84 protein-coding genes and 3 pseudogenes are annotated in these 92,541 nt (G+C 70.7%); 41 read left to right on the top strand and 46 right to left on the bottom strand.

Annotated features, from left to right (window positions below):
* Window positions 1-191 precede the first annotated feature (191 nt).
* Together ACFXAZ_RS13650 and ACFXAZ_RS13645 are read right to left on the bottom strand one after the other, a co-directional pair.
* Window positions 192-1,469: an SWF or SNF family helicase gene (locus ACFXAZ_RS13650; protein ID WP_384589135.1), complete on the bottom strand. Its 1,278-nt coding sequence runs from the start codon at window positions 1,467-1,469 to the stop codon at window positions 192-194.
* Window positions 1,466-4,339, bottom strand: a complete 2,874-nt coding sequence (locus tag ACFXAZ_RS13645; protein WP_384589132.1) for a DEAD/DEAH box helicase — start codon at window positions 4,337-4,339, stop codon at window positions 1,466-1,468. The genes ACFXAZ_RS13650 and ACFXAZ_RS13645 overlap by 4 nt, the downstream gene beginning before the upstream one ends.
* A 329-nt stretch (window positions 4,340-4,668) precedes the next feature.
* On the opposite strand from ACFXAZ_RS13645, the gene ACFXAZ_RS13640 reads away from it, so the two are divergent.
* Entirely contained in the window at window positions 4,669-4,851 is a 183-nt protein-coding gene (locus ACFXAZ_RS13640) for a hypothetical protein (RefSeq protein WP_382683595.1), read from the top strand.
* 555 nt (window positions 4,852-5,406) lie between these two features.
* Here ACFXAZ_RS13640 and ACFXAZ_RS13635 read toward each other — a convergent pair.
* Both ACFXAZ_RS13635 and ACFXAZ_RS13630 read right to left on the bottom strand, forming a co-directional pair.
* On the bottom strand, window positions 5,407-5,703 hold the full coding sequence (locus ACFXAZ_RS13635) for a hypothetical protein (RefSeq protein WP_384589129.1): 297 nt from the start codon (window positions 5,701-5,703) through the stop codon (window positions 5,407-5,409).
* A 181-nt stretch (window positions 5,704-5,884) separates the two neighbouring features.
* The gene (locus tag ACFXAZ_RS13630; RefSeq protein WP_384589126.1) at window positions 5,885-6,484 is read right to left on the bottom strand and encodes a class I SAM-dependent methyltransferase; all 600 of its coding nucleotides are present in this window, start codon (window positions 6,482-6,484) and stop codon (window positions 5,885-5,887) included.
* A 152-nt stretch (window positions 6,485-6,636) separates the two neighbouring features.
* Here ACFXAZ_RS13630 and ACFXAZ_RS13625 point away from each other — a divergent pair, with 152 nt between their 5' ends.
* The 5 genes from ACFXAZ_RS13625 (at window position 6,637) to ACFXAZ_RS13605 (ending at window position 11,836) form a co-directional block, all read left to right on the top strand.
* Window positions 6,637-7,410, top strand: a complete 774-nt coding sequence (locus ACFXAZ_RS13625) for an MHYT domain-containing protein (RefSeq protein ID WP_384589123.1) — start codon at window positions 6,637-6,639, stop codon at window positions 7,408-7,410.
* 38 nt (window positions 7,411-7,448) lie between these two features.
* Complete coding sequence (locus ACFXAZ_RS13620) at window positions 7,449-9,962, top strand: nitrate- and nitrite sensing domain-containing protein (protein ID WP_384589120.1); 2,514 nt, start codon at window positions 7,449-7,451, stop codon at window positions 9,960-9,962.
* Entirely contained in the window at window positions 9,959-10,396 is a 438-nt protein-coding gene (locus tag ACFXAZ_RS13615) for a roadblock/LC7 domain-containing protein (protein WP_384589117.1), read from the top strand. Before ACFXAZ_RS13620 ends, ACFXAZ_RS13615 begins: the two co-directional genes overlap by 4 nt.
* A gap of 31 nt (window positions 10,397-10,427) precedes the next feature.
* A complete protein-coding gene (locus ACFXAZ_RS13610) occupies window positions 10,428-10,853 on the top strand; it encodes a DUF742 domain-containing protein (protein WP_384589149.1) in 426 nt (141 codons plus the stop codon).
* A 377-nt stretch (window positions 10,854-11,230) separates the two neighbouring features.
* Window positions 11,231-11,836 (top strand): ATP/GTP-binding protein, encoded by a 606-nt coding sequence (locus ACFXAZ_RS13605; RefSeq protein WP_384589114.1) that lies wholly within the window; start codon window positions 11,231-11,233, stop codon window positions 11,834-11,836.
* 104 nt (window positions 11,837-11,940) lie between these two features.
* On the opposite strand, the gene ACFXAZ_RS13600 is transcribed toward ACFXAZ_RS13605, so the two are convergent.
* Complete coding sequence (locus ACFXAZ_RS13600) at window positions 11,941-12,369, bottom strand: PPOX class F420-dependent oxidoreductase (protein ID WP_384589111.1); 429 nt, start codon at window positions 12,367-12,369, stop codon at window positions 11,941-11,943.
* Between the two features lie 114 nt (window positions 12,370-12,483).
* On the opposite strand from ACFXAZ_RS13600, the gene ACFXAZ_RS13595 reads away from it, so the two are divergent.
* Entirely contained in the window at window positions 12,484-12,900 is a 417-nt protein-coding gene (locus ACFXAZ_RS13595) for a roadblock/LC7 domain-containing protein (RefSeq protein WP_384589146.1), read from the top strand.
* A 126-nt stretch (window positions 12,901-13,026) separates the two neighbouring features.
* Window positions 13,027-13,959, top strand: coding sequence for a DUF6397 family protein (locus ACFXAZ_RS13590; protein ID WP_384589108.1), 933 nt, complete (start codon window positions 13,027-13,029; stop codon window positions 13,957-13,959).
* Between the two features lies 1 nt (window position 13,960).
* Here ACFXAZ_RS13590 and ACFXAZ_RS13585 read toward each other — a convergent pair whose 3' ends face one another.
* Window positions 13,961-14,827, bottom strand: coding sequence for an acyl-CoA thioesterase (locus tag ACFXAZ_RS13585; protein ID WP_384589105.1), 867 nt, complete (start codon window positions 14,825-14,827; stop codon window positions 13,961-13,963).
* Window positions 14,828-14,900: 73 nt separating this feature from the next.
* A complete protein-coding gene (locus ACFXAZ_RS13580) occupies window positions 14,901-17,414 on the bottom strand; it encodes a DEAD/DEAH box helicase (protein ID WP_384589102.1) in 2,514 nt (837 codons plus the stop codon).
* Between the two features lie 145 nt (window positions 17,415-17,559).
* Here ACFXAZ_RS13580 and ACFXAZ_RS13575 point away from each other — a divergent pair, with 145 nt between their 5' ends.
* Window positions 17,560-18,351 (top strand): metal-dependent hydrolase, encoded by a 792-nt coding sequence (locus ACFXAZ_RS13575; protein WP_384589099.1) that lies wholly within the window; start codon window positions 17,560-17,562, stop codon window positions 18,349-18,351.
* An 84-nt stretch (window positions 18,352-18,435) separates the two neighbouring features.
* Here ACFXAZ_RS13575 and ACFXAZ_RS13570 read toward each other — a convergent pair whose 3' ends face one another.
* The 4 genes from ACFXAZ_RS13570 to ACFXAZ_RS13555 all read right to left on the bottom strand — a co-directional run bounded on the left by ACFXAZ_RS13570 (window position 18,436) and on the right by ACFXAZ_RS13555 (window position 23,696).
* Window positions 18,436-18,705, bottom strand: coding sequence for a type B 50S ribosomal protein L31 (locus tag ACFXAZ_RS13570; RefSeq protein WP_384589096.1), 270 nt, complete (start codon window positions 18,703-18,705; stop codon window positions 18,436-18,438).
* A gap of 163 nt (window positions 18,706-18,868) precedes the next feature.
* On the bottom strand, window positions 18,869-19,345 hold the full coding sequence (locus tag ACFXAZ_RS13565) for a DUF5709 domain-containing protein (RefSeq protein WP_384589093.1): 477 nt from the start codon (window positions 19,343-19,345) through the stop codon (window positions 18,869-18,871).
* A 584-nt stretch (window positions 19,346-19,929) separates the two neighbouring features.
* Window positions 19,930-21,711 (bottom strand): ABC transporter ATP-binding protein, encoded by a 1,782-nt coding sequence (locus tag ACFXAZ_RS13560; RefSeq protein ID WP_384589090.1) that lies wholly within the window; start codon window positions 21,709-21,711, stop codon window positions 19,930-19,932.
* A complete protein-coding gene (locus ACFXAZ_RS13555) occupies window positions 21,708-23,696 on the bottom strand; it encodes an ABC transporter transmembrane domain-containing protein (protein WP_384589086.1) in 1,989 nt (662 codons plus the stop codon). The genes ACFXAZ_RS13560 and ACFXAZ_RS13555 overlap by 4 nt, the downstream gene beginning before the upstream one ends.
* 422 nt (window positions 23,697-24,118) lie before the next feature.
* Between ACFXAZ_RS13555 and ACFXAZ_RS13550 the strand changes: the two genes are divergently transcribed.
* Window positions 24,119-24,256 (top strand): hypothetical protein, encoded by a 138-nt coding sequence (locus ACFXAZ_RS13550; protein WP_384589083.1) that lies wholly within the window; start codon window positions 24,119-24,121, stop codon window positions 24,254-24,256.
* A 143-nt stretch (window positions 24,257-24,399) separates the two neighbouring features.
* On the opposite strand, the gene ACFXAZ_RS13545 is transcribed toward ACFXAZ_RS13550, so the two are convergent.
* Window positions 24,400-24,849 carry a MarR family winged helix-turn-helix transcriptional regulator gene (locus tag ACFXAZ_RS13545; protein ID WP_384589080.1) on the bottom strand — a complete coding sequence of 150 codons (450 nt, stop codon included), beginning with the start codon at window positions 24,847-24,849 and terminating at the stop codon, window positions 24,400-24,402.
* Window positions 24,850-24,943: 94 nt separating this feature from the next.
* On the opposite strand from ACFXAZ_RS13545, the gene ACFXAZ_RS13540 reads away from it, so the two are divergent.
* Entirely contained in the window at window positions 24,944-26,872 is a 1,929-nt protein-coding gene (locus ACFXAZ_RS13540) for an ABC transporter ATP-binding protein (RefSeq protein WP_384589077.1), read from the top strand.
* A gap of 158 nt (window positions 26,873-27,030) precedes the next feature.
* Window positions 27,031-27,879, top strand: a complete 849-nt coding sequence (mltG, locus tag ACFXAZ_RS13535) for an endolytic transglycosylase MltG (protein ID WP_384589074.1) — start codon at window positions 27,031-27,033, stop codon at window positions 27,877-27,879.
* Window positions 27,880-28,159: 280 nt separating this feature from the next.
* On the opposite strand, the gene ACFXAZ_RS13530 is transcribed toward mltG, so the two are convergent.
* From ACFXAZ_RS13530 to ACFXAZ_RS13505, 6 genes and pseudogenes are all read right to left on the bottom strand, one after another.
* Window positions 28,160-29,242, bottom strand: a complete 1,083-nt coding sequence (locus ACFXAZ_RS13530; RefSeq protein ID WP_384589071.1) for an NAD(P)-binding domain-containing protein — start codon at window positions 29,240-29,242, stop codon at window positions 28,160-28,162.
* 77 nt (window positions 29,243-29,319) lie between these two features.
* A pseudogene (locus ACFXAZ_RS13525) lies at window positions 29,320-30,330 on the bottom strand (LLM class flavin-dependent oxidoreductase).
* Window position 30,331: 1 nt separating this feature from the next.
* On the bottom strand, window positions 30,332-31,375 hold the full coding sequence (locus tag ACFXAZ_RS13520; protein ID WP_384589068.1) for an ABC transporter substrate-binding protein: 1,044 nt from the start codon (window positions 31,373-31,375) through the stop codon (window positions 30,332-30,334).
* Between the two features lie 211 nt (window positions 31,376-31,586).
* A complete protein-coding gene (locus ACFXAZ_RS13515) occupies window positions 31,587-32,351 on the bottom strand; it encodes an ABC transporter ATP-binding protein (RefSeq protein WP_384589065.1) in 765 nt (254 codons plus the stop codon).
* Window positions 32,324-33,208, bottom strand: a complete 885-nt coding sequence (locus tag ACFXAZ_RS13510) for an ABC transporter permease (RefSeq protein ID WP_384589062.1) — start codon at window positions 33,206-33,208, stop codon at window positions 32,324-32,326. The genes ACFXAZ_RS13515 and ACFXAZ_RS13510 overlap by 28 nt, the downstream gene beginning before the upstream one ends.
* A 147-nt stretch (window positions 33,209-33,355) precedes the next feature.
* A complete protein-coding gene (locus tag ACFXAZ_RS13505) occupies window positions 33,356-33,439 on the bottom strand; it encodes a putative leader peptide (RefSeq protein WP_382683767.1) in 84 nt (27 codons plus the stop codon).
* 174 nt (window positions 33,440-33,613) lie between these two features.
* Here ACFXAZ_RS13505 and ACFXAZ_RS13500 point away from each other — a divergent pair, with 174 nt between their 5' ends.
* Window positions 33,614-34,036, top strand: a complete 423-nt coding sequence (locus ACFXAZ_RS13500; RefSeq protein WP_384589059.1) for a secondary thiamine-phosphate synthase enzyme YjbQ — start codon at window positions 33,614-33,616, stop codon at window positions 34,034-34,036.
* A gap of 69 nt (window positions 34,037-34,105) precedes the next feature.
* Here ACFXAZ_RS13500 and ACFXAZ_RS13495 read toward each other — a convergent pair whose 3' ends face one another.
* The gene (locus ACFXAZ_RS13495; protein ID WP_384589056.1) at window positions 34,106-35,416 is read right to left on the bottom strand and encodes an aspartate aminotransferase family protein; all 1,311 of its coding nucleotides are present in this window, start codon (window positions 35,414-35,416) and stop codon (window positions 34,106-34,108) included.
* Between the two features lie 174 nt (window positions 35,417-35,590).
* Between ACFXAZ_RS13495 and ACFXAZ_RS13490 the strand changes: the two genes are divergently transcribed.
* Complete coding sequence (locus ACFXAZ_RS13490; protein WP_384589053.1) at window positions 35,591-36,544, top strand: LysR substrate-binding domain-containing protein; 954 nt, start codon at window positions 35,591-35,593, stop codon at window positions 36,542-36,544.
* A gap of 6 nt (window positions 36,545-36,550) precedes the next feature.
* On the opposite strand, the gene ACFXAZ_RS13485 is transcribed toward ACFXAZ_RS13490, so the two are convergent.
* Complete coding sequence (locus tag ACFXAZ_RS13485; RefSeq protein ID WP_384589050.1) at window positions 36,551-37,306, bottom strand: TetR/AcrR family transcriptional regulator; 756 nt, start codon at window positions 37,304-37,306, stop codon at window positions 36,551-36,553.
* 227 nt (window positions 37,307-37,533) lie between these two features.
* On the opposite strand from ACFXAZ_RS13485, the gene ACFXAZ_RS13480 reads away from it, so the two are divergent.
* From ACFXAZ_RS13480 to ACFXAZ_RS13460, 5 genes and pseudogenes are all read left to right on the top strand, one after another.
* The gene (locus ACFXAZ_RS13480; protein WP_384589047.1) at window positions 37,534-37,827 is read left to right on the top strand and encodes a hypothetical protein; all 294 of its coding nucleotides are present in this window, start codon (window positions 37,534-37,536) and stop codon (window positions 37,825-37,827) included.
* Window positions 37,828-37,943: 116 nt separating this feature from the next.
* The gene (locus tag ACFXAZ_RS13475; RefSeq protein WP_384589044.1) at window positions 37,944-38,600 is read left to right on the top strand and encodes an SRPBCC family protein; all 657 of its coding nucleotides are present in this window, start codon (window positions 37,944-37,946) and stop codon (window positions 38,598-38,600) included.
* A 39-nt stretch (window positions 38,601-38,639) separates the two neighbouring features.
* A pseudogene (locus ACFXAZ_RS13470) lies at window positions 38,640-39,318 on the top strand (alpha-galactosidase); the annotation flags it as partial.
* A 170-nt stretch (window positions 39,319-39,488) separates the two neighbouring features.
* A complete protein-coding gene (locus ACFXAZ_RS13465; protein ID WP_384589041.1) occupies window positions 39,489-40,127 on the top strand; it encodes a DUF1345 domain-containing protein in 639 nt (212 codons plus the stop codon).
* A gap of 259 nt (window positions 40,128-40,386) precedes the next feature.
* A complete protein-coding gene (locus tag ACFXAZ_RS13460; protein ID WP_384589037.1) occupies window positions 40,387-42,681 on the top strand; it encodes an FdhF/YdeP family oxidoreductase in 2,295 nt (764 codons plus the stop codon).
* Window positions 42,682-42,885: 204 nt separating this feature from the next.
* On the opposite strand, the gene ACFXAZ_RS13455 is transcribed toward ACFXAZ_RS13460, so the two are convergent.
* On the bottom strand, window positions 42,886-43,806 hold the full coding sequence (locus tag ACFXAZ_RS13455) for a LysR family transcriptional regulator (RefSeq protein ID WP_384589034.1): 921 nt from the start codon (window positions 43,804-43,806) through the stop codon (window positions 42,886-42,888).
* A 317-nt stretch (window positions 43,807-44,123) separates the two neighbouring features.
* Between ACFXAZ_RS13455 and ACFXAZ_RS13450 the strand changes: the two genes are divergently transcribed.
* Complete coding sequence (locus tag ACFXAZ_RS13450; RefSeq protein ID WP_384589031.1) at window positions 44,124-46,514, top strand: FdhF/YdeP family oxidoreductase; 2,391 nt, start codon at window positions 44,124-44,126, stop codon at window positions 46,512-46,514.
* Window positions 46,515-46,541: 27 nt separating this feature from the next.
* Here ACFXAZ_RS13450 and ACFXAZ_RS13445 read toward each other — a convergent pair whose 3' ends face one another.
* Together ACFXAZ_RS13445 and ACFXAZ_RS13440 are read right to left on the bottom strand one after the other, a co-directional pair.
* On the bottom strand, window positions 46,542-46,985 hold the full coding sequence (locus tag ACFXAZ_RS13445) for a universal stress protein (protein ID WP_384589028.1): 444 nt from the start codon (window positions 46,983-46,985) through the stop codon (window positions 46,542-46,544).
* A 92-nt stretch (window positions 46,986-47,077) separates the two neighbouring features.
* A complete protein-coding gene (locus ACFXAZ_RS13440; RefSeq protein WP_384589025.1) occupies window positions 47,078-47,257 on the bottom strand; it encodes a hypothetical protein in 180 nt (59 codons plus the stop codon).
* 104 nt (window positions 47,258-47,361) lie between these two features.
* On the opposite strand from ACFXAZ_RS13440, the gene ACFXAZ_RS13435 reads away from it, so the two are divergent.
* Window positions 47,362-47,706 (top strand): hypothetical protein, encoded by a 345-nt coding sequence (locus ACFXAZ_RS13435; RefSeq protein WP_384589022.1) that lies wholly within the window; start codon window positions 47,362-47,364, stop codon window positions 47,704-47,706.
* A gap of 141 nt (window positions 47,707-47,847) precedes the next feature.
* Here ACFXAZ_RS13435 and ACFXAZ_RS13430 read toward each other — a convergent pair whose 3' ends face one another.
* On the bottom strand, window positions 47,848-48,855 hold the full coding sequence (locus ACFXAZ_RS13430) for a LacI family DNA-binding transcriptional regulator (protein WP_384589019.1): 1,008 nt from the start codon (window positions 48,853-48,855) through the stop codon (window positions 47,848-47,850).
* Window positions 48,856-49,187: 332 nt separating this feature from the next.
* Between ACFXAZ_RS13430 and ACFXAZ_RS13425 the strand changes: the two genes are divergently transcribed.
* From ACFXAZ_RS13425 to ACFXAZ_RS13395, 7 genes and pseudogenes are all read left to right on the top strand, one after another.
* Window positions 49,188-49,931 carry a hypothetical protein gene (locus ACFXAZ_RS13425; protein WP_384589016.1) on the top strand — a complete coding sequence of 248 codons (744 nt, stop codon included), beginning with the start codon at window positions 49,188-49,190 and terminating at the stop codon, window positions 49,929-49,931.
* Window positions 49,932-50,018: 87 nt separating this feature from the next.
* Window positions 50,019-50,172, top strand: a pseudogene (locus ACFXAZ_RS13420) (CoA transferase); the annotation flags it as partial.
* A 267-nt stretch (window positions 50,173-50,439) separates the two neighbouring features.
* A complete protein-coding gene (locus tag ACFXAZ_RS13415; protein ID WP_384589013.1) occupies window positions 50,440-51,225 on the top strand; it encodes a cyclase family protein in 786 nt (261 codons plus the stop codon).
* Window positions 51,222-52,865 carry a thiamine pyrophosphate-binding protein gene (locus ACFXAZ_RS13410; protein WP_384589010.1) on the top strand — a complete coding sequence of 548 codons (1,644 nt, stop codon included), beginning with the start codon at window positions 51,222-51,224 and terminating at the stop codon, window positions 52,863-52,865. The genes ACFXAZ_RS13415 and ACFXAZ_RS13410 overlap by 4 nt, the downstream gene beginning before the upstream one ends.
* Window positions 52,866-52,974: 109 nt before the next feature.
* A complete protein-coding gene (locus ACFXAZ_RS13405) occupies window positions 52,975-53,556 on the top strand; it encodes a hypothetical protein (RefSeq protein ID WP_384589007.1) in 582 nt (193 codons plus the stop codon).
* Between the two features lie 143 nt (window positions 53,557-53,699).
* Complete coding sequence (locus tag ACFXAZ_RS13400) at window positions 53,700-54,767, top strand: substrate-binding domain-containing protein (RefSeq protein WP_384589004.1); 1,068 nt, start codon at window positions 53,700-53,702, stop codon at window positions 54,765-54,767.
* A 166-nt stretch (window positions 54,768-54,933) separates the two neighbouring features.
* Entirely contained in the window at window positions 54,934-56,811 is a 1,878-nt protein-coding gene (locus ACFXAZ_RS13395) for an ABC transporter ATP-binding protein (protein ID WP_384589143.1), read from the top strand.
* 182 nt (window positions 56,812-56,993) lie between these two features.
* Here ACFXAZ_RS13395 and ACFXAZ_RS13390 read toward each other — a convergent pair whose 3' ends face one another.
* Window positions 56,994-57,395, bottom strand: coding sequence for a DUF5997 family protein (locus ACFXAZ_RS13390; RefSeq protein ID WP_384589001.1), 402 nt, complete (start codon window positions 57,393-57,395; stop codon window positions 56,994-56,996).
* 58 nt (window positions 57,396-57,453) lie between these two features.
* Here ACFXAZ_RS13390 and ACFXAZ_RS13385 point away from each other — a divergent pair, with 58 nt between their 5' ends.
* Window positions 57,454-58,233: a LysR family substrate-binding domain-containing protein gene (locus ACFXAZ_RS13385; protein WP_384588998.1), complete on the top strand. Its 780-nt coding sequence runs from the start codon at window positions 57,454-57,456 to the stop codon at window positions 58,231-58,233.
* 72 nt (window positions 58,234-58,305) lie between these two features.
* Here the strand turns inward: ACFXAZ_RS13385 and ACFXAZ_RS13380 are convergent, their stop codons facing one another.
* Window positions 58,306-59,001, bottom strand: a complete 696-nt coding sequence (locus ACFXAZ_RS13380) for an HAD family hydrolase (RefSeq protein WP_384588995.1) — start codon at window positions 58,999-59,001, stop codon at window positions 58,306-58,308.
* A gap of 91 nt (window positions 59,002-59,092) precedes the next feature.
* A complete protein-coding gene (locus tag ACFXAZ_RS13375; RefSeq protein WP_384588992.1) occupies window positions 59,093-59,569 on the bottom strand; it encodes an Lrp/AsnC family transcriptional regulator in 477 nt (158 codons plus the stop codon).
* Window positions 59,570-59,906: 337 nt separating this feature from the next.
* On the opposite strand from ACFXAZ_RS13375, the gene ACFXAZ_RS13370 reads away from it, so the two are divergent.
* The gene (locus tag ACFXAZ_RS13370; protein WP_384588988.1) at window positions 59,907-61,400 is read left to right on the top strand and encodes an FUSC family protein; all 1,494 of its coding nucleotides are present in this window, start codon (window positions 59,907-59,909) and stop codon (window positions 61,398-61,400) included.
* Window positions 61,401-61,577: 177 nt separating this feature from the next.
* Complete coding sequence (locus ACFXAZ_RS13365) at window positions 61,578-62,609, top strand: lactonase family protein (protein WP_384588985.1); 1,032 nt, start codon at window positions 61,578-61,580, stop codon at window positions 62,607-62,609.
* 330 nt (window positions 62,610-62,939) lie between these two features.
* On the opposite strand, the gene ACFXAZ_RS13360 is transcribed toward ACFXAZ_RS13365, so the two are convergent.
* From ACFXAZ_RS13360 to ACFXAZ_RS13330, 7 genes are all read right to left on the bottom strand, one after another.
* Entirely contained in the window at window positions 62,940-63,821 is an 882-nt protein-coding gene (locus ACFXAZ_RS13360) for a hypothetical protein (RefSeq protein ID WP_384589140.1), read from the bottom strand.
* Window positions 63,822-63,961: 140 nt separating this feature from the next.
* Window positions 63,962-64,903 carry an N-acetylglucosamine kinase gene (locus ACFXAZ_RS13355; protein ID WP_384589137.1) on the bottom strand — a complete coding sequence of 314 codons (942 nt, stop codon included), beginning with the start codon at window positions 64,901-64,903 and terminating at the stop codon, window positions 63,962-63,964.
* A 71-nt stretch (window positions 64,904-64,974) separates the two neighbouring features.
* Window positions 64,975-65,652 (bottom strand): uracil-DNA glycosylase, encoded by a 678-nt coding sequence (locus ACFXAZ_RS13350; RefSeq protein ID WP_384588982.1) that lies wholly within the window; start codon window positions 65,650-65,652, stop codon window positions 64,975-64,977.
* A 123-nt stretch (window positions 65,653-65,775) separates the two neighbouring features.
* Window positions 65,776-66,861: a WD40/YVTN/BNR-like repeat-containing protein gene (locus ACFXAZ_RS13345; protein WP_384588979.1), complete on the bottom strand. Its 1,086-nt coding sequence runs from the start codon at window positions 66,859-66,861 to the stop codon at window positions 65,776-65,778.
* A 284-nt stretch (window positions 66,862-67,145) separates the two neighbouring features.
* The gene (locus ACFXAZ_RS13340) at window positions 67,146-67,343 is read right to left on the bottom strand and encodes a hypothetical protein (protein WP_384588976.1); all 198 of its coding nucleotides are present in this window, start codon (window positions 67,341-67,343) and stop codon (window positions 67,146-67,148) included.
* Window positions 67,344-67,777: 434 nt separating this feature from the next.
* Window positions 67,778-69,832 (bottom strand): HEAT repeat domain-containing protein, encoded by a 2,055-nt coding sequence (locus tag ACFXAZ_RS13335; protein ID WP_384588973.1) that lies wholly within the window; start codon window positions 69,830-69,832, stop codon window positions 67,778-67,780.
* A gap of 354 nt (window positions 69,833-70,186) precedes the next feature.
* Entirely contained in the window at window positions 70,187-71,860 is a 1,674-nt protein-coding gene (locus ACFXAZ_RS13330; protein WP_384588970.1) for an acyl-CoA dehydrogenase family protein, read from the bottom strand.
* Window positions 71,861-71,949: 89 nt separating this feature from the next.
* On the opposite strand from ACFXAZ_RS13330, the gene ACFXAZ_RS13325 reads away from it, so the two are divergent.
* A complete protein-coding gene (locus ACFXAZ_RS13325; protein WP_384588967.1) occupies window positions 71,950-72,696 on the top strand; it encodes a PaaX family transcriptional regulator C-terminal domain-containing protein in 747 nt (248 codons plus the stop codon).
* Between the two features lie 69 nt (window positions 72,697-72,765).
* Here ACFXAZ_RS13325 and ACFXAZ_RS13320 read toward each other — a convergent pair whose 3' ends face one another.
* The 4 genes from ACFXAZ_RS13320 to ACFXAZ_RS13305 form a co-directional block, all read right to left on the bottom strand.
* Window positions 72,766-72,957 carry a hypothetical protein gene (locus tag ACFXAZ_RS13320; protein ID WP_384588964.1) on the bottom strand — a complete coding sequence of 64 codons (192 nt, stop codon included), beginning with the start codon at window positions 72,955-72,957 and terminating at the stop codon, window positions 72,766-72,768.
* A gap of 49 nt (window positions 72,958-73,006) precedes the next feature.
* On the bottom strand, window positions 73,007-74,395 hold the full coding sequence (locus tag ACFXAZ_RS13315; RefSeq protein WP_384588961.1) for a nucleobase:cation symporter-2 family protein: 1,389 nt from the start codon (window positions 74,393-74,395) through the stop codon (window positions 73,007-73,009).
* A gap of 131 nt (window positions 74,396-74,526) precedes the next feature.
* Window positions 74,527-75,882, bottom strand: coding sequence for an FAD-dependent oxidoreductase (locus tag ACFXAZ_RS13310; RefSeq protein ID WP_384588958.1), 1,356 nt, complete (start codon window positions 75,880-75,882; stop codon window positions 74,527-74,529).
* Between the two features lie 263 nt (window positions 75,883-76,145).
* Window positions 76,146-76,814: a DUF305 domain-containing protein gene (locus ACFXAZ_RS13305; protein ID WP_384588955.1), complete on the bottom strand. Its 669-nt coding sequence runs from the start codon at window positions 76,812-76,814 to the stop codon at window positions 76,146-76,148.
* 206 nt (window positions 76,815-77,020) lie between these two features.
* Between ACFXAZ_RS13305 and ACFXAZ_RS13300 the strand changes: the two genes are divergently transcribed.
* Complete coding sequence (locus ACFXAZ_RS13300) at window positions 77,021-78,523, top strand: LVIVD repeat-containing protein (protein ID WP_384588953.1); 1,503 nt, start codon at window positions 77,021-77,023, stop codon at window positions 78,521-78,523.
* A 43-nt stretch (window positions 78,524-78,566) separates the two neighbouring features.
* Here ACFXAZ_RS13300 and ACFXAZ_RS13295 read toward each other — a convergent pair whose 3' ends face one another.
* From ACFXAZ_RS13295 to ACFXAZ_RS13275, 5 genes are all read right to left on the bottom strand, one after another.
* Window positions 78,567-79,241, bottom strand: coding sequence for a TetR/AcrR family transcriptional regulator (locus ACFXAZ_RS13295; RefSeq protein ID WP_384588950.1), 675 nt, complete (start codon window positions 79,239-79,241; stop codon window positions 78,567-78,569).
* Between the two features lie 297 nt (window positions 79,242-79,538).
* Window positions 79,539-80,228, bottom strand: a complete 690-nt coding sequence (locus ACFXAZ_RS13290; RefSeq protein ID WP_384588947.1) for an HAD family hydrolase — start codon at window positions 80,226-80,228, stop codon at window positions 79,539-79,541.
* 82 nt (window positions 80,229-80,310) lie between these two features.
* Complete coding sequence (locus tag ACFXAZ_RS13285; protein WP_384588944.1) at window positions 80,311-80,991, bottom strand: phosphatase PAP2 family protein; 681 nt, start codon at window positions 80,989-80,991, stop codon at window positions 80,311-80,313.
* 59 nt (window positions 80,992-81,050) lie between these two features.
* The gene (locus ACFXAZ_RS13280) at window positions 81,051-81,986 is read right to left on the bottom strand and encodes a M56 family metallopeptidase (protein ID WP_384588941.1); all 936 of its coding nucleotides are present in this window, start codon (window positions 81,984-81,986) and stop codon (window positions 81,051-81,053) included.
* A gap of 284 nt (window positions 81,987-82,270) precedes the next feature.
* A complete protein-coding gene (locus ACFXAZ_RS13275) occupies window positions 82,271-82,819 on the bottom strand; it encodes a DUF5134 domain-containing protein (protein WP_384588938.1) in 549 nt (182 codons plus the stop codon).
* A 91-nt stretch (window positions 82,820-82,910) separates the two neighbouring features.
* On the opposite strand from ACFXAZ_RS13275, the gene ACFXAZ_RS13270 reads away from it, so the two are divergent.
* Window positions 82,911-83,156, top strand: a complete 246-nt coding sequence (locus ACFXAZ_RS13270; protein ID WP_384588935.1) for a hypothetical protein — start codon at window positions 82,911-82,913, stop codon at window positions 83,154-83,156.
* A 219-nt stretch (window positions 83,157-83,375) separates the two neighbouring features.
* Here ACFXAZ_RS13270 and ACFXAZ_RS13265 read toward each other — a convergent pair whose 3' ends face one another.
* Window positions 83,376-84,131: a VOC family protein gene (locus ACFXAZ_RS13265; protein ID WP_384588932.1), complete on the bottom strand. Its 756-nt coding sequence runs from the start codon at window positions 84,129-84,131 to the stop codon at window positions 83,376-83,378.
* Between the two features lie 243 nt (window positions 84,132-84,374).
* Here ACFXAZ_RS13265 and ACFXAZ_RS13260 point away from each other — a divergent pair, with 243 nt between their 5' ends.
* Window positions 84,375-85,292 (top strand): GNAT family N-acetyltransferase, encoded by a 918-nt coding sequence (locus tag ACFXAZ_RS13260; RefSeq protein WP_384588929.1) that lies wholly within the window; start codon window positions 84,375-84,377, stop codon window positions 85,290-85,292.
* 207 nt (window positions 85,293-85,499) lie between these two features.
* Entirely contained in the window at window positions 85,500-86,042 is a 543-nt protein-coding gene (locus tag ACFXAZ_RS13255; RefSeq protein WP_384588925.1) for a GNAT family N-acetyltransferase, read from the top strand.
* Between the two features lie 59 nt (window positions 86,043-86,101).
* Here ACFXAZ_RS13255 and ACFXAZ_RS13250 read toward each other — a convergent pair whose 3' ends face one another.
* The gene (locus tag ACFXAZ_RS13250) at window positions 86,102-86,785 is read right to left on the bottom strand and encodes a glycerophosphodiester phosphodiesterase (protein WP_384588922.1); all 684 of its coding nucleotides are present in this window, start codon (window positions 86,783-86,785) and stop codon (window positions 86,102-86,104) included.
* A gap of 619 nt (window positions 86,786-87,404) precedes the next feature.
* Here ACFXAZ_RS13250 and ACFXAZ_RS13245 point away from each other — a divergent pair.
* The 5 genes from ACFXAZ_RS13245 to ACFXAZ_RS13225 all read left to right on the top strand — a co-directional run bounded on the left by ACFXAZ_RS13245 (window position 87,405) and on the right by ACFXAZ_RS13225 (window position 92,060).
* Entirely contained in the window at window positions 87,405-88,802 is a 1,398-nt protein-coding gene (locus tag ACFXAZ_RS13245) for a DUF6421 family protein (RefSeq protein WP_384588919.1), read from the top strand.
* A 38-nt stretch (window positions 88,803-88,840) separates the two neighbouring features.
* Entirely contained in the window at window positions 88,841-89,587 is a 747-nt protein-coding gene (locus tag ACFXAZ_RS13240) for an SDR family NAD(P)-dependent oxidoreductase (RefSeq protein ID WP_384588916.1), read from the top strand.
* Window positions 89,584-90,654 carry a threonine aldolase family protein gene (locus tag ACFXAZ_RS13235; protein ID WP_384588913.1) on the top strand — a complete coding sequence of 357 codons (1,071 nt, stop codon included), beginning with the start codon at window positions 89,584-89,586 and terminating at the stop codon, window positions 90,652-90,654. Before ACFXAZ_RS13240 ends, ACFXAZ_RS13235 begins: the two co-directional genes overlap by 4 nt.
* 107 nt (window positions 90,655-90,761) lie before the next feature.
* Complete coding sequence (locus tag ACFXAZ_RS13230; RefSeq protein ID WP_384588910.1) at window positions 90,762-91,355, top strand: transglutaminase domain-containing protein; 594 nt, start codon at window positions 90,762-90,764, stop codon at window positions 91,353-91,355.
* 9 nt (window positions 91,356-91,364) lie between these two features.
* Window positions 91,365-92,060, top strand: a complete 696-nt coding sequence (locus ACFXAZ_RS13225) for a B3/4 domain-containing protein (protein WP_384588907.1) — start codon at window positions 91,365-91,367, stop codon at window positions 92,058-92,060.
* Here ACFXAZ_RS13225 and ACFXAZ_RS13220 read toward each other — a convergent pair.
* Window positions 92,040-92,465: a hypothetical protein gene (locus ACFXAZ_RS13220; protein ID WP_384588904.1), complete on the bottom strand. Its 426-nt coding sequence runs from the start codon at window positions 92,463-92,465 to the stop codon at window positions 92,040-92,042. The two genes, ACFXAZ_RS13225 and ACFXAZ_RS13220, sit on opposite strands and share 21 nt — an antisense overlap.
* Window positions 92,466-92,541: the final 76 nt, after the last annotated feature.

Raw genomic sequence — 92,541 nt, 5'->3', positions numbered from 1 at the left:
CAGTCCTTATATGCTCACCACCCCCTAAATATTTCACTCTTTGGGGCTCCTAGGGCGTCTCGGGGCCTGTAGCCCGGCGGGGGCGGCAACCTCCCCCCCCCCCCCCCCTACCTGTGAACGCCACGGAGAAGGAGCCGGTCTGGGCCCATGTGTGCCGCTTTATGAAACGCCGCCCGGACCTGCGCGCCGCCTCAGGAGCCGCTCTCCTCCTCCGGAGCAGGACGGGCCGCCGCCAGGGCCGTCGCCGGGTCCCCGGCCGCCGGACCGGCCGGTACCCACCGATCGTCCTCCGCGCGGTACGGCCACCAGCGGCCGTCCCGTCCGAGCCGCACCTGAGCCGGTTCACCGACGACCGTCCACCGGTTGGCCGAGGCGCGCAGAACGGGCCGCTCGTCCTCGTCCCAGGCCGACTCGACGGCCGCACGCGCGCGTGCCGCCGTTTCCCCCTCCACCGCCCACTCCTCCTCGCAGACCGACAGCGCGGGCGCACCGCCGTACCGCCACGCCCGCACGGCCACCGCCAGCTCCTCCGCGCTCCGCCCCGACCCGGCGGTCAGTCGGTCCCGTACGTCCCCCTCGGCGCCCACGGCGAGTCGTACCGCGTCCTGGGCGACCGTCGGTCCCGTGCCGCCGTCGGCCCGGCCGGGCTCGGCCCTCAGCGCCTCGGCCAGCAGCCGGTGGGCCTCGGCGGCCGTCCGCGCGGCGAGGAACTCCAGGGCCGCCGGATCCACGCCGGCCGGAGGCGGCGCCTCGGTGTCCAGCGACGGGGACACGCCGGGCGTGTCGGGCAGCGTGGGCGGGGCGGGCAGCGGCGGCAGGATGTCCCCGGCCGCGTACGCCTCGGCGGCGTCCACCCCCTCCGGCTCCGCGGACGCCAGGACGGGCGCCGCGCTGCGCTCCTGAAGCTCCTCCAGCAGCGTGCGTTCGGCGCGCCCCCGCATCAGCAGCAGGACGAAGGGGTCCTCGTCCAGCAGCCGCGCCACCTGGTAGCACAGCGCCGCCGTGTGCCCGCAGTGGTCCCACGCGCCGCAGTCGCACTCGGGCTCCAGCTCGCCGAGCCCCGGCAGCAGATCGATGCCGGCGGTGGCCGCGTCCTCCACCAGATCGGGCGGCATGTCACGGTCGAGCAGCGCCGCCATGTGCCCGGCCCGCTCGACGGCCATGTCCAGGAGTCGGTCCCACTGTTCGGCGGACAGCCGCTCCAGCAGCACGTCCGCGCGGTGGCGCGTGCCGTCGAGGTCCTGGACGACGGCCGTGATCCGGCCGGGACGCACCGACACCGCGCCCACCGCTCCCGCGCGGGCGAGCCGGCGGCCCGCCTTCACCTGCTGGTTGTCCAGCGCGCCGCCCTCCAGCGCCTTGAGCCACACATGACCCCACCATGTCTGTGCGAAAGCGCGCCCGCGCGCGGGCGGCAGCGCCGCGAAGGTGCGCTCGGTGTCCTTGGCGCCCTGGTCGAACTCGTTCATCGCGCACCTCCTCGCAGCTCCACCAGTTCCGCCAACTGCGCGTCCGTCAGCTCCGTGAACGCCGCCTCGCCGGCCCCGAGGACCGACTCGGCCAGCTCCTTCTTGCGCTCCAGCAGGTCCGCGATACGGTCCTCGATCGTCCCCTCGGCGATCAGCCGGTGCACCTGGACGGGCCGGGTCTGCCCGATGCGGTACGCGCGGTCGGTGGCCTGTGCCTCGACCGCGGGGTTCCACCACCGGTCGTAGTGCACGACATGCTCCGCGCGGGTGAGGTTCAGCCCCGTGCCCGCTGCCTTCAACGACAGCAGGAACACCGGCACTTCACCGTCCTGGAACCGCTGCACCAGCGCCTCCCGCTCGGCCACCGACGTCCCGCCGTGCAGGAACTGCGACGGCACACCGCGCGCCGCGAGATGCTCCTCGACGATCCGCGCCATCCGGACGTACTGCGTGAAGACCAGCACGCTCGCCCCCTCGGCCAGGATCGTGTCGAGCAACTCGTCGAGCAGCTCCAGCTTCCCCGACCGCCCGGCGATGACGGGACGGTCCTCCTTGAGGTACTGCGCCGGGTGGTTGCAGATCTGCTTCAGGCCCGTCAGCAGCTTCACGATCAGCCCGCGCCGCGCCATGTGGTCGGCGGCGGCGATCCGCGCCAGCGTCTCGCGCACCACGGCCTCGTACAGGCCCGCCTGTTCCTGGGTCAGCGACACCGCGCGGTCGGTCTCGGTCTTCGGCGGCAGCTCGGGCGCGATCCCCGGATCGCCCTTGCGGCGGCGCAGCAGGAACGGGCGCACCAGCCGGGCCAGCCGCTCGGCGGCGGCCGGATCCCGGCCGCCCTCGACGGCCTGCGCGTAGCGGGTGCGGAAGGTGCCGAGCCGGCCCAGCAGACCCGGCGTCGTCCAGTCCAGGATCGCCCACAGCTCCGACAGATTGTTCTCCACCGGCGTTCCGGTGAGCGCCACACGCGCGCGTGCCCCAATGGAACGCAGCTCCCGCGCGGTCGCCGAGTACGGGTTCTTCACATGCTGCGCCTCGTCGATGACCACCAGCCCCCAGGGCACCTCCGCCAGCCGCCCCGCGTCCAGCCGCATCGTGCCGTACGTCGTCAGCACGAACTCCCCGTCGGCCAGGGCCTCCAGGTCGCGCCGGGGACCATGGAAGCGGCGTACGGGCGTACCGGGCGCGAACCTCTCGATCTCGCGCTGCCAATTGCTCATCAGGGACGTGGGACAGACCACCAGCGTGGGGCCCGCGGCCGATGGATCGCCCTGCCGGTGCAGATGGAGGGCGATCAGGGTGATCGTCTTGCCCAGACCCATGTCGTCGGCCAGACAGCAGCCCAGGCCCAGCGAGGTCATCCGGGCCAGCCAGCTCAGCCCTCGCCGCTGGTAGTCCCGCAGCGTGGCCGTGAGCGCGGCCGGCTGTTCGACCGGCTCCTGTCCCTCGGGGTCGTTCAGCCCCTCTTGCAGCGTCGCCAGCCATCCCGTGGGACGCACCTCGACCCGGCGGCCGTCCACCTCCGTCGAGCCCGCCAGAACGGCGCTCAGGGCGTCCACGGGGGAGACCTTGCCGTCCTGCCGGGCGCGGGCACGGCGTACCGCCTCCGGATCCACCAGCACCCACCGGTCGCGCAACCGCACGACAGGCCGCCCGGCCTCCGCGAGCCGGTCGAGTTCCTCACGCGTGAGCTGCTCGTCGCCCAGGGCGAACCGCCAGTTGAAGGCGAGCAGCGCGTCGGCGGACAGCGGTGACGGCGTGCCGGACGCCGTCTTGGCGGGTTCCTCGTCGTCCGGCGGGCCGACCACCGCGCGGGTGGTCAGCTCCCGGGCCAGTTCCTGGGGCCAGTGCACCTCGACCCCGGCGGCGGCCAGGGACCGCGCACCTGCGCCGAGCAGTTCGCCCACCTCGTCGTCGGCCAGTTCGACGGCGTCCGGCGCGGCGGCCGACAGCAGCGGTGCGAGCGCGGCCCAGGCGCGCGCCGCGCGGCGCAGGGCGATCAGTACGTCCATACGCGCGCGTGCCCCGAACCCGTCCGCCGTGTCGCCGCCCGCCCACACCTCGGCTGCGTCCGCGATCAGTGCGGGATCGCTGACGCTGTGCACCTGCGGCACCGCGCGGAACCGTGGGTTCGCACCCCCGTCCTCGGCGCAGCCCTCCCCGCCGTGCTGCGCCGGGCCCGTGAGGCCCTCGACCTCGATCCGCAGGGAGATCCGCACGCCCGCGTCATGACCGGCGGCGACATCGTCGGCCCACGCGCGCTGGTCCGGCAGATGCTGCGGCTGCGGCACCGCGTAGGCAGGACCGCCCGTGACGAGGGCCGCAGCGGGCGTGCGCGGCAGCGAGTCGGCGACGGCGTCCAGGAAGCCGCGCAGCAGCCGCTCCGGATCGGGCAGCCGGAGAGGCGCGGTGGCGCCGGGCAGCGGTACGGCGTGGGCCTCGGGCGGCATGGCCGCGGCCAGGACACGGAGCCGCTCGATGTCCTCCGCGCGCAGCGGCCCGGCCCGCCAGGCATCCAGGTCGCCGGCGGACAGGCCGGGCAGCAGCAGCCCGCGAGCGGTCTGGTGCAACGCCAGCATGGTGGCCGCGCCCCAGAACGCGGCCGACCGGTGCGCGGCCGGAGCGACCCGCGCGCGCGTGAGCACGGGCAGCGCGGCCCGCACCGGCAACAGGACGGCGGGCACGTCGGTCGCCGCCACACCGTCGGCCGTGGGGACCACGACGGTCAGGTCCCGGGCCGTTCCCGCCATGACCGAAGGGGGAACGGAGCCGTCGGGACGCCAGAAGGCCACGGTGCCCGTGCGGGCGGGATCACCGGGGAGAAACAGGGTGCGGCAGTGGATCAGTTCGTCGGTCTCGGACGAGGTGGTCACAGGAGGGCTGTGCACAGGACTGCCATACTCCTCAAATTTGACTACGTGGAATCCGAGTCGCCGAGGGTACAGGATCGAAAGGGGCTTCCCTGCATGGCGGGCGATGACGTCCGTCTCCGTGAGACTCGCGGCGGGAAGACGGCCGGGAGGATGATCGGGAGGACCGCCGACGACAGGACGGTCACGAGAGGCGGCAGTCAAGGGAGGCTGTCAGGGATGACTAAGGGACACGACTCAGGGACGTCTCAGGGTAGCGATCCGGAACTGCGGGGAGCGCGGACCCGTTTTTGAGAACAGAGAGCGGCAAGGGCCGCGAAGGAGGCGACACCATGTCGAAGAACGCCAAGATCGCCGCAGGGGGTGTGGCGGTCGGCCTCATCCTGCTGATCTGGCTGCCCTGGTGGGCGGCGCTGTTGATCGTGCTCGGGGTTCCGGCCGCCGCGTACCTCACCCTCGACCCGGCGCAGCGCCGTCGGCTCCGTCGAGTCACCCGCAAGGAGCTGGGCCGCTGAGGCAGGGCTGGGGAAGGGTGCGGCGGGGCAGTCCCGACGGGGCAGTGGTCCGGCAGGGCAGGGTTCGGCAGAGTTCGGCCGCACCACCGTCCGAGGGCGCGCGAGCGCGCGTTCCCGGGCGGCGCGGTACGACTCCGGAGGGCGGGCGTAGGGGCTCCGGCTCAGGGCGTCACCTTGACCCGGCGTGGAGCGACGTGATGCCGGAAAGGGACCGGAGGTGCGTGCCTGCGGACCTCGCTCCGACGCGGGCGTGAAAGGGGCATGGCGTCGGGCTGGGAGCGTCGGCGGAGCGGGCGCCTCCGGGGAGCCCGGTGACGTCCCGGGACGACCCGGGCCGGGCAGCGCGCCGTGCCCGGCCGCCCAGGTCAGCTCGGACGTACGGGTCAGCTCGTCCATGGCCTCCGACAGACGGGGCAGCACCGGACCCCGCGCGGTCGGCAGTACCTCACCGGGTTCCTCGTCCAGCGGCGGCTCACCGGGCGCGCGGACCAGGGAGAGTCCTGCCAGACCAGGCGGGTCGGCCGCCCCGATCCTCGGAGGCACGCGCCCGGGGACTCACGTGGCGGGGAGCCCCAACAGCTCGCGGGCCACGGTCCGCGGCGATTCGTCGCGCTCGCGCGCCAGTGCTATCACCGCGCGGCAGGCCAGTTCGTTCACCCCGAACGACAGCGCCTCAGGCGACACCCAGCCCGCTGCCTCGTCGATGCGGTCCTGATCGTCCTCGGCGCAGGCCGAGACGTACGCGGCGGCGGCCTCGAAGAGATTGTGCGCGCGAGTGTCCCGTCCCGTGCTCCGCTCGGTGCGAAACGATGCGGCGACCCTGTTCCAGGACGTGCTGACCTTGCCCCACATACGACCACCCTCATAACCGTGTTCGGCGAACCTTCATCCACCGCTGTTCAACGTAGGGTTGCAGCCTGGTCGGCAACAGAGGGACTGCGCGTTGAAAACACTGGCCGCACCACGCCGGGGGCGTCGGCGGGCCGCTCGGGGGGCGGTCGGGGCCTGAGTGACGCAGCGGAGGCGGGGCGGGTCAGCCGTCCCGTACGGCAAGCGCGAGGAATCGGGTGTCCTCGTCGACGTACGACGTCATCCGCCAGCCCGAAGCGGCCAGCAGTCGACGGAGGTTGGGCTCCGCGCGCAGGTCGTCGGGGGTGATCTGCCGCCCGTGGCGGGCGGCCAGGGCCGCGCGGCCGATCGGGTGGAAGAGCGCGAGCCGGCCGCCCGGGCGCACCACGCGCCGCAACTCCCGCAGATTCTCCGCCGGATGGGGCAGATGGGCGATGAGCCCGGCCGCGAAGACCGCGTCGAGGCAATCAGGGCGCAGCGGCAGCGCGGAGACATCGGTGAGCAGCAACTGGCCGTCACGGTCCCGTCCGGCCCGCACGGCGGCCTCCAGCATCGCCGGGGTCAGATCGGCCCCCAGAACTACCCCGGAGGCTCCCACGGCGGCCCGCAGCGGCGGCAGGGCGCGGCCGGTGCCGCAGCCGGCGTCCAGAACGCGGTCCCCCGCGCGCAGGCCGAGCGCGGCGACCGCGGCGGCGTAGGCGGGGCCGTCGTCGGGAAATCTGCTGTCCCAGTCGGCGGCGCGGCCGGTGAAGAACTCCTGCACATGCGTACGGTCGTCGCTCATGCCCGTAATGATCTCTCAGCGACAGGGATGACGTCTCTGTGCACATGTTCGAGCGTAATTTGATCGAATGGGTACATGGCTATGTCATATTCCATCAGTTTTCGAAAGGTGCTCCCTTTGTACGCCCCTGTCCGGACTAGCGTCCCTTGGTCATGGGACACCTGGACCACGCCACCTTCGGTTGGCTGACCCCCGCGCTGTCGTACGCGATGGCCTGCATAGGCGCCGCCCTCGGGCTGCGCTGCACCGTTCGCGCGCTCGCCACCACCGGCCGCTCCCGGCGCAACTGGCTGATCACCGCGGCCTCGGCGATCGGCACCGGCATCTGGACCATGCACTTCGTGGCGATGCTCGGCTTCGGCGTCAGCGGCACCGACATCCGCTACGACGTACCGCTGACCATCCTCAGCCTGATCGTCGCCATGGTCGTCGTCTGCGCTGGCGTCTTCGCCGTCGGCTACGGCCGGGACCGGGGCCGCGCGCTGCTGGCCGGCGGGCTGACCACCGGGCTCGGCGTCGCGAGCATGCACTATCTCGGCATGGCCGCGGTCCGGCTGCACGGGGAGGTGCGCTACGACCCGGCGCTGGTCGCGCTCTCCGTCGTGATCGCGGTGGTCGCGGCGACGGCGGCCCTGTGGGCGGCGCTGAACATCACCTCGCCCGTCGCGGTCACGGTCGCCTCGCTCGTGATGGGCGCGGCGGTCAGCAGCATGCACTACACCGGCATGCTCGCGGTCGATGTGCGGGTAGCGCCCTCCGACGCCATGCTGCCCGGGGCCACGGCGATGCAGTTCATCTTCCCCCTCGCCGTCGGCCTCGGGTCCTATCTCTTCCTGACCGCGGCCTTCGTGGCGCTGTCGCCCACCACGGGCGAGCGCGAGGCGTCCGCCTCCGCCCAGCGGCCGGTCATGAGCGCCACCCGCTGACGGCCCGCCCCCCAAGAACCCTGACGAGCGAGGAGGCCATGCGTACACCCCGTAGGACCCCGACGGCCGACGGCGCACCATCGCGTACGCCCCCGGTGCGCGGGCGCCGCGCCCACGCCGGACCGCCGGCCGACGAGACGCCGGACGAGTTCCTGGCCGTGGACACCGCACCCCCGCGCGCGGGACGCCGCCGGATGCGTCCGCGTACCGTCCGCGCCAAGATCATCTGCCTGCTGATGGTGCCCGTCGTCTCCCTCCTCGCGCTGTGGGCGTACGCCACCGTCACCACCGCCCAGGACGTCGCCCGGCTGCGCCAGTTGCAGCGTGTGGACGCCGAGGTCCGCACGCCCGTGGCGGCGGCCGTCGCCGCGCTCCAGGCCGAGCGCTCCGCCGCCGTCCGCCACGCCACCGACCCCACCGAGGACAACGCGGACGAACTCAAGAGGCTGGCCGGGAGCACCGACCGCGCGGTCGCCGCCCTGCGGCTCGGGGATCACAGCACTGTCGCCGACGCGCGGGAAATGCCCCCGGGCGTGTCCCAGCGCCTGGAGACCTTCGTCAGCGGCGCCGAACAACTGTCCGCCCTGCGGACGACGGTTCTCGACGGGCGCACCGGATGGGCGCAGACCTACGAGACATACACGCAGAGCGTCTCGGCGGCCTTCGCGGTCGACGGTGCCCTCACCGGCATCCAGGACTCCGAACTCGGCTCCGACGCGCGCGTTCTGCTCGAATTCTCCCGCGCGGGCGAGGCCCTGGCCCAGGAGAACGTCCTGCTGTCCAGCGCGCGCCTCGCCGATGGGCTGTCCGGCGAGCGGCTGCGCCTGTTCACCGGGGCCGCCGAGACCCGCCGTGCCTTCACCGAGTCCGCCGTCGCCGATCTGCGCGGCCCCGAACGCGCGGCCTGGCAGCGGCTCGCCGACGGCGCCGACTACGCCGTCCTTGCCGCCCTGGAGGAGGAGATCCTCACGAGCGCCCCTGGCGAACGCGCGGTCGCCGCGGCGCCGGAGGACGACTGGAACGACGCCCACGCGCGCGTGCAGGGCGGCATGCGGACCATCGAACGGGACGCCGCGCGGGGCGTCGCCGAGCAGGCCGACCCGTTCACCCGGGGCCTGCTCACGCCCGCGGGCGCCGCGGTGCTGCTGGGCCTCGCCGCCGTCGCCGCCTCGCTCGTCATCTCCGTACGCATCGGCCGCGCCCTCGTCGTCGAACTGGTCACCCTGCGCAACAGCGCCCTGGAGATCGCCCGCCGCAAACTGCCCGAGGCGATGCGCCGACTGCGCAAGGGCGACGAGATCGACATCCGCGCGGAGGCCCCTCCCGGGCCGCCGGCCGAGGACGAGACCGGGCAGGTCGCCGAGGCCCTCACCACCGTGCACCGGGCCGCGCTGCGGGCCGCCGTGGAACGCGCCGAGCTGGCCAGCGGCATCTCCGGAGTCTTCGTCAACCTCGCCCGCCGCAGCCAGGTCCTGGTGCACCGCCAGCTGAGCCTGCTGGACAGCATGGAGCGCCGTTCCGACGACCCCAGCGAACTGAGCGACCTCTTCCGCCTCGACCACCTCACCACGCGCATGCGCCGCCACGCCGAGAGCCTGATCATCCTCTCCGGCGCCGCGCCAGGCCGGGCCTGGCGGATGCCGGTCTCCCTGACCAGCGTCGTGCGCGCCGCCGTCTCCGAGATCGAGGACTACGCGCGCGTGGAGGTACGCCGGCTCCCCGAGGCGTCCGTCGCCGGCGCCGCCGTCGCCGACCTCACCCATCTCCTCGCCGAACTCGTCGAGAACGCCGCCCAGTTCTCGCCCCCGCACACGCGCGTGCGCGTGAGCGGCGAGCCCGTCGGCAACGGCTACGCCCTGGAGATCGAGGACCGCGGCCTGGGCATGGGCGCGGAGACCCTCGCCGACGCGAACCGGCGGATCGCCGAGTCAGAGACGCTCGACCTGTTCGACAGCGACCGGCTCGGCCTCTTCGTGGTCAGCAGGCTCGCGGCACGCCACAGCGTCAAGGTCCATCTGAAAACCTCGCCCTATGGCGGCACCACCGCCGTCGTGCTGCTGCCGACCGCCCTGCTCCACACCCAGGCCGCCCCGGTGGAGGAACGTTCCGCCACCGGGGTCGCGCCCGAGCCGCAGCAGTCGGAACACGCCTACGCGCGCGTGCCCGCCGGTCCCGGACCCCAGGAAGCCGTGAGCGCACCGCCCGGACGACCCGCCCTCGTGCCACCGATGGCACCCGACCCCACGCCACCCCCCGGCGTCACCGCCCTGCGCCTGCACCGCCCCCAGGAAGAACCCCCGGAGACCGGGAGCGAGGACCTGCCCCGCCGGGTCCGCCAGGCCAACCTCGCCCCGCAACTCCGCGAACACACCGAACAGCCCCCTGAGCAGCCCGGCCCGGCCGCCGACGAGAAACGCACCCCCGAACTCGTACGGGACCGCATGGCCGCCTATCGCGACGGCTGGGCGCGCGGCGGCGGGCGACGACCCGGCCACCGCGTCGCCTCCGATCCCTTCCCCGGCAGCCACAGCACCGAAGGAGACCCCGCATGATCCAGGACCCAGGAACCCGGACCGCCCAGCCGTCCGGCGAACTCGACTGGCTGCTGGACGACCTGGTGATGCGCGTGAGCGAGGTACGGCACGCCGTCGTGCTCTCCAACGACGGGCTCGCCGTCGGCGCGTCGAGCGGCCTCCGGCGTGAGGACGCCGAACACCTCGCCGCCGTCGCCTCAGGCTTCCACAGCCTCGCGAAGGGCGCCGGACGGCACTTCGGCGCGGGCGGCGTGCGGCAGACCATGGTGGAGATGGACGACGGCTTCCTGTTCGTGGCCGCCGCCGGGGAGGGCTCCTGTCTCGCCCTGATCACCGCAGTGACCGCCGACATCGGCCTGGTCGCCTACGAGATGGCGCGCCTCGTACGGCGGGTCGGCGAGCACTTGTACACCGCACCGCGTGTCGGCGCCCGCCCGCCCGCCGCAGGATGAGGCCGGAAGACCACTCCCGATGACCGACGACATGACCGATGCGACGACCGGCGCCATGACCGGCGCCCCGCGCGAGCAGGGCAGCCAGTGGTACGACGGCGAGGCGGGGCCCCTGGTACGCCCGTACGCCATGACCGGCGGACGCACCCAGTCCGGCCCGAACGGTGTGCAGTTCGACCTGATCACCCTGGTCACACTCGATCCCGCCGCCCCGGCGCTGGACGACGAGGCGGCGCTCGGGCCGGAGCACCGGATGCTCCTCGACCTGTGCCGGGTGGAGACCCAGTCCCTGGCCGAACTGGCCGCGGGCGCGGACCTCCTGGTGGGCGTCGTCCGGGTGCTGCTCGGCGACCTCCTGGAACTGGGACGCGTCACCGTCACCCGCCCCGTACCGCCCGCGCAACTGCCCGACGAACGGATTCTGCGTGAGGTGATCGCGGGATTGCGCGCACTGTAGACGCGGGATCGTGGGCGCCGTGGATGACACCAGGGATCATCCGTGACCGGCGGAACCCTCATCCGGAGCCGACTTGTGCACCCAAGCGGGCAGCACTTGGGCATGAGTCGGTCACATCGGGCAATTAGCGGTCCCAACCCCCGCCGGAACAGCGCCGTTGCCATGATGCTGCCTTCGCACACACACCCGAGCCGCACATCCCCGAGCCGCACATACCGACGAACACCCACCCGATTCGCCCACGTTCGAACCGTACGCACCCGAACCCTACGTACCCTCGAACCGCACGCACGTCCGAGCCGCACCGGAATCTCGCCGGAGCGCGGCACTCCCTTCGACGCAGCCCTCATTGCCCGCACCCCCGAGAGAAGTGATCGATGGTCTCCGAGACATCCGACGTCACCCACGGCGACACGGCCGCCATGGCGTTGAAAATCCTGGTCGCCGGTGGATTCGGCGTGGGCAAGACCACCCTGGTGGGCGCGGTCAGTGAGATCAGGCCCCTGCGCACCGAGGAACTGCTCAGCGAGGCCGGCCAGCTGGTGGACGACACCGGTGGCGTGGACAGGAAGGTCACGACCACCGTCGCCATGGACTTCGGCCGGATCACGATCCGCTCCGGCCTGTCCCTCTACCTGTTCGGCACACCGGGCCAGGACCGGTTCTGGTTCCTGTGGGACGAACTGGCCCAGGGCGCCCTCGGCGCCGTCGTCCTCGCCGACACCCGGCGCCTCCAGGACTGCTTCCCGGCGGTGGACTACTTCGAGCACCGCCACATTCCGTTCGTGGTCGCCGTCAACTGCTTCGCGGGCGCCCGCTCGTACGGCACACAGGACGTCTGCCGGGCGCTCGATCTGGACAGCGGCACCCCCGTCGTCCTGTGCGACGCCCGCGACCGCGACTCGGGCAAGGAGGTACTGATCCGGCTGGTCGAGTACGCCGGACGAATGCACACCGCCCGGCTGCTGGACTCGGTGAGCTGACCGGCACGGGGCACGCCCGGTGGGGCGAAGCGGCAGCCGTCCGACCAGAACCGGCCGGCCGGCTGCCGCCGCGCCCCACCCGGGGGCGCGTCCCCGGAACCGGATCAGCCCGCGATCTCCTTCTCCGCGAGCACCTTCTCGATCGACACGCGGACCAGCAGCTCGCCCGGGACACCGTTGCGCTCGCCGAACTCCGCGGCACGCTCCTCACCCATGTACCGGGCCCCGATCCGGGCCGACCAGCGCCGCAGCTCGTCCAGATCCTCGGAGATCCGGGCATGACCCCGCACGATCACGAAGTCGAACGGCGGCCGGTCGTCGTCCACACACAGCGAGATCCGGCCGTCCCGCAGCAGATTGCGCCCCTTGACGCTCTCCTTCCCGGTGTTGAACACCAACTCGTCCCCGTCCAGCACGAACCAGATGGGCGCCACATGCGGACTTCCGTCGGCGCGCACGGTCGCGAGCTTTCCGGTACGGGTGCCGTGCGAGACGAACGCCCGCCATTCGTCGTCGGTCATCTTCTGTGCCATGCCCGCCATCCTCCTTGCCCACGGGCCGTCCGGTGGGGAAGGCTGGCGGGGGATTTCCCCGGTGCCGTGGAGATCCGGCAGCAGGAGGCGAAGTCACCACGAGAGGGCGGGACCATGGCGCGGACCGGCAAGGGACTCGGCTGGCTGCTCGACGATCTGACCGAGCGCGTCGACCACGTGCGGCACGCACTCGTCCTGTCCAACGACGGACTGGTCACCGGGGCCAGCACCGGACTGCGACGCGAGGACGCCGAACACCTCGCCGCCGTCGCCTCCGGACTCCACAGCCTGGCCAAAGGGTCAGGGCGGCACTTCGGCGCCGGCGGGGTACGGCAGACCATGGTCGAGTTCGAGGACGCGGTGCTGTTCGTCACCGCCGCCGGCCACGGCAGCTGCCTGTGCGTCCTCAGCGGCGCGCAAGCCGACATCGGCCGCATCGCCTACGAGATGACCCTGCTCGTCAACCGGGTCGGCGAACACCTCGGCGTGGACACCCGGCAACCCGAGCGGAATCCCGTCACAGACAGCTGACCTGCGGTTTCTCCCACTCCGATGAAGTTATCCACAGGCCCGCCACGAGATCGGACGCGACGGCTACCGTGGTGTCACCGCGAACGCACACAGCGTGAGCGAACGACTCCACGGGGGAGACCGACCATGTCAGGCAACACCATCGCCCGACCGGACAGCGCGTTGTGGACCATCAGCCGCGCCGCCCGGGAACTGGGCCTGAAACGTATCGAACTCGAACTGGGCGTCCGGCTCGGCCGCGTCCGCTCCGTACCCGATCCGGCCGGCGGGGGCCGCCGTGTCACCCGCGCCGAGATCGAGCGGCTGCGCGCGGAGGACGGATTCCCGCAGCTGCTGCGGGAGGGCATCCGGGCGGTCGCCGCCCCCGAGGGCGGGAAGATCATGGACGTGCCCGCGTCCCGGCTCAGCCGCCTCGCCAAGCTGGGCCTGCTGGTCCCCGTCTCCTTCTACTTCAACCGCTACCGCGCCCTCGTCTGGCTCTATCTCGCCGACGAACTGCGCCAGTTCGCAGCCGACGAGCGCAACGCAGCCCACCTCAAGGGCCGCTTCTCCGAGGGAATGCGCAGCCAGCTCGACGGCGGACTGGACCTGCGCCCGCGCAACTGGCGGGGACGCCACCTCGGCCTCCTGCTGCGCCAATCCGACGACCCATGGGCGCAGGCCGCGGCCATCGCGTCGATCCTGGACCAGACGCTCGTCCCGGACCTCATCAGGGACCCCTACGAGCGGGCCCACCTCAACCGCTTCAGGCCCGTGCCGCCCACCTACGGCCCCCCGGGATCACCGACGGCGGACCTCGCGTCCGACCTCATGACCGCCAGTGACCTCGACGAGATCGACTGGCTCCGGACCGATCTGGCCCAAGCGCTGGCCGAGGCCCGCGACCTGCGCCCCGCGCCACGTCCGGCGCCGAGGCCCACGCCACCGACCGCGACACCCGCACCCGGGCCGACAGCGGCCGACCAGCCGAGGACCGGCCGGCCACGGCCCGACCACCCGGCGGCCGGCCACGGGCCATCGCGAGGTCTCCTCGGCTGGCTCCGGCGCCGCAGCCCATGAGCTACCGCACCCGGAACAGCCCTTCCTGGACGACGGACACCAGCAGACGTCCCTGGAGGTCGTAGATCCGGCCGCGGGCCAGGCCCCGTCCACCGGTCGCGATCGGTGACTCCTGGTCGTACAGAAACCACTCGTCCGCGCGGAACGGCCGGTGGAACCACATGGCGTGATCCAGCGAGGCCATGTCGAAGTTCCGCGGACCCCACAGGGGTTCGATCGGGATGCGGACCGCGTCGAGGAGGGTCATGTCACTGGCGTAGGTCAGCGCGCAGGTGTGCACCAGCGGGTCGTCGCCCAGCGGGCCGACCGCCCGCATCCACACGGCGCTGCGCGGCTCGGCGTCCTTGATCTCCTCGGGCGTCCAGCCCAGCCGGTCCACGTAGCGGATGTCGAAGGGCTGGCGGCGCGCCATGAGTTCCAGCTGCTCGGGGAGCGTGCCCAGATGCGCCCGGATCTCGTCCGAGACCGTCGGCAGCGACTCCGGGTCCGGGACCTTTCTCGCGGGCGGCAGCTGGTGCTCGAAGGGACCTTGTTCGGGCTTGTGGAAGGAGGCGGTGAGATTGAAGATCGTGCGGCCCTGCTGTATGGCGGTGACCCGGCGGGTGGTGAAGGACCTGCCGTCCCGCACCCGTTCGACCTGGTACACGATCGGCACCCCCGGGCGGCCCGGGCGCAGGAAGTACGCGTGCAGCGAGTGCACCGGGCGGTCGCCCTCCGTGGTGCGGCCGGCCGCGACCAGCGCCTGGCCGGCCACCTGCCCGCCGAAGACCCGCTGGAGCGACTCCTGGGGGCTGCGGCCCCGGAAGATGTTGACCTCGATCTGCTCCAGGTCGAGCAGGTCGACAAGCCGGTCGGCGGGGTTCGTCATGTCGGTCCTCTGGGGAGTGCTGTGGGCTGTCGTCTTTCGGGGTGTCCTCAGGAAAGCTGTTCTTCCGGGCAGGTCACAGCTGTCCGACGTCGGTGATCCGCAGCACCGCCCGGCCCTCGGCGTCGGACGCCGTCAGGTCGATCTCGGCGCTGATGCCCCAGTCGTGGTCGCCGTTCGGGTCGTCGAAGATCTGCCGGACCCGCCACAGACTGTTCTGCGGCTCCTCCTGGATGACGAGCAGCTTCGGACCCCGGGCGTCGGGACCGGTGCCCAGATCCTCGTACTCGTCCCAGTACTTGTCCATCGCCTCGCCCCACGCGTCCGCGTCCCAGCCGGACTCGGTGTCCATCTCGCCGAGTTCGCCGACCTGGTCGAGAGCGGCGAGTTCGACCCGGCGGAACAGCGCGTTGCGGACCAGCACCCGGAAGGCACGTGCGTTGGTGGTGACCGGCTTGACCTCGTCGGCCTTCTCCCGGGCCTCCTCCGCGGTCATCTCCTCCGGGTTGGCGAGCTGCTCCCACTCGTCGAGGAGGCTGGAGTCGACCTGGCGGACCATCTCGCCCAGCCACTCGATCAGATCCTGGAGGTCCTCCGACTTCAGATCGTCGGGGATGTTGTGGTCGAGCGCCTTGTAGGCGCCGGCGAGATAGCGCAGCACGATCCCCTCGGTGCGCGCCAGTTCGTAGTGCGAGACCAGTTCGGTGAAGGACATCGCCCGCTCGTACATGTCCCGGACGACCGACTTCGGCGACAGCGGATGGTCCCCGACCCAGGGGTGGCTCCTGCGGTAGGTGTCGTACGCGTGGAAGAGCAGCTCCTCCAGCGGCTTGGGGTAGGTGACGTCCTGGAGGCGCTCCATGCGCTCCTCGTACTCGACGCCGTCCGCCTTCATCGCGGCCACGGCCTCGCCGCGCGCCTTGTTCTGCTGGGCGGCCAGGATCTGGCGCGGATCGTCCAGCGTGGACTCCACGACCGAGACCATGTCGAGGGCGTAGGAGGGCGACGCGGGATCGAGGAGTTCGAAGGCGGCGAGGGCGAAGGTGGACAGCGGCTGGTTGAGCGCGAAGTCCTGCTGGAGATCGACGGTGAGCCGGACGATCCGGCCCTCCGCGTCCGGCTGGTCCAGTTTCTCGACGATGCCGCCGTCCAGCAGCGAGCGGTAGATGGCGATCGCCCGCCGGATGTGCCGCAGCTGCTGCTTGCGCGGCTCGTGGTTGTCCTCCAGGAGGTGACGCATCGCGTCGAAGGCGTTGCCGGGCCGGGCGATCACCGACAGCAGCATGGTGTGCGTGACCCGGAAACGGGAGGTCAGAGGCTCCGGATCGGAGGTGATCAGCTTGTCGAAGGTGTCCTCGCTCCAGGCGACAAAGCCCTCCGGGGCCTTCTTGCGGACGACCTTGCGGCGTTTCTTCGGGTCGTCGCCGGCCTTGGCGAGCGCCTTCTCGTTCTCGACCACATGTTCCGGGGCCTGGGCCACGACGAAGCCCGCCGTGTCGAAGCCCGCGCGCCCCGCCCGCCCGGCGATCTGGTGGAACTCCCGGGCGCGCAGCGTCCGCACCCGGCTCCCGTCGTACTTGGTCAGCGCGGTGAACAGCACCGTACGGATGGGGACATTCACCCCCACACCGAGGGTGTCCGTGCCGCAGATGACCTTCAGCAGACCGGCCTGCGCGAGCTTCTCCACCAGCCGCCGGTACTTGGGCAGCATCCCCGCGTGGTGCACCCCGATGCCATGACGGACGTACCGGGACAGATTGCGGCCGAACTTGGTGGTGAAACGGAAGTTGCCGATCAGCTCGGCGATCTGTTCCTTCTCCTCGCGCGAGCACATGTTGATGCTCATCAGCGCCTGCGCCCGCTCCACGGCCTGGGCCTGCGTGAAGTGCACGATATAGACCGGGGCCTGCCGGGTCTCCAGCAGCTCGGTGAGGGTCTCGGTGAGCGGGCTGCGCCGGTAGGCGTAGGAGAGCGGGACCGGGCGGGTGCCCGAGCGGACCACCGACGTGGGGCGGCCGGTGCGCCGGGTGAGGTCCTTCTCGAACATCGCGACATCACCGAGCGTCGCCGACATCAGCACGAACTGTGCCTGCGGCAGCTCCAGCAGCGGGATCTGCCAGGCCCAGCCCCGGTCCGGCTCCGCGTAGAAGTGGAACTCGTCCATGACGACCTGGCCGACATCCGCGCCCTTGCCGTCACGCAGAGCGATCGAGGCGAGCACCTCGGCGGTGCAGCAGATCACCGGGGCGTCGGAGTTCACGGAGGCGTCGCCCGTGAGCATGCCGACATTCTCGGTGCCGAAGATCTTGCACAGCTCGAAGAACTTCTCCGACACCAGCGCCTTGATCGGGGCGGTGTAGAAGGTGACCTCGTCCCGGGCCAGCGCGGCGAAGTGCGCGCCCGCCGCGATCATGCTCTTCCCGGAGCCGGTCGGCGTCGAGACGATCACGTTCGCACCCGACACGGCCTCGATCAGCGCCTCCTCCTGATGAGGATAGAGCGTGAGACCGCGCTCCTGGGCCCACGACTCGAAGGCGTCGTAGAGGGCGTCGGGGTCGGCGGTCGGCGGCAGCTGATCGATGAGGGTCACGCCCCCATCTTGCCTGGCCTCCGGGCCGAGCGGGGAATCGGCCGCGGACCCGAAGATCGCGAACGCTACGCTGTGTCGCCGACGTGGCGTCAGCGCACACGGTCAACTGGACAGCGGCACATGAGGAATGGGGCGGGCAGCGGCGATGATGGGACCAGCACACTCACTGTCGGGAGCCGCGGCCTGGCTCGGCGTCGGCGCCGCCTCCGCCGCGGCCGGGCACACGATGCCCTGGCCGGTCCTCCTCGTCGGCGCCCTGATCTGCGCCGGTGCCGCGCTCGCCCCGGACCTCGACCACAAGGCCGCGACCATCTCGCGGGCCTTCGGGCCGATATCGCGCTGGCTGTGCGAGATCGTCGACAAGCTGTCCTACGCCGTCTACAAGGCGACCAGGAAGCAGGGCGACCCGCGCCGCACCGGCGGTCACCGCACACTCACCCACACCTGGGTGTGGGCCCTGCTGATCGGCGGCGGAGCCTCGGTCCTGGCCATCACGGGCGGACGCTGGGCGGTGCTGGCCATCCTCTTCATACACATGGTGCTGGCCATCGAGGGCCTGCTGTGGCGGGCGGCCCGCCCCAGCAGCGACGTACTGGTGTGGCTGCTCGCGGCGACCAGTGCCTGGATCCTCGCCGGAGTGCTGGACAAGCCGGGCAATGGGGCGGACTGGCTGTTCACGGAGCCCGGCCAGGAGTATCTGTGGCTGGGCCTGCCCATCGTGCTGGGCTCCCTGGTGCACTGCGTCGGGGACGCGCTGACCGTCTCCGGCTGCCCGATCCTGTGGCCGATCCCGATCGGCCGCAGGCGCTGGTATCCGCTGGGCCCGCCGAAGGCCCTGCGGTTCCGGGCGGGCAGCTGGGTGGAGCTGAAGGTGCTGATGCCGGTGTTCCTGCTGCTCGGGGGAGTGGGCGGGGCCGCGGCGCTCAACGTCATCTGAGCCGAGCGCCACCCGGGGCGCCCGGGAGAGCGGGAAGGACTCCCGGGGCCGGCGGTGTCGCCGAGGGCACGTCTCCAGGACTCCTCACGCCGGGTCGGCCGAGGAACCGCCGCCGGAGCCGTAGCGCTTCTCGAAGCGGGCGACTCGGCCCTCGGTGTCCACGGTCCGGGCCTTGCCGGTGTAGAAGGGGTGGCTCTCGGAGGAGATCTCGACGTCCACGACGGGGTAGGTCTCGCCGTCGTCCCATTCGATGGTGGTGTCGCTGGTCGCGGTGGACCGGGTGAGGAAGGCGTAGCCGGCGGCGCGGTCACGGAAGACGACGGGGTGGTAGTCGGGCTGCTTGTTCTGCTGCATCGTGGCTCCTCTGACAGCGCCGGCGGGGTGGCCGGCGGGCGTGCGGACGACGGACGGCTTGGGTGACCTCGCTCGTGACGTCCCCTGGGATCCGGGCGGCGGGTCAGGCGGGTGCGGGCTCGGCCGGTGCGGGCCCAGTCGTGGCGGGCCCTGTCATGGCGGGTCAGCTCGGGAGGGAGTCCTCGTCGACGACATGCATCGCGGCCTCCTCGGCCGACGCCGCGGCCCCGTCGATGCCGACGTCCGTGGCGACCAGGGCGCTCTCCTCGTCCTCGTGCGCGCCCTCGTCGGGGGCGACGAGCCGGCCGGAGCGGGCGGCACCGACCTCGTTGTCGCACAGTTCGCCGTCGGTGCCCTCGGCGTCGCCGAGGCCGTCGCTGTCGCGGTCGGGTCCGGCGAGGTCGGGCAGTTCCTCGGCCAGCCGCTGGTCCAGGCTCTCGCCCTGGTGCCGTTCGGCGGCGGTGACGTCGTCGCGCTCCACCGCCCACGGACGCTCCGGAGGGGACCAGCCACGGTCGAGGGGGTCGTCGACACCGTCGTCGACCAGGGTGTCCTCCGGGTCGAGCAGCCCCGCGTCGTCCTGGACCTCGGATCCGTCGGGCTGGTAGACGTCGTCTCCCCATCCGTCGCCGCTGTTCACAGGTACCTCCAGGTGGTGGAGAGGGCCCCGATGCCGGTATCCACCCTTCCATCCCCCTTCGGCACCGCGCAACGCCACGGGGCGGAGGGTGACGGAGATTGTGCGGAGGGGTGAGCGGTCGGGAGGGTGCGCCCATCGGAGGGGTGGGTTCAGCTGGGAGGGGGGCTGGGTTCAGCCGTGCACGGGCGGAGCTGGGGAGCAGTGCGGGTATGCGGGGTACGGGGACGAGCTGCCCCGTGGCGCGACGCCTCAGCTCATGCTCACACTGCCCCTCCCGTTCACCGCCTCGGCCCGCCCGCACCGCCTCGGCCCGCCCGCACCGCCTCGGCCCGCCCGCACCGCCTCGGCCCGCCCGCAGCGCCTCGGCCCGACCGCGTCCCACGGCCCGACCGCGTCCCACGACCCGCCCGCGCCCCACAGCCCGACCGCGCCCCACGGCCCGCCCGCGCCCCACGGCCCGCAGCGCCTCGGCTCGCTCGCGCCGCACCCCCGCTCAGCGCGTCAGCTCACCCCCGTACCCCACCCTCCCCACACAGCGCCACAACGCACGCCCCACCGTGACCACCCGCCCCGCCTACCCCCCGTCACCCATGCCAGGACCGCCACAGCGCCGCATAGGCCCCATCCGCCGCGACCAGCTCATCGTGGCTGCCCAGTTCGCTGATGCGGCCGTCCTCGACGACGGCGATGACGTCCGCGTCGTGGGCGGTGTGCAGGCGGTGGGCGATGGCGACGACGGTGCGGCCGTCGAGGACACGGGCCAGCGAGCGTTCGAGGTGGCGGGCCGCGCGCGGGTCGAGCAGGGACGTCGCCTCGTCCAGGACCAGGGTGTGCGGGTCGGCCAGGACCAGCCGGGCGAGGGCGATCTGCTGGGCCTGCGCAGGGGTGAGGGCCAGGCTGCCGGAGCCGACCTCCGTGTCCAGGCCCTTGTCGAGGGCACGCGTCCAGCCGTCCGCGTCGACCGCGCCGAGCGCCGCCCACAGCTCCGCGTCCCCGGCGTCGGCGCGGGCCAGCCGCAGATTGTCGCGCACGGAGCCGACGAACACATGGTGCTCCTGGTTGACCAGCGCCACATGGGAGCGGACCCGCTCCGCGGTCATGCCGGAGAGTTCGGCGCCGCCCAGGGTCACCCGGCCGGTGCGCGGGCCGTAGATCCCGGCGAGCAGCCGCCCCAGCGTGGACTTGCCCGCGCCGGACGGGCCGACGAGCGCCATCCGGGTGCCGGGCGCGACCTCCAGGGACACCTTGCGCAGGACGTCCACGCCCTCCACGTACCCGAAGTGCACGTGGTCGGCGCGCACATGGCGGCCCTCGGGCGTCAGCGAGGCGTCACCGGCGTCGGGTTCGATGTCGCGGACGCCGACGAGCCGCGCCAGCGACACCTGGGCGACCTGGAGCTCGTCGTACCAGCGCAGGATCAGCCCCACGGGGTCGACCAGCATCTGCGCGATCAGTGCCCCGGTCGTCAGCTGACCGACGTCGATCCAGCCCTGGAGGACGAAGACGCCGCCGACCATGAGCACCGACCCGAGGACGGTCACGTGGGTGACATTGATGATCGGGAAGAGCACCGACCGCAGCCACAGGGTGTACCGCTCCCACGCGGTCCACTCCTTGACCCGCTGGTCCGACAGCGAGGTGCGCCGATCCCCGAGGCGGTGCGCCTCGATGGTGCGTCCGGCATCCACACTCTCGGCCAGGGCGGCGGCGACCGCCGCGTACCCGGCGGCCTCCGAGCGGTACGCCGACGGCGCCCGCCGGAAGTACCAGCGGCAGCCCACGATCAGCAGCGGCAGCGCCACCAGGACGGCGGCGGCCAGCGGCGGCGCCGTGATGACCAGACCGCCCAGCAGCAGCGCCACCCACACCACACCGATGGACAGTTGCGGCACGGCCTCGCGCATGGCGTTGGCGAGCCGGTCGATGTCGGTGGTGATCCGGGACAGCAGATCACCCGTCCCGGCCCGCTCCAGCACGCCCGGCGGCAGCCCGACCGACCGCACCAGGAAGTCCTCGCGCAGATCGGCCAGCATCCGCTCGCCGAGCATCGCCCCGCGCAGTCGCACCTGCCGTACGAAGACCGCCTGCATGAGCAGCGCGGCGAGGAACACCCCGATGGTGAGCTGGAGGTGGAGTTCCCGGGCGTCGTCGGAGACCCGCTCCACCAGGCCGCCCAGCAGATACGGGCCGACCATGGACGCGACCACGGCGGCCGTGTTCACGCCCATCAGGATCAGGAAGGCCCGTCGGTGGCGGCGGAACAGTTCCGTCACGTACGCGCGCACGGTGGCCGGGGCCCCGACCGGCAGGGTGCTCGCGGTCGTCGGGGCGGCCGGGTCGTACGCCGGTGGCGCCACGCCGATCATGCGCTCTCCTCGATCTCGTCCAGCGGTTCCAGCCCTTGGGGCTCTTCGATCGCTTCCCGGGCGACGCCGCGCCCTGCGGTGTCCACGTCGCCACCGTCACGCTGCGGGGCGGCCGTCAGGGTCGCGGCCGTGGCCGCCAGGGCCGCAGCGGCGGCCGTGGTGACCGCAGTGGCCGTGGCGGCCGTGGTGACCGCGGGCGCCGGGGTCATGGTGGTCGTGGTGACCGCAGCGGTCGTGGTGACCGCGGTGGCTTCCTCGGCTGTCTCCCGCGTCACCACCGCCCGGTACCGCGGCTCGGTGCGCACCAGTTCGCGGTGCGCGCCCACGGCGGCGACCGCGCCCTCGTGCACCAGCACCACCCGGTCGGCCCGGTCCAGCAGCAGGGGTGACGACGTGAACACCACCGTCGTACGGCCCTTGCGCAGCTCCCGCACGCCCCGCGCGATCCGGGCCTCGGTGTGCGAGTCGACGGCCGAGGTCGGCTCGTCCAGGACCAGCACCTCGGGGTCCGTGATCAGCGAGCGCGCGAGCGCCAGCCGCTGCCGCTGGCCGCCGGAGAGGGACCGGCCGCGTTCGGTCAGATGCGCGTCCAGCGGGTCGGTCACGCCGAGCGAGCCCTGGACCAGCGCCGCGAGCACGTCCTCGCACTGCGCGGCGGCCAGTGCCGCCTCGGGCGCGACCGTGCCGGAGCCCGGTACGTCGAGCAGTTCGCGCAGGGTGCCGGAGAGCAGCACCGGGTCCTTGTCCTGGACCAGCACGGCGGTGCGCGCCGACTCCAGCGGCAACTCGTCCAGCGGTACGCCGTCCAGCAGCACGGACGTCCCCGGCTCCGACGGATGCCCGCCGAGCCGCTCGGCCAGCAGGCCCGCCGCGTCGGGGTCGCCGCACACCACCGCGGTGAGCCGGCCGGTCGGCGCGAGCAGCCCGGTGTCCGGGTCGTACAGATCCCCGGCGGGCACGTCGACCTCCCGCGATCCGCGGGTGTCGGTCGCCCGCTCCAGCGACAGCACGCGCGCGGCCCGCCGCGCCGACGGACGGGAGAAGGAGTACGCCATGGCGATCTCCTCGAAGTGCCGCAGCGGATAACTGAGGATCATCACCGCGCTGTAGACGGTGACGAGCTCGCCGACGCTGATGGTCCCCTCGCGGGCCAGCCCGATGCCGTACCAGACGACCCCGATGAGCAGCAGGCCCGGCAGCAGTACCTGGATCGCGGCGATCAGGGCCCACATCCGGGCGCTGCGCACGGCCGCGTGGCGGACCTCCTGGGAGGCGCTGCGGTAGCGGTCGAGGAAGAGTTCCTCACCGCCTATGCCGCGCAGTACGCGCAGCCCGGCCACCGTGTCCGAGGCGAGTTCCGTGGCGTGGCCCGCTTTCTCGCGCTGGACGTCGGCGCGGCGGGTGGCGCGGGGCAGCAGCGGCAGCACCGAGAGCGCGAGCACCGGCAGGCCGACGGCGACCACGACACCGAGCGCGGGCTGGTAGACGACGAGTCCGACGGCGACGATCACGACGGTCAGCAGCGCCGCGGTGAACCGCGACACGGCCTCCACGAACCATCCGATCTTCTCGACATCACCGGTGGACACCGCGACGACCTCACCCGCCGCGACCCGCCGGGTCAGCCCCGAGCCGAGCTGCGCGGCCTTGCGGGCGAGCAGTTGCTGGACCCGGGCGGCGGCGGTGATCCAGTTGGTGACCGCCGTGCGGTGCAGGAAGGTATCGCCGATCGCCACACCCGCCCCGGCCAGCGCCAGCAGCCCGCCGGCGGCGGCCAGCCGTTCACCGGACCGGTCGACGACGGCCTCGATCGCCAGCCCGACGCAGAACGGCATCGCCGAGACCGAAGTGAAGTGCAGCACCCCCCAGGCCAGCGCCTTGAGCTGCCCGCCCAGCTGATTCCGGAACAGCCACCTCAGGAACCGTGGCCCCGAACGCGCGTCCGGTACACCGGGATCGAGGTACGGAAGGTCTTGGATCTGCATGGTGTCCCAGCGGCTCGTATCAAGGGGTGGACGGTATTGGCTCACGATGTGAACGGGTCGGATGCGTGGATGGTGATTACGGAACGTGGTGGTCGATTACGGGCGGCCACCGTGCGCGTCGGCAGCAAACCGTGCAAGGTTCGCTCCGGGGGGTGGGAGAAGGCAAACGGTTTTCCGTGGTGGGGATGCGGGCGTCCCCGGGATCCGGGGTGACCGGACGGCCTCCGGGGCGTGGCTCGGTGCCAGCCGCACCGGCTGCGCCACCTGCACCGCGAGCGTGCCGCGCGACCAGCGGCAGGGCATCGGGCATTGGACATCGCTGCGCCGAGCGAGCGCCATCGGCGGCACGGATCGGACGACTGCTACGGCCGTACCGGCTGCCGGGAGCGTACGGCTGCCGCGACCGTACGATTGCTGGGACCGTGCGACGGCTACGACCGTGCGACGGCTACGACCGTACGTTTGTTGCGACCGCGGGACGGCTACGACCGTACGGCTGCTACGACCGTACGGTCATGGCGGTCCAGGGCGTTCTCGCGGAGAACCGGCAGCGCGGCTGAGCGCCCTCGGGGGCTCGGGGAGCCCTTCGCGCGCCCGCGTCTACGTCACGTTGCGTCCCGTCGGCCCGCCCGCGTGGACGCCCTCGGGAATCCTGGCCGCGCCCCCGCCGATGCCCCGTCGGCCCGCCCGCACAGGTGTCCCCTCAGCACCCCCGCGCAGGCCCCCCGTCGATCAGTGTGTCCAGCAGCCCCCCGAACTCGGCGCGCTGATCGGTGGTCAGCGGGGCCAGGATCTCCTCGGCCGCCGCCCGGCGGGCGTCCCGCAGCGCGCGCAGCGCCTTGCGCCCGTCGTCCGTCAGTTCGATCCGGATCACCCGGCGATTGTTCGGGTCGGGCGCCCGTCGTACCTTGCCGCTCGCCTCCAGCCCGTCGACCAGGCTCGTCACGGCCCGCGGCACCACCTCCAGGCGCGTGGCCAGATCGGCCATGCGGGGCGGCGTCGAGAAATGCGCGAGTGTGCGCAGCAGCCGGGACTGGGCCGGGGTGATGCCCAGGTCGCTGTGCTCCAGATGGCGTTTCTGGATGCGGTGCACCCGGCGGGTGAACCGCAGCAACTGCTCGGCGAGCAGGCCGTCGGGGTCGGGGGTGGTCATGCGGGAACAATATCAGCACCCTGTTCATTGTGAGTATAGGTAACAATGAGCTAAGCTCCGCCAGACATCATCGACTCCCCCTCCGAAGGAGCCCATGCACCCCGATCACGAACCCGAACGGATCCGCTCCGGCCGCCGCCACGACCTGGCCCGGAAGCCGATCGAGGGCGACGACGAGGCGTATCCGCGCCCGACCCGGAACCGGCTCGCCGGTGACGAGAAGACGCGTCCGCGCCCGACCCGCAACCACCCCGAGGGCGATGACCAGACCCAGCCCCACCAGGTCCGCCGTATCCTCGCCCTCTTCCGTCCCTACCGCGCCCGGCTCACGGTCGTCGGCCTCCTGGTCGGCGCCGCCGCCCTCGTCTCCGTCGCCACGCCGTTCCTGCTGAAGGCGATCCTCGACACCGCGATCCCGCAGGGCCGCACCGGTCTGCTCACGCTGCTCGCCCTCGGCATGATCCTCAGTGCCGTGCTGACCAGCATCTTCGGCGTCCTCCAGACCCTGATCTCGACCACCGTCGGCCAGCGCGTCATGCACGATCTGCGCACCGCCGTCTACGGCCGCCTCCAGCGCATGTCGCTGGCCTTCTTCACCCGCACCCGCACCGGCGAGGTGCAGTCCCGCATCGCCAACGACATCGGCGGCATGCAGGCGACCGTCACCTCCACCGCGACCTCCCTGGTCTCCAATGCCACCAGCGTGATCGCCACGATCGTCGCGATGGTCGCCCTCGACTGGCGGCTGACGATCGTCTCGCTCCTGCTGCTGCCCGTCTTCGTATGGATCAGCCGCCGGGTCGGCGACGAACGCCGGAAGATCACCAATCAGCGGCAGAAGCAGATGGCCGCGATGGCCGCCACGGTCACCGAGTCGCTGTCGGTCAGCGGCATTCTGCTCGGCCGCACGATGGGCCGTTCCGACTCGCTCACCGGCTCGTTCGCCGACGAGTCCGAGCGCCTGGTGGACCTGGAGGTCCGCTCCAGCATGGCGGGCCGCTGGCGCATGGCCGTCATCACCATCGTCATGGCCGCCATGCCGGCGGTCATCTACTGGACCGCGGGCCTCGCCATGAACACCGGCGGCCCGGACGTCTCCATCGGCACGATCGTCGCCTTCGTCTCCCTTCAGCAGGGCCTGTTCCGCCCGGCCGTCAGTCTGCTCGGCACCGGTGTGCAGATCCAGGCGTCGCTCGCCCTCTTCCAGCGCATCTTCGAGTACCTCGACCTGCCCATCGACATCACCGAGCGCGACCGCCCGGTCCACCTCGACCACATCAAGGGCGAGGTCCGCTTCGAGAACGTCGAGTTCCGTTACGACGACAAGTCCAGCCCCGTCCTCGACGGCATCGACCTCACCGTCCCCGCGGGCGGCAGCCTCGCGATCGTCGGTACGACCGGCGCGGGCAAGTCGACGCTCGGCCACCTGGTGCCACGGCTGTACGACGTGACCGGCGGCCGGGTCACCCTCGACGGGGTCGACGTCCGCGACCTCGACTTCGACACCCTCGCGCGCGGGGTGGGCGTCGTCTCCCAGGAGACGTATCTCTTCCACTCCTCCGTCGCCGACAACCTGCGCTTCGCCAAGCCCGACGCGACCGACGAGGAGCTGTACGCCGCCGCCCGCGCCGCCCAGATCCACGACCACATCGCGTCACTGCCCGACGGGTACGACACCGTGGTCGGCGAGCGCGGCCACCGCTTCTCCGGCGGTGAGAAGCAGCGGCTGGCCATCGCCCGCACCATTCTGCGCGACCCGCCGGTACTGCTGCTCGACGAGGCCACCAGCGCGCTGGACACCCGTACCGAGCAGGCTGTGCAGGACGCCATCGACGCGCTGTCGGCGGGCCGCACCACCCTCACCATCGCGCACCGCCTGTCCACCATCCGGGGCGCCGACCAGATTGTGGTCCTGGAGGCCGGCCGGGCGGTCGAACGCGGCACGCACGACGAACTCCTGACCCGCGACGGCCGATACGCGGACCTGGTCCGCCGGGACGCCCAACTGGAGCCCATGGGGTAACCGGGACGATCAATTGGAGCCGATGGGGCAAATGGGACAGAGGTGCGCGCGGCACACCACTGGCCCGCGCCCGACGACCCCGACGCACCCCAACACAACCCCACCGACAAGATGAAGATATGCCGGAATTGTGACGATATACGGGTTACCGTGCCCGCATGCAGACGAACACTCCGCCACGGAGCACGATCCGACTGACGCGCAGGGGCCGAATCGCCCTCATCGCGACCGGGGCCGTCGTGGCCGGCACCGCCGTGGCGGTGCCGCTGCTGACGCTCGAAGACGACCGGCCCGCCAAGCCCACCACCCTGCTCATCCCCGAGGGCTACCGCGCGAGCCAGATCTACACAGCCGTCGACAAGGCCCTCGAACTGCCCTCCGGCACCACCAGGAAGTCCCTCACCCAGGCCGGCCTCAAGCTGCCGAACGACGCCGACGGCAACCCCGAGGGCTATCTCTTCCCGGCGACGTATCCCCTGACCGACACCTCGACGCCGGAAGCGCTGCTCACGCAGATGGTGGACACGGCCAACGAGAAGTTCAACGGCGCCCCCATCGCCGCGGGCGCCCAGCGCAACGCCATGAACGTCTATCAGGCCGTCACCATCGCCAGCATCGTGCAGGCCGAGGCCGGCACCAAGGCCGACATGGGCAAGGTCGCGCGTGTCGTCTTCAACCGCCTGGAACGCGGCATGCCGCTCCAGATGGACTCCACCCTGAACTACGCGCTCAACCGCAGCACCCTGACGACGACGCTGGACGACACCAAGATCGACAGCCCCTACAACTCGTATCAGCGCATGGGTCTGCCGCCCACGCCGATCGACAATCCGGGTGAGGAGGCGGTCCGGGCCGCGATCAGTCCGACGCCGGGGGACTGGCTCTACTTCGTCACGGTCAAGCCGGGCGATACCCGCTTCACCGCCGACTACGCCGAGCACGAGCGCAACGTGGATGAGTTCAACAAGCTCCAGAGGAGTGAGCCTCCGCAGGCGACCAAGATGTGATCGCTGATCGATCGATCAGGCTCCGGCTGATCACCTGAGCGCAATCGCCTGCTCGCTGCGCACGCCGGATCGCGGATTGCGGATCGCGGATTGCGGGATTGCCAGACCCCGGGACCGGGGGGGGCGGACGGGCGACAGGTGGCATGCCACCCCTGATCACTCGATCTGATCACTTGATCGGCGACAGAGGATCACGCGGGGGACAGGGGCATCACACGCACGAGCGAGGCACGCACGAACGAGGCACGCAAGACCGAGGCATCACACCCGCGACAGAGACTCACACGGCCACCGGCATCTCCCCGGCGAGCAGCCGCCTGATGTCCCGCACCGCCGCGCGGCCCGCCCGGTTGGCGCCGATGGTGCTGGCCGACGGGCCATAGCCGACGAGATGGATCCGGGGATCGGCGACCGCGCGCGTGCCGTCGACCCGGATCCCGCCCCCCGGCCCCCGCAGCCTGAGCGGCGCCAGATGGTCGATCGCCGGGCGGAATCCGGTGGCCCAGACGATCACATCGGCGTCGACCCGCCGCCCGTCGGCCCACTCCACCCCGTCCGGTGTGATCCGGTCGAACATGGGCTGCCGGTCCAGCACGCCGTCCTTGAGGCCCTGGCGGACGGCGTCGGTGAGCGGCAGCCCGGTGACCGACACCACACTGCGCGGCGGCAGCCCCTGCCGTACCCGCTCCTCCACCAGCGCGACCGCCGCCCGCCCGGCGTCCTCGTCGAACGGCCCCTCGCGGAAGACCGGCGGCCGGCGCGTCACCCAGGTAGTGGCGGCGGCGTACGGTGCGATCTCCAGCAGATGCTGCGTGCCCGAGGCGCCCCCGCCCACCACGATCACCCGCAGCCCGCTGAACTCCTCGGGCCGCCCGGAGTACTGCGCGGTGTGCAACTGACGTCCCCGGAAGGTCTCCTGACCGGGGTAGCGCGGCCAGAAGGGCCGGTCCCATGTGCCGGTCGCGTTGATCAGCGCCCGCGCGGACCACACCCCGTCCGAGGTCTCCACCCGCAGTCGCCCGCCCTCGCCCTCCCGCACGGCCGTCACCTCCACCGGCCGCCGCACCCGCAGCGCGAACCGCTGCTCGTACGCCGCGAAGTACTCGGCGATGACCCGCGACGACGGCCGCGCCGGATCCGCGTCCGTCAGCTCCATGCCCGGCAGCGCGTGCATCCCGTGCACCTTGCCGTACGTCAGTGAAGGCCAGCGGAACTGCCAGGCGCCACCCGGAGCGGGGGAGTGGTCGAGCACCACGAAGTCGCGTTCCGGCTCGAACCCGACCCGGCGCAGATGAAAGGCGCTGGACAGACCGGCCTGCCCGGCGCCCACGACGACCACCTCGACCTCACGTGTGTTGTTCACGCTTCTACCAACCGCAGGGAAGGCGCCCCTCTTCCCGCCCGACCCCCAAGCACAAAGTGATCGATCGATCGATCAAGCTACGCATCCATCCAGCCCCGCCTCCCAGCCATCCGTCCATCCTTGCGCCGCTGTCCCCGTCCGCCCGCCACCATCACCGGCGCCCCACCGGACCCTGCATCCGCCGCGCCCGTCGGAGCCACCGCGCCGGTCGCATCCGTCGCCCCCGCTGGAGCCACCCCGCCCGTCGCATCCGTCGCCCCCGTCGCGGACAGCAGCCCCCGCCGCCCCAACCCCGGAATCACCCCCTCCTCGAACCAGTACGCCTCCTCCAGATGCGGATAGCCCGACAGCACGAAGTGCTCCACGCCCACCGCGTGGTACTCCTCGATCAGATCGGCGACCTCGGCATGGCTGCCGACCAGGGCCGTCCCCGCCCGGCCCCGGACCAGCCCGATGCCCGCCCACAGATGCGGTGGATCTCCAGCCGGTCGCGCGAACCCCCGTGCAGCGCGAGCATCCGCTGCTGCCCCACGGACTCGCTGCGCCCCAGCGCCGCCTGCGCGGCGGCGACGGTGTCCGCGTCCAGATCGTCCAGCAGCCGATCGCGGTGGCCCACGCCTCGGCCGACGCATCGCGCGAAATGGTGTGCACCCGCACCCCGAAGGCCACCTCCCGGCCCTCGCGCGCGGCGAGCGCCCGAATCCAGTCGATCTTCTGCCGCACCTGCGCCGGCGGCTCGCCCCAGGTCAGATACACCCGCTGGTACGTCGCCGCCATCTGCGCGGCCAGCGTCGGCGCGATGACCCCGGCCGGAGCGCCACCAGGAACTTCAGCCGCTCGGTGCGCTGGGCGAGCGCGACGGTCGTCAGCCACGCGTCCTCGCACCAGGTGCCGGTCGGTGTCAGTACCGCCTCGAAACCGAGCTGGTCGACGGCCTTGGCGATCTGGGCGAGGTACTCGATGTCGGGGGCGCGCACCCCGCTCACCCGGCGGGCCGCGCTGACGTCGGAGGAGGCGTAGGCGTGCCGGTCCACCAGAGTGCGGCCGTCGCCGCCCGTCGGCAGGAACCAGTGGAGACGGACGGTCATGTCAGGACTCCTTGTAGACACGGGGCGCGGAGGTGGAGGGCGGCAGATCGCCGTTGAAACGATCGTCGACGTACTGAGCGAAATCGACCTCGCCCGGGATCAGCTCCAACTCGGTGAAGGCGTCCGCGATCTGTTGCTCGGAGTCGATCAGGGGCTGATCGACCGCGACCGGCACCCGGGAGGCGTTGGTGCGCTTCACTGACGCCAGCGCCACCTCGTACGGCAGACCGGTGTCGTTCGCCCACACCTTCGCCCAGTCCTCCGGATGCTCGTACACCCAGTCCTGGGCGCGCCGCAGCCGCTCCAGATAGTCCGCGATCGCGTCGGCCTTCTCCTGGTCGGCCAGCGCGGAGGGCGCCGCCACCTGAAAACTGAGCCCGTTCACGACCCCCTCACCTGTGGTCAGCACCCGCCCCTGGCGGCCCTGGAGGATCTGCGAGGTGTAGGGATCCCACACCGCCCACGCATCGATCTTGCCGCTGGTGAACGCGGCCAGCGCATCGGCCGGCTGAAGGTACTTGACCTCGATGTCATCGAGCGTCAGCCCGGCCTCCTCCAGGGACGCGATCAGCTGGTAATGCGCGGACGACCCCTGCGCCACCGCCACCGACCTGCCCTTGAGCTGCCCGGTCCCGGTCAGCTCCGACGCATGGGGTACGAGGATGGCCTCGCCCTGCGACGTACCGTGCCAGGCGGCCACCACCGTGATCCTCGAACCGGCACCGGCCGCGAACACCGGCGGAGTGTTGCCGACCCCACCGATGTCGACGGCCTTGGCGTTCACCGCCTCCAGCAGCGGTGGGCCGGAGCTGAAAGTGGACCATTTGATCTGGTAGCTCAGATCGTCCAGTTCACCGGCGGCCCGCAACACCGCCTCGGAACCGCCCTTCTGGTCACCGACGTTGAGAGTGAGAGAGCCCTTTCCGTCCGTACCGTCGCCGGAGGAGACGCCTGCGGCGGAGTTCCCGCCACAGGCGGAGGCCAGCAGGGCGAGGGGGAGGAGCAGGGACAGAGGGAGGGCGGTGGAAAGGCGACGTCGTGGCATGGGGGGTCCGTTCGGGTGTGGGGCGCCTTCGGGGGGCCTGGGAGCGGCCGGGGCGCGGAGTTCGGCTGCGGAGGGGTGCGGCACTCGCGGGACAGGTGGAGTCGGGGGCCGGCGGCTCAGCGCCGGGCTGCGGGCCGGGGACCGGGGACCGGGGACCGGGGACCAGGCACTGTGGGGGTGGGGGGATTGGGGGACCTGGGAGGCCGCCGCCTCAAGCGGCATCCGTCGGGCTGTCCGCCGGAGAGTCCGCCGGAGCATCCACGCCGAGCCGCTGGAGCAGACCGGCGCGCAACGCCGCGAAACGGGGATCGGCGATGTCCCGCGGCCGGTCGAGATCGATCGTCCGCTCATAAGCGATCACCCCGTCATCCATCACCAGCACCCGATCCGCCAGCAGCACCGCCTCCTCCACGTCATGGGTGACCAGCAGTACCGCGCAGCCGCGCCGCTGCCACAACTCGCCCACCAGCCGCTGCGCCTTGATCCGGGTGAGCGCGTCGAGCGCGCCGAACGGCTCGTCGAGCAGCAGCAGATCCGGTTCGCGCACCAACGCCCGTGCGAGCGAGGCCCGTTGTGCCTCCCCGCCGGACAGGGTCTTGGGCCAGGCGTCCGTACGGTGCTCCAGGCCCACCTCGGTCAGTGCCCGCTCGGCGACGGCCCGCTCGGGACGCCCCGGAAGCCCGAGGACGACATTGCGCCACACCCTCTTCCAGGGCATCAGCCGCGGCGCTTGGAAGGCGACGGCCTTGCGGCGTGGTACCAGCACGGTCCCCTCGATCTCCCGGTCCAGACCGGCGAGGATGCGCAGCAACGTGGATTTCCCGCAGCCGCTGCGGCCGAGCAGGGCGACGAACTCACCCGGCTGGACGTCCAGTTCGAGACGGTCGATGACGGCACGGCCGTCGAAGGAGCGGGTGAGCCCGGCCACGTGCACCGCGGCCGGTGCGTTCACCGGCCGGTGAAGGTCGGTCGCCATTGCAGCAGCAGCCTTTCGAGGGAGCGGACGACGAAATCGGCGAGCAGGCCGAGGAAGGCGTACACGATCAGGCAGACCACGATCACATCGGTGCGCAGGAATTCACGCGCCTGCACCATCAGGAAGCCGATCCCGGAGTCGGCGTTGACCTGCTCGGCGAAGACCAGCGCGAGCCAGGCGATGCCGAGCGAGTAGCGCAGCCCGGTCAGCGCGCCGGGCAGCGCTCCCGGCAGGACGACATGCCGGACCAGACCCCACCGGGACAGCCCCAGGGACTCACCGGCCTCGATCAGTTGAGTGTCCACATTGCGGATGCCCGCGTAGACATTGAGATAGAGCGGGAAGGTCACGCCGAGGGTGATGATGGCGATCTTCGGGGCCTCGCCGATGCCGAACCAGATGATGAACAGCGGGATCAGCCCGACGAACGGCACCGTCCGTAGCATCTGCACGGACGCGTCCACTAGGTCCTCGCCGACCCGGAACAGCCCGGAGAGCAGCGCGAGCCCGGTCCCGACGACCGTACCGAGCAGCAGCCCGGCGGCGACGCGTTGCAGCGAGGTGCCCATGGCGGCGGGCAGTGAGCCGTCCCTGACCAGATCCCAGCCGACCTGTCCGATCCGTCCCGGCGGGGCGAGCACCTCGGTGGTCAGTACGCCGGTCGAGCTGAGGAGTTGCCACAGCGCGAGCAGCAGCAGCGGGCCGGAGGTGCGACGCAGCCAGCGGGGGACGCGCGCGCGGCGGGTGGAGGCGGGGAGGAGGGGTTCGAGGGTGGGGGTGTGTGGGGATCCCGAGTCGGGTGACTTACCGGAAATATCCGTCTCTGACGGCTCGGGAGGGGCATGGCTGATGCTCATGAAGGCTCCGAGAAGGGCGCCGAAGCGCGTGGGGGGCGCACGGAACAGGCCAGGAGAACCGTCACGTCACGGACGCGTCAGCGCGCCTCGGACGTACGGGCGAGAGCGGAGAGAGCGGGGAAAGCGAGGAAAACGGGAGAGAAGGCGTCAGCGGTCGCGGCGACACGCGGCCGAGGCCACCCGCAGCAGGTCGATGTGACCGCGCGTGGTGAGCAGGGCTGAACGCAACATGCAACCGAACGTAGTCAGCTGACGTGCTCACGGTCAACGGGTGTATCGCGGAATGGACGGCGCGTATCGCATACCGGGCAGCGGTGGCCGGTATCGGGAAGCGGTGGCCGGCGGAACGCGGGCGCGGGGGCCAGATGCCGGGGGAACATCGGCGTATGGGCCAGGATGGGACCCATGCCTGACGCGTTCACCACCCGAGTACTGCACATCTCCACCGGTTCGCGGGAGACGGTCCACGACCTCACCCATGACTGCGAAGGCTTTCTGCGCGAGGTGTCCAAGGGCCGGGACGGGTTGCTCAACCTCTTCGTCCCGCACGCCACGGCGGGTATCGCCGTCATCGAGACGGGCGCGGGCAGCGACGACGACCTCCTCGCCGCCCTGCACACCCTGCTCCCGGCGGACGACCGCTGGCAGCACCGGCACGGCAGTCCCGGCCACGGCCGCGACCACGTCCTTCCGGCGATCGTGCCCCCGCACGCGACCCTGCCGGTGATCGGCGGCCGACTGGAGCTGGGGACCTGGCAGTCGGTGTGCCTGGTGGACACGAACCGGGACAACCCCGAGCGCAAGGTCCGCCTGAGCTTCCTCGGCTGAGGGAGACAGGAAGGGAGCGGTATACCCACGCCCCTGCCCTGTCGTCGGCCCTGCCGGCAGCTCACCGCCTCACAACCCGGCCGACGCCTCCCCGATCGCCTCGTCCAGGATCGACAGCCCGAGCGACAGCTCCTCCTCCGTCGCCGTCAGTGGCGGGGCGATGCGGAAGACGCCGCCCATGCCTGCGAGCTGGACGATGTTCATGTGCAGGCCCAGTTCCAGGCAGCGGCGGGTGACCTGAGCGCCCAGCGCGTCCGAGGAGCGTTCGGTCTCGCCGTCCACGACGAGTTCGAGGCCGGCCAGCAGACCCCGGCCGCGTATGTCGCCGACGACGGGATGCCGGGCGGCGATCTCCAGCAGGCCCTCGCGCAGAAACGCTCCGAGCGACCGTGCTCGTTCGTCCAAACGATCACGCGTGAGGACATCGAGGACGGTGTTTCCGACAGCGGCCACCAGCGGATCGGACACATGCGTGGTGAAGAACAGGAACCCGCGCTCGTACGCCTCCTGCTCGATCTCGGCGCTGGTGATCACGGCCGCGAGCGGGAGGCCCGCGCCGAGGGTCTTGGAGAGGGTGAGGATGTCGGGGACCACGCCGTCGCGCTCGAACGCGTACCAGGTTCCGGTGCGGCACAGTCCCGTCTGGGCCTCGTCCAGGATCAGCAGCATGCCGCGCTCCCGGCATTTGCCCTTCAGGGCGGCGAAGTAGCCGGGCGGCGGCTCGATGACGCCGCCCGAGGACAGGATCGGCTCCACCAGACACGCAGCCAGGCTGCCCGTCGACTGAGCGTCGATCAGATCGAACGCGAAGTCGAGCTGGCGACGCCAGTCCAGGGAACCGTCGGCGCTGGTGAAGTCGGGGCGGTATGTGTGCGGGACGGGGATCGCGAAATTGCCGGGGGCGGCGGGACCGTACCCCTTGCGGCCCGCGCTGTACGTCGCCGACGCGGCGGCCTGTGTCATGCCGTGCCAGGACCGCGCGAACGAGACGACCTCGTGGCCGCCGGTGACCAGCTTCGCCATCCGTAGCGCGGCCTCGTTCGACTCGGCGCCCGTGGTCAGCAGCAGCGCCTTCTCCAGCGGTGCGGGCAGCGTCCCGGCGAGCCGCCGGGCGAGATCGATCACCGGGCGGCTGAGCATGCCGCTGTAGAGGTGATCGAGGGTCGCCACCTGCCGCTGGACCGTCGCGACGATCTCCGGGTGCGAGTGGCCGAGGATCGCGCTCATCTGACCGGACGTGAAGTCGAGGATCTTCCGGCCGTCCGTGGTGAACACGAAGCTGCCCGCCGCCCGCTCGATGATCTCCGGGGTGAACATGCCGCCGCCGTAGCGCACGAGATGCCGCTCGGCGTCGGCCCAGGCGGTCGCGGCGGACGACATGGAGGAGGTAGTGGACGAAGCGGTGGAGGACGAAGCCGTGGACGGCGAAGCGGGGGAGGAGGCAGGGGAGGAGGCCGAGGAGGTCATGTCCCGACCGTAGGACCGGGCCTAGCGTCGCGTCCATCACACGATTCCGGCCCTCCTGTTCGGCGGAACCGCACAACAATGGCTGTCGTGATGAACCCCTGGAGACTGCGGCTGCTGGTCCGGCTGGACACCCTGGGCACCGTCCGGGCGGTCGCCCAGGCGGCCAACCTGAGCCCGTCGAGTGTCTCCCAGCAACTCGCCGTACTGGAGGCGGAGACCCGCACCCAACTGCTGGAACGCACGGGACGGCGGGTACGGCTGACCTCGGCCGGGCTGATCCTCGCGCGACGGGCGCGGGAGATCCTCGACCAGATGGACAGCGTGGAGGCGGAACTGCGCGGCTTCGGCGAGGAACCCGCCGGGCTGGTCCGGCTCGGGACCTTCCAGAGCGCGATCCACACCATCGCCGTACCGGCCGTGACCCGGCTGGCTCGGGACCACCCACACCTCGAAGTGGAACTGCTGCAACTGGAGCCCCACGAAAGCGTGCCCGCGCTGCGGATCGGCGACGCGGACGTCATCATCACCACCACCGACGTCGACGATCTGCCGCTCGGCCCCGACCTCGATCTCGTCCCGCTGGCCGACGATCGGATCGTCCTGGTGCTGCCGCCCGGCCATCCCGGCGCCGGACGCGGCCCGGTGGACCTCGCCGCGTACGCGGACGAGCCGTGGGCGTTCGACATGCCCCAGTCGTACATGGCGAATCTCGCGCTACGGCTGTGCCATCAGGCCCGCTTCGAACCGCGCGTGGTGTGCCGGTTCAGCAACTACCTGCTGGGCCTGCAACATGTCGAGGCCGGACTGTCGATCATGCTGCTGCCGAGCCTCGCCGTCGACCGCCGTTATCGCGTCGTCACCCGGGAACTCTCGACGCCCGTGCCCCGTACGATCACGGCGGCCGTCCGGCGTGGCGCACCGCCCCGCGCGGCGGTCCGGGTGGTGCTGGACGCGCTGCGCGAACCGCCGGACGCCGGGGCTGCTGGGGGCACTGGGGCCAGCGGGAAGGCTGGGGCCGCCGGGCACGCCGGACCGGAATGACGTCCTTCAGACACCGCCACGCAGGCTGCTCACCTCCTCCTCGAACAGCACGTCGGGGTCGAACCCCATCCCGGTGAAGTGTCCGGCCAACTCCAGGGACAGCACGCCGTGCAGCCGGCTCCAGAAGGTGAGGGCCGTGCGCAGGGCGGGGGGAGTGGCGGCGGAGTGGCCGTCCGCCCATCGGCGGTGGTCGGCGAGGTGGGCTTCCAGGGGGGTGGTCGTGGTGGGTGGCGTGTTGGCGGGCGGGGTGTCGGCGGGCGAGGCCGCTTCGGGGGAGTGCGGGTCGGGGGAGTCCGGGCCGGAGGAGTGCGAGGCGGCGGAGTACGGGCCGGGCGGGGCGGGGGCGACGGCGGCGTCCAGCAGGACGGACATGATCTCGTTCGAGATCGCGGTGACGTCGTCGGGCGCGTGATAGCCGGGGACGGGCGTGCCGTAGATGAGGAGGTACCGCTGTGGGTCCGCCAGCGCCCACGCGCGCAGGGCGTGCGCCAGCGCGGGCAGGGCGGCTCCGGAGGCGGCGGCCTCCTGGACGCTGTCCGCGAGGCTGCGGTACGCGTCCCTGATCAGTTCGGTGATCAGGTCGTCCCGGTTGGCGAAGTAGCGGTAGAGCGCGGGGCCGCTCATGCCCATCTGCTTGGCGATCGCGTTGAGGGAGAGCGCGGAGGCGCCGGCGGTGGCGATCTGCTCCCACGCGTGCGCCTTGATCTCCGCCCGCACCTGGGCGCGATAGCGCTCACGCGGGGTCGTGCCGGTATCGGCCATGGTGGCCACCGCCTTTCGTGCCGGTGCGAGATGCGAGATCACCTTTCCCAACTTGTTAGAGGCTATCACTCCAGCACTTGACTCTCACTACGGCGACGCGTTACAACTTCTAACGAACGGCAGCGGTTCTGGCTCAAGTCGCTTCGATCCCGACCTGCGAGGGGAAAAAACTCATGACTGCGACACCTCTGTCACCCGCCCATGCGCGTAGGCGCACTCCCTCGTCCGTGACCGTCTCCGCCTGGGCGGCGCCCGTCCTGGTGGTCGGCCAGTTCGCCCTGATCGCTGCCGTGCCGGTCACGATCGCCCTGGTCGGAGCCCTGCTCCGGGCCCGTGACCGCGCGGTCCGGCTGACCGCCGGGCTGCTCGCCGTCGCCTATGCGATCCCGCTCGTCACCTGGCTGATACGGCCCGACGGAGCCCCGAGCCTGTCCAAGGACATCCATCCGGGCTTCGTCGGTCTGATCGTCGCCGCGTCGGCCGCGCTGATCGTCGCGATCCACCGCGCGGGCCGGAACTGACCCGACCCGACGGCACTGACCGGCACGCTCCGATCACGACCGCAGATACCCATCCCACCCCCCCTGCTCATTCGCTCAAACGAACATCCGCTCATGCTCATTCGAAGGAGAACGCCATGCTGAACACCCGCCCGGCCCCCTCTGCGAACCGCGCCACCACGCGCCGCGCCGCCGCCGTCACCGTCTCGCTCGCCCTCGCCGGAGTCCTCGGCGCCACCGCACTCCCCGCCCACGCCGAGCCTCAGGCCGCTCCGCGTGGCAGCGTCCCCACGGCATGCCGAGGTGAGGGTGTCGATCCCACCGCCGAGATCCGCTACGAGAGCGACATCGTCATCGATGCCCCGCTGAGCACCGTCTGGAAGCTCCAGACCGACATCGAGCGCTGGCCGTCCTGGCAGCCGCCCGTCCTCACCGCCGAGCGGCTCGACTCCGGCCCGCTGCGGAAGGGGTCACGGTTCCACTGGACGACGCCGGCCCCGCCCACCCCCACCACTCCGGCCACCACGCTGGGCATCACCTCGACGGTGAAGCAGCTCAAGAACAAGAAGTGCGTCCTGTGGAGCGGCCCCGCGATCGGCGAAGGGCTGACCATCGATCAGGGCGTCCATCTGTGGACGTTCACGAAGGTGAAGGGCGGCGTCCGAGTCCACACGGAGGAGACCTGGACGGGCGAGCAGGTCGAGGCGGACGTCCCGCTCGCGACGCAGTACCTGGGGATGGGCCTGGAGGCATGGCTGGCGGACCTGAAGGCCGCCGCGGAGGGTGCTCGGTAGATCAGGGGAGGACCCGAGAGGACCGGCAACCCCGGGGGGACTCGGCTCGACCTGAGTCGCGGCACGTTCCCCATCGGCAGCCGCCAGGGCGCGCCGGGACCACGCGTACGGCGTGGCGCTGGAGTGGGCGGACAACCAGCACATCTTGGCGGACGCCGAACCCGACGCCGAACCCAGCGGCGAACCCGACGCCGAGGTCCGGGTGCGCGCGGGTCGCGTCCCGCACGAGGGGGTCGTCCACCTCGCCCCCGGCGGGACTCTGGTCACTCCCCCGCCTGGCCTGCGCATGGAGCGCGGAGGGCCTCGACGGCCTGGCCCGCGTCTGGCACCGCTACGACCGGCGGCCCACCGGCGAGGGTCTGGCTTCCCCGCAAGGTCCTCTGCAACTCTTGGAAGGCCACCGGGTTCGACGTCGAGGCCGCCGGAGCTGGAGCTGGCCGAGGCGGCCACCGGCCTCGGTATCGAGCTGTTCATGGTCGACGACCGCGGATTCACCGACCACGCGACAACACCGGCGAACTCGGCGACTGGACCCCTGCCCCGGCCGCTGTCCCGGACGGCCTCGGCCGGCCCGCAACCAGCTGCTGCTCGACCACCTCCGCGCCGCTCACCCCATGTCACCGTCGAGGGCTGCGCGGGCGGTGGTGGCCGGATCGACCGCACCACCGGCGCCCGCACCGACGTTGTCCGGCCCAGCGACAACACCGCACCCCTGGACACCGCCCTGCGCGGCGTCCTGGGCAGCGCCGCGACCTGCTGACACCGGCCCTGGCGAGCGACCACCCCGAGAGCTTCGACGTCAACCACCGCCCCACCCCCCCACGGAATGAACGAACGATCAGCGCGGTGGTGATCGAAGTGCCTGCGACGGCACTACCCTCCTGGCCCATGAGGTTTTCGCTGCCCTTGGACGCCATGCCCCGACTCTCCGGCGCGATCGTGCTCGGCGCGGCGGCCGGGGTGGCCGTGGCGACGGCGACGGACTGGGCCCTGGGCGTGATGGCGGGGATCACGGCGACGGAACTGTTCTTCGTGGCATCGGGCTGGGCGGTGCTGTGGCCCATGGACGCCGAGGCCACCCGCCGCACCACCCGCCGCGAGGACTTCCGGCCCCTGGTCGAGGAATTCGTCGTGGGCGGCATCGCGTTGTGCGGACTGATCGCCATCGTGCTGCTGCTGGTGCGCGGCGACTCCACCACCGGAAACGGCACTCTCGCCGCTGCCGCCGCCCTCTTCGGCGCCTTCCTCGCCTGGGCCGCCCTGCACCTCATGTACGCCACGCGCTACGCGTACGTGTACTACGAGATCGGCGGCGGGATCAATTTCCACTCGGACGAACCGCCCGCGTACCGGGACTTCTTCTACTTCAGCTACAACCTCGGCATGACCTACCAGGTCTCCGACACCGAAGTCTCCAGCTCACGTCTTCGCTCGGTCGTGCTCCGCCACGCCCTGCTGTCGTACCTCTTCGGGACCAGCATCCTTGCCACTGCCATCAATCTGGTGGTGGGAATCGTCAGCGCTTGAAGCGATGCCTTCCGCGTGCCCCTGCCCGCACATTCCTCCGCGCACATTCCTCGGCGCCTTTCAAAGAATTCGTCAAGACGAGCTGACCGATAACCCAAGAGTCGGCATTCCGCACCGCATCCATGCAGGCCAGAGCCACTCCATGAGCAAGATCGGCGCGGCCTATCAGGCAATAGACGCCACCTCTTTGACGTCATCGGAAAAAACACTGGATGCTGCCCCGTCGGGACATTCCGGCGGCGGCAGGAAGAGGAATGCGATGAGCGGCATCGAGGACCCGGACGACGAGCTGTCGGTCACCCCGCCCAAGCAATGGGCGACCGGTGTGCCCGCCGTCGCACACGCGTTGGAGTACTCGCTGGAGCAGACGTCCCTGCGGCGGACCGCTCTGACCCTGCTGAACATCAACCAGGCCAAGGGATTCGACTGCCCAGGGTGCGCCTGGCCCGAACCGGCTCCGGGCAAGCGGCACTTGAACGAGTACTGCGAGAACGGCGCCAAGCACATCGCCGACGAGGCGACCTCCCGGCGGATCACCGCCGACTTCTTCCGTGAGCATTCGATCGCCAAACTGGACACCAGGTCCGACTACTGGCTCAACCAACAGGGCCGACTCACCGAGCCCATGATCAAACGATCAGGCGGTACGCACTACGAGCCCATCGGCTGGGACGAGGCACTGGAGGTGCTCGCCCGCGAACTGCGCCTGCTGGACTCCCCGGACGAAGCGCTCTTCTACACCTCCGGCCGCCTCAACAACGAAGCCGCCTTCCTGCTACAGCTGTTCGCCCGCGCCTACGGCACGAACAACCTCCCCGACTGTTCGAACATGTGCCACGAGTCCAGCGGATCCGCCCTCCAGGAGACGCTCGGCATCGGCAAGGGAAGCGTCTCGCTGGACGACATCCACCACTCCGACCTGATCTTCGTCGTGGGCCAGAACCCGGGCACCAACCACCCGCGCATGCTGACCGCGCTGGAGGAGACCAAGCGCAACGGCGGCCGGATCATCGCCGTGAACCCGTTGCCCGAGGCCGGACTGATCCGCTTCAAGCACCCGCAGAAGCCTCGCGGCGTGATCGGTCGCGGTACGAAGATCGCCGACGAGTTCCTCCAGATCCGCCCCGGCGGCGACCTCGCCCTCTTCCAGGCGCTCAACCTCCTGCTGCTGGAGGCCGAGGACGCCGCGCCCGGCAGCGTGCTCGACCATTCCTTCATCGACGCCTCCACGACCGGCTTCACCGAGTTCGCCGAGCAGACGCGGAAGGTCTCCTGGGACGCCGTCAGCGAGGCCACCGGACTCGACCGCGCACAGATCGAGCGCGTGCACGAGATGGTTCTGGAGAGCCGGAGCGTGATCGTCTGCTGGGCGATGGGCCTGACCCAGCACAAACACGGTGTACCCACCATCCGCGAGGTCGTCAACTTCCTGCTGCTGCGCGGCAACCTCGGCAGGCCGGGCGCGGGCGTGTGCCCGGTGCGCGGGCACAGCAACGTCCAGGGCGACCGCACGATGGGCGTCTGGGAACGGATGCCCCAGCCGTTCCTCGACGCGCTGGGCCGCGAGTTCGGCTTCACCCCGCCGAGCCGGCACGGCCTGGACTCCGTCGACGGCATCCGGGCCATGCGCGACGGACGGGCGAAGGTTTTCCTCGGCGTGGCGGGCAATTTCGTACGCGCCACCCCCGACAGCGAGGTCACCGAGGCGGCGATGCGCGGCTGCCGTCTGACCGCGCACATCTCCACCAAGCTCAACCGCTCCCACACGGTCTGCGGCGACACCGCCCTGATCCTGCCCACCCTAGGCCGCAGCGACCGCGACACGCAGGCCACCGGCGTGCAGTTCTTCACCGTCGAGGACTCCATGAGCGAGGTGCACGCCTCGCGAGGCCGGCTCGCCCCGGCCTCCCCGCACCTGCTCAGCGAGGTCGCGATCATCTCCCGGCTGGCACGCCGCGTCCTCGGCCACACCCCGGCCATCCCCTGGGAGGACTTCGAGGCCGACTACGGCACCGTCCGCGACCGCATCTCCCGCGTAGTCCCCGGCTTCGAGGACTTCAACGCGCGCGTCGCCCAGCCCGGGGGCTTCCGTCTCCCCAACCCCGTCAACGAAGGGGTCTTCCGAACTCCCAGCGGCAAAGCCGTCTTCACCTGCAACGAACTCACCATGCCGAGCGTTCCCGACGGACACCTCCTGCTCCAGACGCTGCGCTCGCACGACCAGTGGAACACCATCCCGTACGCGCTGAACGACCGCTACCGGGGCATCCACAACGCGCGCCGGGTCGTCCTCGTCAACCCCGCCGACCTGGCCCGGCTCGGCCTCGCCGACCACGATCTCGTCGACCTGATCAGCCTCTGGCACGACGGCCGCGAACGCCGCGCGGAGGACTTCCGCGTGGTCGCCTACCCGACGCCCCCCGGCTCGGCCGCCTCCTACTACCCGGAGACCAACGTCCTCGTACCGCTGGACAGCGTGGCGGACATCAGCAACACGCCGACGTCCAAGGCGGTCCTGGTCCGTCTGGAAGCGGCGACCGGCGCCGCGCGGTAGACGCCAGCGGGGGTACGGGCGGCGGTGCGGGCGGGGTTCCCGTCCGATCGGGCCTCTGTCGCCGTGGGGGCAGCATCACCGAGGGGTTGTTCACTGCTGGAGACGCGGGAGCGGCTGCCGCGCCACCGGATCATCGCGTGAACGGGTCCCGCGTGCACGAGTCACGCCTGGACGGGGCCGTGTGAACGTGATCGGGTCCCCGCGTCACCGCGCGCCCGGCAACCGCTCCAGCGCCCCCGCCACATCGATCATCCGCGCGAGATCGTTCAGCGCGCGGGCCATCACCGACTCGGGCGCCCGCGCCACGGTGACCAGCCCCACGGGCACCGCGCGGGCCGGCTCGATCAAAGGAACCGCCCACATCCCGTGCGGCACGCCGAACACATGCAGCCACGCGTGCGGGACGACACTCGCCCACTGACCGGTTCTGACATGGGCGAACAACGTCCCGACCGAATCCGTCTCCACTCGCGGCTCCGGCCGCAGCCCGGCCTCCGCGAACAGCCCGTCCACCGTCCGGCGGCCCTGCATCGCACCCGTCAGCAGACACAACGGAAGCCGGGACGCCTCCGCCCAGGTGGCCGTCGGCCGGTGCCCCACCCCGTCGGCCGCCGCGGTCAGCAGCACATACCGCTCGTCGTACAGCGGAACCGTCCGGAACCCCTCGGGCAGTTCCTCGTGCAGATACGTCAGACCCGCGTCCAGCTCGAAATCGCGCAGCTGCCGCAGGATGTCCCGCGCCTGCATATCCGCGCTGATCTCCACGGTGACCAGCGGATGCGCCGCGCAGAACGGGCCCGTCAGCAGCGACACGGCCCCGGAAGCGGTCGGCACGGACCCGATCCGCAGCCGCCCGCCGAGACCCGTCCGCAGGGCGTCCACCTCGTCCTTGAGAGCGTCCCGGTCGGCCAGGATGCGCTGCGCCCACACCACGATCCGCTCACCCTCGGCGGTGAGCCCCTCGTACTTGCGGCCCCGTCGGACCAGCGGCACCTCCAGCTCGTCCTCCAGCTTCCGGACCGCCTCGGAGAGCGCGGGCTGGGAAACATGGCAGACCTGGGCGGCACGGGCGAAGTGGCGCTCACGCGAGAGGGCCACGAGATATTCGAGTTGGCGGAACAGCACGTCACGGGTCTACCGGACGGGGCCGGCAAAGGCCACTGTGACGGGCGTGGGGTGCCTCACGCTTCCCTGCCCCGGCGCCCCGCTTTCCTCTGCCCTGGTGCCCCACCGACCACGGCCCGCGCCGAATCGCGCCTCCTGGTGCCCTGTGGAATCGTGGAGTGCCAGGGCCGCCCGGGACGGGGGTGTCGGGCTGCCTGGGGAGGCGCAGGTCCGGACGGTGGCGAAAGGGTGAGTGCGCGTTGAACGCCCCACGAGACGACCAGGACGGCCACGGGCCCCACGACGGGCCCGAATCCGATCAGATCGGTTCTGCACCTTTGGGTGGATCCGAGCCTGGACGGGACAGCCTCGCACCCCGAGGCGACTCCGAGCCCGGACGGGACAGCCTCGCACCCCGAGGCGACTCCGAGCCCGCACGCAGCGGCCTCGAACCGAGTGCCGGGCCCGCACCCGACGGCGAACCGTCCTTCCACCCGTACCACCACCCCTCCGCCGGCTGGGGCGCGGCCAAGACCGTCGGCCAGGTGTTCGTGCGCGAGCGCACCTTCGTGAACGGCCCCCGGGCGATCATGCGGATGAACCACGAGAACGTCGGTTTCGACTGCCCCGGATGCGCCTGGCCCGACGACACCAAGGGCCTGCACCTGGACATCTGCGAGAACGGCATCAAGCACGTCACGTGGGAGATGACTCCCAAGCGCGTCGACCGATCCTTCTTCGCCGAACACTCGGTCACCGAACTGTCCGACTGGTCGGACTTCGCCCTGGAGGACAGGGGACGGCTGACCGAGCCGATGGTCTACGACCCCGCCACCGACCACTACGTCCCGATCAGCTGGCAGAGGGCATTCGATCTGATCGGACGAACACTGCGCGCACTGGACAGCCCGGACCAGGCGTCGTTCTACACCTCCGGCCGGCTCGGCAACGAGGCCACGTTCCTCTACCAGCTGATGGCCCGTGAACTCGGCACGAACAACCTCCCGGACTGCTCGAACATGTGCCACGAGGCCAGTGGCCGCGCCCTCACGGCGTCCCTCGGTACCGGTAAGGGCACGGTCGACCTCAAGGACTGGGAGGCCACCGACGCCCTGTTCATCATGGGCGTGAACGCTGCCTCCAACGCCCCCAGGATGCTCACCGCGCTCGCCGAGGCCCACCGGCGCGGCGCACAGATCGTGCACATCAACCCGCTGGTCGAGGCGGCGGCGACCCGCACGATCGTCCCGCACGAATTCGCCGCCATGGCGACCTTCCGCTCGACCAGGACCAGCACCCTGAACCTGCAACCGCGCATCGGCGGCGACATGGCCCTGATCCGCGGCATCGCCAAGGCCGTGCTGGAACAGGCCAAGACGGATGCGAAAGCGCTGGACCAGGAGTTCGTGGACCGCCACACGACGGGCTTCGACGCCTACCGGTCGCTGTGCGAGGAGACCCCCTGGGAACTGATCGAGCACCAGTCCGGCCTGGCCCGCGACGACATCCTCAAGGCGGCCCGCGTCTACCGGGACGCCGACCGCAGCATCATCAGCTGGTGCCTCGGCATCAGCCAGCACGAGCACGGGGTCGACACCGTACGGGAGATCGTCAACCTCTTGCTGCTACGCGGCAACCTGGGCCGGGAGGGCGCCGGACCGTGCCCGGTGCGCGGCCACAGCAACGTCCAAGGCAATCGCACCTGCGGCGTCGACCACCGCCCTGCCGAGGCGTTCCTGGACCGCCTGGCCGAAGTGTGCGGAATCGATCCGCCGCGCGAGCACGGACTCGACACCGTCGGCGCCGTCCAGGCCATGCACCGAGGCGACGTGAAAGTGTTCGTCGGCATGGGCGGCAACTTCGCCCTCGCCGCCCCCGACACGCCGTACACTCACGCGGCCCTGCGCAACTGCGATCTGACCGTTCAGGTCAGCACCAAGCTCAACCGCAGCCACCTCGTGCACGGCAAGCAGGCACTCATCCTGCCCTGCCTGGGCCGCACCGAGAAGGATCACCAGCGCGAAGGCGTCCAGAGCACCTCCGTCGAGGACTCGATGAGCATGGTGCACCTGTCCGTCGGCATGAAACGGCCCGCCTCCAAGCACCTGCTCTCCGAACCGGCGATCATCGCCGGCATGGCCCGCGCCGCTCTCCCGGACAGCCCCACGCCCTGGGAGTGGTACATCGAGGACTACGACCGCATCCGCGACACCATGGCCCAGGTCCTCGACGGCTTCGAGGACTTCAACCGCCGCGTCCGGCTGCCCCTCGGCTTCCGCATCAAGCAGCCGGCCCGTGAACTGGTCTTCCGCACCCCCTCGGGACACGCCGAGTTCTCCACCGCGCCCCTGCCGGACATCGTGCCCGCCCCCGGCACACTGTCGCTCGGCACCATGCGATCACATGATCAATGGAACACGACCATTTACTCCGACAACGACCGCTACCGGGGCGTCAAGAACCTGCGCACGCTTGTCTTCATGAACAAGGACGACATGCGCGAACGCGGCCTCACCGAGTTCGACCCGGTCGACATCACCAGCACCGCGAAGGACGGCAGCCAACGCCACCTCCACGGCTACCTGGCGATTCCGTACGACATCCCGCGCGGCTGCGCGGCCGGGTACATGCCGGAGATGAACGTCCTGGTCGCGATCGGCGACTACAGCAAGCAGAGCAATCAACCGATCATGAAGCATCTGAAGGTGACGATCACACCCACTCCCTGAGATGTCCGCTCCTCCACCAGAGGACGACTACTCCTGCTCCGACCGGACCACGACCACGGGACACGCCGCGTGCTGCGCACATCGCTGGCTGACCGAACCCAGCATCGCCCGGGCAAAACCGCCCAGCCCCCGGCGCCCCACCACCAGCAGCTCGGCCCCCGCCGAAGCGCGGATGAGCACCTCCGAGGGATCGCCCTCCACCAGGAGTTCCCGCAGTCCGGCCGGGTGATCGTCCCCGAAGACGGAGTGCAGTTCCTGTGTGAACCGCTCATGGGCCTGCTCCAGATCGAACTCCGGATCGATCGCCGGTCCGGTCCAGCCCGCCGCCGACGGCGTGTCCCAAGCGTGCACCGCCTCCACGACCCCACCGGTCGTGGACGCGTAGCGCGCCGCCCATCGCAGCGCCGCGTGCGACGTCGGCGAACCATCCACCCCCACGACCACCCGCCGTACCGGCTCAGAAGAATCCATGGCACCTCGCTCAGCGTCGATGTCTCCAGATCCACGCTGCCCGCACCCGCCGCCCCGCGCCAGCCGGGGCATTCCGCCCGTGGCACCGCCCGCTACGCCCCGCCGCGCCATACCTTCACATCCAGCGCGACCGAGGCCGTCCCCGACGATCCCTGATACGTCGCCACCCCCAGATCGAGCACATCGGCCGCGGAAGTCGCTCTTCCGCCGAGCGCCTGCTCCGGCGCCATGCACGCGACCGTGCCCAGCGCCGTCCCGCTCTGCGACACCAACGTGGTTTCCGAGGCCCACGCGATCCCGAAGCCGATGACGCGCGGACCGTCGGCCGCGAGCGGTAGGTTCGACGGCTGAAATCGCGCAGGACGATCCTCTCGCGATGCAGGGCCTGAAGGGCCCCAGCGATTCCGGCGATCAGCCGCAGCACGGTGTCGACGGGCAGCGGCCCTTGGTCAAGCACCGCATCCGCGAGCGACGGAGCGAGCAACCAGGCGGTCGTGCACCACGGCATCGGTCCCTTGTGTCGCTGTCCACCACCGGCGCCGTACAGAGCCCGCGCACCCGGCTCGCGGCCGTGACCTCGGCCCGGAACCCGCTACGAAACTCCACGCTCTCGGCCAGCTCCGGCCGGATCACCTTCACGGCGACGGCCCACCCGCCCGGCGTGCGCAAGAGGTACACCCGCCCCACCCCGCGGGACCCGATCCGCGCCACCAGCTGGTAACCCCCGACCACCACTTCGGGGTCGCCGCCCCCTCCAGTGGCCGGCCCCTCCCCGCAACGGCCTCACCGTTGCTCAACCCGTCCTGCGCCACCCCGAGATCCGTTCCGCGACGGCCCATCGAATCACGGGCCGCTTCGCGTCTCAGACCGGCGCCTGCCCCGTCGAGCCCCGCACCACCAGCTCCGACTCGAAGAGCAACTCGCCCGGGGGTACGTCGCCGCCCTGGATCTGCGTACAGAGCAGCTCGACGGCGGCCCGGCCCATCGCCTCGATGGGCTGGCGAACCGTCGTCAACGGCGGCTCGGTACAGCTCATGAACGCCGAGTCGTCGTATCCGACGATCGAGACCTCACCGGGGACCGCGAGCCCCCGTCGGCGCGCGGCCCGCACCGCGCCCAGTGCCAGCGGATCGCTCGCGCAGATGATCCCGGTGATGCCCTCGTCGAGCAGCCGGGCCGTCGCCGCCTGTCCGCCCTCCAGCGAGAACATGGTCCGCTCGACGTGCGCCTCGGGCAGCTCCCGGCCCGCTCGCCGAGCCGCCTCCTCGGCCGCCGCCAGCTTGCGCTGTGAGGGCACATGGTCGAGCGGGCCCAGCACCAATCCGATCCGTTCATGCCCGAGCGATTCCAAGTGCCGCCACGCCTGATCCACCGCCACGGCGTCGTCGCAGGCCACACACGGGAACCCGAGATCGACGATCGCGGCGTTCACCAGCACGACCGGGATCATACGATCAGCGAGCAGGTTGTAGTGATCGTGCGGTGCGTCCACCTGCGCGAACAAACCGCCGGCGAACACGACTCCCGACACCTGCTGCTGAAGCAGCAACTCCACATAGTCCGCCTCGGAGACACCGCCCTTGGTCTGCGTGCACAGCACCGGAGTGAGCCCCTGCTGAGCGAGTGATCCACCAATCACCTCGGCGAGCGCCGGAAAGATCGGATTCTGCAACTCGGGCAGCACCAGGCCGACCAAACGGGCACGCTCACCACGCAATTGGGTGGGACGTTCGTACCCGAGCACATCGAGAGCGGAGAGCACCGACTGCCGGGTGGCCTCGGAGACCCCCGGCTTGCCGTTCAGTACCCGGCTGACCGTGGCCTCACTGACCCCGACCTTCCTGGCCACCTCGGCGAGTCGTCGCGTCATGCGCGCAAGGTTAGTGCAGGCCGCGCCCCCAACCTCCCGGCCCCGCCACGACGCACCCAAGTGACCACCACATCCATGTCCGAACGATCAGAGCGCCCGTGTCCGCACCCGCCACCCACCCTCACCGCCCGAAGCCCCTCACACGCTCACGGCCACAGGCTCACCGCCGCCTTGATCAACTCGCCGCGACCAAAGTTGCGCCCCCGTAGACCATCGGCCGACGACACGCCGAACCCCGGCCGCCAGACTCAACGCGACACCACGCACGGCGGCGACACGCGCACCGGGGGACGAGACGAGTGGACATCAAGAAGCGCGAGACCGATCCGGCAATGAGCACGGATACGGACACCCACACGGAGACCGACGCGGAATCGAACATGGCACAGCGCCAACAGCCGAAGACGACGGACGACCACACGAGCACGGTCGCGGAGCCGGCCTGGGCCACAGTGCTCTTCTGCGTCGCGTGCGGAGCCGCCGGCGGCTGGTTGACCACTGCGCTCGCCGACTGGTTCACCACCCTGCGCTGGGCCCCGCTGAAAGGCCCGGCCGAACTGCTCAACTCGATCCCGGAACCGGGACTCACCCTCGGCGCGATCACCGGGGGCGCGCTCCTGGGCGTCCTGGTCGGATTCATCGCCGTACACGAGTCCCTGACCGTCCACGTCTCCCGCAGCCGCGTGACCATCACCGTCCGGGACACGTCGGAAGAGTTCACACCCGACCAGATCGAAGTTGCCCTCCGCGACGGCAAACAACTCGTCCTTCTCAGCCCGAACGGCCTGGAGATCGCACGGGAGGACAGCGGCCTGCCCTGGCACAGGGTGGCCGAAGCCTTCACCGAACACGGCTACACCTGGTCAGACGAAGACCCGTACGGCGACAACTTCCGCCGCTGGGTTCCCGGTACCCCCGGCCTGCCCGAAGGCGCCGACGCCCTGTTGATCGCCCGCGCCGCGGCCCGCAAGAACGACGACTCCACCGACGCCCGCGAACTGCGCCGCGACCTGATCCGCCTGGGCGTGGTCGTACGGGACGAAGGCAAGCGCCAATACTGGCGGATACCGAACTGACCCACATCCGCCCGACAGCGCCGACTCGTACGCCACTTCGGGCCGGCCGACGCCACCGTCGAGCAGGCGGTCGCCGCTCCCTATGCCATCCGCCAGCTCGCCGACTTCGGTGCTCGCGTGACCAAGACCGAACGATCAGGTGAGGGCGACTTCGCCTCCCCACTACGACACAACCGTGCACGACGAGCCCAGCTACCTCGTCTGGCTGAACCGCTCGCAGGAATCCGTCACGCTCGACCTGAACTGACTGGCACCACCGTACGGACGGACGCCGCCCTACCGACTGAGGGCGAACACACGGACCGGATCCTCGCCGAACTCGGCTACGACACCACCGCAATCGAACATTCGCGGGTCGACCGAGTCATCTGACGACCGCACCGCGCGCCTGACGGGCGCCGGTCCGCGGCACAGCGGAGACGAAACGCCGCGCGCACGCCTCTGACCAGCCATGCCACCCGGCTGCGATCCTGTCGGTCCCAGGTTCGCCGTCTCAGGGAGGTACCGCATGCCCGAGCCGTCCGTCCTCGCCTCACTCGTCTCCGGACTGCGCAGCGGATCGATCGAGCTCGTCGATCTCACCTCGCCCCTGTCGTCGTCCACACCGGTGATCCAACTGCCCCCGCAATTCGGTCAGACCGCCGTGTTCGAACTGGAAGAGATCAGCCGCTACGACGACCGCGGACCCGCCTGGTACTGGAACAACTTCCGCAGCGGCGAACACACCGGTACCCACTTCGACGCCCCCAACCACTGGGTCACCGGCAAAGACCTCGACGACGTGGCCTCCGTACCCGCTCGCCGGCTGATCGCGCCCGCCGTCGTACTGGACTTCACCACCGAAGCAGCGGAGGACCCCGACTTCCTCGTCGAGGTCGACCACGTGAAGGCATGGGAGGCGGAACACGGTCCGCTGCCCGATGGCGGCTGGCTGCTGCTGCGCACGGGCTGGGATGATCGTTCGATCACACAGGAGGCGTTCCTGAACGCGGACGAGAACGGTCCGCACACGCCCGGCCTGTCCGTGGAATGTGCCCGCTGGGTGGCTCAGGAGTCCCCGGTGATCGGTCTGGGAGTGGAGACGGTCGGCACCGACGCCGGACGCGCCCACTCCTTCGACCCCGCCTTCCCGTGCCACTCCTACCTCATGGGCAGCGACAAGTACGGTCTCACCCAGCTGCGGAACCTGACCGCGCTCCCGCCGACCGGTTCCGTCGTCATCGCCGGACCCCTGCCCATCGTCACCGGATCCGGCGCTCCCGCGCGTGTGCTCGCCCTGGTGGAGCGCCGATGAAGGTAGCGGAGGCGGTCGGCCGGGCGCTTGCCGCGGCCGGCGTGGACCATGCCTTCGGCGTGGTCGGATCCGGCAACTTTCATGTCACCAACGCCCTGATCGCGTCCGGCGTCCGCTTCGTCGCCGCCCGCCACGAAGGCGGCGCCGCGACCATGGCAGACGCCTACGCGCGTATGTCCGGCCGGGTGACGGCACTGACCGTCCATCAGGGCCCGGGCCTCACCAACGCCCTGACAGGGATCGCGGAGGCGGCCAAGAGCCGCACCCCGCTCGTCGTGCTGGCACCGGAGGTGACCGAACCACGATCGAACTTCTACGTCGACCAGGAGGCCCTGGCCCGCGCGGTGGGCGCGACCACCACTCGGATCACCACGGCGGACAGCGCGGTGGAGCAGACATACGCAGCGGTCCGTACCGCGCTGATCGAACGAACAACCGTCCTGCTTCAGCTCCCGCTCCCGGTCCAGTCACTGGAGACACCGGACAAGGCCCTTGCCTCCGCGATTGCCCCACTGCCCACGCGGGAACCGATCGAGCCGGAGGAGGCCGACACGGCGGCGCTGACCGAACTGCTCGGCGAGGCCCGCCGCCCGGTCTTCGTCGCGGGACGAGGCGCACGAGGCGAGTCCGCCCGGGACGCGCTCATCGCCCTCGCCGACCGGTACGGTGCCCTCCTCGCGACGTCGGCCGTCGCACGCGGCCTCTTCCACGGCAACCCTTGGTCCCTGGACGTCTCCGGCGGCTTCGCGTCCCCCGTGGCGGCCGAACTCATCCAGGGCGCCGACCTGATCGTCGGCTGGGGCTGCGCACTGAACATATGGACCATGCGCCACGGTCGATTGATCGGCCCGCAGGCGAGAGTCGCTCAGATCGATGACGATCGCTCCGCCCTGGGCAGGCACCGGCCGGTCGACCTGGGCGTGATGGGCGACGTGGCACTCACCGCGCGGCGCGCACTGGAGAAAGACGCGGATGCCAGGCAGGGTTACCGCACTTCGGCCGTCGGCGACTCGATCGCGACACGCCTCCGCTGGCGCGACGTACCCTACGACGACATGAGCACGCGTGAACGGATCGATCCCCGAACGCTCAGCATCGCGCTCGACGATCTGCTCCCCGCTGATCGAGTGATCGGAGTGGACTCCGGTAACTTCATGGGCTACCCGAGCATGTATCTCTCGGTTCCGGACGAGAACGGCTTCTGCTTCACGCAGGCGTTCCAGTCGATCGGCCTCGGCCTGGCCACCGCCATCGGCGCCGCCCTGGCCCAGCCCGACCGCATTCCGGTGGCTGCCCTCGGCGACGGCGGCGCGCTCATGGGCGCCGCCGAACTCGACACCGTGCGCCGGCTCGGACTGCCGATGGTGGTGATCGTCTACAACGATGACGCCTATGGTGCGGAGGTCCACCACTTCGGTCCCGACGGATTCCCCTTGGACACGGTCGAGTTCCCGCCGACGGACATCGCCGCGCTGGCCCAGGGCTACGGCTTCGAAACGCTCACCGTTCGCACGCTCGACGACCTCAAGGCGGCGGAGAGTTGGGTCACCGGACCCCGTTCCTCCCCCTTGCTGATCGACGCGAAGGTGACGCGCGATCGGGGCGCGTGGTGGCTGGAGGAAGCGTTTAGAGGCCACTGATCCCTCCCAGGGTGATCGTCCCTCACGGGTGCGCCATAGGGGCACAACCATTCGGCGATTTGGGGTGTCCAAGTACACATCCCAATATCACCCTCCCTAGGGGGATGCCATGGCACGTAAAGGAACTGTGCTGGCAGCACTCGCGCTCATGAGCGCCGTCTCCGTCGTGACGGCCGCCCCGGCCGGTGCGGCCATCACCTCCACCTCATCCGCGAAGGCCGTGTGCCCCACCGGCTGGGGCAGCCTCGTCAAGACCGGTACCGCCTCCACGACGGCATCGCTGACGAACGTCAGGACCGGCAGTCACGACTGCTACGACCGGTTGGTCGTCGACGCCCCCGGCGCGGGCAGCGGTCTCGGCTACTCGGTTCGCTACGTCGACCGGATCTTTCAGGACGGAACGGGCCGTCACATCCCTGTCGGCGGCGGAGCCGTGATCGAGGTCCGGGTGTCCGCACCCGCCTACGACCCCGAGACGGGCAAGCCGACCTACGCCGGGCGTGTCGCACAGCCACTGCCCGGCGTTGATCTCACCGACCACCTCACCTTCAAGGACACCCGCTTCGTCGGCAGCTTCGAGGGTGACACCCAACTGGGCCTCGGTGTACGGGCGCGGCTGCCCTTCCGTGTCCTCGCGCTGAACGACCGGATCGTGGTGGACGTCGCACACACCTGGACAGGGGCTCGCTGAGGAGGATCTACGCAGAGCATCACACAACGTGATGCACGTTTGATTATTCGCGCAGAAACGTTCATCTTCGATCATTCGGGCGCTAGACTCGCTGCTCCATCCGATGGACAACGCGAGGGGAACCCGGTCATATGCACGCCGAAGTGAGGCACAAGGAAATTCTCCAATGGCTGCACGAGCGGGGCACCATGCGAGTCTCGGACATGGCCCTGGAGCTGAACGTCTCCGCGATCACCATCCGCCGCGACGTCGACGCCCTGTCGAAGCGGGGGCTGCTGACCCGGGTGCACGGCGGCGCTGTGCTGCCGGAGCCCCGGGGGCAGCGCATGACAGTCGTGTCGGACGGCCCGACCGTGGTCAGTGGCACCGGCGGCCGTGAACTCGTTCTCGGCCTGATCGTCCCGGCCGCCGACTACTACTTCCCCGAGGTCATCAAGGGCGCCCGCGAGGCCGCCGCAGAGCGCGGGATCCGTCTCGTGCTCGGCATCTCGCAGTACGACCCGGAGGAAGAGCGCGCCCAGGCTCGCCGCATGCTGGAGGACGGCATCCACGGGTTGCTGATCACTCCGTGCGGCCCGGTCGGCGCGCAGAGCTGGCCGGCCGAACTCGACGTCCCCTGTGTGCTGATCGAACGTCACCCCGACGACGACGCCTGGGGCGCGGAGCGCGTGGTGACCGATCATGCCTACGGTGCGCGGATCGCCGTACGGCATCTCGTCGACCGCGACCGTGAACTGATCTCCCTGATCCTCCGCGAGGACAGCCCGCACAGTGATCTCATCCTGGAGGGCTATCGCGGCGGACTCGCCGCCGTCGGAATGACCGCGAGTGAATCCTCGGTGTTCCGGCTGCCCTCACCCAGTACCGACCCCGCCGAACGCGAGCGCAGGCTCACGGAATTCGCGGACAAGGCTGCGAAGGACCTGCTGGAGGCCGTGATCGTGCACAACGACCACGATGCGATCGTCGTCCTCCAGCGACTCCGGGCGCGCGGAGTGGACATCCCGGGCGCGGTGGCGATCGTGGCCTACGACGACGAGGTGGCCGCACTCGCCGACATCCCGCTCACCGCGGTAGCCCCACCGAAACGCGCGGTCGGCGCGGCGGCCGTGGATCTGATCGTGCGGCGACTGATCGATCCGGAGCGCCCGACCCACCGCCTTGCCATCCTGCCGGAGTTGAACGTCCGAGCGTCGAGCGCACAGGAGTAATCACCACATACCTAGGGTCCAACCGAAGCCCGGCTGAACGAACACTCCAACAGCCAAATGAACATGCTGGTGATCGCTCTCGCACCTTCCACCCGATGGCCGTCGGTCTCCAGCCGAGCCGCTTGACCTCAATATTGCTTGGGGTCCTACTGTCCTCGGCATGAGCATGGAAATCACCGCCTGGTCCCAGTTGCAGAACGTCATGAATGCCCGGCAGGGACGCCGGCCCCTGGCCCGCGCGACACTGCGCAGAATCACCGTCTTCGCCCGCCCGCACCGCCGCCGGATCACCCAATTCGTCCTGCTCGGTGTGGTGACCGCGCTCCTCGCCGTGGCCACCCCGGTCCTCGCCGGGCAAGTTGTCGACGCGATCGTGTCGGGCGGCGAGGCCGGCACGGTCGTACGCCTCGCCGTGTTGATCGCTCTGATCGCGCTCGCCGAGGCAGCACTTGGGCTGGTGAGCCGCTGGCTCTCGGCGACTCTCGGCGAAGGGCTCATCCTCGACCTGCGCACCACCGTCTTCGACCACGTGCAGCGCATGCCTGTGGCGTTCTTCACCCGCACCCGCACCGGCGCGCTCGTCAGTCGGCTCAACAATGATGTGATCGGCGCCCAACGAGCCTTCAGCAACACCCTCTCCGGCGTGGTGAGCAACATCGTGACCGTTCTGCTCACGCTGGCCGTGATGCTCACCCTGTCATGGCAGATCACCCTGCTCGCGCTGGTGCTGCTCCCGGTGTTCGTGGTGCCCGCCCGGTGGATGGGCCGCCGCATGGCCCGCCTCCAGCGCGAGGCGGCCGACCTCAACGCAGCCATGGGCACGCGCATGACCGAACGTTTCTCCGCGCCAGGTGCCACCTTGATCAAGCTGTTCGGACGGCCTGAGGAAGAGTCGAGCGAGTTCGCCGTCCGGGCCCGGCGGGTGCGGGACATCGGCGTGCGCACCGCCATGGCGCAGTCCGCGTTCATCACCGCACTGACCCTGGTCTCGGCCCTCGCGCTCGCCCTCGTCTACGGCCTGGGCGGCTGGTTCGCCCTGCGCGGCACTCTGGAACCCGGCGCCGTGGTCGCCCTCGCCCTCCTCCTGACGCGCCTGTACGCCCCACTGACCTCCCTCGCCGGAGCGCGCGTCGAGATCATGAGCGCTCTGGTGAGCTTCGAGCGCGTCTTCGAGGTAATCGATCTCAAACCGTTGATCGAAGAAACACCCGGGGCCCGCGCGGTGCCGGACGGACCGGTGTCCGTCGAGTTCGACAATGTGCGCTTCGCCTACCCGTCCGCCGACAAGGTCTCCCTCGCCTCCTTGGAGGAGGTGGCCTCCCTGGACACGCGCAGCGGCGCCGAGGTGCTGCACGGCATCTCCTTCCGCGTGGAAGCCGGGCGGACCGTCGCCCTCGTCGGCTCCTCCGGCGCCGGGAAGTCGACCATCGCCGCCCTGCTGCCCCGCTTGTACGACACCGACGACGGCGCCGTCCGTATCGGTGGGGTCGACGTGCGCGACCTGAGCGCCCGCTCGCTGCGCGAAACGCTCGGCATGGTCACCCAGGACGGTCATCTCTTCCACGACACGGTCCGTGCCAACCTGCTGCTCGCCAGGCCGGACGCCACCGACGATGAATTGTGGGACGTACTGCGCCGCGCCCGCCTCGACCCCCTCGTCCGCTCGCTTCCCGACGAACTCGACACGGTCGTGGGGGAGCGCGGCTACCGTCTCTCGGGCGGCGAACGCCAGCGCATGACCATCGCACGCCTGCTGCTGGCCCGCCAGCGCGTGGTCATCCTCGACGAGGCCACCGCTCACCTGGACAACACCTCGGAGGCGGCCGTCCAGGAGGCGCTCACCGAGGCGCTGGAGGGACGCACCGCCGTGGTGATCGCCCACCGTCTGTCCACCGTGCGGGCCGCGGATCTCATCCTCGTCGTCGAGGACGGCCAGATCGTGGAGCGTGGAACGCATGATCAATTGATCGCAGCGGAAGGGCGGTACGCGGAGCTGTACCGAACACAGTTCAAGGAACCGTTTCGGGTGGACACAGTGGCATAGGGCAGCGCAACCGATCGCCTCATGGCAGTGGCCCTGAACCCTCTGGTACTACAGGGCGGGCCCGTCGAACCGCTCGGCGAAGACGACCGTCCGACCGCCACCGTCGATCATCTCGCCGAGCGCAGGCCAAGACCCTTCCGAATCGGGATGCGGGGTACGCACCGCACAGACCTCGCCGGCCGTCAGTCGCGCGAGTCGGCCTCCGCAGCCTTCTCGGCGTCCCGCTGCTTCAGCCGCGCCGCCTCCTGGCGTACCTCCGCCTGCGTGGCCCGCTCCTTCTCCAGCCAATCGGGAGACTCCTGCCGCAGCGCTTCGATCTGCTCACTTGTGAGCGGTTCGGTCACGCCGCCACGCGCGAGACCGGCGATGGAGACACCGAGCCTGGCCGCGACCACGGGACGAGGGTGCGGGCCGTTCTGGCGCAGCTCGCGCAGCCACTCGGGCGGATCTGCCTGGAGCCGGCTCAGTTCGGCGCGCGAGACTTCACCCTCCTGGAAGGCAGTGGGGGTGGCCGGGAGATACACGCCCAACTTCTTCGCCGCGGTCGCGGGCTTCATCATCTGGGCGCTCTGGTGCGACTTCATGCTGTCCAGACTATCCGCCGGAAACGAGGCTACCGGCCGCGGCCGGTAGCCTGGCGAGGTGACAGGCTCCGAAGCACCCCCCGCGTTCCGGCTCGCGTACGTCCCCGGGACGACCCCCGGCAAGTGGGTGCGGATCTGGAACGAGCGCCTGCCCGATACGCCCCTCACCCTCCTCGCGATGCCGGCCGCGGAGGCCTTCGAGGTGCTGCGCGAGGGACGAGCGGACGCCGGGATCGTTCGGCTGCCCGTTGATCGAACGATCTTCAGCGCCATCCCGCTCTACACCGAGACGACGGTCGTCGTGGTTCCCAAGGATCACGTGATCACCGCGGCCGACGAGGTCACGATCGCCGATCTTGTCGACGATGTGGTCTTCCATCCCCTCGATGACGTGCTCGACTGGCCCGAGCCACCCGGTAGGCCCGCGATCGAACGGCCCGCAACCACGGAGGACGCCATCGAACTGGTGGCGGCCGGCGTCGGCCTGCTGATCGTTCCGCAGTCGCTCGCTCGTCTGTACCACCGCAAGGACCTCACCTACCGCCCGCTCGTGGACGCCCCCCAGTCCGGCGTCGCACTCTCCTGGCCAGAGAACGCCACAACCGAACTGGTCGAGGACTTCATCGGCATCGTGCGTGGCCGAACGGTCAACAGCACTCGCGGCAGGGCCAAACCCGAATCCCCGCCGGGGGAGAAGCCTGGCGAGGGCAGCGGAGCAGGACGGCGCAGGACGGGCGCGGGCAAGAAGACCACAGGTGCCAAGAAACCGACGAACACGCGGACGCGTGGCGGTTCGAGCACCGGATCCAAGCACAGCCGCCCCCGCCGCCGCTCTTAGCGGCACCGGTCGGCGTCGCCAAGAGCGCGGACCCGAAGTTCGCGGAGCCCGAGGCAGCCGGTACTCAACGGCTCAGACGGCCGGAAACGATCGTTCAAGCCAGTCATAGGCGATCCGCGCGGTGAACTCCGCTTGCCCGCCCCGCAGCAGCAACCCGGCTGTCGCGAACTCCGGCGCGTCCGCCTGAGCGGCGACGTACGGGATCGCGATGCACCGCATCCCTGCGGCATGGGCGGCTGCCGCACCAGGAGCAGCGTCCTCCAGCACCACACAATCACCCGGGCTCACGCTCAGCCTGCGGGCGGCCTCCAGGAAGACATCGGGCGCGGGCTTGCCGCGGTCGACCTCTTCGGCCGAGACCACGGTGTGCAGATGGGCGTCCAGGCCGGTGCCTGCCAGTACCGCCTTGATCGCCTCGATCGAGGAGCCGGAGGCCACCGCCATAGGCACGCCGTCCGACGCCAGCAACTCGACGAACGCACGCATCTCCGGGTACGCGCGCGTGGAGGTCCGGGCGATTTCGAGGTACACACGGTTCTTGTCGGCGAGCAGCTCGTCCACGGAGGCCGCCAGGCGGTACCGCCGCTTCCAGTCGGTGACCGTCTCCAACGTGCTGATACCTACGTACTCCTCGTGTTCGCCCCAGGAGAAGTCGGGCACGCCGTGATCGGCGAGCACCCGCCGGCCGGCTTCGTAGTAGTTCGGCTCGCTGTCCACGAGCGTTCCGTCGAGGTCGAAGATGACCGAGAAGGTGCCAGGGTTACTCATGCGTTCCAGCATGCCAAGGGGGAAACCAGCGTCGGGCTCCAGGTGTCGTTGCGTGGGTGACTCTCCCACTCACGACGGTCTCAGTCTCTGATCACTTGCTCACCGAGCGACCGATCGATTCGACCAGCGGCAGCAACCTCTGCGGCACTCTCTCCCGCAGCGCCACCTCGGTGCGAGTACGGACGACCCCAGGCAAACTGATCAGCTTCTGGATGACATCCTCCAGATGCGCGTTGTCGCGTGCCACGACCCGAGTGAGCAGATCGCCGCCGCCGGTGATCGAATACGCCTCGACGATCTCGGGGACGGACGCCACTCCGTCCCCCACTTCGTCCAGGTGCCCCTGGGTGACCTCGATGTGCACAAAGGCAAGCACCGGATGACCGAGAGCGGCCGGAGAGAGGCTCGGGCTGACGCCGGTGATCACTCCCTCCCGTTCCAGCCGATCGAGCCGCGCCTGAAGCGTGCCGCGGGCGATCCCCAGGATCCTGGCGTACTCACGCACACTCGTGCGCGGCTGCTCCAGCAGCAGCCGCAGAATGCGGGTGTCCAACTCGTCCACGGCCATGGCACCGGCCCTCCCTCGTGATTTTCGGTGATCGTCGGCGAGCGAAGCGATCACGCCCCAAGCCGGTCCCCGCGTCGAGCCACCGTTCGTGGTCCGTTGGCCCTCCCCTGGACGGGCGCCAACTCCATCTCCTGGGCCAATGGCTCAGCCAGAGAAGCACCATTTGAGCCAGAGGCGCACATGATGCTCTCATGGTGCTGTCGATGGCGCTGCGGACCCCCGTGGCGCCTTTGTCATGCGTGATTGCTCGCACGGGACGTGCGGAGGCGTTGTCCGTGTTCGTTGTCGTTCGTTATCCGTGTTCGTTCGATCAAGCAGGCCAAGGAGGCGTAGAGCAGTGCTGAAGAGAGTGTTCGTCGCTCCCGACCCGGGCCGGGTGCGAATGCGTTTCGCGGCGCGAGCAGTGCTCGGCGTCGGCCTGGCCGTCCTCGCCTGCGGCCTTGCCGGACACTCACTCATCGGTGCTCTGACCGGCGGTCTCGCCGCACTGCTCGCCCTCTTCACCGTCACCGATCCCACCATGCGTGAGCAAACGATCACGAGCGCGCTGCTTCCGGCCGTAGGACTGCCGGTCCTCGCCGTCGCGGCAGGACTGCACGACCAGCCCGTGGCGCGCGACCTCGTCTTCCTCGCAGTGGTCGGCGCAGGCGTCTACGCACGCCGCTGGGGCCCGCGCGGGCACAGCCTCGGCGTCTTCGCCTTCATGACCTACTTCGTCGCCCAGTTCCTGCACGCCACCCCCGTCCAGCTGCCCGAGCTGTACGCCGCCATGGCGCTGTCCGTGCTGGTTGCGGCGGCCGTACGTTTCGGCCTGTGGCGCTACGAACGCCGCATGCCGCCGACCTCCGCACCCGCTCTGCTCGACGGCACCGGGCTCGGCCGGATCACCACCCGCCAGGCTGTCCAGGCCACAGCCGGCGCGGGCTTCGCGCTGGTCATGGGACACCTGGTGTCGGGGGAGCGCTGGTACTGGGCGGTCGGCGCCACCTGGTGGGTCTTCGTGAACACCACCTCGCGCGGCGAGACGCTCGTGCGCGGCTTCCGGCGTGTCCTGGGCACGGTCCTCGGTATCGGACTCGGCCTGCTGATCGTTCTTCCACTGCACACTGCGGCGGTACCGGTGGCTGTTCTGCTCGCCGCGTGTGTCTTCGGGATCTTCTACACGGCCGCGGTGTCGTACACCTGGATGATGCTCTGCGTGACACTGCTGGCCTCCTTGCTCTACGGGCTGCTGGGCGTCCTCGATCCCGCCCTCCTGGCGCTGCGGCTCGCCGAGACGGGCGTGGGCGCGCTGGGCGCCGTTCTCGCGGTGCTGTTCGTTCTGCCGGTGACCACACACGCCGTCACGGATGCCTGGATCCAGCGTGCGCTTCGCGATGTGCGCACCTGCACCGCGCAGGCCGCCGCACGGCTCGCCGGAGACCCGGACGCCGACCCGGCACCACGCGTCGCCGAGCTGGAGGAGTCCCTGGGCCGGGTACGGCTCGCCCTCGCCCCGCTCGTACACCCGCTGAACCCCATACGTGGCCGCAAGCGCAGGGCCCTGCGAGTTCTTGACCTGCTCGACGAGTGCGCGCGCGAGATCCGCGGCCTCGTCGCCGTCGCCGCAGACCCGCAGGCTTCCCACGACGCCCGCCTTGCAGCCGCCTGCTGGCGCGTGGAAACCGCCGTGGAGGCGCTGACCGGGCGGCAGGGCGAACTGCGCACCTCGCCGCCCGAGCCGCTCACGGATGCCCCCGCTCTCATCCATCTGCACGGCCTGGAACGCGCACTCACCGAACTCGCCATGCCCCTGCGCGCGCCTTCCGGTTCGCCTCTGGTCGGTGCCTGATCGAACGATCGGAACGTATGCTCAGCCGAAGCGTTCAAAGCGATCGCCGAAAGCGATTGTTAAGAGTGAACGTTCAGAGCGAACGAACATTCAGAGACGACCCACCCTTGGTCTAGACCGCCTTAGATCGACTGCTACCGTCACCCCGGACGGCACAGCCACCGAGAGGGGACAGCGGTGACACACGGCGGCAGAGGGCAACGGGCGTTCATCGGGTCGTTCACGGCGGCCGGCGGGCCCGGCGTGGTGACGGCGTCCGTGGATCCGCGAGACGGCGCGCTCACCGTGCTCAGCGGCCTGGACGGCGTCCCCGACCCCTCGTATCTCGCGCTCTCGCCCTCGGGCGGCATGCTCTACGCGGTCAGCGAGACCGCGGAGGGCGCGGTGGCCGCGTTCCGCGTCGACGGGGACAGCCCCGAGCCCGCGGGCCAGCCGGTGCCCGTCGGCGGCAACGGCCCCACCCACCTCACCGTGCACGCGGGCCACGTCCTGACCGCCAACTACGGCTCCGGCAGCGTCAGCGCGGTCCCGCTGCGCCCGGACGGCACCCTCGCATCGGCAGCCTCCGATGTGTTCACGCACTCCGGCGCGGGCCCGCACACCCCCCGCCAGCAAGGCCCGCACGCCCACCAGGTGCAGCCCGACCCCAGTGGCCGATGGGCCGTGAGCGTCGACCTCGGCACGGACTCCGTACGCGTGTGCACCCTCACCGGGGGCCGTCTCGTCCTGCACCGCGAGATCGCGCTCCGCCCGGGTTCGGGCCCGCGCCACCTCGCCTTCAACCCGGACGGCACGTACGCCTACATCGTGAACGAACTGACGCCCACGATCACCGTCTGCCGTTGGGACGCAACCGACGGCCTGCTCAAGCCGCTGTCCGAGGTGCGGCTGCTGCCCGGCTCCCCGGACGGTGATGCCTACCCGTCAGGAATTGTCGCCTCGCCCGACGGGCGGTTCGTGTGGGCCGCCACGCGCGGCGAGGACGTACTGTCCGTCCTCGCAGTCGACGGCGACGCACTCCGGCTGGTCGGGACGGTCCCGTGCGGCGGCCACTGGCCACGCGCGATCACCGCGTCAGGCGGCTACCTGTACGTGGCCAACGAACGCTCAGGCGACGTCACCTGGTTCGCCCTGGACCCAGCCACCGGTCTGCCGAGCCGCGCCGGATCCATCAGGGTCCCGGCAGCGTCCTGCGTGATCTTCGAATAGGCCCGCAGGCAGGGGAGTGCCGACCGCGCTCAACGCCGTGGACGGCGCCCCCTGCCCCAGCGATCGCCGACCTGCCCCCCTGCGACCGCCAGGCGACTGTCCACCCGTACCGACACGCCCGGCACACCAGCTGGCACGTCCCCGTGCAGCACCGACACGCCCGAGCGCCCACCCAGCCCCCAAACACCCACCGGCACGCCGCACTATCACCATCGCACCCCCGCGCACACCGAAGGGCCCGCCCCCGCAAGGGGAGGGGGCCCCGACGATCATGGGTGTACAGCCGTAGGCGACACGGCGACACGGCGACACGCCGTCAGCGCGCCGCGCTCATCGTACCGGCGCGCCCTGTGCCTGCTGCGGCGCGATGCCCAGCGCCATCATGTACTTGGCGAGCGCCAGCTTGCCGATCGCCGGGTACGGGCCGAGCGCCTCGGCAGCGGCACAGCCCGCCTCCTCCGCGGCGGCCCGGACGAGTTCGGGGTCGATCTCCGGCCCGATCAGATACGGTGCCAGCGCCAGTTGCTGCGAGCCCGAGGAGAGCAACTGCTCCGCGATCGCCGCGATCGAGCCCTCCTCGTCGAGGGCGGCGGCCATCACCGGCACGGCCAGCCGCGCGGCCAGCAGCATGCCCGTGATCCCGGCGGCCTGCACGGCCTCCTCGCCGCCCACGGACGCCAGGATGATGCCGTCCGCGGCGGTCGCCACGGTGAAGAGCCGGGCACGGTCAGCACGGGCCAGCCCGGCCTCCGACAGCCGTACGTGCAGCGCCTCGGCGAGCAGCGGGTGCGGGCCCAGTACATCGGTCAGGTCCGCGGCGACCTTGCTGTCCATCACGGCCTGGCGGACCCGGCGCAGCAGCGCGTTGTCCGGACCGGCAAGCAGCGGTACGACAACCGCGACCGGACCTTCGGGCTCCTTGACCTCCAGGCCAGCGGCCACCGCTTGCTCGTAGCGGGCGGTGCGCTCCTCGGCGGCGTGCGCCAGCACGGCCTTCAGCGACGCGAACTCCGTGTCGTCGCCGTCCAGGTATCCGATCCGGGCGTCCAGGCCGGGCAGTTCGGACCGGGCGATACTGACGATCTCCTCGGCGATGCCGCGCGTTGCGGAGCCCGGTGTTCCGGGGACCGCGAGGACGAGGGCGGGCGCGCCCTCGGGAGCCGCGAGCGGCTCGGGGCGGCGGTGCCGTCCCGGCTGGCGCGGGCGCGGCATTCGTACGGGGAGCCCGGACGCGGGCCCAGTTGAGGAGGAGCTCATGGCGCCGCATGTTACTGGTTTCCTGGGCTCCCCTGTTCGGGGAGGGTGCAGGTGAGCGGTATCCGTCCGGTTTTGTCTGATGAGTTACGTACGGATCAGAACTGGGCGTCGTCGGCTCGTCCGGACGTGCGCGTGACCGACAGCATGTTCTTGTCGTACGGGAAGGTAAGAGCGCCGATGGCCAGGCCGGCGGCGAGGGTAACGGCACCGTGCAGCGGATCGCCCCGGGCGGGCACCAGCGGCGCGTGCGGCAACTGCTGTGCCAACTCGGTCTCCAGCGGCCCGAGGAGCGGCGGCCCCATCTTGAACAGGCCCCCGGTGAGCGCCACCCGGACGTCGTCCGAGGCGGGGCAGACGGCTGCCGCGGAGTCGGCGATGTGCCGCGCCGCGGCCCGCAGGACGGCCGCCGCGACCGGGTCCTCGTCCGCGCAGGCGGCGACATGGGGCGCGAACGACGCCAGTACGGCGGGCCGGTCCGGGCGCGGATACAACTGCCCGGGCAGCTCGGACAGCGGCCCGAACTCGTCCTCCGCGCGGTTCATCAGCGGTACCGAGCCGCCCGCGCGACCGTCGTACGCGCGCAGTGCCGCTTCAAGCCCCGCCTGCCCGATCCACGCCCCGCCGCCGCAGTCGCCCAGCAGATGACCCCAGCCGTCCGCCCGCCGCCACGTCGACAGATCCGTGCCGAGGGCGATCAGACCGGTTCCGCCCGCCACCACCGCACCCGGCTGTGCCCCGAGCGCACCGGCGTACGCGATGACGGCGTCGGCGGCCAGCGCGACCGTCTCCGTTGCGAACTCCCGGTGCAGGGCGGCGGGCAGCTCGGCGCGCAGCGCGTCACCGAGCGTGCCGAGGCCGGCGGCGCCGACAGCGGCCGTACGCAGGGCACTGAGCCCTGTCTCCTCGGCGAGTGAGCGGACCATCGGCACCAGTTGGCCCAGCAGATGATCCGGGTCGATGCCGCGTGGGCCGGTGCGGACGGGCTCGGCGGAGGCCCGCTGGGCGAGGGCGCCCCTCGCCGCCGTACCGACGGCCATACGCAGGCCCGAGCCGCCCGAGTCGACGGCGAGGATGCCCGCGGCGTGGGCCGGGCAGTCCTCGCCGGTGGTCACGGCAGGCGCCAGTCGACCGGCTGGCCGCCCTGGGAGATCAGCATGTCGTTGACGCGGCTGAACGGACGCGAGCCGAAGAACCCGCGGTCGGCGGACATCGGCGACGGATGCGCCGACTCCACGGCGGGCAGCTGGCCGAGCAGCGGACGCAGATTGCGCGCGTCCCGGCCCCACAGGACCGACACCAGCGGCTTGCCCCGCGCGGCGAGCGCGCGGATCGCCTGCTCGGTGACCTCCTCCCAGCCCTGGCTGCGATGGGCGCCCGGCTTGCGCGGGGCGGTGGTCAGCGCTCTGTTGAGCAGCAGCACGCCCTGCTGGGTCCAGGGCGTCAGATCGCCGTTGGACGGCTGCGGCAGCCCCAGATCGGCGTGCAGCTCGCGGAAGATGTTGATCAGGCTGCCGGGCAGCGGTCGTACGTCCGGTGCCACCGAGAAGGACAGACCCACCGCGTGTCCCGGCGTGGGATAGGGGTCCTGCCCGACGATCAGCACGCGTACGTCGTCGAAGGGCTGCTGGAAGGCGCGCAGGACGTTGGGCCCGGCCGGAAGGTATGTGCGCCCGGCGGCGACCTCCGCGCGGAGGAAGTCGCCCATCTGGGCGATCCGCCCGGCGACGGGTTCCAGGGCCTTCGCCCAGCCTGCTTCGACGATTTCATGCAAGGGTCGTGGTGCCACGGAGTCACCCTACTGCCGTACACCGCGCGGTGATCAACCGATGGCCAAGACCGGCCCGCCACCCTCCTCACCTGCCCGCACCTCACACCTCTCGCCTGCCCCCGCCTCCCACCGGCCCTGCGATCACGCCATGACCGCCGCCCGCACGCACAGCACGTCCGGCAGATGGGACGCCAACTGCCGCCAGCTGTCGCCGTCGTCAGCCGACGCGAACACCTCTCCGTTGCGGTTGCCGAAATACACGCCCGCGGGGTCGGCGTCGTCCGTGCACAGCGCGTCGCGCAGGACCGTGCCGTAGTGGTCCTCCTGCGGCAGCCCCGCCGTCAGGGGCTCCCAGCTCCGCCCGGCGTCCGGCGTGCGGAACACCCGGCAGCGCCGGTCGGCGGGCACCCGGTCAGCGTCCGCGGTGATGGGAAAGACGTACGCCGTGCCGCCGCGGCGCGGATGCGTGGCGGCGGCGAAGCCGAAGGTGGACGGCAGGCCCTCGCCGATGTCGGTCCAGCGGGCGCCCGCGTCGTCCGTGCGGTAGACGCCCCAGTGGTTCTGGAGATACATCCGGTCGGGGTTCGCGGAATCCTTCGCGATCTTGTGCACACACTGGCCGAACTCCGGGTTCGGATCGGGCAGGAACACCGCCGAGACACCGGAGTTGGCGGGCGCCCAGCTCACGCCGCCGTCCGTGGTGCGGAACACCCCCGCCGTGGACACGGCGACCGTCACGGATCGCGGATCACGCGCGTCGGTGATCACCGTGTGCAGCCCCTCGCCACCGCCGCCCGGCACCCACTTCGCGCGCGTGGGGTGCTCCCACAGCGGACGGACCAGGTCGAACGTCTCACCGCGGTCCTCCGAGCGGTACAGCGCCGCCGGTTCCGTGCCCGCGTACACCACGTCCGCCTCGGCCGCCGCGGGGTGCAACTGCCACACCCGCTCCAGCGAGGCGTCCGTGTCCTTGGGGAACTTCACCGGCGGGCGGGCCGGTTCGGTCCAGGTCCGGCCCAGGTCGTCGGAGTGGAACACCGATGGCCCCCAGTGCGAGCTGTCCCCGCCGGCCAGCAGCCGCGGCGTCTCGCTCCGCGTGTCGATGGCGACCGAGTACACGGCCTGCGCGTTGAAATACGGACTCTCGTCGAACTCCCAGGAGCCACCGCGCCGACGCCCGATGAACAGGCCTTTGCGTGTCCCCACGGCGAGCAGTACTTCGGTCATGCCGGCCACCTCCGCGACGTCGTTGTCCCAGACACCGGCCAGTCTGCACCCCCGCACTGACAATCTCCCTCGGGAACGACATCCGCGCAGGTCAGAGCCATTGCGTCGGGTAGCGGGGCGGGCGGACGCCACGCTCCGGACCGGGGCCGCCGGGCCTGCGCCGACCGCTTGGATCACGCCACAACCTGGCCGACGCCCCGAGTATCCCGGCGCCGACGTGCGTATGGGTGGAGGGTCGCGGAAGCCCGCGCGCTGAGGGGACGAAGCCTCCCGTCCGAGGGCGGCTATGCGGTCGAGGACGGATGCCGGCGCGCGGAGAGGGCGAGGAGGAGGCCGTCGATGGCGATCCCGGGTCGGAAGATGCGGCTGTGGCGCTGGCGGCGCAATCCGCTCAGGCGGCGCACGGACGCTGTGGAGGCATGGGTTCTGCTCGCCGGGTGGGCGCTTGCCGCCCTGGTCTCCGGGTTCGCCGGACTGGTCACCGCCCACTCCGTCGAGAACTCGCTGGCCCGTGAGCGCGTGGAGCGGCGCCTGATCACCGCTCTGCTGACCAGGCGCGCGCCCGGCACACCCTCCCTGGCAAGCGGCGAACAGGTGTGGGCCCTCGTCCGTGGACGGCGCCGGCGGCCCCGCCCGCACCGGGCAGGCCCGCGTCGCGGCGGGCAGCCGCGCGGGCGGCGAGATCACCGTCTGGACCGACCGCGCGGGCCGCGTGGTCACCGAACCCGCCACCACCACTCAGGCCCGCGTCCGCGGCTTCCTGGCCAGCGGCATGGCCGGGGTGACCGCGGCCGTCCTGTCACTCTCCGCCAGCAGCATGCTCCGCGGACGCCTGGAGCGGCGGCGCCTGGACCAGTGGGGGCTGGCCTGGGCCCTTCGACGCACCCCGGGGGCGGCAGACGGGATGACACGCGCCCTAGACGTCCCCTTGCGCGCCCCGCACCACCTCACGGCAGAGTCTCAGCAACTGCTCGTCCTTGGGTATGTCATCGCTGCCGTGGCCCCCTTCCCGAGCCAAATGCCGCCGACCCGAACCGAGTTCCGCCTCGATGAGGTCGCGCAATGGTGCGGCGGCCGACCCCATCTCGCGCAGGCCCTCGGCGATCCTGACGCGCGGATACGGGCTTTCCACCCAGGCCGAACGCAGTGCGGGAAGGACCGGCTCCGGATCCGCGTCGATGCGCCAGAGCGCGTATGCCGCCGCCGTACGCTCCCAGACCGAGCCGGACCCCGCCATTCGCCGCAGCCTGCGCAGCGCGGGACGGGCCGTCGGCCCCAGCCCGGCCATTTCCTCCGCTGCCGCCGTGCGCCGGTACGGATCCCTGCTCGCCAACTCCCGCCGTAGCACCGGGAGTACGGCAGTGGCGTCGCCCTCGATCGACCACAGGGCGCCTGCGGCGGCGATGCCGGACCCGCCGCCGAGCAAACCGCGCAGCACGGGAACCGCGTCCCGCGCGGTTGCCCCGAACGCCCTCAGGGCGCGGAGCGCCGCCAGCGTGACCAGTCCGCTCGGTTCCTCCTCCGGGCGGCTCCGCAGCAGTCGCAGCGCCTCCGGTACGACACTTTCCTCGTGCAGTTCGGTGAGGGCCCTCAGCAGCGGTAGCGCGCGGCTGACGGCGGTGGGGGAGTCCGGGGCGACGGCGGCGAGTTCGCGCAACAGCGCGGGCGCGAGCGGTGCCGCCTGCCGGCCGAGAGGGACGACCGCGACGCCCAGGTCGTCCGGGACGGCCGCCCCGGCGAGCACTTCGGCGAGGAGCGGCACCGCGCGCGGGTCGCCGCTCCTGGCGAGCGCCTTGAGCAGACCCCCCAGGGTGGGCGCCCCACGCTCCCAGCGCCGCACCCACAGGTCCGGGCGGGCCGTCGCCAACTCGTGCAGTGCGTCCCCGGCGGGCGCGGCCAACTCGTGGAGATCACCCAGGACGGACACCGCCGCGTCCCGCAGGCCGCCTTCCTCCGCACCCAGTTGCTCCCCTATGAGCGTCACAGGTCCGGCGTAGTCGCCCCGCCATGCGCGGAACAGTCCCGCTGACATCCACACCGCGTTGCACCGGTCCGAGGTGCCTGGACTCATCAACTGCCCGTTCAGGAGCGCGATCCGCTCCGGCACACGGTCGCCGAGTGCCGAATGGAGCGTCCGCAGCAACTGCGAGCCCTCTTCGTCCGACGGCCGCAGCCGCCGGAAATGCCGGGCCAACGTGTCCGTGGCGGCATGACACGGCTCACTCGGCCGCTGTCTCGTCGACCGCTCCCGGAGCAGCCCTACGGCCGTGGCGACCAAGTTCTCCGGAAGGCGCTCGGGCGCTCGCGCGGCGAGCTGACCGAGCGCGGCCAACCGCAGCGCGGGCCCGTTCGGTGGCGCGCTCTGCACGGCCAGGATGTCCAGCGCCGGGCCGGAGTACGCGGGATACCGGCGGGCGAACGCCCCCAGGCCCTCGGCCAGCGCGATCAGGACCTGATCCTCGCGCTCCCGCTCGATGCGATCCCGCAACAGGGCCAGTACGCGCGCCGGTTCGTCTAGGAATCCGACCACCGCGCGGGGCGCCACCCGGCGCACTCCAGCGTCGGCGTCCCCGGCGAGTCGCGCGAAAATCGGCGCACCGGCGCGCACCGCGCCATGAGCCCGCGCGTGCAGCTCTTCGGCCAGGCCGGACACCGCTGCGGCGCCGCCCGCGTCGTCGGTGTCACCGGAGTCGTCCGTCCCGCCCCCGATGCTCACCAGCAACTCGATGATCCCGGCCCGGTCCTGACCCTTCTCGCGCGCGGCCAGGGTGAGCAGAAACGGAACGCACGCGAGCGTCGAGTCGTACACGCTGCCTTGGTGGTGCACCGCGCCGTACATCCCGTCGAGCGCGGTCTCCCGCTCGGCGGGATCCTCCGAGGCGAGCCCCCGCAGCAGTCCCGGCACGTCCCGCGCGGTGCCGTAGGCATGCCTGAGCGATGCCCAGTCGATGTCGTCGATCCCCGTGAACATCCCGTCCTCCCCCGGGCGCAGCGGTCACACTGCCCTTCCGCTCTGGAGTCTGCACCACGGCACTGACAACGAACCGGAATCCGGCCGGGAGGATATGGGATCTGGGACACGTACGCGCGCGGGAGCGCGAGGTCGCAGGGCGCGCGCGTGCGCGGGGACGCCCGCGAACGTACGGCCGAGCGCCGCGCCCTTGCTCACGGTCCACACCCCCGAGCCCGGCAGCCCGTTCGAGGAGAGCTTCAAGGTGCTGGCGAGCTGGGCCCCGGAGTCCCGATGGCACGGGACGCCGCGCCGCGTTCCGAGCACTGACCCCGCCCCCTGCGGCTGATCAGCCCTGCCCCCGCTCTACCCGCCTCACTCGCCTTCCGGCAGCGCCCGCGCCAGGATCGCGTCGATGTCCGCGGTGTCCGGGAGCGTGCCGAAGGAGTGCCCCCAGTCGCCGCCCAGCCGGGTTGCGCAGAAGGCGTCGGCGACGGCAGGCGGGGCATGGCGGACGAGGAGCGACGCCTGGAGCGTCAGGGCCATCCGCTCGACCAGACGGCGCGCACTCGTCGGCGTGGCGGTGGCGAGAAGCTCCTTGAGGCTGACCATCGCGGCGTCCAGACGGGCGTCCGCGCCGCGCGCGAGAGCCAACTCGGCGAACAGGGCGTCTGCGGTGCCGGGCTCGCGGCCCAGTGCACGCAGCACATCAAGTGCGTTGACGTTGCCCGAGCCTTCCCAGATCGACAGGAGGGGCGCCTCACGGTAGTGCCGAGGCATGCCCGATTCCTCGACGTAGCCGTTGCCGCCGAGGCACTCCAGGGCCTCCGCGGTGAACGCCGGGCCGCGCTTGGTCACCCAGTACTTGCCGACGGCCGTGGCGATCCGCCGGAAGCCGCGCTCAGACTCGTCGCCACGCACCGCGCGGTCGGCTGCACCCGCCAACCGCAGCGTGAGCGTCGTCGCGGCCTCCGCCTCCAGGGCGAGATCGGCCAGGACATTGCGCATCAAGGGCTGATCCACCAGCAGCGCGCCGAAGGCACTGCGGTGACGGACATGATGGCCTGCCTCGACCAGCGTCTTGCGCATCAGGGTCGCGGAAGCCATCACACAGTCCAGACGTGTGCAATTGACCATTTCGATGATCGTTTTGACGCCCTGGCCCTCCGGTCCGACCAGCCAGGCGATCGTGCCGTCGAACTCGGGCTCGGACGAAGCGTTCGACCGGTTGCCGAGCTTGTCCTTCAGCCGCTGGATACGGAACGGATTGCGCGTGCCGTCCGGCAGCACACGCGGCACCAGGAAGCACGACAGGCCGTCCGGGGCCTGCGCCAGCACCAGGAACAGATCGCACATCGGCGCCGACGTGAACCACTTGTGCCCGCGCAGGATGTACACGCCCGATTCGGCGGTCGGCGTGGCGATCGTGCTGTTCGTTCGAACATCGGAGCCGCCCTGCTTCTCCGTCATCCCCATCCCCGCGAGCAGCCCGCGTTTCTCGCTCGGCACCCGCAGACCCGGGTCGTACTCCCGGCTGGTCAGCTGCGGCTCGTACGCCTTCGCCAGCTCCGGCTGGCGACGTAGCGCCGGGACGGCCGCATAGGTCATCGACGTGGGACAGCTGTGTCCGGCCTCACTGTGCCCCCACACCAGCCCGCCGGCCGTACGGGCGACATGCGCGCCGGGTCGGTTGTCCGCCCAGGGCGCACCCGCGAGCCCCTCCTCCACCGCCACCCGCATCAGCTGGTGCCAGCTTGGATGGAACTCCACCTCGTCGATCCGGTTGCCGAAACGATCGTGAGTGTGCAGAACGGGCTCATGGCGGTTCGCCAGCTCACCCCACTCCTGAGCCTCCACCCCACCGGCCCGCCGCCCCAGCCGCCGAAGCTCCCTCTCCGCCCATCCGGCCCCCTCCCGGCGCAGCCCCTCCAGCAGGGCCACGTCGTCGGACGCGTCGTAGGGAGCGAGCGGAGACGGTTGATTGATCACCTCATGGGTGACGTGCGGCTCGCCCGAGGGGAACGTGTCGTGCGCGGATATGGAGGCCATACCACGAGTGTTGCACTATTCCTACGAGTGCAGCAATAGTGCAACATCGCTCGCGCGTAAGGTACGGCCATGCATGTGCAGGTACGCCCATGAATCCGCCCGTCCGCCCCGCCGAGCCCGGCGTCGAGCTGCGCTCGCTGTCCGCGCGGTCGGTCGTGCTGAGCCTGCTGCTCGGGGTGCATCCGCCCGAGCTGCCCGTACGGGATCTGGTGAGCGCGGTGGCGCCGTTCGGGGTCGGCGGGTCCACCCTGCGAGCGGCGCTCAGCCGGATGGTCGCAGCCGGTGATCTCCGGCGCGCGGGGACCGTGTACGGGCTCAGTGACCGGCTGCTGGAACGACAGCGCCGCCAGGACGAGGCCGCGGAGCCAGGCACGCGCGCGTGGGACGGTGACTGGGAGATGGCCGTCATCACCGCCACCGGCCGCGGCCCCGCCGAGCGCGCCGAGCTGCGCGCCCGCCTGACCGCCCTGAGGCTCGCCGAACTCCGCGAAGGCATCTGGCTGCGCCCGGCCAACCTCCTTCGCCCGCTGCCGGCGGATTTCGCCCAGGTCGCCCAGCGCTACGCGGCCCGCCCGGAACAGCCCGCGAGCGAACTGGCCGCGAGCCTGTGGCCCCTCGAAGGCTGGGCAGGCACCGCGCGGTCCCTGCTCGCCCACGTAGCGCGAGTGCGTCGTCCGGCCGAGCGTTTCACCGCGTTCGCGGCCGTCGTACGGCACCTGCTCGCCGACCCGGTCCTGCCGCCCGAGCTGCTGCCCCCGGACTGGCCGGGAACGGCCCTGCGGGCCGCGTACGCGGGCTATCGGACGGAGGTCGGAGGGCTGGTGCACCGGACGTGAGACGGCGGCCGACACGGCACTCCGGTCGCCTCCACGATGCGATCGCCGCCGAAGTGCCCGTGAGCTGCCCTATCCCGCCGGTGACGGAATCAGGCTGGAGAGATGCTTCACGCACTGCCCGTCGTGCCGCGACTGCGGACCGTGCGAACGCTTGCTGCCGTCGACGGCGACGAGCGTTTCTGTTCGTATTTCGATCTTCCGCTCACCCAGTCCACGACCACGCAGCAGTTCCGGGCGCTGCGCGAGAACGGAGTGATCCATCAGACGTACCGCGGCACGGCCAAAACGAATGGCCCAGGACCAGGACGGTCTAGACGGCCTTCTCCCGGGGCTGCTGGGCGTCCTGGTCGGCGCCCCCGACAGCTGGGCCGTCCGGCTCGGCGAGGGCTGAGCCCGCTTTCGCGGGAAGATGATTGAAAACCAGATTGAGCACGATCGCGGACAAGCAGCCGGCGCTGATCCCGCTGTGCATGATCGTCTGGAACCAGTCGGGGAACGCGTCGTAGATCGTCGGAACACCCACTGGCAGCACGCCCATCGCCACCGAGACCGCGACCACGGTCAGATTGTGATTGCCCTGGAAGTCGACCTCGGCCAGAGTGCGCAGGCCGCTCGCCGCGACCGTGCCGAACATGACCAGGCCCGCACCGCCCAGCACCGCCGCGGGGATGGCCGCGACCACCGCGCCCAGCTTCGGCAGCAGGCCCAGCAGCACCAGGATGCCGCCCGCCGCGGCCACCACCCAGCGGCTGCGCACCCGGGTCATCCCGACCAGACCGACGTTCTGTGCGTACGCCGTGTAAGGGAAGGTGTTGAACACTCCGCCGAGCACGGTCGACAAGCCGTCCGCGCGCAGCCCGTCGGCGAGCGCGCGCGGCTCGACCTTCCGCCCGGTCATCTCGCCGACCGCGATGAAGTCACCGGTCGTCTCGGTCATGCAGACCAAAGCGACAATCAGCATCGAAACGATCGCCGACACTTCGAAGGTAGGCGCCCCGAAGTGGAACGGCGTACTGATGCCCAGCCAGTCGGCGTCGCCCACGCCGCCGAAGTCCGTGAACCCGAACGGCACCGCAACCACCAGGCCCACCGCGATGCCGATCAGCACCGCGATCCGGCTGAGGAACACCGGTGCGAACCGCTGCACGCCCAGCACCACCGCCAGCACGAAGGCCGCCAGCGCCAGATTCTTCGGCTCGCCGAAGTCCTCCGCGCCGGCACCACCGGCCGCCCAGTTGCCCGCGACCGGCAACAGCGACACGCCGATGATCAGAATGACCGTGCCCGTGACGAGCGGCGGGAAGAAGCGCAGCAGCCGTCCGAAGAGCGGCGCCAGGAGCATGATGGCGAGCCCTGCCACGATCACCGAGCCGTAGATCGCGGGCAGCCCGCCACCCGTCGTACCGATCAGCACCATCGGCGACACGGCGGCGAACGTACATCCCTGCATGATCGGCAAACGAACACCGAAGCGCCAGAAGCCCACGCACTGGATGAGCGTCGCTATTCCGCACACCAGAAGATCGGCTGTGATCAGATAGGCCAGGTCAGCCGGCGGAAGGTTCATCGCGCCGCCGACGATCAGCGGGACGGCCACGGCGCCCGCGTACATCGCGAGCACATGTTGCAGGCCGAAGGCGGCCAGTTGGCGTATGGGCGGGACCTCGTCCACCGGGTGTATGAGAGCGGTTTTCGTCATGGGCGAGACCGTAAGTCTCTTAAACAGTTTGTTGATTTCTAGGGTGTTGCCGCTTCGTGTCCGCGTGTGGGGCGTCTTCAACCGATCGCCCCCCGCGCGAACGAATCACGGGGTCGACTCGGCCTGTGCCTCTACCGGGCCTTGTCTCCGTGCGCGGCGGTCATGAGCGATCGCCAGTCGGGCAGTTTCACCACGCCACCCCTGTCCAGGGACGCGCCCAGCGCCGCCTCAGCCCGTTCGATCGACTCCCAGCCGGACCATTCGACCGGGCTGAACCCCTCGGCCCGCAACCACGTGATCGGATCACCACCTGGCTCTGTTCGTACGATCACGGAGGCGTCCTCCAGGAGCGACGTCACCGTCTCTTTCGCGCACGACCGGTTGGTGCCGATCACGCCGGTCGGGCCGCGCTTGATCCAGCCCGCCACGTACTCGCCCGGCGCCACCGCGTCCTCGCGCAGCACCCGCCCGGCCCGATGCGGCACCGTCCCCCTCGCTGCGTCGAACGGCAGCCCCTCCAAGGGCACGCCGCGATAGCCGACCGAACGAAGCACCAACTGTGCCTCGATCTCCTCGCACTCTCCGGTGCCGCTGACCCCGCCGTGTCCGTCCGGCACCGTGCGCTCGAAGCGGACTCCCGCCACCTGCGTGCCGGACGGGTCGGCGAGGAGTTCGACCGGGCGGAGGAAGAACCGCGCGTGGATCCTGCGCGCAGCGCCCCGGGGCTGGTGGTCTGTCCAGCCACGCAACGCCTCGATGTTCCGCCGCTGCACGGCCGGCAGCGCTGACGGGTCCCCGTAGGCCGGATCCAGGCCCAACTCTCCGGCATTCAGCAGTACGTCCGCCTCGGGGAGCCCGCCCAGCTCGCGCAGCTCCTTCGTGGTGAAGCGGGCCTGGGACGGGCCTCGCCGTCCGACCATGTGGATGTCGGTCACCTGACTCGCGGCCAGCGCCGTCAGGGCGGCCTGGGGCATGTCGGTCGGGCTCAACTCCACCGCGCCGCGCGCCAGGATCCGCGTCACGTCGACCGCGACATTGCCGACACCGATCACCACGGCCGAGCGCACATCCCGTACGAAGCCGTCGTCCACGGCGTCCGGATGAGCGCTGTACCAGGACACGAACTGTGTCGCCGACCAGCTCCCCTTCAGATCCTCGCCCGGAATGCCCAGCCGTCGGTCGGTCGCGGCGCCCAGGCAGTACACCACCGCGTGATACAGCTCCCGCAGCCGTTCGACCGGCACGCCGCCCGAACCGATGTCGAGGCCGCCGAGGAAGCGCACTCGATCGTGTTCCAGTACCGCCCGGAGATTGTTCTGGAGGGATTTGATCTTTTCGTGATCCGGTGCCACCCCGTAGCGGACCAGACCGTACGGGCACGGCAGCCGATCGATCACATCGACATGCACCTCGGGATCGAGCTGGACCAGGTTCTGGGCGGTGTAGACCCCGCTGGGCCCGGAACCGACGACGGCGACACGCAACACGGCGGAACTCTCCTTGTCCGTCCTGTCCGGTCACCCGGAGCCTGGCAGGAGATCGCTGATGCCTCCAGCATCGCACCGGGTCCCCGAGAGCGGGAGGGGTGCGGCACTGCGCTAGCGGAGGGCGTGCCGTGCGTGACCGTTCGCGGGAATGTGATCACGTGATTACGTTGCGTATATGCCTGAAGCGTCCGCTCGTGATCTCTTTGATCGCTGCCGAGGGAGCGGGAAGTACCCGGTGCCCGCGGTGGGTCGTGGTCGATCGCTCAGCGCATCTCCTGCATCCGTCCGATCTCGGACGTCTGCTGGGCGATCACGTCGTCGGCCATCTCCTCGATCTGGATGTTGTTGCCTTGTCCCTTGACGTCCGTGGCCATCGTGATCGCACCCTCGTGATGAGTGATCATCAGTGTCAGGAAGAGCTGATCGAACGCGCTGCCCTTGGCTGAGCGAAGGCTCTCCAGTTGCCCCTCGGTCGCCATCCCGGGCATCGACGCATGGTCGTGACTGCTGCCGGAGTCGTCCTCGCCGTCCTTGCCGTGCCGCGTCAGCCACGCCTCCATGGCGGCGATCTCCGGCTCCTGGGCCGCCGCGATGCGTTCGGCGAGCCCCTTCACCGCTTCTGACTCCGCCTGCTCGGAGGCGAGTTCGGTCATTTCCAGGGCCTGCGTGTGATGCTCGATCATCATTCGCGCGTACGACACATCCGCCGAGTTGGGCGCGTCGTCCTCTACGCGCTGTTCCGCGGCTTCCTCGGCGGACAGGGTCTGATTCTCGTCACCCGGTTCGCCCGGCAACAGCACCGAGGGCCCGGTCGCCGTACCTGACGTGGGTTCGTCGTCCGACCCGGACTCACACGCCCCGAGCGCCAGCACGGCCACCATGGCCGTGGCAGCGGTGGTGAGGGACGCGCGAGAAGCACGGCGGAAGAGCACAACTACCTCCTGTGGCAGGCGGGACGGCGAACACCGCAAAGGTGCGCTTTGTGAGCGCAGGTGACTGTCCTAGCACGCTTCAGCGCTCGACCGATCAGAAGACTGCATTACGACTCCGTTGCACCCTATTGATCTGTGCATGACGGAGACGATACTTCGGTTGATCCGTTAAGCGTTCCCTCGCGAACGGAACAAGGGAGGACGCAGTGACCCTGTTCAACCGATCCCGGAGTCGACACAGACGACTCGGAGTTGTCGTAGCCGCGGCCGGACTCCTGGCCACGCTGCTGACGGCCCACCAGGCCGCAGCCACCCCCGACCCGGGTGACACCCCGGCCGGGGAGCAGTCGGTGTCCACGAGCGATCAGGCCGAGGCGCGCGCGGCGATAGCCGCCGGCGACATACCGGCCCAGGACGAGATTGTTCATTCGTCCAACATCCAGCACCTTGCGAACATCCCCAAGGATGTTCTCCCGGGTACCAACTCGGACCTGGCCTTCCAGGGCAAGTACGCGTTCGCCGGCAACTACGACGGCTTCCGCATCTTCGACATCAGCAACCCGAAGGCGCCGAAGACCGTCTCCCAGGTGCTGTGCCCCGGATCCCAGAACGACATCTCCGTCTCGGGTGACCTGCTGTTCCTGTCGACCGACTCCTCGCGCAGCGACAGCAGTTGCAACAGCACCACGCAGCCCACGACCGAGAAGTCCTCCTGGGAGGGCATGAAGGTCTTCGACATCAGCGACAAGCGCAACCCCCGGTATGTCGCCGCCGTCGAGACCGCCTGCGGTTCGCACACCCACACCCTGGTGCCGGAGCGCAAGAACGTCTACGTGTACGTCTCCTCGTACTCGCCGAACGCCGCCTACCCGGACTGCCAGCCGCCGCACGATGGCATCTCCATCATCAAGGTGCCGCGCGACGCCCCCGAGAAGGCGAAGGTCGTGGCCTTCCCGGTGCTGTTCCCGGGCGAAGGCCCGGACGGTGGCGGCAACCCGGGCGGACCCACGAACCCGGGCGTGTCGAAGACCACCGGCTGCCACGACATCACCGTGCTGCCCGAGCAGGACCTCGCCGCGGGCGCCTGCATGGGTGACGGCATTCTGTTCTCCATCAAGGACCCGGAACGGCCGAAGGTCATCGATCAGGTCCAGGACAACGTGAACTTCGCGTTCTGGCACTCGGCTACCTTCAACCAGACCGCGAACAAGGTCGTCTTCACCGATGAGCTGGGCGGGGGCGGTGGCGCCACCTGCAACGCGGCGATCGGTCCGAACCGGGGTGCCGACGGTATCTACGACATCGTCGGCAAGGGCGACAAGCGCGAGCTGGTGTTCCGCAGCTACTTCAAGATCCCGCGGCACCAGGCCGACACCGAGAACTGCGTCGCCCACAACGGCTCGCTGATCCCGGTCAAGGGCAAGGACCTGATGGTCCAGGCGTGGTACCAGGGCGGTGTCTCGGTCTGGGACTTCACCGACTCGTCCCGCCCGAAGGAGATCGCCTACTTCGAGCGCGGTCCGCTCTCCACCGACACGCTCACGGTCGGCGGCTCGTGGTCGGCGTACTACTACAACGGCTACATCTACTCGAACGACATGGCGAAGGGCTTCGATGTACTGAAGCTCAACGACCGTCGTACGGATCCGGCGCGCTGGGTCCAGCTGCGGGAGCTGAACGTGCAGACCCAGCCGGACTATTTCGACTGACCGGCTGATCGATCGCTCAGCTGCCGGTTGATCGATTGATCGGCTAGCGAGGCTTCGTGTCCGGGGGTTCGTCCGGCGCGAAGAACCGTGACAGATCCCGCTCACACGTCCCGCCGGGCGCCTCGGCATCCGGCGGGACACCCTGCTCCCAGTCGAGCCCGTAGCGCCGGAAGAGTTCGGCGCGGACCGCGGCGATCGGCATCGGGACGTTCGGCAGCACCATCGCGTAGACCGCGCCCATCAGCAAGGACCGCATCATCGGGTAGTCGGCCTGCACGTCCCTGGAGCCGCGCCGGGCGACCGTGTCCCGCAGCAGCTCCGCGAGGCGGCGTTGCTCCGGACACTGCACAAAACCCTCGGCCTGGAGCAGACCCGCCATGTGCTGGCGCATCAATACGGTCTGGTCCCGGGCCAGGCCCAGGATCGCGTCGATCGCCCGCGCCATCCGCTCCCGGCCGTCGTCGGTGCGCGGCTCGCGCTCCAGGCCCTCCTCCAGCGTGCGGTGCATCAGACGGTGCACCGCGGACTGCACCAACTGGCGCTTACCGGGGAAGTAGTACGACACCAGGCCACGGGCCGAGCCCGCGCGGTCGGCGATGTCCGCCAACGTTGTCGCCTCATAGCCGCGTTCGCTGACCAGTTCGATCGCAGCGTGGAGCAATCGCTCACGCGAACGGCGCCGCAGCTCTTCATTGACCTGGGCGCTGCGCGGGGACATGCTGTAACTCCTGCGTTGACTGGCTGCCAGCCAACTATACTCAGGGCGTCCGGACCGGTTCCTGCGCGGGCCCGGCCTGGCCGCCGCCTGCCTCGGGCGACACGGGGGATCGTCCGAGGTGGGCGGTTCTGTATGCCGGGATGGTTTGCCAAGGCTACTAACCTGGCCGTGGGAGGCGCCCGCCCGGCACGGAACCAGCGTGTCTTGGTCGGCAGATCAAGCGGCTGTCGAGCGATCCCCGGGCCGACGGACCAGCAGAGTGCCGGATCGCGGGATCGATCGATCAATGTTCGATGTTCAGTCGATCAGATCCAGTACCGGGCGCAGTGCATCCGGTCGCTTCCCCGCCGGCAGGTGATCGACGAAGTGAACCGCGCACCCGAGGGCCGCGGCTCCGCCGTCCGCCTGCCGGTCGTCCCCGACCATCAGTACCTCCCGCGGATCCACGCCGAGGGCCGCGCAGGCGGTCGCGAAGAGACGGGTGTCGGGCTTGCGCATGCCGTGTTCGTACGAAAGTACGTATGTGTTCACATGATCATCGAGTCCGTGGGCGCGGAACACCGGGCGCGGGTCCCACCCGATGTTGCTGACCACGCCGACCTGGATGCCCCGCTCGCGCAGCCCGGCCAGGACCTCCCGGGCATCCGGGTACGGGGTCCAGGCGGCGGGTGTCATATGGCGGTCGTAGAGCGCGTCGTGCAGGTGCTCGGTGGGCAGCCGCACTTGGCGGGAGAGGCCGGTGTAGGCGGCCCGGTGCAGTTCGGCGCTCTCGTCGCGTACCTCCCACAGCCCGGCCAGTTCCGTGGGGAGGTGCTGCGGATTCGGGCCGCCCGGCAGCGCGCCCGCTGCCTCCAGGGCCTGGGCGAGTGCGGCCACCTCGGCCTCCGGGAGGCCGATCCCGGTCTGGTCCAGGACCGCGCGTAGCCAGGAGTCGGTGGTTTCGACGCGGAAGAGGGTTCCGGAGAAGTCGAAGAGGACAGCGATCATGCGGCGATCCTAGGGGTGGCCGTTGGGAGGGGGGCCGGTATCGGGCCACCCTTGTCGCCGGTCGCCAGCCGCGTCGCAGCGGTCAAGGTCTCTCCGGCCGGAATCGCTCATGCACCGCCACCGCCGCCGCGATCACCATCGCCCCCAGCAGCCAGCCGCCCACGACGTCGCTCAGCCAATGGACGCCCAGCCACACCCGGGTGAGCCCGACGCCGAGGACGGACACGACAGCCACTGTGGTGGCCCAGCGCAGGACCTTCCGGGAGGCGCCGTAGCGGTGGAGGAGCCACACCAGTAGGCCACAGATCACCGTGGCGGTCATGGCGTGGCCGGACGGGAAGGCCGCGTAGTGGGCCGAGTCGACCGGGTCCGGCCAGACGGGGCGTTCGCGGCCGACGGCGGCCTTCAGGCCCTGCTGCACCAGCGTGCTCACCGCGACCGTCACGAGCAGCCAGGCCGCGGTGAACCAGGCCGCGCGGCGCCACACCAGCCAGATGATCACGGCTGCGCACAGAATGCGCATGGTCAGCGGATCCCACACCCAGTCCGTGAGGATCCGGAACGCATGCGTCAGCCCGTCCTCGCTGACCGCCCAGCCGTGCGTGGTCCGAGCGATCCGCTCATCGACCGTGATCAGCGGGCCCCACGACACCGCGACCAAAATGAGCAGCGCAAGCGAGCAGACCGCGAACGCGAGCGCCGCGCGGAGAGCGGTCCGGTGCTGTGGTGGACGGGTGGGGCGGTCGACGGGCGTGGTGGTCATACTGCAATTCTTGCCGACCGGTGGGGCGCGAGGCCACCGTCGGGGCCTGTGAAGGGTTGCTAACCCAGCGCTCTCAGTCCGGGCACGAAGGTCACCAGCACCGGGATCACCGGCACCAGCGCCGCCGTCGCCGTCAGCCGCAGGCGGTGTATCGCCGGAAGGCGCTCAGGAGCGGTCAGCAATCGCTGCACGCGCTGCGGCACATGCGCCTGGGAAGTCGGGGAAGGACCGAACACACCGCGGTGTTCGTTGAGTTCGACCAGCGCGAGTGCGGTGGTGAGCCGACCGAAGCGGCGGGACGCCATGTCGTCGGCAGCGAGTTCCACCAGCCGGTGCATCTCCTCCCGGAACGCCGCGAACACCGGCACCTGGGGGAACCCGGCCGCCAGCGCCGCCGAACAATGCCGCAACCAGTCGTGCCGCGCCTGCGCGTGTCCCTCCTCGTGCGCCACCACCGCGTCCAGCTGGCGGCCCTTCAGTCGGCGCAGCGCGGCCGTCGTGACCACCATCCGGGGCGGCGTCCCCGCCAGCCACCAGGCATCCGGCCGCTCGCCCTCCAAGACCACCAGCCGACCCGCGGCGGCCTTCTCGCCGGGCAACAGCGGTGCCTGGAGACGGAGTTCCGCCCGCCGCAGCTGATGCCGCGCCCGGGCTCGCGCGATCTCCCGCAGCAGCATGGCGCCGCTCCACAGCCCGGCCAGCGCGAGCGTCACCGCCGTCGCCGCCGCCCAGGGCCCGGCCGCGCCCAGGGCGTACGCCTCCACGACCGCGTTCGGCGCCGGCGCGAACACATGTCCGCGCACTGCCTGCCAGGCCGCCGCCGCGCTCAGCGTCATCGACAGCGCGCAGCACATCAGTACGGCCGCCACCACGCACTGCCACGCCCACAGGGCGACCACCGGCTCATGGTCCGGCCAGGCGGCACGAGCGAGCATCCTGGGGCCGAGCACAGCGGTCAGAACGCCGAGCAGCAGCAGTGCCGCGGGGACCATCATGGGCCGCAGCCTACGAGGGGGCGGGTCTCCCGGGGTACGGGCCTCGCCCGCAAAGTGACGCAGACCACGGTTTCGTCGCGCCGGGCGCAGGCACCGGGTAGGTTCAGTCCCCGCCCTTCCACAGGCGCCGCGTATGCCGCCCCGGTTGCCCGCCCATCGTGCTCAGGGCGTCATGTTCGTTTGCTCTGACTCCATGTGCCTTCGCTCCGCCTGAACGTGCCTCTGCCTGGCATCACGAACATCTGCTGTTGCGCCCTCGCCCGAATCCGATCAACCGGGAATGTTCAGATGAGCATCAGCATCGCCACCATGGCGATCCCCATCGACAGGCGGCACGCCTGGGTCAACTCCGGCCGGTCGCCCCACCCCACCGGCGCTCCCGCGACCCCCGGTACGGGAATCAAACGCATACCGGACACCAGTACATAGCCCGTGAAGTAGAGCAGGAACGCCCCCGTGACCAGCGGCAGACCGGCCGAACTGCCACCGTGAACATGCCCTTGCCCGGCGGAGATGCCCATTACGACCGCCATGTAGACCATCGCCAACGCGCCGACCGCGTGGTGCAGATGATGCGCGCCTTTGTGAGCGACCCATAGCGCGCGTAGTCCCGCCGCGCCGAACACCACGGCGTAGACCGGCCAGGTCCACGACGGTGGGGTGAACACCGTCGTCGGCACGGCCATGGCTGCCATGCCGAATCCCATCAGGGCCTCGTCACCTGCCGTACGGCGCTCCTCCGCGGCGGCGCCGCGCATCCGCCGCACGCAATAGGCGCCGGTCACGGCGCACAGCGCCACCAGTAGCCATCCGGGCGAAGCCGGTCCGTGCACGCGCACCTCCCCGCTCGACACACGGTCACGGATGCGATGCCCGACCCGCGCGGCGCGCACGCGAGCGCATGGGCGTACACGGGGAGCGTTCATGGGAGCACAGGAGGCAAGGGACGGGTGGGACGGGCCGATGTATCTCCGCTGCGGAAGGGGCCGTGAACGGGCCGCGCGGGCGCTGCGGAGGTTCGCCACGCGCGGGCCGACGCCGAGGCCGACCGCCCCGTACTCCTCGCTCTGGAATTCGCCCGCCGCTCCTTGGGCCGTCGCGCCCGCCGAGGTGCGTGCCACCGACGATGCCGTGTCCGGTGAGTGGTGGCAGTGGACGCGCAGCCTGTGAACGGGGGTGGGGCAGTGCCACCGGGCTTGGGTGGCACAAACCCGGTGAGCGGTCGCGGCAGACTTGTCGGCACGAGCGCGGCGCCGCATGAGCGGTACGGCTGAGCCGCGCGGAAGCGACCCTGTCCGGGGCCGGGGCCGGGGATACAGCCCTCACGCCCGCGAAAGGCACCGCCCCGCCACTCCGCAGCGACCTGCGTGCTGGAGCCGCGAGAAGGGCTCAGCTCGCGGCGTACACGCCGAACGCCGCTCCCTGTGGATCCCGCAGTACCGCGATCCTGAGGCTGTCCTGAAAGGTCGTCGGCTCCATCAGGACAGTGCCGGACGCGCTCGTGGCCATGGCGGCGGTGGTGGCGACATCGGTGACCGCGAAGTACGGCAGCCAGTGCGGCGGCACCTCGGGCGGGAACTTGTCGTCCATCGTCGTCATCCCGCCGAAGTCCGCGCCCGCGATGCCCCATTGGGGATAGCGCTCGGAATCGCTCACGGTCCAGCCGAACACCTGCGGGTAGAAGGTCCTGGCCTGGTCGGGGTTTCGGGTCCGCAGTTCCACCCAGCCCAGCGAGCCGGGCGCGTTGAACAGTCCGGCGCCCTCGAAGGCGCGCGGCTGCCACATCTGGAAGACCGCGCCCGTCGGATCGGCGGCGACCGCGAAACGGCCCACGTCGAGCACATCCATCGGGTCGAGCAGAAGGGCCCCGCCCGCCTCTGACACCGTCCGCGCGGCGGCGTCCACATCAGCTGCCTGGAACGACACGTTCCAGGCCACCGGCTGCGACTCCTGGTACAGCGGGGTCAGCGCGGCCACCGGCGCGTCCCCGAGATACACCATCGTGTAGCCGCCCGCCTCCCGGCGCGGGTCAGTCTCCGTGCGCCAGCCGAACAACTCCGCGTAGAACGCTTTGGCCGCCTCCAGGTCGCCGGTGCCGACCTCCGTCCAGCAGGGTCCACCTGGGACCGGCTTTTCGAGCCTCATGGCGGTCCTTTCCTGGTGTTCCTGCCGCAGGGGGGACCCTGTGGCCGCTCGGGCGTGTCCTCACCACCATCGTGCGACCGGGGGACGCGCCGCGCGACGCGTGACGCCGGACCCGCGGCGGAAGCGTCACCATCGCCCTGTCCCATACCGTCTCGCGCGCCTCGCCCTCCCTGTCGTAAGCTCCCCGCATACCGCATCGCATGGCGGCCTCCCAGTAGCTCACTCCATGACCGGAGGTCACCCATGCCCACCGTGCGTCCCTTCCACCGCGCGGACCGTGATCAGCTCACCGATCTGATCAATCTGCACATTGCCGCCGTGGTCCCCGGCGTCGGCGTGTCCGTGAACACCGTGCTCAGCTCGCTGGAGCGGCAGCCGGACGAGTTCATCACCGATCCGTGGGTCGCCGAGCGGATCACTCTGGTCGCCGAGGAGCGGCGGCACATCGTCGCGGCGGCGCATCTGCTGCGCTACCGCGCGGACGACGAGGTCGGCGAGGACTATCGCGGCGTGGGCGAGATCAGCTGGTTCGTCGGTCGGCCCGAGGCGTCCTTCCTGCCGGACACCCACAAGGCCGCCGAACTGCTGATGAACGCCTGCCTGGCCCAGCTCGCCCGCTGGGACGTCCGGGTGTGCCTCGCCGACGGTGCCCTGCCCGCGCCTGCCGTGTACGGCGTGCCCCAGCCCTGGCCGCACATCCGGGCCGTGTACGAGAACGCCGGTTTCCGGCACGTCGGAGGCACCGAGGTGCTGCTGATCGCCCGGGTCGCCGATCTGCCGGAGTCGGTACCCGAGCCCCGGCCGGGGGTTCGGGCCGTGCGCACCCTGGGGGAGTGCGGCACTCGTTTCACGGCGTACAGCGCCGACGGTGACGCAGCCGGCTTCATCGAGGTCGATACGTCCCTCGCCCGCCCCGAGCGCCACACCCGTGCCGCCGGTCTCGCGGACATCGGCAACCTGGTCGTCGTACGGGAGAACGAGGGATGGGAGGAGTGGCTGCTCGGTCAGGCCGCCGACTGGCTTCGGCTGTGCGGGGCGGACCGCCTTCTGACGTACGAGGAGGCGGACGATCAGGTTGCGATCGATCGTTTGATCACGGCCGGCTTCCGGGAACTCACCCGCACCGACCGAGGATGGCGGTACGGGTCCGACGGTCGCTGAGCCCCCGGACCCTTCCCAATCGCTTCCGACCGTCCCTGATCGACTTCGATCGGCGGTGCCGAACTCGTGGCACACGGCGAGGTCAGGAGGCGAGGTCAGAAGGCCGAGCGGCCCTCCCGGGGACGGCTGATCGCCCGGCTTGGGGGTTTGCCGCGCGCGTTACGCTCGTCCCTGCCGAGCCGTGCCGCTGAAACGGAGAAGTGCCCCATGGACGCCCGCCCCGCCACCGACGGACTGACGTACCGCGATGCCACCGACGCCGATGTGAACGATCTCGTCGCGTTGATCGAATCGGCCTATCGCGGAGACTCCAGCCGGACCGGGTGGACCACCGAGGCGGACATCCTTGAGGGGCAGCGCACCGACGCCGAGGGCGTACTGGAAGTGATCAAAACCCCGGAGGGCGGCTTGCTGACGGTCGAGCGGGACGGCCGGGTCGTCGCGTGCTGCCAGCTCGAACACCGTAATGATCATGCCTATTTCGGCATGTTCGCGGTCAGCCCCGCCCTCCAGGGCGCCGGCCTCGGCAAAGACATCAGCGCCGCGGCCGAGCGGCGGGCCCGCCACCTCTGGGACGCCGCAGAGATGCACATGACCGTGATCACCGCACGGGAGGATCTGATCGCCTGGTACGAGCGGCGTGGTTACCGGCGTACCGGGCAGACCACCCCGTTCCCGTACGGCGAGGAGCGGTTCGGGATTCCGCAGCGGGACGACCTGGAGTTCGAGCTGCTGGTCAAGGATCTGTAGCGCGCGTCCCGGCGGGCCGTGACGGGGCCCGGCAGGGCGTCACGCGTCCCGCCGGGCAGCTACGCGGTGAAGCGGCCTGTTCGTTTGATCTCGGGATGATCGGTGGTCGCGCCGTCGAGTTCCAGGGCGCGTACCAGCCGCAGCTGGTCCTGGGTGTTGACCACCCAGCCGATGATCCGCAGATTCGCCCCGCGCGCGGCTTCCGTGACTTCCAGGGTGAGACGGCGAATGTTCAGGCAGATGGTGCGCGCACCGACCTGGACCGCGCGTTCCACGATGTCCGTGCCGTACCGGCTGCCGATCAGCGCGGTACGTACGCCGGGCACCAGGCGGCCGATCTCCGCGATCGCCTCGTCGTGGAAGGACGACACCTCCACCCGCTCCACCAGATTCCGGTCCCGCACCACGTCGGCCAGCGCACGGGCCGCGGCGGTGTCCTTGATCTCGACCTGGAGCGGGGAGCGTACGGCGTCCAGCACCTCTTCGAAGAACGGGATCCGCTCGCCACGCCCGGCGTCCAGCGCGCGCAGCTCCGCGAGGGTCTTCTCGGCGACCGGGCCGGTGCCGTCCGTGGTCCGGTCCACATCCTCGTCGTGGAGAACGACCAGAGCGCCGTCCTTGCTCAAGTGAACATCGAGTTCGATCATATCGAGGCCGGCGTGTTCGGCGGCCACGAACGAACGCAGGGTGTTCTCGGGCTCGACGCCCATGATTCCGCGGTGTCCGATGGTGAGGAAGTTCAAGGTTCAGCTCGCTTCCGTCGACGGGCAGGCGGCCGTGCGGACAGCGGCCGTCCGCGCGGTATGAATTCCGCACTTTAGTGGCCGGGACGTGAGATGAACCCGCACGTACGCTGCGGATCCGCCCCGAACGGCGCGCCGGATCCGGGAAGCCGGGCGACGCAAGGCCCGCACCCCGGCCGCAACTCCTTGCGGCAGCTGCCAGCGCCCCTGCGGAGCCCTGGCAGCGTCCTTGTGGCACCCCGGGAGCATCTCCATACGGCGCCCCCGCCCAGAGTCCCTGCGACACCCCCGGGAGCCCCTCCGGCACCGCGCCGGCGTCCTTGCGGTGCCCCGCGAGCGGCCCCGGCCCCCTGGGCCCCTGGCCCCCCGGCCCCCTGGGCCTCCGCCCGGCCCCGGCCCGCCGGGCCCGTCCCGGGCTCACGCGTCCCACCCGTCCCACCCGGACCCGCCCCCACGCCCCCGAACCACACCCAACCGGTCCGCCACCCCCGTACCCCGCAGGAAAAAACACGGCGACCGGCGGGGGAGCGCAGGATAATTTCCCGAGACGCCGCTTGCTGGGAGAAAGCTCGTACGCATACGGTGTTCCTACGCGAGGTTCTCCCGTGGAGGATGGGACATGACGGAAATTCTTGTGCAGCCGACCACCAATGGGCGGGTTCCTGCTGCGCCCAGGGTGGTCGAGCATCCGGCGTGGCCCGCGCTCAAGGGCGCCGTGGAGCGCATCCGCGACTGGCAGTCCAAGGACGGTTCGGTCGATCTCGCCGCCGAGGGCGCCCCGGCCCGCGCGGACGTGGAGCGTGCCGTCGCCGAGGTGATCGACGCCGTACAGGTGCTGTCGCCGCTGCTGCCGCACGACGCCGCCTATCACGCGGCCCTGGCCGAAGATCTGCGGCGCTGGTCGGTCGGCGGGTTCCTGGTGCCGGACTTCCTCGACTCGCTGCTGGCCTTCCAGCCGGCCGCCGATCGCCGCGACGGACTCCAGCATCTGGTCGTCTTCCCGATGTACACCCAGAACGGCAACCCGGACCGCAATCTCGAAGCGATCGTCCTGAGGATGGTCTGGCCGGACTGGCTGGCGGAGCTGGAGCGCACCCGCTACGACAACCCGCTGTTCTGCGGCATCACCTTCGAGGACTTCACCTCCGGCTACGACACCAACTCGGCCGTGCTCTTCCCCGAGACGATCGCCGTGCGCGAGGCGCCAGAACGTTTCTCCTGGGGCGGAATCTTCTGCGACCGCGAGGCCGCGCGCTTCCGCCGGGTCACCGCCGCCGCCGTCGATCTGCTGGGCCTGGCGCTGCCCGAGGACGTCGCCGCGATGGTGCACGACCAGAGGCGCTGCGAAGAGGCGTTCGTGCTGTGGGACATGGTCCACGACCGCACCCACAGCCACGGTGACCTGCCGTTCGACCCGTTCATGATCAAGCAGCGGCAGCCGTTCTGGATGTACGGCCTGGAGGAGCTGCGCTGCGACCTGACCGCCTTCAAGGAGGCCGTCAAGCTCGCCCAGGACGGTGTCCCGCAGGCCCGCGACGTGCAGTACGCCGTGCTCTTCGACCGGATGTTCCGCTTCCCGGTCACCGGCGAGCGCGTCCGCAACTACGACGGCCTCGGCGGCCAGCTCCTCTTCGCCTACCTGCACCGGCACGACGTGGTCCGCTGGACCGACAACAGGCTCTCCATCGACTGGGAGCGCGCCCCGCAGGTCACCAACCAGCTGTGCGCCGAGATCGAGACCCTCTACCGCGACGGCATCGACCGCCCCAAGCTGGTCCACTGGTTCAAGGGGTACGAGCTGGTCGCCACGTATCTGTCCCCGCACCCGGGATCCAAGTGGGCCAAGGGCCCCGACGCCCTCGATCTGTCCCTGCCGCCCCGCAAACTCGTCGATGACGTGCTTCCCGACGAGTTTCCGCTCAGCATGTTCTATGAGGCGCTGTCCAAGAAGCTGAAAAGCGTGATCGCCTCGACCCGGGGTATCACCAGGGACACCGCCGAGCGGGTCGCCGCGTGAGCGACCGCATCGGAAACGCTGCTCAGGAGGCGAGGAACATGGGGAACGGGGCTCTCAGCGGCGCGGTGATCGCGGTGGCCGGGGCGGGCGGGCCCGCCGGGCGGGCCGCGCTGGTGCGGCTGGCGGAGGCCGGGGCGACCGTCATCGGCTCGGACAACGATCCGGAGCGGCTGGCCGAGGCCGTGGACGCGGCCAGCTACGCGCACGGAGGTGCGACCGTCATCGGCGACACGGTCGATCTGCTCGACCGGGAGTCGTCCCAGGACTGGGCGAACCGCATCGAGAAGGACTTCGGGCGGGTCGACGGCCTGGTGCATCTCGTCGGCGGCTGGCGCGGCAGCGAGACCTTCACCAAGACCCGCCTCGACGACTGGGACTTCCTGGAACTGCTGCTGATCCGCACGGTCCAGAACACCTCGCTCGCCTTCCACGAGGCGCTCCAGCGCAGCGACCGCGGCCGGTACGTGCTGATCAGCGCGGCCGGGGCCAGCAAGCCCACCGCGGGCAACGCCGCGTACGCCGCCGCCAAGGCCGCCGCCGAGGCATGGACGCTGGCCCTCGGTGACTACTTCCACAAGGCCGGGGGCGAGGGCGGACCCAACGCGGCGGCTGCGATCCTGGTGGTCAAGGCGCTGGTCCACGACGCCATGCGCGCCGACCGGCCCAACGCGAGGTTCGCGGGCTTCACCGATGTCACCGACCTGGCCGACGCTGTCGTAGGCGTCTGGGACAAGCCCGCCGCCGAAGTGAACGGACAACGTCTGTGGCTGACCGAGAAGCCGTGAACCCCCCGAAGACCGACGCGCGCCGTCACCACGACCCGCAGGTCCGCGGCTTCGCCAGCGACAACTACGCCGGCGCCCATCCGGAGGTGCTCGCCGCCCTCGCGCTCGCCAATGGCGGCCACCAGGTCGCCTATGGCGAGGACGACTACACCGAGCATCTCCAGAGTGTGATCCGCAGCCACTTCGGGGCGACCGCGGAGGCCTTCCCGGTCTTCAACGGCACCGGCGCCAACGTCGTCGCGCTCCAGGCCGTCACGGACCGCTGGGGCGCGGTGATCTGCGCCGAGAGCGCGCACATCCACGTCGACGAGTGCGGGGCGCCCGAGCGGGTCGGCGGACTGAAGCTGCTCACCGTGCCCACACCCGACGGCAAGCTCACGCCGGAGCTGATCGACCGGCAGGCGTACGGCTGGGACGACGAGCACCGGGCCATGCCGCAGGTCGTCTCGATCGCCCAGAGCACCGAGCTGGGCACCGTCTACACCCCGGACGAGATCCGCGCGATCTGCGAGCACGCCCACGGCCTCGGGATGAGAGTCCACCTCGACGGCTCCCGGCTCGCCAACGCAGCCGCGTCCCTGGACGTCCCCATGCGGGCGTTCACCAACGCCGCCGGTGTCGATCTGCTCTCCCTGGGCGGCACGAAGAACGGCGCGCTGTTCGGCGAAGCGGTCGTCGTGCTCGACCAGGACGCGGTCAGCCACATGAAGCACCTGCGCAAGCTGTCCATGCAGCTCGCCTCCAAGATGCGGTTCGTGTCCGTGCAACTGGAGGCCCTGCTCGCCAGGGACCTGTGGCTGCGCAACGCCCGCCATGCCAACGAGATGGCCCAGCGACTCGCCGAGGGCGTCCGCGCGGTGCACGGCGTGGAACTGCTCCACCCGGTCCAGTCCAACGCCGTCTTCGCCCGGCTCCCGCACGACGTGACCGTACGGCTCCAGCGGCGGTTCCGTTTCTACTTCTGGGACGAGGCGGCCGGGGATGTGCGCTGGATGTGCGCGTTCGACACCACCGAGGACGACGTGGACACGTTCGTCGCGGCCCTCAAGGAGGAGATGGCCGGCTGAGCCGACGGCTCCGCTTCGACGCGAATGACATGCGATGCGTGCATAGGTATGCGGTCGCTTGTAAATGCATTGACGTTCGGGTGATCGTATTCCTATGCTCTGGGGGCATGCAGCTGATCCAGCACGACCCCGACCTGTCCGCGTATCTGGCCGCCGGCCAGGTCATCGACCATGAGCATCCGCTCGTCCGGCAGACCTCCGCCCGGCTCGCGCGCGGGGCCGCCGACTCGTATGACTATGCGCGGGTCGCCTTCGAATTCGTACGCGATACGATCCCGCACTCCGCCGACAGCGGCGATCTTCGCGTCACCTGGCGTGCCTCGGACGTCCTGGAGCGGCGCACCGGCATCTGCTACGCCAAGGCCCACGCGCTCGCCGCCCTGCTGCGCGCCGAGGACATCCCGACCGCGCTCTGTTATCAGCGGCTGCGGCATGACGGGGGCGGCGGTCATGTCGTACACGGGCTGGTCGCCGTCCGCTTCAACGGCGCCTGGCACCGGCAGGATCCGCGCGGCAACAAACCGGGCGTGGATGCCCGGTTCTCCCTGGACGGTGAGCGGCTGGCCTTCCCGGTCGATCTGGAGTCCAGTGAGGTGGACTATCCAGTCCTGTACGCTGAACCGCACCCGGTCGTCCTGGATGCCCTCAAGGCCGCCCCCGACCGGCCTCACCTCTGGAAGACCCTCCCCACCGCGCTCTGAAGGCAGGCCATGACGTTCTCCCTGACCGTGTCCGACGAGGTGCACGCCCTCGTGCCCGGCTTCACCCACGTCACCGTCGAAGCCCACGGACTCGTCAACGGGCCCAGCACCGAGGCCGGTTCGGCGCTGCTGGACGAGGCCGCCGAGCGGCTCGCCGTACGACTGGCCGGGCGGGCGCCGCACGAGGACCCGCACATGGCCGCCTGGCGTGCCGCCTACACCGCGTTCGGCGCCAAGCCCTCCCGCACCCGCAACTCCGCGGAGGCGCTGGCCAAGCGGGCGCTGACCGATGCCGGGCTGCCCCGGATCAACCTCCTGGTGGACCTCTACAACGCCATCAGCGTGGCCCATCTGATCCCGGTCGGCGGGGAGGACATCGACCGGATCGAGGGCGGCATGCGGCTGGTGCGGGCGCACGGCGACGAGGACTTCGTGACCGCCGCCGGGGGCGAGGAGACCGTCGAACACCCGGAGCCTGGCGAGGTGGTGTGGCGCGACGGTCTCGGCGTCACCTGCCGGCGCTGGAACTGGCGCCAGGGCCCGCGCACCCGGCTCGGCGAGGGGACCACCTCCGGCATCTTCCTGCTGGAGAGCCTCGCGCCCATGCCGGTCGCCGAGGTGGAGTCCGCCGCGGCCGAACTCGCCGAACTGCTGGAGAAGTTCAGCCCCGGCGCGGAGATCACCCTAGGCAGCGCGAGCCGCTGATCCGGGGAGGATCGACTGATCGGACGATCGATCAGTCGACCGATCGAACGACCGGCCTGGTCGTGGCCCGGTCGGCGTCCAGCCGTCCTCCCTGCCGGGAAGCGGCGCCCCCTGGAGGAAGGCCCGGTACGCGTCCGCGGCGTCGGCGTCCACGGCCGGATCCTCCGGTCCGTACCGGGTGTCGCTCCGGTCGCGCTTCGGGCCGGAGATCCAGAAGACGTCGTCGCTGTCGACGTCGTGGAAGTTCGCGTCGAACATGCCGCCACTGGTGGCGCGTCGCAGGGTCCGCCCCTGGAAGTAGGCGGTCTTCCAGGTCTTGGAGAAGTCCACCCAGCCGATCCAGGAGGGGCCGCGGTCGATGTCGTAGCCCGTTTTGAGCTGGACGAACATGATTCTGCGAGGCATGGCCCCAGTGTGGCCGGGCCTGCCGCCGCGGCCCACCGGTTTTCGGGGTGCTATCGCCGCGGGGGGGGCGCGCCGG

It is taken from the genome of Streptomyces sp. NPDC059477 (assembly GCF_042749375.1).
Lineage (GTDB): Bacteria > Actinomycetota > Actinomycetes > Streptomycetales > Streptomycetaceae > Streptomyces.
This window is presented reverse-complemented; position numbering and strand designations above follow the sequence as displayed.

Bases quoted from the DNA above. Each gene is read 5' to 3' on its own strand.
- ACFXAZ_RS13260 (WP_384588929.1), top strand. From the start codon at position 84,375: ATGCCCACCGTGCGTCCCTTCCACCGCGCGGACCGTGATCAGCTCACC.
- ACFXAZ_RS13570 (WP_384589096.1), bottom strand. From the start codon at position 18,705: ATGCAGCAGAACAAGCAGCCCGACTACCACCCCGTCGTCTTCCGTGAC.
- ACFXAZ_RS13635 (WP_384589129.1), bottom strand. From the start codon at position 5,703: ATGTGGGGCAAGGTCAGCACGTCCTGGAACAGGGTCGCCGCATCGTTT.
- ACFXAZ_RS13425 (WP_384589016.1), top strand. From the start codon at position 49,188: ATGAGCACGGATACGGACACCCACACGGAGACCGACGCGGAATCGAAC.
- ACFXAZ_RS13405 (WP_384589007.1), top strand. From the start codon at position 52,975: ATGGCACGTAAAGGAACTGTGCTGGCAGCACTCGCGCTCATGAGCGCC.
- ACFXAZ_RS13545 (WP_384589080.1), bottom strand. From the start codon at position 24,849: ATGACCACCCCCGACCCCGACGGCCTGCTCGCCGAGCAGTTGCTGCGG.
- ACFXAZ_RS13230 (WP_384588910.1), top strand. From the start codon at position 90,762: ATGCAGCTGATCCAGCACGACCCCGACCTGTCCGCGTATCTGGCCGCC.
- ACFXAZ_RS13360 (WP_384589140.1), bottom strand. From the start codon at position 63,821: ATGCCGCGCCCGCGCCAGCCGGGACGGCACCGCCGCCCCGAGCCGCTC.
- ACFXAZ_RS13510 (WP_384589062.1), bottom strand. From the start codon at position 33,208: ATGAGCATCAGCCATGCCCCTCCCGAGCCGTCAGAGACGGATATTTCC.
- ACFXAZ_RS13240 (WP_384588916.1), top strand. From the start codon at position 88,841: ATGGGGAACGGGGCTCTCAGCGGCGCGGTGATCGCGGTGGCCGGGGCG.
- ACFXAZ_RS13555 (WP_384589086.1), bottom strand. From the start codon at position 23,696: ATGCAGATCCAAGACCTTCCGTACCTCGATCCCGGTGTACCGGACGCG.
- ACFXAZ_RS13585 (WP_384589105.1), bottom strand. From the start codon at position 14,827: ATGACGAACCCCGCCGACCGGCTTGTCGACCTGCTCGACCTGGAGCAG.
- ACFXAZ_RS13620 (WP_384589120.1), top strand. From the start codon at position 7,449: ATGCGTACACCCCGTAGGACCCCGACGGCCGACGGCGCACCATCGCGT.
- ACFXAZ_RS13650 (WP_384589135.1), bottom strand. From the start codon at position 1,469: ATGAACGAGTTCGACCAGGGCGCCAAGGACACCGAGCGCACCTTCGCG.
- ACFXAZ_RS13245 (WP_384588919.1), top strand. From the start codon at position 87,405: ATGACGGAAATTCTTGTGCAGCCGACCACCAATGGGCGGGTTCCTGCT.
- ACFXAZ_RS13595 (WP_384589146.1), top strand. From the start codon at position 12,484: ATGGCGCGGACCGGCAAGGGACTCGGCTGGCTGCTCGACGATCTGACC.
- ACFXAZ_RS13430 (WP_384589019.1), bottom strand. From the start codon at position 48,855: ATGACGCGACGACTCGCCGAGGTGGCCAGGAAGGTCGGGGTCAGTGAG.
- ACFXAZ_RS13485 (WP_384589050.1), bottom strand. From the start codon at position 37,306: ATGGCCGATACCGGCACGACCCCGCGTGAGCGCTATCGCGCCCAGGTG.
- ACFXAZ_RS13280 (WP_384588941.1), bottom strand. From the start codon at position 81,986: ATGATGGTCCCCGCGGCACTGCTGCTGCTCGGCGTTCTGACCGCTGTG.
- ACFXAZ_RS13540 (WP_384589077.1), top strand. From the start codon at position 24,944: ATGCACCCCGATCACGAACCCGAACGGATCCGCTCCGGCCGCCGCCAC.
- ACFXAZ_RS13255 (WP_384588925.1), top strand. From the start codon at position 85,500: ATGGACGCCCGCCCCGCCACCGACGGACTGACGTACCGCGATGCCACC.
- ACFXAZ_RS13335 (WP_384588973.1), bottom strand. From the start codon at position 69,832: ATGTTCACGGGGATCGACGACATCGACTGGGCATCGCTCAGGCATGCC.
- ACFXAZ_RS13270 (WP_384588935.1), top strand. From the start codon at position 82,911: ATGGGAGCACAGGAGGCAAGGGACGGGTGGGACGGGCCGATGTATCTC.
- ACFXAZ_RS13610 (WP_384589149.1), top strand. From the start codon at position 10,428: ATGACCGATGCGACGACCGGCGCCATGACCGGCGCCCCGCGCGAGCAG.
- ACFXAZ_RS13355 (WP_384589137.1), bottom strand. From the start codon at position 64,903: ATGGCCGTCGGTACGGCGGCGAGGGGCGCCCTCGCCCAGCGGGCCTCC.
- ACFXAZ_RS13495 (WP_384589056.1), bottom strand. From the start codon at position 35,416: ATGTCGTCCGCCGCGACCGCCTGGGCCGACGCCGAGCGGCATCTCGTG.
- ACFXAZ_RS13600 (WP_384589111.1), bottom strand. From the start codon at position 12,369: ATGGCACAGAAGATGACCGACGACGAATGGCGGGCGTTCGTCTCGCAC.
- ACFXAZ_RS13415 (WP_384589013.1), top strand. From the start codon at position 50,440: ATGCCCGAGCCGTCCGTCCTCGCCTCACTCGTCTCCGGACTGCGCAGC.
- ACFXAZ_RS13390 (WP_384589001.1), bottom strand. From the start codon at position 57,395: ATGAAGTCGCACCAGAGCGCCCAGATGATGAAGCCCGCGACCGCGGCG.
- ACFXAZ_RS13505 (WP_382683767.1), bottom strand. From the start codon at position 33,439: ATGTTGCGTTCAGCCCTGCTCACCACGCGCGGTCACATCGACCTGCTG.
- ACFXAZ_RS13605 (WP_384589114.1), top strand. From the start codon at position 11,231: ATGGTCTCCGAGACATCCGACGTCACCCACGGCGACACGGCCGCCATG.
- ACFXAZ_RS13295 (WP_384588950.1), bottom strand. From the start codon at position 79,241: ATGTCCCCGCGCAGCGCCCAGGTCAATGAAGAGCTGCGGCGCCGTTCG.
- ACFXAZ_RS13375 (WP_384588992.1), bottom strand. From the start codon at position 59,569: ATGGCCGTGGACGAGTTGGACACCCGCATTCTGCGGCTGCTGCTGGAG.
- ACFXAZ_RS13615 (WP_384589117.1), top strand. From the start codon at position 9,959: ATGATCCAGGACCCAGGAACCCGGACCGCCCAGCCGTCCGGCGAACTC.
- ACFXAZ_RS13325 (WP_384588967.1), top strand. From the start codon at position 71,950: ATGAATCCGCCCGTCCGCCCCGCCGAGCCCGGCGTCGAGCTGCGCTCG.
- ACFXAZ_RS13395 (WP_384589143.1), top strand. From the start codon at position 54,934: ATGGAAATCACCGCCTGGTCCCAGTTGCAGAACGTCATGAATGCCCGG.
- ACFXAZ_RS13285 (WP_384588944.1), bottom strand. From the start codon at position 80,991: ATGACCACCACGCCCGTCGACCGCCCCACCCGTCCACCACAGCACCGG.
- ACFXAZ_RS13520 (WP_384589068.1), bottom strand. From the start codon at position 31,375: ATGCCACGACGTCGCCTTTCCACCGCCCTCCCTCTGTCCCTGCTCCTC.
- ACFXAZ_RS13625 (WP_384589123.1), top strand. From the start codon at position 6,637: ATGGGACACCTGGACCACGCCACCTTCGGTTGGCTGACCCCCGCGCTG.
- ACFXAZ_RS13640 (WP_382683595.1), top strand. From the start codon at position 4,669: ATGTCGAAGAACGCCAAGATCGCCGCAGGGGGTGTGGCGGTCGGCCTC.
- ACFXAZ_RS13500 (WP_384589059.1), top strand. From the start codon at position 33,614: ATGCCTGACGCGTTCACCACCCGAGTACTGCACATCTCCACCGGTTCG.
- ACFXAZ_RS13410 (WP_384589010.1), top strand. From the start codon at position 51,222: ATGAAGGTAGCGGAGGCGGTCGGCCGGGCGCTTGCCGCGGCCGGCGTG.
- ACFXAZ_RS13220 (WP_384588904.1), bottom strand. From the start codon at position 92,465: ATGCCTCGCAGAATCATGTTCGTCCAGCTCAAAACGGGCTACGACATC.
- ACFXAZ_RS13320 (WP_384588964.1), bottom strand. From the start codon at position 72,957: ATGGATCACTCCGTTCTCGCGCAGCGCCCGGAACTGCTGCGTGGTCGT.
- ACFXAZ_RS13265 (WP_384588932.1), bottom strand. From the start codon at position 84,131: ATGAGGCTCGAAAAGCCGGTCCCAGGTGGACCCTGCTGGACGGAGGTC.
- ACFXAZ_RS13225 (WP_384588907.1), top strand. From the start codon at position 91,365: ATGACGTTCTCCCTGACCGTGTCCGACGAGGTGCACGCCCTCGTGCCC.
- ACFXAZ_RS13435 (WP_384589022.1), top strand. From the start codon at position 47,362: ATGCAGGGCCTGAAGGGCCCCAGCGATTCCGGCGATCAGCCGCAGCAC.
- ACFXAZ_RS13630 (WP_384589126.1), bottom strand. From the start codon at position 6,484: ATGAGCGACGACCGTACGCATGTGCAGGAGTTCTTCACCGGCCGCGCC.
- ACFXAZ_RS13290 (WP_384588947.1), bottom strand. From the start codon at position 80,228: ATGATCGCTGTCCTCTTCGACTTCTCCGGAACCCTCTTCCGCGTCGAA.
- ACFXAZ_RS13380 (WP_384588995.1), bottom strand. From the start codon at position 59,001: ATGAGTAACCCTGGCACCTTCTCGGTCATCTTCGACCTCGACGGAACG.
- ACFXAZ_RS13330 (WP_384588970.1), bottom strand. From the start codon at position 71,860: ATGGCCTCCATATCCGCGCACGACACGTTCCCCTCGGGCGAGCCGCAC.
- ACFXAZ_RS13590 (WP_384589108.1), top strand. From the start codon at position 13,027: ATGTCAGGCAACACCATCGCCCGACCGGACAGCGCGTTGTGGACCATC.
- ACFXAZ_RS13460 (WP_384589037.1), top strand. From the start codon at position 40,387: ATGAGCGGCATCGAGGACCCGGACGACGAGCTGTCGGTCACCCCGCCC.
- ACFXAZ_RS13575 (WP_384589099.1), top strand. From the start codon at position 17,560: ATGATGGGACCAGCACACTCACTGTCGGGAGCCGCGGCCTGGCTCGGC.
- ACFXAZ_RS13465 (WP_384589041.1), top strand. From the start codon at position 39,489: ATGAGGTTTTCGCTGCCCTTGGACGCCATGCCCCGACTCTCCGGCGCG.
- ACFXAZ_RS13445 (WP_384589028.1), bottom strand. From the start codon at position 46,985: ATGGATTCTTCTGAGCCGGTACGGCGGGTGGTCGTGGGGGTGGATGGT.
- ACFXAZ_RS13515 (WP_384589065.1), bottom strand. From the start codon at position 32,351: ATGGCGACCGACCTTCACCGGCCGGTGAACGCACCGGCCGCGGTGCAC.
- mltG (WP_384589074.1), top strand. From the start codon at position 27,031: ATGCAGACGAACACTCCGCCACGGAGCACGATCCGACTGACGCGCAGG.
- ACFXAZ_RS13560 (WP_384589090.1), bottom strand. From the start codon at position 21,711: ATGATCGGCGTGGCGCCACCGGCGTACGACCCGGCCGCCCCGACGACC.
- ACFXAZ_RS13475 (WP_384589044.1), top strand. From the start codon at position 37,944: ATGCTGAACACCCGCCCGGCCCCCTCTGCGAACCGCGCCACCACGCGC.
- ACFXAZ_RS13345 (WP_384588979.1), bottom strand. From the start codon at position 66,861: ATGACCGAAGTACTGCTCGCCGTGGGGACACGCAAAGGCCTGTTCATC.
- ACFXAZ_RS13315 (WP_384588961.1), bottom strand. From the start codon at position 74,395: ATGACGAAAACCGCTCTCATACACCCGGTGGACGAGGTCCCGCCCATA.